This window comes from Halomicroarcula saliterrae, from assembly GCF_031624395.1.
In the GTDB taxonomy this organism is placed as follows: Archaea; Halobacteriota; Halobacteria; order Halobacteriales; family Haloarculaceae; genus Haloarcula; species Haloarcula saliterrae.
This window is the reverse complement of the sequence record NZ_JAMQON010000001.1, coordinates 1364578-1451016: the sequence shown is the minus strand read 5'-3', so window position 1 is coordinate 1451016 and position 86439 is coordinate 1364578. Positions and strand designations below refer to the sequence as shown.

The window sequence follows — 86439 nt, the reverse complement described above, 5'->3', positions numbered from 1 at the left end:
AACTACGATTGGCTGCCACTGGTGTACCGGTTGTTCGAGAGAGCACGTGCCGGGTAGCCACGCAGCACGGGGTAAGAGCTGAACGCATCTAAGCTCGAAACCCACTTGGAAAAGAGACACCGTCGAGAGTCCTCGTAGAAGACGAGGTCGATAGACTTGGGGTGTGCGCGTCGAGGTAACGAGACGTTCAGCCCACAAGCACTAACAACTCAAAGCCATCATTCATACGCACTGTGACTCTTCACCGACGAAGCGCTCGTCAGGCTGAACGAGTCCAGGCGCAAACTGGATCGCACGTATAATACATCTGGAAACTGAGAGCGGTATATCATCGTGGTTCGACTCCACGACTCAGCGTTAGGCGGCCATAGCGGTGAGGTTGCCTCCCGTACCCATCCCGAACACGGAAGATAAGCTCACCAGCGTTCCGGCGAGTACTGGAGTGCGCGAGCCTCTGGGAAATCCGGTTCGCCGCCACCATTCATTCGGTCTTTTAGCCTACTGAAGAGAGTCATCTCTCTTCAGTGGGCTTTCCGTATTTACGCAGAGTGACAACACCGTCGAAGGCAGCTTTTCTCGACCGCCGCGCTAGCGGTCGAGGTCCACCGTGGCTCGCACGTCGCTGCTGGACCGGCCGACTTCGACCCGATACTGACCGCTGTCGACCGTCCACCCCTCGTCGTACCGCGAGAACGCGAGCTCGTCGAGTTCGAGCGTCACGGTTCCGGTTTCGCCGGGGTCGAGCGCCACCGATTGGGCCGCGGCGAACTCGCGGACCGGTCGGTCGATACCGTCGACGGCAGGTGGTCGGACGTAGGCCTGCACGACGTCGCGGCCCGGTCTGTCGGCGACGTTCCGGACCGATAGTTCGACAGTGGCATCGCCGACCACGGTGGCGTCGCCGTACTCGAAGGTCGCGTACGAGTGGCCGTGGCCGAAGGGGTAGGTAGGCTCGTCGTCGCCCGAATCGAAGTGCCGGTAGCCGACGAAGACGCCCTCGTCGTAGCGGGCCACATCGTCCTCGCCGGGGAAACGCCGCTCGTCGCTGGTGAGATAGCTCCCCTCGGGCGCGAACGTCACTGGAAGGCGGCCACCGGGGTCGCTGTCGCCGTAGAGCACCGACGCGAGTGCGGCACCGTCCGCCTGTCCGGGGTACCACTGCTCGACGACGGCAGCGACGTCGTCGCGCCACGGCGTCTCGACGGGGCCGCCCGACCGGAGCACGACGACGGTCCGGTCGTTGGCAGCGGCGACGGCCTCGACGAGTTCGTCCTGCTGGCCGGGCAGGGCGAGCGAGTCCCTGTCGCGGGCTTCGGTGGTCGCGTCGCGGGCGAGCACGACGGCCACGTCGGCGGCTTCGGCGGCCGCCACGGCGTCGTCGAGCGAGGGGTCGCCGTCGGGCGCGCTGGAGGCGTCGTTCTCGTGGCCCGAATCGACGAACGGGAGCAGGTCGAACAGCGAGACGGACTCGATTTCGGGAATCCCGCGCGCAGTGGCCACTGTGCCGCCGGCGCGCTCAGTGAGCCCGTCGACCGGACTGACCGAGTGGAACGGCGTCGTCTCGGAAGAGCCGCCGCCGCCGAGTTTCGCCTCGTGGATGTGCGGCCCGATGAGAGCGACGTCGGTGTCGTCCGCCAGCGGGAGGACGCCGTCGTTGTCGAGCAGGACGGTGCCGCGAGTCGAGATGTCGCGCGCGAGGTCCCGGTGGCGCTGGCTGTCCAGTTCGCCGTCCGGACGCGAGTCCGCAAAGAGGCCGATGCGGGCCATCTGTCCGAGGACGCGGCGGACCATGTCGTCCAGCCGGTCGGCGGGGACCGACCCGTCGTCGATGGCGGCGGCGAGTGGCTCGCCGAACAGACCGGCGTGGCTGCCGTCGGGGATACCGTCGGGCCACTCGAACTCCTCGTCCTCGTCGTCGGGTCCCGATGGTACTCCCGGCATCTCCAGGTCGAGACCCGCGTTTGCCGCGCCGACAGTTGTTTCGAGCCCGTACCAGTCGGAGACGACGTACCCCGAAAAGCCCCACTCGTCTTTGAGCACGTCCCCGACGAGGTGAGCGTGGTCGCTCATATGTGTGCCGTTCACCCGATTGTACGCGGTCATCACCGAGCCGACGCCGGCTTCGACGGCGGCGCGGAACGGCGGGAGATACAGCTCGCGGAGGGTGCGTTCGTCCACGTCGGCGCTGACGGTGGTGCGGTGGGTCTCCTGGTTGTTGGCGACGAAGTGTTTCACCGTCGCGACGACGTTTTCGGACTCGATACCGTCGACGAGCGCGCGGCTGAAGGCGCTCGCGAGAACGGGGTCCTCCGAGAGATACTCGAAGTTCCGGCCACAATGTGGCACGCGGACGATGTTCACGCCGGGGGCCAGCAGCGAGTGCTGGTCGTGCGCGCGGGCTTCGCGGCCCATCGCCGCGCCCTGCTCGCGCGCGAGGTCGGGGTCGAAGGTGGCCGCTGTCGCGAGTGTGGCGGGGAACGCTGTCGCGCGTTCGCCCTCGGCGCGGATGCCAAGCGGGCCGTCGACGAGCCGGAACGGTGGAACGTCGAGACGGGGGACGCCGGGGAGGTAACCGGTTGCGGTTCCGTCGGGGTCGTTGGTCCCACAGACGAGGGCCAGCTTCTCGGCGCGGCTCAGGTCGGCGACGAGTCCGTCGATGTCAGTAACCATGCGATACGGGCTTTGGGTGCGACGGTGGGAAAGCAGTTTGGGCACTGTCGTCTGCGTCGACACAATCGGTATCCGTCGCTCGCTCGAATCAGTGGTATGACCGAAGCGAGACTCCCACCCGGGACACGCGTCGGCCGGGTCGCACTGACCGTCGCGGACGCGAGCGAGGTGGCCGAGTTCTACGACGCCATCGTCGGGCTGGCGGTCCACGACCGCGGGGGCGACCGGGTCGTTCTGGGCGACGGCGAGACGCCGCTGCTGGAGCTACGGGAGCACCCGAGTGCGCCCGAGCGACCCCGGTCCGCTGCCGGGCTCTTCCATACTGCGTTTCGGGTCCCGTCCCGACGCGGACTCGGTGATGCGCTGTCCCGCATCGAGTCGTCGTGGCAGCTCTCGGGCATGGCCGACCACCTCGTCAGCGAGGCGCTGTACTGTCGGGACCCGGAGGGCAACGGCGTCGAGGTGTACCGGGACCGCCCGCGGTCGGCGTGGGAGACGACGGCCGATGGCGGCGTCCGGATGGCGACGGACCCGCTCGACGCCGCTGGGGTTCGCGCGGCCGCGACCGGTGCGACCGGAGTGCCGGACGGGACTGACGTGGGCCACGTCCATCTGGAAGTCACCGACCTCGACGCGGCGCGGGAGTTCTACGCCGACGCCCTGGGAATGACCGTGCGAACCACGTACGACGGAGCGGTGTTCCTCGCCGCCGGTGAGTACCACCACCACATCGGCGCGAACGTCTGGCACGGGCGGTCAGCGCCCGCAAGCGGGCGCGGGCTGGCGTGGTTCGAGCTCGGACTGCCCAGCGACGCGGCGGTCGCGGCCGCGCGCGAGCGCCTCGCCGCGGCCGGCTACGAGGTGGCAACGGCTTCGGACAGCGTCCGAGTGACGGACCCGGACGGTATCGAACTCCGTTTGCGCGCGTGAACTGGTTGTGTCCGTGTTACCGGCTACTCAAATGGGTCGGTGCGCTACGGGGTGTATGACCTGCCACGTGACACACGACGCCGTGTACCGGACGAATGTCGTGACCGCCCGGAGGCTCACATGAGCGACGGCCCACACCAGGACCAGCAGCTCGTCACCGCCGGGACACCGCTCGCCGAGGCCGAGGCCGCGATGATACTGGTCCACGGCCGGGGCGCGACGGCGAGAAGCATCGTCCAGATGGGCCGGGACGTACACGAAGACGGCGTCGCGCTGCTGGCGCCCCAGGCCGCCCGAAACACCTGGTACCCCAACTCGTTTCTCGCGCCCGTCGAGCGGAACGAACCGGGCCGGAGCTCGGGGCTGCAGGCTATCGAGGATGCCATCGAGACGGCTGTCGAGGCCGGTATCGACCGCGAACGGGTCCTGCTGCTTGGCTTCTCTCAGGGCGCGTGTCTCGCCAGCGAGTACGTCGCGCGCAACCCCCGTCGGTACGGCGGCCTCGTCGCGCTGTCGGGCGGGCTCATCGGCGAGACGGTCGACCCGACGGCGTACGCGGGCGATATCGAGGGCACGCCGGTGTTGCTCGGTTGCAGCGACGTTGACCCCCACATCCCGCTCGAACGGGTCGAAGCGACCGCGGAGGCGTTCGAGTTGCTGGGCGGCGACGTGGACAAACGCATCTACGAGGGGATGGGCCACGGGGTCAACGAAGACGAGATGGACGCTGTGAGCGACTTGGTCGCCAAACTGGTAGAGTAGCGGTCGAAGTCTCGCGACTCACGGCCCACCTTACTCGCCGTTCCTTCACCGCGAAATCCCCTTCCAGTCGATTCCCGGCTTACTCCATATCGGCCAGCGTCCCGAACTCGTCGACCGGCACGACGGAGTAATCGATGTTCAGCGTGTCTTTGGTCGCGCGAATCTTGCCCACGAAGGTGGATATCTCGGCCAGCGTCCCTTCGAGCACGAACAGCTCCATACAGCGGTGTTCGCCGACGTGGCTGTGGAAGTTCGAGGCGACCAGCCCCTCGTGTTCGTGGCGCAGATGCATCATCTTCTCCTCGACTGCCGTGGTGTCGTAGTCGAACAGGACGGTGACGATGCCCATCAGTTCCCGCCCTTCGAGGCGCTTGTCCTCGAACTCGCCGAGCAGATTCCGGCTGGCCTCCCGGATGATTTCGCTGCGACCTGTGTAGCCGTGTTCCTCGGCGAACTCGTCGATACGGTCGAGGAGCGATTCGGGCATGGAGACGCTGACGACGGTCATATATTAACAGAGCCCCCAGTTCCTATTAAGGATTATCGAACGTAGCGGATAGGGGGAGTTTTCACCACTTATTGAGGGAAAACTTATAACTAGCTCGTAAGTTGGACCTAGCAGTATGACAGCGAACGTCGTGACCGACGTGAACCGACCGTACGTTCCCGCTGGTGGGGCGAAGCTGACCGCGGAAATCGAAGTCGAACCCGGCCAGCTGGACCGGCAGCCGACGCGCCACATCGCGCTCTGTATCGACTCCAGCGGGTCGATGGCCGGTGACGAGATGGACCGTGCCCGCTCCGGTGCGGAGTGGGTGTTCGGCCTGTTGAACGACGACGACTACGTCTCTATCGTCGCGTTCGACACGGAGGTCGACGTGGTGCTCCCGGCCACGCGCTGGGGCGATATCTCCCGTGACGACGCCGTCGACCACGTCCACGAGATTCGGGCCGGCGGCGGGACCGACATGTACCGCGGGCTGAGCGCGGCCGCGGACACCCTGCGAGAGCTGTCCGACGACGACAACACCGCCCGCAGGGTGCTCCTGCTGTCGGACGGCAAGGACAACACGCACGACCCGCCCGAGTTCGAGACGCTGGCCCGCGAAATCGACAGCGCCGGCATCCGAATCAAATCCGCCGGCATCGGCGAGGACTACCGCAGCGAGACCATCCGCAAGCTCGGGAGCGTCGCGCGGGGCGACTGGACACACCTCCAGGCCTCGGGCGACATCGAGCAGTTCTTCGGCGACGCCGTCGAGGAGGCCGGCAGCGTCGTCGCCCCCGACGCCGAGCTCGAACTCGACGTCGCGGACGGCGTCGAGGTCAGCGAGGTGTACCGCGCGCTGCCACAGACACAGGAGGTCGCGCCGGAGTGGCACTCGAACACGGCCGTCATCAAGCTCCCCGACCTGCTGGACCGGGAGACACAGCGGGTCGTCCTGAAAATCCACGCCCCGGCCCGTCCGCTGGGCGACCACCGGCTCGCGGACGTCACGCTAACTGCGGGCGGTGAGACGGCGTCGACGTCGCTCACCGTGGCGTACACCGACGACGAGGAGAAGCTCCAGCAACACAACGAGGAGATCGACATCGACCACAAACAGACTGTTATCCAGACCGAGCTGGGCAAGGGGAACGTCGCCGAGGCCCAGACGCAGATCGAGCAGATGACCCGGATTCACGGGGCCGACACGGAAGCGGTCCAGTCCGCCGAGCGCCAGACCCAGATCGTGATGGAGGGCGGCCGCGAGGAGCAGAGTCGGGCCACGAAAATCGTCACCGACGAGGGCATCCAGAAGTGACGGCCCGTCGCGTGGGGGACGCTGTCGGCCACGGGGCCTGAGCCATGACGTGGGAACCCGAACCGGGTGACAGTATCGCCGGCCGCTACGAACTCCAGGAGTTCCTCGGCAAGGGCGGGTTCGCGAAGGCGTACAAGGCACTGGACACCGAGACCGGGGACTCGGTCGTCCTGAAACACCCCAACTACACCGAGTCACAGAACGACCGCTCGGTCATCGAGGAGTATTTCGAGAAGGAGGCGGAGTCGCTGGAACGCATCGCCGCGGTGGGGGGACACGAGAACGTGATGGACCTCTACGACTCCGTTCGGGAGCGAGACGTCCCGTTCCTCGTGGTCGAACTCGTCGAGGGCGGTATCGAACTGGACAACGTCATCGACGAACACGGTCCTATAGAGGACAGCGCGCAGGTCCGCCAGATCGGTATCGACCTCGCGGACGCGATGGGCTTTCTCCACGAGAACGAGATCGTCTACCGCGACCTGAAACCCGAGAACGTAATGCTCAAGCCCGACATCACGCCGACGCTCATCGACTTCAACACGGCGACGGGCTTTGACTCGACGGGCGACCCGTCGACGGGGAATCAGGGGACGACCATTCTGGGCCCGTTCAAACCCCGCGAAGTCGCGGAGGCGAGCCGGACGGACGTGCGTCAGGGCCCGTGGTCCGACGTCTACTCTATCGGGAAGATTCTGCTGTTCCTGCTGAAGGGGTCGGTCCCGAAAAAAGACGGCGTCAATCCACAGGACTTCGGGGCCGACTGCGACGATTATCTGGCCGAAATCGTCGAGCGGGCTACGCAGTCGGACTACCGACACCGGTACCGGAACGCGACAGTCCTGCGGGACGTACTGGAGGCGAAGGACCCGACGCCGCCGTCGACGGGCTCGATACGCTACATTCAGGCGGGCACGGAGTTCACCGTCGAACCCGGCGACACCATCGGCCGGGAGGGAGCCAACGGGCCGCCGGCCTCTATCACCATCGAGGACCCGCAGGGCGAGTATATCTCGTCGGTACAGGTACAGTTCGAGACCGAGGGCGGCGAGTGGTATCTGGTCGACCGGAGCCTCAACGGGACGTTCGTCCAGAAGGGGTCGGGCTGGCAGCGAGTGCTGTGCGGGGCCGGGCGCGACCGGCTCCGCGAGAAGGGCGAGGACTACACTGACCGCCACGGGGAGGAGCCACCGGAGTCGATTCGACTGGCCGACGGCGACCTCATCTCGCTGGTCCACCCCACCTACGGCGTCACGTTCGAGTTCCAATCGGAGTAACAATGCGATACACGACAAACTACGACATCGGCGACCGGAAGCGCGGACAGGGAATCAACGAGGACAGCCTCTCGCTGACGATTTTCGAGCAGGGCCACCGGGACGGCTATCTCGGCAAGACGAGGGGCTCGGGAGACGGGGAGGAAGCGGACGCGCCCAAGGAGAGCGAGGCCGACGCTGAAGCGGCCGACGAGCCCGAAGCGGAGGCGACGGACGGGGCGGAGACAGCGACCGAGGACACCACGGCTCACGGGGAGACACCGGCCGACGATGTGGCGCCGTCCGGCGCGGCCGACAGTGCCGTCGAGGCGGCGACCGAGGCGGCCGAGACGCCAGCATCCGACGACGAGGCAGACGACGAAGAGCCCGGAGACGAGACGCCCGAGATGCCGGCCAACCGCTCGGCGGGCGTCTTCGTGCTGGCGGACGGCGCCGGGGGCCACGACGCCGGCGACGTGGCCTCGTACATCGCGACGACGGTCGTCGCGGAGAACCTCGCGCCGGTGGCTATCAACGCCGTTCGCAGCCATCCGGAGGAGTTCGACATCGATATCAGCCCGGACGTGTTGCCCGACACGCTCGGCCCGGAGGACATCCAGACCGGGCTGGAAAACGCCATCATCAAAGCTCACCGGGAGATAATCCGCTACGCGGGCGACTCCGGGACCCAGTCTTACACCACCGTCGTGGCCGGCGTCTACGCCGACGGCCAGTTGCATCTGGGGTGGGTCGGCGACAGCCGAGCGTATCTGGTCAACGACGCTCGCGAAGAGATCGTCTCGCTGACCAAAGACCACGCGGTCGTCGAGGAGTGGGCAGACCAGGGCGAAATCGACTCGGTGGAGGCCCACGTCCACCCGGACGGCAACCAGATTACGCGAGCGCTGGGCGGCTCGGGTCACGAGGACCCCGACCGCGCGATGGTCGACGTCGACACCCGCTCGGTTCGGCTGTTCGCCGAAGACACGGTGCTGGCCACGAGCGACGGCCTCATCGACGCCCAGACCGACGCGCCACAGCTCTACCAGCAGTACGTCGACGCCGACCGCTCCGAGGAGATGGCGGCGACCGTCCGCGAGGCGGTCGTCACCGACGCCGAGATACGCGACGTGGTCCTCGGCGCGGAGTCGCTGGACGCCGCCGCTGGCGAGTACGTCCGGCTCGCGAACGAACGCGGGGGGAAAGACAACATCTCGGTCCTGCTGTTCGAAGACGACACGCTCCCGTCGACTCCAAGCGGCGGCGTGCCGGTTCGCGCAGCCGACCCCGACATCGACCTTTCAGAGCGCGATACAGTCATTATAACTGAGGATTAGTGGGGGAAATGTTTTATTTCTCCCCGTAAAACCCGCTCATGAAGGACTATGTCAGACGCGAGCACAAAGCAAGCAGTCGAATGTCCCATCTGCGGGGACGAATTCGACCCAACAGTAGCAGGAGGGTGGTGTACAAACACCGAGTGCGGTGAGTGGCAGTACACCGAGGGAAGTACTGAATCCGACGTGTCGGCAGCGGCCGACAGCACCGACTCGGCCGAGCCGGAAGACGAGACGGCCGACGACAGCCTCGTCTCGCCGGCGGACGAGGAGGCGGACGCGGAGTCTGTCAGTCTCTTTGGTGAACCCGACGAGGACGCTGACGATGGGTCGGCAGACGCCGACGAGGAACTGGACGCGGCGGCGGACGACTCCGAGGACGACCTCGACGAGATAGACGTCGATGTGGCGGAGGATGTCGATGTGACCGAGGACTCCGAAGTGGCCGAGGCCGAGGACGCGGACGTGGCTGACCGAGCCGACGATGCCGCCGAGGAGGAGGCCGAAGCGGTCGAAGACGACGCTGTCGAAGAAGAGGCCGAAGCGGTCGAAGACGACGCTGTCGAAGAAGAGGCCGAAGCGGTCGAAGACGACACCGCCGAAGAAGAGGCCGAAGCGGTCGAAGACGACGCCGTCGAAGAGGATGCCGACGTAGCCGCCGACGCCGTCGAAGAAGAGGTCGAAGCGGTCGAAGACGACACCGCCGAAGAAGAGGCCGCGGACGAAGACGCCGAGAGTATCGACTGTCCGGACTGCGACGCCGAACTCGACGCCGAGGCGAACTTCTGTGTCGAGTGCGGTGCCGATGTCTCGTCGGTCGCGCCGGGCGACGACGCGCTCGACGCTTGCCCCAGCTGTGACGCCGACGTCGAGGCCGAGGACAACTTCTGTGTCGAGTGCGGCGAGGACCTCGACGCCCACCGCTCCGGAGAGGCCGAGGAGGACGACGCGCCCGACGACGCAATCGACGCGCTCGAAGCGAGCGAGGACGACGAGGAGGGGCCCGACTCACTGGTCCTCGAAGTCGAGGGTCGGGAGATAGACGTCGACGACGGCGACACGGTCGGTCGAGAGATCCGCGCGGCCCTCACCGAGGCCGGTCGTCCGGACGACGAAGCGGTCCGGATTCACCGCGAACACGTGCGGTTCGTCCGCGAGAGCGGGAGCTTCTACCTGCTGGACCTGGGCGATAACCCGACCCAGCTCAACGGGCAGACGCTACAGAAGGGCGACCGCGAGCCCATCGCACCGGGCGACGAGCTCGAGCTGTCCGGTGTCGCGTCAGTGAGCGTACAGTCGCCCTGACCACCACACGAATTAAGCGCTCTCAGGGAAACACGCATGTAATGTCGGACCGCCCCCCTGCTGTGGAACTGCGACGTTCCGTCGCGTTGCTTGCTACGGAGTTGTGGCTACTGGTCGGCGCAGTCGCCGGCTACCTGTTCTACGGGGCGTGGGTCGTCGCGACCGGACTCGTGGTCGAGGCGTTCGCGCCGACCTTCGCCGCGATGGCCGTCACGGCCGACGTGACCGGGCTGGTCGTCTTCGCGGCGGTCGCGTGGTTGCTCGCGCCCGCGGCCGTCGCCGCGTGGCTGCTCGACCGGCAGCTCTCGAACGACTACGGCAACCTCGTGAGCCAGTACCGCATCGACAATCCGGGCGTGTTGCCCGCGCCGTCCGGCGTCCTCATGATACTCGCAGCCGTGGCGGCCATCGGTCTCGGTCCGCGCCCGGCGGTCGTCGCGCTCACGGCCGTCGCCAGCGTCCACCTGCTCGTCCGGACCATCGCCTTCGGTCGCCGCGTCTACAGCTTCTCGCCCCGACCGCTCTTTACCGTGCTGACGGCGGTGAGCGCCGTCGCCCTCGCGGCCGCCTGGCTGGTCCACGCACCGGGACTGCCGGGACCGGTCGGCGAGCGCGTCGCGAGCGCCGGCGTGGCGTCTGTCGTCGAGACCGGACTCGGCGCCGCCGGGGTCGCTCCGGCCACGGCGCTGGGCGCGCTGGTCACCGTCCCGGCGCTCCTCTCGGGCGTGTATCTCGGAATCCAGGCGCTCGTCGCCCGTCGGGTCCGGGCACAGGCCCCGCTCGCCCGGCCGGACAAACGGGCCGAGCAGCGCTACCCCATCATGCCGCCGGTGGCCGACAGCTCGCGGCCGGGACCGCCGACCCCGACCGCCAACGGGTCGAGCGCCGGCGCGGACGAGCCGGGGACGCCCGACAGCTCGGACGCGTCCAGCACGGCCGACGACGGTGCCGGCGACCCCTCCGACGACGGGCACTCCCACACGCGCGTGTTCACGACTGACGAGCCCATCCCGGACGACGGGGAGTCGATGGCGGCCGTCGCCGAGGACGGCGACGAAGCCGAGGAAGACGGCTGGATAGACGACACGGCGATTTTCACGCCCGAGGGGGCTACCAGCTCAGCGGAGGAGTGTGGCGCCTGCGGCGAGTCGATACCCCGCGAGTCGGTGACGTTCTGTCCGAACTGCGGCGAACGGATTCAGCGCTGATCCCGTTTTCCGGTTCCGTCGTGTGTCGCGGTGTTTCGACGCCGTCGCACGGGTGCTGCCTGTGGTATTCGATACCAACTGTACAATATACTTAATATATGCCCACGTGAACAGTTTAGTACGTCACTGGACCTGACGTAGTGTTCCCATGACAGCACCAGTTCAGACCCGACACGTGCCCGCCACCGGCCGGCAGTTCCGCCAGCCGGTGGCACTCGAATCCGGCTGTACGGCCGGGCTCGGCGGGCCGCTTCTCGCGGGTCGGGCTGGTGGGACCGACGCCACGCAGGTCCTGCCCGCTCGGTAGGCGGCGACCGCGCCGTGGGACGGCGTCACCCGACGCCCACTGCGGTGTGGTCTCGACCCGTGTGCTGGTCACACGACAGCGACCAGCCCGCCGGCGGGCTCGACTGGTGAGCCCCGACTGGGGCCGGTTCGACTCCGGCCGTCGGCCTATGTCGCTCCATGCGACTACCACTGTCGAGGCATCGGCCGATGTCTCGCTGCGGGTCCCCCGCGGCGGGAGTGCGGACCTCACGAGCGGTGTCGCCGATGTGCTCGCCGCCGTCGGGGCCGTGACCGAGGTGGCCGTCGACCGGGTGACGAGCGTCCGCCCGGCCTACACGGACATCCGCGTCGACGCCGACGTCACGGTGGTCCTCGACCTGCCGGACGACGCCGACCAGCGGCAGGCGGTCGCGACGCTGCTTTGTGACGGGTTCGGTATCACGGACGTCAACGAGGTCGAACGGGTCGACCCCGTCTGAGAACGGGCCGGGCTAGATATCCAGTTCGACGGGGTCGTCGTCGGACGACTCCGCGTCGTCGGGCAGTTCCGCTTCGTCTCCCTCGGTGAGCTGGCCGGCCAGCAGTCCCGTCACGCCGGTCACGAGCATGCCGAGCCCGGAGATGCGGGTCGAGCGGACGTACCAGTCCTTGGGTTCGAGGTCACCGGGGTTCTCGTACCCCTTGAGCAGCAGCTTGCCGTTCAGTTTGATGGCCTGTTTCGGGAGGAAGACGGAGAGCAGTCCGTGGACGACCATCCATGCGTAGCCAAGCGGCAGGAGACGTTGTATCATCAGAGACCACTTCGACCCCCATCCACGTGAACCCTTGGCCGACAGGGTCGCCGGGGCTACCGGTCCTCGGTCCACATCGCATCGGAGAGCGTCCGCTGGACGGCCTCCTCGCCGACGGCCTGCGCCAGCGTCTCGAACCCGCTTCGCTCCACGGGGTCGCCCGCGTTGGCGACCAGCCGGGAGACGATGAACTCCGGCGTGGACTTGCCCACGGTGCCAAAGCGGGGCTGGTAGTCCACGCGCAGTTCCAGCTCCTGGTTCAGTCCCTCGGCGAAGATACCGTCGGTGCGAGCCACTTCGGGCAGCGGTTCGAGGTCGGCCGCCAGGTGGGTGACGAACACGCCGAGGGCGCCCCGGTCGACGGTCAGCGTCACGAGCCCGTGGAGCAGGTTCGCCGCCGACCCCGGCTCGGTGATGGCCTCGAACTCGTCGACGAGCATCAGCGTCCGGTCGTCGCCCGACAGCGGCGGGACGACCGAGCGCAGCGTCGACTCGAGGACGCCGGCGTTGAACGAGGCGTGCCGGCGGTGGAAGACGACGGTGTCGACGACGCCCACCTCGGCGGCCGCGGCCGGGACGGGCAGTCCCATCTGGGCGAGCAGCTGCACCTGACACAGCGTTTCGAGCAGCGTGGTCTTCCCGCCGGAGTTCGCGCCGGTCAACACAGCCACCCGGTCGCCGCTGGGCGGGGCGTCGGCCCGCTCCACGTCGAGCGTGTGGTCGCCGATGGCGTAGGTCACGGGCTGGACGCCGTCGGCGTCGGCCAGCGCGAGGTTCCGGGCGTCACGGACCGCGACGGTGTCCCGGTCGACGAAGGTCGGCCGGCGGAGGTCGTAGGCGAGGGCGAACCGCGCCAGCGACACCGACAGCGCGAGGTCACCGACGGCCGCGACGGCGTCGTCGATGGTCGGCCGCGCGTCGTCGAGCGCCTCGCTCAGTTCGTCGGCGACGGTGGCCTCCCGCTCCTCGACGGCGGTCCGAAGCGACCGGCGCAGTTCGCGGAGCGCGGCGTCGACGAAGTCCCGCGCGTCGGTCGCGTCCCCGGGCATCGCGTCCCGGACCCGCGGGGCCTCTAACCCCGTCTCGCCGGTGACGTGACGCACCAGCGCGTCCTGGAACTCGTCGGGCCGGCGGGCGGCCTCTCTGACGGCCTCGACGACGTCCGGCGTGGCCGCAGCGAGGTCTTCGACCTGCCCCAGCCGCTCGCGGAGCCGGTCGAGCTCGTCGTCGGCGCCCTCGCCGACACGGTCACCCTCGCCGGCGAGCCCCGCGAGCGCGGCCCGCGCGTCGGCCAGCGCGTCGCTGTCGAGGGCCGCGACCCGCTCGAAGACGCCCGACTCCACCCCGGTCGCCTGCAGCGCGAGCGCGGTCTCGACGGCCGCTCGCTCGCCGCCCTCGTCGTGGTCCTCGAAGGCCGCCTGTATCGCGCGTCGGTCGCGCTCGTCGAGTCCGACCCACGTGTCCCGCGCGGCGAGGACGTCGTCCAGCCGCGCGTCCATCCGCTCGCGCGTCGGCAGCGGCGTCAGCACGCGGATGCGGTCGGCCGCGTCGGCCGTGACGGCGTACTCCTCGGCGAGGTCCAGCAGTTCCTTGTACACGTCTCGGGTGTCCCGGGTCGCCAGCAGGTCCATCGATTCGGCCCCCGTCGCCCGCCGGAGGATGCGCGTCGCTCGCCCGCGGGAGAGCCCCGCCGCGGTGAGCGTTCGCGTGTCCGCCGATTCGATGGCCGCGATAGCCCGTTCGACGCCCAGTTCCTCGGTCAGTAGCTCGGACGTCTTCGGGCCGATGCCCCAGTACTCCTCCAGTCGCATGCGCGAGCCGACGGGCGGGGTCGGTTTAGGCGTTTATAGTGGCCGCCGTGTCACTCAAGCCCCCGGCGGCAGTAGGCCGGGCCATGGACGAGTGGAGCGAGGCCGAAGAGCCGGCCTGCCCGGCCTGCGGTGTGGACCTGGAACGGGCGGCGGCCGACTGCCCCGAGTGTGGCGAGCAGCTGGTCTCCGAGGAGGTGGCCGAGATGCTCGAAGAGCGGCTCGCGGCGGCCTACGAGGCCGAGATGAACACGACGCCGCGGTGGGCTGTCGTCCTCACCGGGCTCGCGCTGGGCATCGCCGTCTCACCGCTGGTGGTCTACGCCGCCGTCATCGCCGTGGGGGAGCTCCCCCTCGTGGCTCTGGCCGGACTGGGACTGGCGGGCTGGCTCCTCCCGGCGGCCGCGCTCTCGCGGCTCCCCAACCCGAGCGCCGTCCTCTCGCGTGGCCTCTATCTCGTCGTCGGCGGCATCGGTGCCGTCGTCCTCGCAGTGGGGTACGACGCGGTGTCACCGGGGTCTGCCGTGGTCCCCGGTCGGACCGGCCTCGTCGTCGCGGTGCTCGCGCTCCCGGCGATGGTCGCGCTCCTGCTCGCGCGCCGAATCGCCGGGCGGGCGGCACGACAGGCCCGAGGGGAGCCGGGGCCGCTCCACGAGCGGGCCGGTATCGAACCCGAGGACGACGGCGAGACCGCCGACGGCGACCGCTGACTCGGTCGCAATCGAGCGGTACCGCCGACTGGACCGGCAAGAGAGCCCGAGAGGAGCCACCCGCTGTTCGGTGATACGAATCTCCCGCGTTCGCGGGGTGCATGGTCGCTGCCAGCATAGTTACTATCCATAGGATTTAAAAACATATCTACGTTACAGTAATGCTATGCGACGGAGACGCTTCCTTCGGGTGGGGACAGCAGCCGGAACACTGGGACTTGCGGGCTGTTTCGGACTCGGTGGTGGCAACAGTTCCCCGCCACCCCGAAAGGCCGAGGTGTACGACAGTATCTCGACGAACGACGGGGCCATCGTGGTCAATCTGACCGCGGACCCGACCGTCGAGTCACGTGCCGACGTCGACGCGTCGCTGGCGTTGTCGCTCGGGCTCCCGGTCGGCCGCGCGGCTGCCGCGAAGGGCGGCGGCCGCGGGCAGGGCGCCACGGGCCGTGGAAGCGGTGGCTGGAGTAGCGCGCCCCATCGCGGCGGGCGCGCCATCCACCACGGTCACGAGGACGACGACGACTGGCGCGAGGAGCACGAAAACGAGATATCCCGGTACGACGCGGCCATCGCGGTCGTCGCGCTCGGATACATGGGCAGCCAGGAGGAGTTCAGCGACGACCCGCCGCCGGCCGGCCCGCTCGACGAGTCACAGTGGGACGAGCGCTGGACGGACCCCGAACCCGACCAGCAGCTCTCGATGCCGGTCGAGCAACCGGGCTGGTACCGCGTCGGGTCGAAGCTACGGAGTGAGAACGGCAATCAGGGCTTTGGCTGGGAGTCCGTCGACTTCCGCGTCGACCAGTCGGGCGACGGGTACGAGGTCGAGAACCCCTGGCAGGTCTCCCCACGGCTCTAACGTGTCTCCCCGAGTACCGGACCGGCGCCGGGGGCTGCTCCTCGGCGTAACCTTCGTCGTCGCCTTCTGTAGCATCGTCTACGAGCTCATCTACTCGGAGATGCTACGGGTGCTGTTTGGCGGGACGGTGCTCCGGTACTCGATAACTATCGGCCTCTTTCTGTTCTCGCTCGGCGTGGGCGCGTTCTGTTACCGGTACATCGACAACGTCGAGCGGAACTTCTTCCGAACTGAGGTGGCACTCGCCGTCATCGGCCCGCTCGGCCTCCTGTTCATGGTCGGTGTCAACAGCGTTCCCTCGGTGCAGTTCCCCCTGAAATACGAGCTGGTGCTGGTCGTCTCGCATCTCCCCATCGTCGTCGTGGGCGTGTTGTCCGGGCTGGAGATCCCGTTTCTCTCCGAACTCGTCGACAGCAGCGGGGACGCGTTCAGCGAGGTGCTCGGGGTGGACTACTTCGGGAGTCTGGTGGGCACAGTAGTGTACGCGCTGGTGCTGTACCCGAGCCTCGGGCTGGTGGCCGCCATCTTCGTCCTCGGGCTGGCCAACGCGCTCGTCGCCCTCCTGTTTGCCTACAACGCCGAGGTCGAGACGCCCTCCTTCGCGGTCGTTACGGCCTGCCTGCTCGTGACCGCGAGCTACGGTGCCGTCCTGGTCGCGGGCGAGAGCGCCGAACGCGCCGTAGAGGAGACGTACATCGGCGCCGAGATAGAATCCCAGTACCCGCCGGGACAGGCGAGCGTGCAGATACGGGAGATCCGCCGGACAGCACACCAGCGCGTCGTCATCTACGACCGGACGCTCTCGGCAACGGCGAACCGGCCGCGCCGGACCGAGCGGTGTCTCAGACTCGACGGCCAGCTCCAGCTCTGTGACTCGTGGGTCGACTCCTACCACCGGGGGCTCGTGGACGTTCCGATGACGATGGTCGAGAACGGCTCCGAGACCCGTGTCCTGCTGGTCGGCGGCGGCGACCACATCGCGACCGACCGGCTCCGCGACCACGGCGTCACCGTCGACCAGGTCGACCTCGACGGGGAGTTTCTGGCGTACACGAAAGACCACCCGTACTTCGAGCAGTACCACCACGACGCCTACAGATACGACCGGCTCCGGACCTACGAGACCGACGCGTTGAGCTATCTCCGGCGCACCGACCGCGAGTACGACCTCGTGTTGCTCGACCTGCCGGGCGCGCGCAACGACGATATGCTCCCGGTGTACTCCACCGAGTTCTATCGGCTCGTTCGCGGCCACCTGACCGACGACGGGGTCGTCGTCTCCTGGGGCTACCAGCGGGACGCGTTCTCGACGCACTACAAGACCTACATGAACACCGTCGGGACCGCCGGCTTCGACCGAAAGGTCACCTACAACGCGTGGGACGACACCGACGGCGACGGCGAGACCGAACGCGGCGAGCGGTTCTACGTCTTCGCGCCGGGCCCCCGACCCTCGCCGGCGCTCGGGACGGCCTCTAATCTGACCGCCACACAGCAGCGTCGGTACGCCGACGCCCGCTGGCGCCCGGTGCCCCGGTACAACGGCGTCGAGCCCAACAGCATCTTCGACCCCAACTATGACATCATCATCAACTGAGAGCCGCCACGAGACGCTCGAATTCGGCATCGGGACGACGGCGCCCGACAGCGACGCGCTGTCGGTGTACGCGACGGAGCGACTCTCCGTCGACGGTGTCGCGTTCGACTGTCGCGTCATCGGGAGCTCTCACTACATCACGGCCCCGGCAATCGATTTCCACGAGATCGCCTCCTGTCGCAGCGTCGCGATGCCGCGAACGCGGACCGTTTCGCTGGTCGAGGGCTGTTCGGGCCAGTACCGATACGAGGTCGGCGCTGTCGACTGCGAACTCACCATCGAGACGCGCCCGCTGGAGGCCTACCCGGCCGAACGGGAGTTCGACCTCCACTACGCGTTCGACGAGCGGGCGGTGACGGCCGTCGACGCCCGCGAAGACGGCTACGAGACCTTCCACACCTACACCGAGTTCGACCGCACTGTCTACACCCGGACGCGCTTCGACGGGCTGGGGCGTCAGTAACTCCCGACCGCTCAGAACAGGCCGTCGTCCTCGTCGACTTGCTCGGCGTTGTGGACGGTCACGTCCGCCATATCTTCGACTTTGACGTCCTCGGATTTCTCGACGGCGACCGTCGCGTTGGTCTTGATGATGACGTCGTGTGCGTTCTCGATGGTGAGGGAACCGCCGACGGCGCTTCCCTCGATGACCACGTCCTCGGCGCTCTCGACGACGACGTCTTCGGTGGTGTTCTGTACGTACACGTCCTCGCCGCTGACTCGTTCGGTCATACGCCCGGTCTCGGCGCCGCGAACAAAAACTGCTGTGTTAGATTTCCGACCGCTTGATGAGGCCGTACAGGACGAGTCCGCTCAGGATGACGTTCACGTACACCTCGAGCCCCGCGAGCAGGCGGGCCAGCGCGCCCGTCGGCGAGAGCACGCCGTAGCCGATGGTGAGGAACGTGATGTAGCTGAAGTGGATGTTCTCGTACAGCGTCGCCCGGCCGTCGGCCGTCGCGAGTTCCCCGACCGAGGACAGCTGTTCGGCACCGGTCAGGAACATCGGCCCGCCGAAGGCGTACAGCATCGCCGGAATCATCGGGAACAGCAGGAAGACGGCGACGATTCTGGCCAGCCGCATCCCGTGGCCACAGGTCAACCCGAGGAAGGCGTTCTCGACGGCTCGGCCGGCGTTGAGCAGCCGCGTCCCGAGGTCGGTGGTGCTGTCGCGCGCGATATCGATATACTTCCGGCGGGCGTGTTGCTGGCGCTTGACGCGGAACTCCCCGGCCGGTTTCATCTGTCCGGCCGCGGAGGCGGCGGTCTTCGCCCGGAGGTACGTCGTCTCGACGTGTTCCGGGTCCATGGGGACGGCGTACTCGGGGTCGCTCCGGTTCTCGTCGAACTCGTGTAACACCCAGCTGTTGCGGTCCAGATAGCCGGTGTGTGCGGCGAAGTCGAACTCGTACCCGTCGAACTCGTTGAACTCGGTGTTACAGAACCGGAAGTAGTCGAGCAGCTGTTTCCGGTCGGCGTCGACGACCGCGCTCAGAGAGACCGAGCCGAGGCTGGCGTTCGTGAAGTCGTATCGGACCCAGGCGCTCTCGGGCTGGGTGATGGTCCCCTCCTTGATACTCGCCCCGGTGAAATCGACGTACGTCTCGTTGGTCGTCGGTTCGAGCCGGAACCGGCTGGCCTCCTCGAACCGGCTGTCGGTGAAATCGACGGTCCGTGCGAAGGCAGTCCCCTCGAAACTCGCGGCCGTGAAACTCGCGGCCGTGAAATCGGCCGTGGCCTCGAACCGGGCGTCGTCGAAGCGGGCGTTGGCCTGCACTCTCGCCGTCGCGCCCCGAAACTCCGCGCCGCGGAACGCGACCGCCTCGTGGAACCGGGCGCCGACGAAGCTCACGTCGTCGTCGAAGTGGGCCTCGGTGAACAGCGCTTGGCCGTCGAAGTCGGCGTCCTCGAACCAGACGTCGCCGGTGGCCTGCCAGCTCTCGAAGGACGCCTCGTCCCCGAACGTCGCGTCTGTCGCGTTCACGCCCCGAACGCGCGACGACGCGAAGGTGACCGGTCCCTCGAACACCGCCTCGACGAGCCGGACGTCGTCCTCCAGCGAGCGTGCGCCGCCGCGGAGCTCACACCCCTCGAAACTGGCCTCCTCGCCGAAGGTGGCCCCTTCGAGGTTCAGGTCCCCGTCGACGGTCACTTCGTCGAACGCGGCCGCTCCCTCGAAGGTCATCCCCGAACAGTCCGCGTCACCGTCGAACGCCGCCTCGCGGAAGCTGGCGTCGCCGCTGACGGTCGCGTCCCTGAAGTCGACGTGTCCGAAGGTGGCCTGCGTGAACTCGGCCTCGGCCGCGAAGCTCGCTCCCTCGAAGGAGGCGTTGTCGTCCAGTTCGTTCGATTTCCCGTTGAACGTCGCGGCCCGGAACCGCGCCACGTTGGCAAAGCGCGCGCCGTTGAACGACGTGTCGTCGCCGAAGGTGGCCTCGTCGAAGTCCACCGGTGCCTCGAACGTGGTGTCGGGAAACCGGGCGTCCCTGACGAAACGCGCCTCGAAGCCGTTCACGGCTCCCCTGACCGCCGACTCGCGCACCTCGAAGTCGTCCTCGAACCAGGCGCCGGCCGCGTCGAGCGCATCGAACGTACAGTTCTCGAAGACGACCGGCATCTTCAGGTGCATCCCGGTCAGTTCGAGCGGCCCCTCGAACGTGCAGTCCCGGAAGACGACCGGGTGGGTCTCGTCGGGCTCTACCATCTGGTTGGCCAGTGACATCGCGGGAAACGTACAGCCGACGAACTCCTTTTGCTCGGCCGTCCCGTGTCTGAGCACCGCGGTCAGCGCGTCGGTCACGTCCTCCGCGTCGAGTCCCTGCCGGGACCGCTCGGCCGGTGAGAGGCCGAGTATCTCCAGCTCGTCCCGTGCTACCTGTGACATGGGACGACTGTGTGTGTACTGCGGTAAAATTATTCGGTCTCCCGGCGGAGAAAAGCGCTCCGACCGCCGAGGCTGTCCTGTGTGGACCCTCCGGTTCCGCTCAATCCCAGCAGACGCTCCGCGTCTCCTGTCCATCGTGGCGCCTTTGGCGCCACTCAATCCCAGAACGACTGTGTTCGCGCGTACTCGCGCTCCTGTCTGAGAATGTCCCGGTAGAACTCGTCTTCGTCCTCCCGAAGGCGGTTGATGATGCGAGCGGCGTTGTGCGGGCCGACACCGCGGGCCGCGAGCGCCACGACGGCGCGCTTCCCGTGGGTCTGGACGAGCGAGCCCGCCCGGTAGGCCCGCTCGGTCATCCGCTCCTGTTCCTCGTCTTTCCCGTCGGCGCGCACCGCCGCGACCACCTCGTCCGCCCAGGGGTTCAGCGCGGCGATGCGGGTAGAGCCACACGTCGGACACTCGGGCTGGTCGCGCACGCGGCCGACCTGCTGGCGGCGGTCCCACTCCTTGCAGTGCAGACACAGCAGGATGACGCGGTCGCTCTGGATGCGCTCCCTGACGGTGCGGATGACGGAGGCGTCGGCGTTCTCGGGCGAGAGCAGCTCCCGGCCGGCGGTGCGACCGCCGGTGCCGATGGGCGTGTGTTCGCTCACCGTCTCCAGGGCTATCCGGCCGGACTGCAGGGCAGCGAGCAGGTCGGCCGTCGCGTCGATAGCGAGGTCCTCGTGGCGGACCTCCCGCAGGGCCTCCTCGTACATCGGCGTGTCCTCCAGTGCGGCGAGCAGGCGGTCCCGGCCGAAATTCGTCGACCCCCGACCCCGCCAGCGCTTCAGCGAGCCGAACTTCGTGGCGACCTGCGCGAGCTTGAACTTCAGGGCGTCGGCGTTTTTCAGGCTCAGCTCCACCAGCGCTGGGAGGTGGTCGGGGTCGGTCTCCCGGAGGACCTCGACCACGTCGCCGGCCGTGATCTGGCGGGGTATCTCCAGTTCGATGCGGTAGGGGTCGACCTCCATCGCGACCGAGGAGCCGGCCCGCTGGCCCAGCAGCGCCGACAGGACGCGACCCAGCGTCTCGTTTATCTTGTGGCCCTGACAGGCGTTGACGACGACCTCCCGGCCGTGGAACTCGACGACGACGGTGTCCTCGTCCGGAATCGGCGCGTCGTGGCCCGCCAGCTGGTCGAGCCCGTCAGCGACGGTCCCGGCGTCGGCGTCGTACCGGGCTGCCACGTGGCTCGCCACCGACTCCACCGGCGCGCCGTCCTGCAGCTGCTGTCCGGCCACCCGGCGGAGCTCGCCGACCTCCTGAGCGACGGCTTTCGGGACCGGAATCTCGGACCCCGTCCAGGAGGGCACCTCGCCCGCGGGGTCCTCGATAGGCGAGACCGTCACGGTCTCTTCGTCCTCGTCGATGGTGGTGATGCGCCACATCTCCCCGCGCTGGACGAACACCTCACCGGGGGTCGCGAAGTTGACGACGAACCGCTCGTCCAGGGTTCCGACCTGGGTGCCGGAGGCCACGTCCTCCACGTCGTAGGTCGCCTCGTCGGGTATCATCGAGAGGTTCTGGTAGAAGTACTGCCAGGTCCCGCGGCGCTTCTCCAGCCGATCCCGGTCCTCGTCCAGCCAGACGACGTCGTTCCGGGCGAGTTCGCGGACGACGGACTTGAACTGGCTCTCGGTGAGGTCACGGAACGGGTAGGCGCGACGCAGTATCTCGTAGGCCGCCATCGCGGATATCTCGCCGGTGTCCATCACCAGCCCGGCGATCTGGTTAGCGACGGTGTCGAGGCTCCCGTCGTGGATACCGGCGGGTTCGACGTCGCCGGCGCGGGCCTGCCTGGCGATGGCCAGCGCCTCCAGCGTGTCGTCGGCGTGAGTCGTGACGACGGTACCCGCGGAGACCTGGTCACGGCGGTGGCCCGCGCGGCCGACCCGCTGGACCAGCCGCGAGACCTGCCGCGGGCTGCCGTACTGGACGACGTGGTCGACCCGCCCCACGTCGATACCGAGCTCCATCGAAGAGGTACACAGCAGGGCGTCGAGCTCGCCGGCCTTGAACTGGTCTTCGACCTCGATGCGGGCTTCCTTCGAGAGCGAGCCGTGATGGACGCCCAGGTCCGTTCCGAGTTCCTTGAACCGGGAGCCGAGCGCCTCCGCAGTCTGTCGTGTGTTGACAAACACCAGCACGGAGTCGTGGTCCGTGATCAGCTCGTCGATGTAGCGGACGTGACTGGCCGTCTCGGCGTCCGTGACGAGTTCGCTGGAGAGGCGCTCGTCCCGGTCGGTCACCGTCGGGCGGACCACAGACACGTCCAGACGGCTGCCGATATCGACCTCGATTGTCGAACAGGGCCGGCCCCCAGTGAGGAACTGCCCGACGGCCTCGGGGTCACCGACGGTCGCCGAGAGGCCGATTCGCTGGAACTCGCCGGCCACCTCCCGGAGTCGTTCGAGCCCCGCGGTCAGCTGTGCGCCCCGTTTCGCGGCGGCGAGTTCGTGGACCTCGTCGACGACGACGTGCTCGACGTCTTCGAGTGCGACCCGGAGCTTCGACCCCGTGAGCATCGCCTGCAGCGTCTCCGGCGTCGTCACGAGCACGTCTGGCGGGTCGTCGGCCTGCTGACTCCGTCGGTAGTCCGTGGTGTCGCCGTGGCGGACGTCCACGTCGAGGCCAAGGGTCTCGCCCCACCAGTCGAGGCGCTCCCGCATATCGCGGTTCAGCGCCCGCAGCGGCGTGACGTAGAGCGCGCCGATGCCGAACCGGTCGTCTTCGGTGGCGAGGGAGTCGAGGACCGGGAGCATCGCGGTCTCGGTCTTCCCGGTGCCGGTGGGTGCGACGACGAGGGCGTCTCGCCCGCGGGCCAGCGTCGGGATAGCCTTCCGCTGGGGTTCGGTCGGCGTGGAGAACCCCCGCTCGGAGAGCGCGCTGCGGACCGCCCGGCCGAGTTCGGTGAAGGCGTCCTCTCCCTGTCTCGCGCCGTCGCTCATCGCCGCTCAGTAGCGACCACAGCCGGTTAAACACACTGTATCGGGGACCACCCGCTTGCCCGGCCTACCGCCACTCGTCGAGGCCGGCCGATTCGTCGGCCTGTATCCAGGCGTCTTCGCACTCGGTGTCGTAGATGATATCGCCGCTCTCGGTCTTGACGTGGCTGTACCGGTCGTAGCTATCGGTCTCGGCGTGTATATCATCGTGTCGACTCGTTCTGGGGGGCATGAATTCTCTATCGAGAGACACCTAGTCGCTCCGGGGGTATAGCTTCGCGGTAACAGGACCGTAACCGCCCTGACAATGTCGTGGTGGCCAACTAATACCGTGGTTGCACTACCCCCACTGGACAATGTCCGACACTGACCGCCCGACCCGCGTCGCTATCGCCTGTCAGGGCGGCGGCAGCCACACGGCGTTTACCGCCGGCGTGCTTCGTACGCTGCTGGAGAACTGGGACGATAGCTACCGACTGGTGGGCATCAGCGGGACCTCCGGGGGCGCGTTCAACGCGCTCGCAGTGTGGTACGGGCTGGTCACCGACGGCCCCGACCGGGCGAGCGATATCGTCACCGCCCTGTGGGACGACCTCGCCGCTACAGGGGTCACAGACAGGCTCGCGAACAGCTGGGTCACCGGACTGAGCCGGCTGGGAAGCGGCGGCTTTCCCCTCCCCGCTATCAGCCCGTACCAGCTAGCCGGGCCGGAGGTCGGCAAGGAGCGCATCCGGACCATCCTCGAACGGTACATCGATTTCGAGGCCATCCCGGGCTACTGCAAACGGTCGGCACCGGAGCTGGTCGTCGGGACCGTCGACCTCAACGCCGGCGTCTTCGAGACGTTCGTCGACGAGGCAGTCACCGTAGAGGCGGTGCTGGCGTCGGCCGCGGTGCCGAACCTCTTCAGGGCCGTCGACATTCACGGGCACCTCCACTGGGACGGCCTGTTTTCACAGAACCCACCGGTCAAGGACCTCATGGACGTGCCGCCGGACCGCAAACCCGAGGAGCTGTGGATTATCCAGGTCAACCCACAGTCCTTCGAGGGCGAGCCACGGACCGTCGAGACGATCGCCGACCGGCGCAATCAGCTCTCGGGGAACCTCTCCCTGAACCAGGAGGTACGGTTCGTCGAGAAAGTCAACGAGTGGGTCGCCGACGGCACCCTCCCCGCCGACCGGTTCAACCACATCGACGTCCACCGCATCCAGCTCGACCGCCAGCTGGGGTACGCGACGAAAGTGGACCGCAGTCCCGCGTTTCTCGACGAGCTTCGGGAACTGGGTCGTGAACGGGCGCGGGCGTTCCTCTCGGAACGGACCGGGTAGCCGGGAACCGGCCACTGCCGGCGTCCGTGTGGGTTTAGTTCCCGTGCGACGTAGGGCCGGTATGCCAGTCACTGCGGACGACCAACTCCGAGAGATACTCACGCTGGACCGTGTCGCCGTCGTCGGCTGCTCGACCAGTCCCGGAAAGGACGCCCACGAGATACCCAAGTACCTGCTAGAGCAGGGGTACGACGTCGTCCCGGTCAACCCCTTCGCCGACGAGATATTCGGCCGCGAAGCCTACGACTCGCTGGCCGATGTCCCCGGTGAGATAGATATCGTTGACGTGTTCCGTCCCAGCGAAGAGGTCGCCGACATCGTCGACGCGGCGCTCGACCGCGACGAGGACGCCGTCATCTGGCTCCAGCTCGGTATCCACGACGACGAGGCCGTGGCACGCGCCGAGGCGGCCGGCCGACGCGTCGTTCAGGACCGCTGTATGAAACCGACCCACAGTCGGTTACTGGGCTGAGCGGCGGGACCCAGCGCCGGTTCTTCCCCTCCCCGATATCGCCGGTCTATCCGGTAAATTAAGGACAAAACTTTTGCACAATTATATGTGGGTGAGGCATTATATTTGAATTACATGACAGATAGCGGCTCTGGCGAAAACGTGGGACGGGATGGGACAGACCAGACGATATCCAGACAGTTCGACTGGGACGAGACACCGCCGAGCGTCGCCGTGATACGGCTCATCAGCGTGATGATGAACTGCGACCCGACGGCGGTCGAACCGCTCGGTGAGTCGGTCGACCCCGACGCGCTCGACCGGCTCTTGCTGTCGATGGACGAGGGATCGAAATTGCAGTTCACGCACCTCTATCTCTCGGTTCTCCTGTACGGCGACGGGACGGCATCGATATCCCCGGAGGGACACTGACGTTTCGGCCGCCGACGAATCGGCGAGGCGCGGGTGGGCAAGCGGGACCAGAGCCCAACTGTTTTCCTCGCCGGTGGCCTGACTGGGAGTATGAACGCAGACGAGGTCGCGGCCATCATCGAACGGGAGATCCCGGACGCGGCGGCGACAGTGACGACGCCGCGGGACCCGGACGACGACAGCCACTACGCCGTCGAGGTCGTCTCGCCGGCCTTCGAGGGGAAATCGCTCGTCGACCAGCACCAGCTGGTCCACGACGCGCTGGGAGCGCATCTCACGCGGGACATCCACGCCATCGAACTGACCACCAGCGTCCCAGAGTAGCGGTACGCATTTCCCTGTCGGGCCGGTACAGGGAGCCATGAGCTTCGAACCCCGAGAACTCTCGCCGGAAGAGGCCCGCTCGAACGTCGAGGAGACCATCGAGAACAGCGAGGTCGCCCTGTTCATGAAGGGGACCGAGATGATGCCCCAGTGTGGCTACTCCCGGAAGGCGCTGGGACTCATCGGACAGCACCGCGAAGACGTGACGACGGTGAACGTTCTGACGGCCACCGAGGCCTACCGCGAGGCGCTCGCGGAGTACAGCGGCCGCGAGACGATTCCCCAGACGTTCGTGGACGGGGAGTTCGTCGGCGGCAGCGACATTCTAGAACAGCTCGACGACAACGGTGACCTCGCCGAGACGCTACAGGTCTAGCTCTCCTCGTCTTTCATCTCGCCGAGCTTGTCGACGAGGTCGCTCGTCGACCCCTCCATCTCGAAGGAGACGTCGCCGTCGTGGTCGTTCTCGTGGACAGCGACGCCGTCGCTGTCGTCGGTATCGACGTTCTGGTCCTTCTGCTCGGACTCGTCGTAGCTACCAAAACCCATGTGTACAGCGAGGGTCGACAGACACTAAAATCGGTCGGTAGCAGGCCCACTCGGGCCGTGGTATCGAACGACAGGGCCGTCTCCCGGGAAGCAAAGTTTCTTATCTATGGTTGTCTTTCGGTTAGGTAACGACATTCGATAGCCGTTGTTCTTCGACGGCCGAATCTCCAATCGTCGCTTTCCCGCATACATGAGTACTGCAGACGAGACACTAGAGAAGATCAAAGCACAGGTCGAGTCGGAGACGCCCGACGATATTACCATCGCGTCCGTCGCGTTCGAGGGACCCGAGCTGGTCATCTACACGCCCGAGGCCAAGGAGGTCGCCACCCGCGACGGCATCGTCCGGAACCTCGCCCAGACGCTCCGGAAGCGTATCAACGTCCGCCCGACGCAGGACGCGCTGGTCCCCCGGGCCGAGGCGGAAGCCCGAATCGAGGAGACTATCCCGGAAGACGCCGGGGTCCAGAATCTGGATTTCGACCAGGACACCGGTGAAGTGTTCATCGAAGCCGAGAAGCCGGGCCGCGTCATCGGCCGTCACGGCGAGACGCTGGACCAGATATCCGCGAGCGTCGGCTGGACGCCCGAAGTCGTTCGGACGCCACCCATGGAGTCAAACACCGTCTCGAACGTCAGGAACTTCCTGAAACAGGAGCGCAACGAGCGCCGGGATATCTTGGAGCGGGTCGGTCGACAGATCAACCGGCCGAAGACGGCCGACGACAACTGGGTCCGGCTGACGACGCTTGGCTGCTGTCGCGAAGTCGGTCGCGCCTCCTTTATCCTCTCGACGCCCGAGTCCCGCATCCTCATCGACTGCGGCGACAAGCCCGGCGCCGAGGGAGAGGTGCCGTATCTGCAGGTGCCCGAGGCGCTCGCGGCCGGCCCCAACTCCATCGACGCCGTCGTCCTCACACACGCACACCTCGACCACTCCGCACTCATCCCCATCCTGTTCAAGTACGGCTACGACGGCCCCATCTACACCACGGCGCCCACGCGTGACCTGATGGGGCTCCTGCAACTGGACTATCTCGACGTGGCCGCAAAGGAGGGGCGTGCCCCGCCGTACGAGAGCCAGCAGGTCCGGGACGCTCTGAAACACACGATTCCGCTGGAGTTCGGCAACGTCACCGACATCGCGCCCGACATCAAGCTCACGATGCACAACGCCGGCCACATCCTGGGCTCGGCGGTGTGTCACTTCCACATCGGCGAAGGCCGCTACAACGTCGCTTTCTCCGGCGACATCCACTACAAGGACACGCGCCTGCTCGACGGCGCCGTCAACGACTTCCCCCGGGTCGAGACGCTCGTGTTAGAGTCCACCTACGGTGGTAAAAACGACTACCAGACCGACCAGGAGGACTCCGAGCGCGTTCTCAAGCGCGTCATCAACGAGGCCTACGAGAAGGAGGGGAAGATTCTGATTCCGGCCTTCGCCGTCGGTCGCTCCCAGGAGCTGATGCTGGTGCTGGAGGAGGCGATGTCCTCCGGCGACATCCCGACGATGCCGGTGTATCTCGACGGGATGATTCGCGAGGCGACGGCCATCCACACGGCCTATCCGGAGTATCTCCGGGAGAGCCTGCGGGACCGAATCCTCTATCAGGACGACAACCCGTTCCTCGCCGAGCAGTTCCAGCAGGTCGACGGCGGCGAGGAGATGCGACAGGACATCGTCGACGAGGAGCCGGCTATCATCCTCACCACCTCGGGGATGGTCACCGGCGGCCCGGTCATGTCGTGGCTCCGCCTGCTGGGCGGGGACCCGGACAACACGATGGTCTTCGTCGGCTATCAGGCCGAGGGGACGCTGGGCCGCCAGATTCAGCGCGGCCAAGACGAGATCACGATGTCGGACAAGAGCGGCCCGCGAGCCGAGCGCGTGAGCCTGAAGATGGGTGTCGAGACTGTCGACGGCTTCTCCGGCCACGCGGACCGGCAGGGACTGGAGACGTTCGTCGAGACGATGCATCCGCGCCCCGAGAAAGTGCTCTGTGTCCACGGCGACGCGAGCTCGACGAACCAGCTCTCCTCGGCGCTGTACCAGAAGTTCAACATGCGGACGTTCAACCCGAAGAACCTCGAAACGTTCCGCTTCGTGTAGCTCAGTCGCCGTCTCGCCCATCGATGTTGAGCGCCGACCGGAGCCGGGCAGTGATGACCTGGTCGACGATACCGATGAGCTGCTCGTCGTCGGTGGTGTACCCCGAGAAGATACCGAGCTCGATGGTGCCACCAGCCATCTCCTGGTGGCCGCCGGCACTGCCGACGTCGTCGAACGCGCTGTGGAGTGTCCGTCCGATGTGTACCCGCGAGTCCGTCGAGCGGGCGCTGAGCTGGATGGTGTTGTCCACCAGGCCAAAGACGATGGCGGTCTCGATGCCCTCGAGTGTCATCAGATAGTCGGCCGCCTGCGGGAGCGCGTCCCGTTCGCTCGTCCGCCCGACGTGGCTGATGAGCACTGACCCGGTGATGCGACGGTTCTCTATCGCGTCGGCGATGGCGTCGATGGTCGCCCTGCTGACGGCCGGCGTCGAGAGCTGTCTGACCACCTTCGGTTCGCTGTATTCGTGGAGATAGGCGGCGGCCTCGTACTCGTTGCGAGTGACGCCGCGGAGGAAATCGAGCGTCTCGCGGCGAATCGCGAACAGCAGTGCGGTCGCGATGCGGGCGGCCGGTTCCATCGGGAGCGCGCGGATGTACTGGGTCACGATGGTCGCAGTCGCCCCCACCGTCTGGCGGTTGTCGACGAAGCGGCCATCGATATCCTCGATCGGGTGGTGGTCGATGATGATGTCGATGTCGGTGCCCCTCGGGACGCGGTTGTTCTCCCGGGGGACAGAGTGGTCGACGAAGGCCAGCAGCGAGCCGGGCGGTCGGTTCTGGACCAGATCGACGGAGAACGGTTCGAGTTCGATGTCCAGGAGGTTCACGAGCGCGCGGTTCTGCTGGTGGGATATGTCACCGCTGTAGATACAGTGGTGCTCCTCGATACCCGCCTCGGACGCGATGCGTCCCAGCCCGACTGCGCTGGCCAGACAGTCCGGGTCCGGGTTGTCGTGACAGACGATAGTGAGCGTCTCACTTTCGGAGAGCAGCTCCCACAGCAGCTGGGGCTTGCTCAACGAGAACTCCGTCTCAGACCCCATCGGCCCAACGTGCTGTGTCCGGCACTACCCGACCCAGTGTCGCGAGTGTCGAACACACGCCACTGACTGTGGTCGGGTCGACCGCTGTTGGCCCCCGTGCCCGGGGCGCGAGGTGGTCGGTACGCTCCTCGTCGGCGCCCGACGCAGTGCCACGACCAGCGGGCCGAGAGCGGATACTGTTCTCCATTGGTACCGGGAGCGCTACTGAACGCCCACACAGAGTAGTTGGAATTGCGACATAATAAACCCGTTCTTGGCCCCGGCCGCTCTGTCGTCGGTAAGCCGACCTGACCCCGGTGAGCCAGCGCCAGCACAGTCTCAGTGCCGAAGTAGAGAGCGCTTACCTACAGTAGCCCTCCGCTACCGGACAGACCGGGGTCGGTTTGAGCAGTATAACAAAACCCGCTCGGGGTCAGGGTCGGTCCACCGTGACGAAGGATACACAGTTGCTCGAGGGACCGGTTTCGACCAGACCGACCGTGGGTGTCGCCGGGGGGACCTGATGATGGGGGAGTTCTCCGGCGAATCGGAGGTCACCGCCGCCGACACCGAGACACTGCTCGCGGACAGGCGCCGGCGATATCTGCTGTACTGTCTGCATCTATACGCGAACCCGCTCGGGCTCCCGGATGTCGCCCATCAGGTGACCGTCTGGGAGCAGTCCGACAGCTCGGGCGTCTGTCTCGAACGGCGACTGGAGACCTACATGTCGCTGTACCACGACCACCTGCCGATACTGACCGGTGCCGACTTAGTCCGGTACGAACAGGGCGAGGACATGGTTGAACTCGGGCCGGCCGCGGACCGGATCACCCCACCGCTGGAAAGTCGGCTCCGCCGGGACGTCGACGAGTTACTCCACGCCGAGTCGGCCTGACCGGCGGGCGCTGTCAGTCCCCGTCCGACTCCTCGCTGACGGTCAGGACCGGAGTATCGGCCTGTCTGACCAGTGCCTCCGCGGTGCTCCCGAGCAGTACCCGGTCCAGCCCGGTCCGTCCGTGCGTGCCCATACAGACGAGGTCGATGTCGTTCGCCGCGACGTACTCGAGCAGGTCGTGTTTCGGTCGGCCCGTACTGACCGCGGTGACCACGTCGACGCCGGCCGTTTCGGCCTCGCTCGCGATGGCCTGGGTGGCCTCGGTCGCCCGGCTCTCCAGTTCGTCCAGCAGTCCCGCGGGCACGCTGACCTCGGCGCCGGTGGCGATGTCGCCGACGTTGACGACGCTGACAGCGTGGAGCGTACCGTCGAACGCGTCGGCGAGTGCCAGCGCGTGGGCCAGGGCGGCGTGGGCCCGCTCGCTCCCGTCGGTGGGCACGAGGATATCCTCGTAGCCACTGGTGCTCTCGTCGGTGGCACGCATCGTAAGCACCGGCACGGGCGACAGTCGCAACACCCGCTCCGCCACGCTTCCGGTCAGGTATCGCCGCAGCCCGCTCCGGCCGTGGGTGCCCATCACCACGAGGTCGACGCCGTGGTCGTCGACGTAGTCGAGAATCCCCTCCGCCGGGTTACCGGTCGCTACCGTGGTCTCGACCGCTCCGGACCCCTCCAGCGAGGCGGTGAGGTCCGAAAGCGCCTCCCGTTCGGCGGCGGTTCGGTCTTCGACGTAGGCCTCGTCGACGCCGCCGGCGGAGAAGGGACCCGCGGCCGCCTCGATGTCGACGACGGTGAGTAGATGCAGCGTCGCGTCGAACGCCTCGGCCAGCATCGCGCCGTGGTCCGCGGCGCGGCTCGCGTGGTCGCTCCCGTCCGTCGGAACGAGGATGTGGTCGTACATCGTCGTCCGATTCGGTCGCTGGACGGATAGTTGTGGGTGCCGGAGGCCGTGTGTCTACTCCGACTGCCGGAAGACCCGTACCGTGTCCCGTTTCCGCTCGGCCGACTCGACCTCCTCGAACCCCAGTTCGGTGAACACCGTCCGCCAGTCCCGGTAGTACAGCGGGAGCTGCTCGTCGACGTGGTTGACGGTGCCGTACTCACCGCTCTCGTTCTCGACGGTGACGACGAGGTCGCTGCTGACCCGGGCCAGCTCCGCGAACACCCACTCGGCCTCCGGATGGATGTGCTGGAGCGTCTCGACCGAGAACACCGCGTCGAACGCGTCCCTCTCGACCGACGCCACGTACTCTTCGATGGTCCCCGCGTGGAACTCGCCCGCGGCCGAAAGCTCCGGATACGTCTCGTCCAGCACGTCGAGTGCCTCCTCGTTTACGTCTACCCCCGAAAGCTCCGAGAAACCGGCCTCGGCCAGCTCCGCGAGGTGGCGGCCGACGCCACAGCCGACCTCCAGCACACGCGCGTCCGCTCCAGCGTATCGTTCTATCTTCGCCCGCACCAGCTCACTCGTCTCGTCCGGCCCGTAGTGGGCGTAGTAGGTCGGCGAGTACTCTCCCGACCGGTCGGCCCACTCTTCCCGAACGTCATTAGAATCCACGTTCGAAAGCACACGTCGCCGGGTATAGATGTACCGACACGACGAGCGAAGCTACAGTTCGACGGTCTCTAGGTCCGACTCCAGCCCCTCGACGTGGTCGTTGTACGCCTCGACGAACGCCGAGAACAGCGGGGCGTACTCGCGGATGTCGGCGGCCGAGGGGGGCTCGTACTGGGAGAGGAGATAGAGCCCGCCCGTGCCGCCGACCCGGAGATACGACGCGCCGTCGCGGTCCCACTTCAGCTCCCAGCGGGTCCCGTCGACGCGCTCGGTGAAGGTCCCGTAGTCGCCGCCCTCGTACCGCTGGAGCTGCCTCGCGATCAGGTCACAGACCTCACGCACCCGGCTGAGAACGCGGTCGCGCTCGGCGACGACGCCGTCGGTGGTCGCCACCTCGGGAAACTCGGTCGCCACGTCGTCTAGCACGCCCTCGTGGGTGGCGACGAAGTCGTTGAAGCCGGCGACGAAGGCGTCGTAATCCAGCATGGCGTCGGCCAGCGCGCCCGGCTCGGGGGGTTGCTTGGTCGAGATGACGTACACCTCGTCGCCCCGGCCGGGGTCGTAACGGAGATACTCGAGATCGCCGCCTTCATACTTCACGGTCCACTCGCCGCGGTCGGTCTCGATGGCCGCGGAGCCGTAGTCGCCGCCCTGGAGCCGGGCCAGCTGGTAGGCTATCTGCCCGGCGTGGTCCCGGACCGAAGCGACCAGCTCGTCGCGGTGTTCGGCGACCGACGCGGCGTCGCCGGGGTCTGCCGGTGGCCAATCTGTCACACCCGTTCCAGTGCTGGGACGGATATAACGGTGTGGGAAGCCTGCCGACTGCCGGCGGGGCACCTGCTGTGAGCAATCCCGAAGCCGACGCTCCGCAGCGTTCACTGTCATCCGCGCAGAAATCACGGGCGCTGCGGTATTTTCACCCGACTGCGAGACTCGCTGTCGCTCGTCTCGCGTGGTTCAAATCCGCGGTGCCGGTTCAGGTCACCGACTCGCTACACTCGTCGGGTCGTTGCACGGGCGCTGAGGAGCGCCCGCTCATATGGTGAACGAATCCACCTGTTGGGCGTGAGGCGACCGCATCCGAGAGTGCTAATATGTGCCGAAAAACACAGTAGTCTGTGTGTCCTTAGATTTCTGTATGCCCAGTATCACTGTCAACGTGGACGACGACCTCAAGGAGCGAATGGAGAGCCATCCGGAAATCAACTGGAGCGAGGTCACGCGACAGGCCATAGAAGAGAAAATCGAGGCGCTCGAAGTGATGGATGAACTCACCAGTGAGAGCAATCTCACCGGGAGCGATGTGCAGGAGATCGCCGACAAAATAAACGAGCGTGGACGTAAGCGCGTTGACGAGGAATCGGCGTAGACACGACGCATGAAGCTGGTCATTGACGCCAACGTCGTCATCTCTGCACTCATCGCTGATTCGAAAACGCGAGAACTCATCGTCACACTCGAACCCGACCTCCTGACACCCGCGTTCGTCCACGACGAAATCGAGAACTACAAGCAGCTGATTGTGAAGAAATCCGGGATGGAACCGGACCGAGTGACACAATTCATGGACCTCCTGTTCCAGTATATCGGAGTTATCCCTGCTGACGACTTCTACCAAGCTATCGAACAGGCAAAGGAAACAATAGGTGACACCGATCCGGACGATGTGCTCTATCTGGCGTGCGCGATCGCCAACGATGCAGCCATCTGGAGCGATGATTCCGACTTTGAGGACCAGAATCTGGTCGAAACATACTCGACGACCGACGTGATTGACTCGTTTGACACCCGCTAAACGTGTGATCGAGTTTCTCAGCGGCGTGCAGTGGAGATGCAGGAAAATCACCGGAAGGTACAAGCTCCGTTCCAGACCGTTCGACTAGCGAACGAAAGCAACAACACTGCGTTCATGGAGAATACTGGGACACCGCTGTCGGGCGGTTTGGGTGGTGGTAATCCGCTACGGGCGCCGAGAGAATTTGAACCGAAATCAGACGTGCTCGCTACGCTGACGCGACTGGCGGGGTTCAAATCCGCGGTGCCGGTTCAGGTCACCGACTCGCTACGCTCGTCGGTTCTTACACGGGCGCTGAGGGATTTGAACAACGCGAACACCTCGCTTCGCTCGGCGTTCTCTACTTCAAATCCACAGCCGACGCTCCTCAGCGCTCACTATCGTTCGCGCAGAAATCACGGGCGCTGAGGGATTTGAACCCCCGACGGTTTGGTCCGAAGCCAAGCACTCTGTCCAGGCTGAGCTAAGCGCCCTGTGTTCAGACATAACCCGGTGTTTCGGTTTAAACCAACCGATTCTCGTCCGCAGTGTGGTCCTCCCACACGGCACCGTATGAGAGTGCGACGACTCCGGGGTAGCAGTGGTGTATCGGGAATTTCCCCGCTTAATTCCGCATGAGTCGAAGCCGCAAAATCTATATGCGTGTCCGGGACAGATAGAGGTACTCTCGGTCTGGCCGACACGACCATATCGCATATGTATGAACTTGGCCCCCCGTTCAGCGGCACGACGGTTCCGCCGGGGACGAACCTCCTGATTACCGGCCCACCACTCGCGGGCAAGCGACGCCTCGCCATGGAGACACTCGCCGTCGGGGCGCGCGCCGACGAGGGGACGATTATCGTCTCGACGCGCGACAGTGCTGCCCGGGTTCGGGAGTCGTTCGGCTCCCTGGTCAGCGAGCAGTCAGCCGTCGGTATCGTCGACGCCGTCACGCAACACATCGGTCAGTCGACCGACGCCGACATGACGAAGTACGCGTCCTCCCCGAAGGACATGAGCGACATCGGCGTGAAGTTCTCGGAGTTCATCCAGTCGCTGTACACCGAGCAACAGCGCGAGCACAACCGCGTTATGATCGACTCGCTCACGACGCTGTTGCTGTACTCGAACCTCCAGACGGTGTTTCGCTTCCTCCACGTGTTCACGTCGCGCATCGAGAGCGTCGACGGGCTGGGGCTGTACACCATCGAGTCCACCGCCCACGACGCGGAGTCGCTGAACACGCTCGGACAGCTGTTCGACGGCACCATCGACGTCGACGCCTCCGGCACGGCGACACTGACGCTCCCGGACGGGGAGTCCCTGACGGAGACGATATAATCAGTCCGTCGACTCGGCGACCGACTGGTCCGGTTCGGCCCGGTCGGGCGACGCCGCCTCGGCGTCCTCGATGACCGCTTCGGTGAGTATCTCGTCGGCGTCGAGTCCCTGCTCCTCGGCGATGGCTTCGAGCAGCGCCCGCTGTTGCCCCAGTTCCCGGTCCATCTCCGTGACCCGAGTGTTCGTCTCCTCGACTGCCCCCCGGAGCTCCTGGAGTTGCTCTCGTTGCTCGTTGACCTTGGCGTACAGTTCGTCGGCTATGTCCGCCACTTTCTGGAGCTTCTTCGCGGTCGAACCCAGTCCCATGACCGCCGGTTCGTGGCGGGGCCATTTGCCGGTTTCGCTCGAACGTCGGTGTTAAGACGCCCGCGGACCCAGCGCGGGTATGAACGGGCTCCGGACCGGCCCGACGGTCAGTATCGTCGGGTGTGTCGCCTACTTGCTCGCCCTCGTCGCCCCGTATCTCGTCGTCGAGACGACGTCCGCCGTCGGCGCCTACTACGGCTCAGGCGCGCTCTCGCCGGTCGTCCCGGGCCTTTTCGCCCTCGTCGGGATCATCGTCTTCGCCGCCGGCCGCGAGGGCCGGACCGACCCCGGTGTCGCCGCCGGCGCGGGACTCATGCTCGGCCTCTTCATCGTCGGGCTGAGCGTGCTGTGGGCGGTGACGGTCCCCGAGAGTCTGGTGCTTGGCCTGACGGAGTCGACGCTCATCGAACAGCACCGCTGGGCCGTCGTCGCCGCCTCACTCCCGATTCCGCTCGGGGCCGTCTGGTTCGCCGCCGGGCTCGACCTCTTCTGAGGCGCCCGTCGGCGTGCGGTTCTCCAGTTCCGAAAGGCCCTTATGCAGCGGTGGCGGAACTGAAAATGGACTAGGTCGGGGGGTTTGGCCCCCCTCTGTACCCGCACTATGGTCATCAGCGGGGACCGAACCCGGGGGCGTCCGGTCAGACGGACGCGGACCCCGTGAGCCAACGTGGAAGCCTCGTCCCGCGGGGACGGCGGTCCGCGTGGTCGCATCTGCAGGGATGCGCTCACGTGGTTAAACGATGGCACTCCGCCAGGCACGGAAGTGAGCAGCGGACCATCGAACACCCGTCGCTCGTGGGGTCGCGGGGTGGAGGAGGCAAACGGGATTACCCGCGTCCGAACGCCGGGCAATCCCGGTGTCCGTTCCATTCATACCCCACTACTTTTTACTGCAGAGGGTTCCCGCAGGTCGCGAGTGAGGTCCGCGAAGCGGCGGTGTAAAAAGTGGTCCTTAGTCGTCGTCGGCGGCAGTAACCGCGCTGTCGAGGGCAGCCATCTCCAGCCCGCCGCTGATGGTGCGGTTCGGGTAGGGGATGTCGATACCCTCCTCGTCGAACCGCTCCTTGACCGCTTTGACGTACTCGGCGCGGGTCTTCACGAAGTCCGCGCGGCTGGGGTTGTCGATCCAGATTCGGGACTGCAGCCCGACCGACGAGTCGCCGAGCTCGGTGAGCCGGACCGACGGACCGGGGTCCCCGAGGATGCCCTCGTGGGCATCGGCTTCAGACATGATGATGTCGGTCGCTTTGTCGATGTCGTCGTCGTAGCCGATACCGAACAGGAACTTCAGGCGGAGCTGGTCCTTGGCGACGGGGTTCTTGATGACGTCGTCGGTCAGGTTCGAATTCGGCACCGTGAGCAGTTCGTTGTCGAAGGTACGAACGCGGGTGACACGCAGGCTGATGTCCTCGACGACGCCGGCGTTGCCGTCCCACTCGATCCAGTCCCCGATGCGGAACGGCTTGTCAGTGAAGATAAAGATACCCGCAGCGAAGTTCTTCAGCACGTCCTGTAGGGCGAACCCGATAGCCAGCGTGGCCGCGGCACCGATGGTGGCGATCGACTGCAGGAAGTTCTCGAAGCCGGCCATCCCGAAGGCGACGGCGACTGCGGCGATTAGCAGGACGAGGTTGGTGAGCTTCTTGAGGGGTTTTCTGGCGTGTGCTTCGAGGTTCCGCGCCTCCAGACCGCGGTCGACTATCGGGATGGCGACGAGGCGGCCCGCGACGAAGACGAGGACGAACGCCGCGACGAAGACGATAGTGCTCGCGATAGTTCCGGCCACGCCGGGCCCGAGCGGGAGGAAATCCTGAATGACCGCTGAAATTGCGGGAACTTGCATTACCGCTCAAACACCGCCGTGTGACCCCGGACCTGCACCACGTCAGCCGAGACGTGTCCGGAGAGTTCGTCGGCCAGTGCCTCGGTCGTGGTGCCGCCGCGGGCGGCACGGAGGAACTTCACCTTCACGAACTGGTTGTCATCGAGCTGACTCCCGAGTTCGTCGGCGACGGAGTCGACGCCGTGTTTGCCGACCCGGAGTGTCGCGTCCAGGTCGTGAATCCGCTGGTCTCTAGATTTTGTCGGCATATCCGCTACCAGTCTATGTAGTTATTTAAATCCCCTACCAACGGCCTATGCGTAGGGGTAGCGTGCCTGTGCGCCACATTCGCAGGTGACGACCACGTGGCCGGACTGGGTACGGACCCGGGCGTTGTGGCCGGCGACGAGGAAGGTATCACAGGACCGGCAGATCGAGCGAGCGAACGGTCGCGGGAGGCGGAGGCGGTGGCGCTCGGCGATGCGTCGCGCTCGCCGGACGTACTCGCGGGCCCGCTCGTCGCGACCGTCACGGACGGCCTCGCGGGCCATCGACTGCAGCCGCTCGATGCGCTCGCGGGCGATGGTCTCCTCGTCTGTCATCGCCGGGTAGTCCGAGCGGGACGGGCAAACACCTTCCGAACGGGGACGGTGAGTCGGTAGCGTTTTGCTCGCGGCCGCTGACCGCTCTGCCGTGCGCGTCCTGAACTATCTGGAACTCGCCGACCGACTCGACCGGTCCGGCATCGCCACGTCGGTCGACCACCAGCGCCGGGCGCTTGCCGACACCGACGTCGAGGTGCTGACGACGCCGTGGTCCGACGGCCATCCGGCGTGGGCGGCGGGCGGGAAGCTGGCGTTCGACGACCCCGTTTTCCGCGATTACGACGTCGCCCACTGCAACATGATCGGCCCGGGGTCGGTCGCGGTGGCCCGCCACGCCGAGCGAAACGACATCCCACTCGTCCTCCACGCCCACGTCACGCGGGAGGATTTCCGGGGGAGCTTCCGGGGCTCGAACCTCGTCGCACCGGCGCTGGGTCAGTATCTCAAATGGTTTTACTCGCAGGCAGATACGGTGCTGTGTCCCTCGGAGTACACGAAGGGCGTCCTCGAATCCTACCCTATCGACGCGCCCATCCAGCCCGTCACGAACGGTATCGACACCGAACCGCTGGCGGGGTTCGAGTCGTTCCGCGAGGAGTACCGCGAGCGCTACGACCTCGACGGGACGGTCGTTTTCGCCGTCGGCAGCGTCTTCGAGCGCAAGGGACTCACGACGTTCTGCGAACTGGCTCGGGCGACCGACTACGATTTCGCGTGGTTTGGCACCTACGACGACGGGCCACACGGTTCCGAGTCGGTCCGGAAGTGGACCAGTGACCCGCCCGAGAACGTCACCTTCACCGGCTGGGTCGACGATATCCGCGGGGCCTACGGCGCCGGCGACGTGTTCCTGTTTCCCTCGAAGGTAGAGAACCAGGGTATCGTCGTCCTCGAAGCCATGGCCTGTGGGAAAGCCGTCGTCCTCTCGGATATCCCGGTCTTCCGCGAGTACTACGAGGACGGCCACGACTGTCTCATCTGTAGTGACGAGGAGGAGTTCCGCGAGGCGCTCGACCGCCTCGAAGCAGACCCCGACCTGCGCGACCGCCTCGGCGAGAACGCGAAGGCGACGGCCCGCGACCACGGGCTGGACCGCGTGGGCGAGCGACTGACTGAGGTGTACGAGGGGCTTCGCTGACGCTCGTCAGTCCCCCTCGGTCGGTCCCGGTACCGTCGGCTCCGGACGCGGCGCGCGCTGCCAGATAGCGGCGATAAGTACCGTGCCGGCGAAGACGAACCCGCCAGCGACGCCGAACGCCAGCGTGAAGCCGTAGCCGCCGAGCCAGCCCCCGAGCACGGAGCCGACGCCCGTCGCCAGCCCCGACAGAGCGGTGTAGAGCCCCAGTGCCTCGCCACGGATAGTGGGCGGTGCGAGCCGGGTGACGATGCTCGCGGCCGTGATAGCGATGACGGCCCACGCGACGCCGATGGTGGTGAACACGACCCCGTTGGTGACCAGCCCGACCGCGGACCCCGGGAGCGCGAGGCCGACGACCGCCACCGCCGGGTGGAGTCCGGCCCTGGCCAGCAGGCCCGCACTCTGGAGGCCGATGGCGTCGTACCGTTCGGCGAGTCGACCCGCGAGGCCGTAGCAGAGCGCCGAGCCCAGACTGGAGACCAGATACAGCGCGAAGACGATGCCGGAGCTGTAGCCGAGGGTCCCCGCGAGATAGGAGGGAAGCGGACCCCAGAACACGCCGAAGCCGGTAAAGACCGCGACGACGGCGAGGAAGTACACCGACAGCGTCGGCGTGAGCCGCGCGGCGATTTGCCGGGGGTGGAACGAGCGGGTGAGCCAGTAGAGCCGCCCCGGTCCGACGGGGAAGGTCGCGCTGCGGACGGGGAGCCGTCTCGACCGGGCGATTGCGCGGGCGATGCGGCTCGGGCGCGGCGACTCGATCGGGTCCGCGGGCAGCCAGCCCGCGGCGAGCACCGCGGCCAGAGCGGTGACGCCGGCACAGAGCCACAGCAGCGTCCGCTGGGCGAAGACGACACCCAGTGGGCCCGAAAGCAGCGCCGTCCACGCCAGCCCGAGCACGAGGCCGCCGGCCCAGCCCCACCCCTGGTATCTGTTGAGCGCGGCGAAGCGGCCCGGCCAGTCCCGTTCGAGCCGGCCGACGGTGACGAGCAACGTCAGCACCGGCGCGGCCGCACCGGCGGCAAACCAGAGGACGGCGTTGCCGGCGATGACGACGGGGACGGACTCGGTCGCGGAGACGACTGCGATAGCCACCGCAGCCAGCCCGAGCGCGACGAGGACGAGGTGCCGTCGCTTCCCGCCCCGGTCCGCGAGACGACCGAACAGGAGCGCACCGGGCGCGCCGGCCGCGGCGGCGGTTCCGGCGAGGACGCCGAGCAACAGTGTGCTGCCGCCGATGCTGACGAAATACAGCGGAATCAACAGGGAGGTCGCCCCGAGCGCGATCGAGCCCAGCGCCCACGCCAACAACCAGCGGTCAGAGACCATGGAGAGATTCTACGGAGTACCAGTGAAAAATACACCGACCGGCCAATGGCAAGGGTTTAGCCGCTGGTCTGTCTACGCCGTCGCCATGGCATTGCCGCAGGTGGCCGCGTTCACGGATACGTACCTGCCGACGGTCAACGGCGTGACCTACACGGTTCAGACGTGGCGCGACCACTGGCAGGCCCGCGACGGCCGCATGGACGTGGTGTACCCCCGGAGCGACCACACACCGGTGGCGGGGGAACACCCGGTCCGAAGCTTGCCGTTCCCCTTCTACGACGGCTACCGGCTCGGGATGCCACAGATTCCGAGCGCGGTCCACGACGCCGACGTCGTCCACGCACACACGGCGTTTAGCCTCGGGATGGCGGGGAAGCGTCTGGCCCGGAAAATCGACGCGCCGCTGGTTACGTCGTACCACACTCCCACGGGCGAGTACGCGGAGTACGTCTCGAAGACGGATCTCCTCGAGTCCGCCGTCCAGTCGAGCGCCGAGCAGTACGAGCGGTGGTATCTCGACGGCTCCGACCGCATCATCACGCCGAGCGAACGGACTGCCGACTACGTCCGCCAGACGCTGGGCGCTGGCACCGCCGTCGAGGTCGTCTCGAACGGCGTGGACACGGAGTTTTTCGCGCCACCAGAGGCGAGCGACTTCCGGGAGCGCTACGACCTCCCCGACCGACCGCTGGTGGGCTACACCGGCCGCCACGGCCACGAGAAGTGTCTGGGCGATATCCTCACCGCCTGTGCGGGACTCGACGTGACCGTCGTCTTCGGCGGTGACGGCCCCGTACGCGAGGACCTCGAATCCGCGGCGGCGACCAGCGACCTCGACGTCCGGTTTCTGGGATTTCTGGACCGCGAGGAACTGCCCGAGTTCTACGCCGCGCTCGACGTCTTTGCGTTCCCCAGCCCCGTCGAGACACAGGGGCTGGTCGCGCTGGAGGCCAACTGCTGTGGGACCCCGGTCGCGGGCGTCGACGCGGGCGCGCTCAGCGACACTATCGACGACGGCGAGACCGGCTACAGCTACGCGGAAGGCGACATGGACGGCTTCCAGCGAGCCATCGAGCGGGTGCTCGACGACCGCGACCGGCTGCGCGAACGCTGTCTCGCTCGCCGGGACGCTGTCAGCGTCGACCACGCCGTCGACCGCCTCGTCGAGGTCTACCGGCAGGTGCTGCGATAGCACCCGGTCGGAGTCGCCCGCCCGTCGCTGTCCGGGTACGGACGGCCACAGTAAAAACGGCGGCGGCAGTTACGACGTGTACGACCGGCCAACGGCGAAGCCGATACCCATCATGGCCCCCGCTATGAGGCCGAAGACGAAATCACCGGTCGCGACGCCGTAGATGCTCCCGAGACCGGTACCTGCGGCGGCGGCTCTCGCCACTAGCGGCCAGCGAACCCAGCCGAGTCGGTCGTCACTCATGGCCGAGTACAGATGGTGGGGGCGTAAAAACGTATCAGTCCACGTCTTCCTTTCTCTCGTGCGCTCGCTCCGCTCGCCCACCACTCGTCGAAAAACGTGAGTGAAAAAGACCGAATTCGCGACAGGAGTCGTGAATTCGGTTCGATGAACCGACGTGGCCGCTTACGCCAGCGCGCTGCCGGCCCGGATAATCGTCTTCTCGCCGAAGGCGGGCCCGACGAGCTGGAGCCCGACGGGGAGGCCCTCGTCGGTCTCGCCCGCGGGGACGGAGATGGCGGGGAGATTCGCCAGGTTCACCGGCGTCGTGTTCGCGTCGGCGAGATACATCGTCAGCGGGTCCGACAGGCTCTCGCCCCGCTCCATCGGCGGGACCGGCATCGTCGGCGAGGCGAGCACGTCCGCCTCCGAGAGGGCGTCGTCGAAGTCCTGTTTGACCCAGGCACGAGCGTCCTGGGCTTTCTTGTAGTACTTGTCGTGGTAGCCCGCGGAGAGGGCGTAGGTGCCAAGCAGGACGCGGCGTTTGACCTCCTCGCCGAACCCCTCCTCGCGGGCGCGGGCGAACGACTCGTTCCAGTTGCCCTCGCCGCCGCTCTTCCCGTAGCGGACGCCGTCGAACCGCGCCAGGTTCGAGGAGGCCTCGCTCATCGCGATGACGTAGTAGGCCTCGACGGCGTGTTCGACGCTCGGGAGGTCGACCTCGTGGTAGCTCGCGCCCTGGGCCTCCAGTTCGTCGATTGCGTCCCAGAACGTCTCGACGACGGCCTCGTCGGCGCCGTCGAGCAGTTCCGTCGGGACGCCGATAGAGAGCCCGTCGACGTCGCCGTCGGCCGCGGCGGCGAAGTCGTAGTCGGTGCCGTTGTCGGTCGCATCACGGGTCGTCCCGTCGCGCTCGTCCGGTCCGGCGATGACCGAAAGCAGTTCCGCCGCGTCCTCGACGGTCGGGGCGATAGGACCGATCTGTTCGAGGCTGTTGGCGTAGGCCACCAGCCCGTAGCGGGAGACGAGCCCGTAGGTGGGCTTGATACCCACGACGCCACAGAACGCCGCTGGACAGCGGATGGAGCCGCCGGTGTCGCTGCCGAGCGCCATGTCGGCGTCGCCCGAGGCGACGACCGCCGCTGACCCGCCCGAGGAGCCGCCGGGAACGTGGCCCTCGGCGACGGGGTTCTCGACGGCCCCGTAGGCGGAGGTCTCGGTCGTCGTCCCCATCCCGAACTCGTCCATGTTCGTCTTGCCGGGAATCGTCGCGCCGGCGTCCTTGAGGCGCTCGACGACCGTCGCGTCGTAGGGCGGGACGTACCCCTCTAGCATCGCCGAGCCACAGGTGGTCTGGACGTCCTTCGTCGAGATGTTGTCCTTGACGGCGACTGTTCGACCGGCGAGCGGGCCGTCGTCGCTCCCCTCTATGGTCTCGGTAGCGATGTAGGCGTTGAGGTCACTCATCTACGACACCTTCGGCCCTTTGAACTGCCCGGCCTCGGAGTCGGGAGCGTTACGGAGCGCCTCCTCCTGACTCAGGCACTCGCGGACCTCGTCGGGACGCATCACGTTGGTCAGGTCGGTCTCGCGGTCGGTGTCGGGCACCTCGTCGAGCGCCTCGAAGGCGGCCAGAATCTCGCCGAACTGCTCGGTGAACCGCTCGACCTCCGAGTCGTCCAGGTCGATACGGGCGAGGTCGGCGATGTGGCCGACCTCGTCGCTCTCGACAGCGTTGTCGCTCATACTGTCGCCGAACACTGGGCCGGCGGTAAGCGTTTCGGAACCGCGAGCCCAATTGTTTGGGATAGTTCTCCCAACTGCAGTATTTCGACCGCAAATACCAACACTGTTTTTCGATATGGAAATTGTAGCTTTGTGATTTGGGAAAAGTTTTAAGTCGCTCGCTCCACAACAGAAGCGTACAAGAGACGTTTTTCGGGTCACCAGACCCGCCTGTTCGCAAAACCAATGACCGATACCACCATCCGTCGATACACGAGTGAGCGCGAAACCGAAGAGGAGCAGACCGAAGACGAAGCGGAGTCTCTGGTCTGTCCAGAGTGTGGTGGCTCGTTGCTCTCAGACAGTGAGCGCGGCGAAACCGTCTGTGAAGACTGCGGGCTGGTCGTCGAGGAAGACGAGATCGACCCCGGCCCCGAGTGGCGTGCGTTCGACTCCAAAGAGAAAGACCAGAAGTCCCGCGTCGGCGCCCCGACGACGAACATGATGCACGACAAGGGACTGTCGACCAACATCGGCTGGCAAGACAAGGACGCCTACGGCAACTCCCTGTCCTCGCGCCAGCGCGAGAAGATGCAACGCCTCCGCACGTGGAACGAGCGGTTCCGGACGCGGGACTCCAAGGAGCGCAACCTCAAGCAGGCCCTGGGCGAAATAGACCGCATGGCCTCCGCGCTCGGCCTGCCCGAGAACGTCCGCGAGACGGCCTCGGTTATCTACCGCCGAGCGCTCGACGAAGACCTGCTCCCGGGCCGCTCCATCGAGGGCGTCTCCACGGCGTCGCTGTACGCCGCTGCCCGACAGGCCGGGACACCCCGCTCGCTGGACGAAATCGCCAACGTCTCCCGCGTCGGCAAGGACGAGATCGCCCGCACCTACCGCTACGTCGTCCGGGAACTGAGCCTCGAAATCCAGCCGGCCGACCCCGAGAGCTACGTCCCCCGCTTCGCGTCCGACCTCGACCTCACCGAGGAGGTCGAACGACGCGCCCGCCAGCTCCTCCAGAACGCAAAGCAGGAAGGCGTCCACTCGGGCAAGTCGCCCGTCGGACTGGCTGCCGCCGCGGTGTACGCCGCCTCCCTGCTGACCAACGAGAAGGTGACCCAGAGCGAAGTCAGCGAGGTCGCCAACATTTCCGAGGTCACTATCCGGAACCGCTACCACGAGCTGCTGGAAGCCGAGGACAGCGTCCACCCCTAAAGAGCCGTGCTTTCGGCTCCGAATCCGGTCCGGTGTCCCTCAGCGGCGGCTCGACAGCCGAGGAGCTTCGGCCTGCCGCGGTCCGGGACAGTTCGGGAGCGCTTCGCTCTCCCGGCAGCTACAGCAACTGCCCGTCCGGCACTCCGTAACGTAGTTTTTCCTGCGACCCATCGGCGCGTCCATGGAGACGACACGGCATTTCGTCGCGACCGTCTACGCCGTCAGCGACGGCGCTGTCGCCCTGCACGAACACGACAAGCTGGAGATGTGGCTCCCTGCCGGCGGCCACCTCGACCGCGACGAACTCCCTCACGAGGCCGCGCTACGGGAAACGGAGGAAGAACTCGGGATGCGCGTCGACCTCGTCGCGCCACAGGAGGCCATCACGAGCGAGACGGTCCACTCTATCCCCCAGCCACAGCACTTCTTGGTCGAGGATATCAACGTCCACGAGAACGGCGCGGTCGGTCACCAGCACATCGACTTCATCTTCTACGGCGCCGCCCCGAGTCAGGATATCCAGCCCGGTCCCGGTGAACAGCCCGCCGACGACTGGACGTGGTTCACGTCCGCGGACCTTCGGGCCCGCAGCGACGAGATTCCGGCGGACGTGGTGGAAATCGGACAGCGCGCCATCGAAGCGGTCGACTCCAGCTGAGTTACGCCGGCCCCGTCCCCCAGTCGATGGCGTTCCACAGCCGCTCCCACAGATAGTACAGGACCGTCTTGGCGACGGCCGCCGAGAGCCCGATTTTCGCGGACGAGCCGAGTTCGCCGGTGAAGACGAACGCGATGGCGAAGACCACTGACGTCGCGAAGACGCGGTAACTGACGGCCTTGACGAGTGACCGCCGGTGCTGTACCACGACTCGTCACCGCCAGTCCAGGCGGTTGTTTCGACACCACTGTTCACTTGGCAGGACCGTGCTGACGTGACGAACCACTAACATTCGAGAGAGAGAGTACCGTCGGGCCGAACTAAAAATTAATTATATTTAATTAAGCGTGGTAGTGGGGGGTGGTTCAGGCCGGTGGTTCAACACTGGGCGTAGGTTCAAGTACCAGCGGGCGGCCAACGCCGGTATCCGCTGAAAATTGCCGCGAGCCGGCAAAGCGACGCAGGCGGCCGACCGGCTCGTGTCTCTGATACGGATTGTTGTAGCCGGTTGCCCGACAGCGCCGACCGTGGGCCGGCAATCACTACGACGTTCCGTATGCGGCCGTCCGTTCGCTACAGGAGCGACTCGACGTAGTTCGTGACGTGGTCGTCCATCCGGCGCTTGTAGCCGGCCTGGCGAGCCAGCCGGTCGAGTTCGCGCGCGGCCAGCGAGCCGTACTGGGCCGCCTTCTTGTCTCGGGTCGCGATAGCCTCGGGCAACGAGCCCAGCGCGGCCCGGCGGAGCGTCCACTTGCGGGTCTCCCCGTCGACCAGCATCTCGTCGTCGAGCCGGAGTGCGGCCGACACCACCCGGTCGTGCAGCAGCGGCGTCACCGGTTCGACGCCCGCGTGACGCAGGGCCAGCACGTCCCGCGGGAGCTGTTCGGGCAGCGTGTGGACGACCTCACGCTGTGCGCCCCGGACCGTGTCGGCCTCGACACGGGGGTCGTCGGGGGCCTTCTCGACTTTCGCGTAGCCACCGAACAGTTCGTCGGCGCCCTGCCCCAGTCCGAGGCGGTCGAACCCGTCGGCGGCGACGCGCTCGGCGGTCAGGTACAGCGGGAGCGCGATCTGGACGGCCATCGCGTCGGTCCGTCCGGTCGCGGCGGCTATCTCCGGAACGGCTCGCTCGATGGCGTCGTGGGTCAGCTCTACCACGTGTAGCTCGCGGTCGAGCAGGTCGGCCGCCGAACGCGCGGCGCCGACGTCGTGACTCCCGGGGAAGCCGGCGACGTACAGCGGCGCGTCGAGCCGGGCCGCGAGCAGGGCCGAGTCCACCCCGCCCGAGAAGGCGACGGCCAGCCCGTCGGTCTCGACGGTGTCCACGCTCGTCTCGACGGCTTCACGGACGCGGTCGACAGCGGTCTCGCGGTCGGCGAACGGCTCGGGGTCGGGAAGTGTCCAGACCGCACGCTCACCGTCGGTATCGCGCACGTGGCCGGCCGCGAACAGCTCTGGGTCTGCCAGGTCTCGGGGGTCGTGGCTCCAGACCGGCATCGAATCTCGGGGCGTGCCGGACTCGACGAACAGCGGCTCTCGGCCCAGTACGTCTCTGACGAGCCCGCCGTCGACCTCGCCGGCGAATCCGGTCGTTCCGGGCAGCGGGTCACGGGCCGAAAGCGCCTCGCGGACGAGGGTCTCGTCGGCGCCACGCATATTACTCGAGCAGCCCTCCGAGACGGCTCACGATACGGCGTCTGGCCCCGCCGGCGGCCTGCCGGAAGCTGATACGCCACGGCGTCCGCTTGCCCTCGACCGTGGTCCGTCCCTCGCGGATGGCCTCGAGGATACCGTCGACGGACCGCTCGCTCGCGTCGACCGTCGTCACCGCCTGTCCCACCATCTCGGCGATGTGGGCGTCGCTGCCGGCGGTCATCGGGAGGCCGCGCCGCCGGGCGAAGCGCTCTGCCTGTCGGTTCGACCGACCGGTGAGCAAGCGGGAGTTGTACACTTCGATGGCGTCGGCGGCCGTGAGCTCGTCCTTCGATATCCTGTCGAGGACGCCGTGGCGCGACTCCTGAAACGGGTGGGGGACCACGGCGAGACCACCCTGGTCACGGATGCGGTCGAGCGTCTCGGCGAAGGACAGCCCCGGTGGAATCGCCTCCGCGATGCCGAGCGCGAGGACGTGGCCGGCCTCGCAGGTGACCTCCATGCCCGGGATGCCGACGAGCCCGTAGTCGGGAGCGAGGTCAGCCGCTCGGCGGCTGGCTTCGAGCTCGTCGTGGTCGGTGACGGCCAGCGCGTCCAGTCCGACGGCGCGGGCCTGTTCGAGGAGGAGTTCGACAGGGTCCCGGCCGTCGTGGGACAGCGACGAGTGTGTGTGGAGCTCGACCGACAGCACGCCCGAGGGTAGAGATGGACAGGCCAAAAGCGCCCCGGTACGCGTTCAGTCGGATTCGGCCGCTCCGAACGGCCTCGGACCGGTGATCTCCTCGGCAGTCAGGTAACACTGTGGGTCGGGCGCGAAGGGGTCGTCGGCGACAGTCAGCGCGCGAAGTCTCGACCCGCCCCGACACACGCCAGCGTACCGGCAGTCGCTACAGCGACCCGTGAGATGGGACTCGCGGTCGCGAAGCGCTCGCAACAGCGGATTCGACTCGTCCTCCCAGATAGCGCCGAAGGACCTGTCGCGGACGTTCCCCAGCGAGTACCCCTGCCAGAACTGCGTGAGGTGGACGTTCCCCTGATAATCGATGTCGGCGACGCGCTCGCCGGTCGGGTCACCGCCGTTGACCCGCAGGTACTCGTAGACACGTCGGGCCTGCTCCTCGCCCATGTGCTCGCGAGCGTACTCGACCAGATAGGCCGCGTCGGCGTAGTTGCCGACCAGCAACGTCTCGATCTCCTCACCGCGGGCGTGGTAGTCGCGGGTCATGTCACAGACCCGCTTGACGGCCTCGCGGCGGTCGACGGGCGAGAGGTCGGCGTCGAGAATCTCGGTCCCGCGGCCGCCGTAGTCGAGGTGATAGAAGCAAAAGCGGTCGACCCCCACGTCGGACAGCAGCTCCACGACCCCTTCGAGGTCGGGGGCGTTGCGTTCGGTGATGGTGTACCGCAGCCCGGTTTTCAGCCCGGCGTCGAGGCAGTTCTCGATGCCCTGAACCGCGCCGTCGAACGCGCCGTCGACGCCCCGGAACGCGTCGTTGATCTCCGGGAGCCCGTCGACGGAGACGCCGGCGTAGGCCAGCCCAGCGTCGCGAAGCGACCGGGCCCGGGCCTCGGTGATGAGCGTCCCGTTGGTCGAGAGGACGGGCCGGATACCCGCGTCGGCCGCGTGGGCGATCAGTTCTTCGAGGTCTTGTCGCACGAGCGGCTCGCCGCCCGAGAAGAGGACGACCGGCGCGCCGTAGTCGGCGAGGTCGTCGAGCAGTGCCTTGCCCTCGGCCGTGGTCAGCTCCCCGTCGGCGATGTCGGTGTCCGCGGCGGCGTAGCAGTGGTCACAGTAGAGATTGCACTGTTTGGTGACGTTCCAGACGACGACCGGGCGGCGCTGTTTCCGGTTCCGAATCTGGCGTTTCGTCGACTCCTCGGCCGCGTCGTACCGGAGGCCGTCGCCCTCGGCGTCGAGGCCGGTCAGCAGTTTCGAGACGGATATCATTCGGCGCCACCCTGAAGCGTCTCGGTCTCCATCTGCCCCTCGTCCATCGTGGGAGCGTCGTCGCTCCCCTCGGCCGCCGTCTCGCCGACCCCGAGCTCGCTCCCCTGAACTCTGACTGTCCCGTCGGCCGGACAGAGCCACAGCGCCACGGCGTGGCCAAACAGCGTCGTGGCCTGTTCGCGGGCGACGGCTGCGGTCGGCGCGCTCACGCTGCCGACGTGGGTGAGGGGCTCCGATTCGGTCTCCCGGCAGAACACTTCCCACTCCCTGCTGGTCGCACTGCGCGGGTGGTCTACAGTGTGGTCGAGCGCGTCCATGTCCGGTGGTCGTTCGGTACGGAAAAAACGCTGCCAGTGCGTTCCCAGCTCCTGAGAACCCGTGTCCGCTGTCGCCTGTCCGGTCTCCTCACATCCGGATTCCGTGGTCGAGCTCCCGACAGTGTCGGACATATCCGATGGTTCGGCGGCGGCGGACAAACTATCGGGCGGGTGTTCCCGGGCCGACAGAACTGTTCCCGGACGGTGGGAACTGTCCGAGGGTTTTATAAAATCCCCGAGACGATATCTAATTCTAATCGCCCGAAATCGATGTATTTGGGCCGTCTCTTCCCCGAGCCGGTTAGATTAAAAGGGTCGGGACGAGAACTCCTCCAAGGATGGTCCGGGACCCCTTGGCCGAAGAGGCAACTGCGGAACTGACGACGGTCCTCGACGCGCTCGACGACGAGGACTGTCGGAAGATAGTCAGGGTGCTCTCCGAACCGATGACGGCGAGCAAGATATCCGAGGAGAGCGGAGTCCCGCTCTCGACAACCTACCGGAAGCTCGAACTGCTGACCGAGGCGTCGCTGCTACACGAGGGAGTCGAGGTCCGGTCCGACGGCCAGCACGCCAGTCGGTACGCCGTCGACTTCGAGGCAGTCGTCATCGGGCTCGACGAGTCCCGCCAGTTCGAGGTCGACATAGACCACCTGGCGCGGTCGCCGGACCAGCGCCTCGAAAACCTCTGGTCGGAAGTGCGCAAGGAGACCTGACAATGGTACATATCCCAAGCTCACAGATCGGTGTCGTCGTCGCGCAGACGCTCATCCTGGTACTCGGCGGGCTCATCACCCATTTCTCGTATAGGGCCTACCGCCGGACCGGAGCCGCCCAGCACTATTGGCTGACGCTTGGCTTTGGCATCGTTACCACCGGGGCTATCGTCGGCGGGGTACTCGACCTCGCGGTGGGGACGTACGTCGGGGAGGAGCTGCTGGTCACCAGCGTCTTCATCTCCAGCGCGATGACTGCGGCCGGCCTCGGCGTCATCCTCTACTCGCTGTACGTCAAGTGAGCCCCCCACCGTTCCCAGCTTCTGACAACACGGAGAGCTGTATTTATCGGAGGCGATGGCACTACCATACGAGATGCTCCATCCCAGTACGGTCCTCCTAGTCGCGACCAAGACGTTGACCCTGGCCTGTGGCCTCGTGTTGACGACGTTGACCTGCCGGGCGTACAGACGCACTCGAGCGACGGCGATGCGGGTGCTCTCGGTTGGTATCGGGCTCGTCACCGCCGGTGCGGTGCTGGCCGGGAGCCTCAACCAGTTGCTCGGCGTCCCGCTCGTCGTCAGCACCGCGGTCGAGAGCGTTTTCACGGCGGCCGGCTTCCTCGTGATGACATACTCGCTGTACTCGGACCGACTGGCCGGCAGCTGACCCGTGTCGACGCGCGACGACGAGCCCACGACACCCGTCGAAACGGCCGCCGACTGCCTGGACCGGCGGGCCGAGGCCGTCAGTACGGCGCAGGTCGAGCGGGCACTGACCCGGCTGGGGGGCGAACTGACCGACGAGCAACGGGCGGCCGTCGAACAGCTGGGCGCCCGAATCGCGGCGGGAGTCCTCGCGGCGCCCAGGGCGAGGCTCGGGGAGTCAGCCGACCGGGCGACGGCCCGGACCGTACTGGAGCTGTTCGACTGATACAGCGGCGTGTCCCCGGACAGCGCCGGGGTTACCGTCGCTACGACGGCCGCTCACCCGAGAAAGCGGTCCTGTACGTCCTCGTCGGGGAGCATACACCGGTCCTTTCGGCCGAACAGGTCGTAGCGGTAGTCGGCGACGAGGTCGTACAGCGCGTCCCGGAGCGGCGCTGGGACGACGCGGCCGGCGCCCGCGGCCCGGTAGGGCCAGCCCAGCAGCTCCGCGACGCGGATGACCGCGTCGGACTTTCGGTAGACGTCGCCGTCCTCCACGAGGACGACGCTGTCGAGGTCGCTGGGCGGGAGCCCGTGGCCCGAGAGCAGCGCCTTCGCTGCCGCCGACTGGAGCGGCGCGAAGTGGATGACGCCCTCCGGGTCCCGCGGAACGATGAACTGAACCAGGCCGTTACAGAGGTTGCAGACGCCGTCGAACAGCAAGACCGGGTGGTCTCCGCCCGGCAGTTCGCTGGGGTCGCTCACAGCGCACCCCCTGCGGGCGCGCGCTGGCTCGGCTGTGCGACCACGTCGAGACCCGGGCTGTAGTAGTACACCGGGTCGGCCCCGGGTCGGTCGAAGCCGTCGGCCGAACAGAGCGTGTCGGTCCGGACCTCGGCCGTGGCCGGATACAGCGTCCACGGGTCGTGAGACACGTCAGTGTACCGGAGCGTCCCGTCCGGCGCTTCGGTGTAGAAGCGGTAGCGCTCGACCAGGAACGCACCGAGTGGTTCCTCGGGCGCGCTGAACGGCTCGCCGCTGGGCCAGTAGGTCGCATCGTAGCGGGCGGGTCGGGCCCCGGGGTGTTTGCGCCGACTGTCGAACTCGACCCGGCCGCTCTCCCACTCCAGCGAGATGCGGGCGTAGTAGTACGGCAGGTGATGGAAGAGCCGCGCGCCGACGACGCTGCTTACGCCCTGTGCGTCCAGGCTGAAGAAGTAGACGCTCGGAACGCCGTCGCGAGTGACGTACGTGCGAACGTTGAGCTCCGGCAGGGGGAGGCCGGCCCACTTCGGGAGCCCCTTCGGTCGGACGTCGACGTTCGTGAAGGGGACGACCGATAGCCACGCCGTCCCGTCGAAGGTGTCGGGACTGAGTCCGTCCGGCAGGTGCGAGTCCATCAGCTCGGGGTCGACCGGCCAGTTCTCGAAGAGGAGGTGCCGCCAGCCCATCTCCAGCGGGATGACCATGCTTTCACTAGCGGGCCGAGATAAAAAACGACTTTCGTTCAGCCGGGTCACGGACAGCGAAACGCTGAAACGACTGAGCGTCCACTCGGATATATGGCGAGTACCGACATTGGCGAAGACGCACGGGCGGAGGTCGCCGTTGCCGTCCAGGAGGCGCTCGCCCAGCACGGCTACGAGCGGCTGACGACCGCGAAGATAGCCGAACACTACCCGAACAGCGAGGCGGGGCTCTACTACTACTTCGACAGCAAAGACGAGATGATCGCTGCCTTCCTCGAACACGCGGCCTACTATCTCAGCGAAGACCTGCTTCAGGTCGACACCGACGCGCCCGAGGAAGCGCTGCGGAACGCCTGTGCGTTCCTCTTTCGGACGCCCGAACACGAGTACGCCGGTATCGCGGTCGCCATCATGGAGCTGCTCTCGCACGCGCCCTACAACGAGACGCTCCGGGGACCGCTGCTGGAACTGGAGACCGCGTGTCTCGACGCGTTGACCGACATCGTCGAGTCCGGCATCGAGCAGGACGTGTTCCGTCAGGTCGACCCTCGGGCGACCGCTGCGTTCCTGCTGGCGGCGGCCGACGGGTCGACGGGCATCGCCGTCGCGCTGGAGATGGACGTGGCCGATGACCTCGAAGCCGGCTGGTCGGCGTACGTCGACAGCCTGCTGGCCGAGTCGGCGTGAACGCGGTGTCACGTGGTCGGCCCTGCATGGAAAGCGATTTAGCCGGCCGGGGGCCACGACTTCCTAATGAGCCTGTCCGACGCTGACCACGAGCTCGTGGTCGAAGAAATCGGTCGGGAGCCAACGCGAGCAGAGGCCGCGCTCTTCGAGAACCTCTGGAGCGAGCACTGTGCCTACCGCTCCTCGCGACCGCTCCTGACGGCCTTCGACTCCGAGGGCGACCAGGTCGTCATCGGCCCCGGTGACGACGCCGCAGTCGTCTCCCTGCCGACCTACGACGGCGACGAGATGTACATCACGATGGGCGTCGAGTCCCACAACCACCCGTCCTACGTCGACCCGTTCGACGGCGCGGCCACCGGCGTCGGCGGCATCGTCCGGGATACGCTCTCGATGGGCGCCTATCCCATCGCGCTCGCGGACTCGCTGTACTTCGGCGAGTTCGAGCGCGAACACTCGCAGTACCTCTTCGAGGGCGTCGTCGAGGGTATCTCCCACTACGGCAACTGCATCGGTGTTCCCACCGTGGCCGGCTCGGTCGCCTTCCACGAGGACTACGAGGGCAACCCGCTGGTGAACGTCTCCTGTATCGGCCTGCTGAAGCCCGAACGGACCGTCACCGCCGAGGCCCAGGAGCCGGGTAACAAGCTCGTCCTCGTCGGGAACTCGACGGGCCGGGACGGGCTTGGCGGGGCCTCCTTCGCCAGCGAGGACCTCGCGGAGGACGCCGAGACCGAGGACCGCCCGGCGGTCCAGGTCGGTGACCCGTACGCCGAGAAGCTGCTCATCGAGTGTAACGAGGCGCTGCTGGACGAGGAGTTGATAGAGTCGGCTCGCGACCTCGGGGCGGCCGGGCTCGGTGGGGCCTCCTCCGAACTGGTCGCGAAGGGCGGGCTGGGCGCGCGAATCGAACTCGACCGCGTCCACGAGCGCGAACCCAACATGACGGCGTTGGAGTACCTGCTGGCCGAGAGCCAGGAGCGCATGGTGTACGAGGTCGCCCCCGAGAACGTCGACCGCGTCGCCGAACTCGCGGCGCGCTACGAGCTCGGCTGCTCGGTCATCGGCGAACTCACCGAGGCCGGCACGAACTACGTCTGTACGTTCGAGGGCGAGACGGTCGTCGACGTCGGGGCCGAGTTCCTCGGCGACGGGGCCCCGATGAACGACCTGCCGAGCGAGGCCCCGCCGGTCCAGGAGCGGGACCTGCCGACGATGGACCTCGCCGAAGCGTTCGAGCGCATCGTCGCCAGCCCGAACACCGCCTCCAAGCGGTGGGTGTACCGCCAGTACGACCACGAGGTGCAGGTCCGGACGAGCGTGTTGCCGGGCGACGACGCCGCCCTGCTCGCGATTCGGGAGTCGGGCACCGGGCTGGCCTTCTCGGCCGGCGCGGACCCCAACTGGACCGACGCCGCGCCCTACGAGGGCGCCCGCGCGGTCGCGCTGGAAAACGCCACGAACGTCGCCGCGAAGGGCGCCGTCCCCCACGCCGCCGTCGACTGCCTGAACGGCGGCAACCCCGAGAAGCCCGACGTCTACGGCGGCTTCAAGGGCATCGTCGACGGGCTCGCCGACATGTGCAGCGAGCTCGACGTGCCGGTGGTCGGTGGCAACGTCTCGCTGTACAACGACTCGGCGACGGGGCCAATCCCGCCGACACCGACGCTCGCGCTGGTCGGCGTCAAGGAGGGGTACGACGCCCCCTCGATGGAGTTATCGGGCGAGGGGAGCCTCGTCGTCGTCGGTGATCTCGGGCTGGAGGGCGAAGCCGACCCGCGGCTGGGCGGCTCCGAGTACACCGCGCTCTTTGGCGGGACCGACGCCTTCCCCGAACTGCCCGCGGACCCGACCGGGCTCGTACAGACCATCGCCGAGGTGGCCGACGAGGACCACGTCCTCGCCTCCCACGACGTGAGCCACGGCGGCCTGGCGGTGACGCTCGCGGAGATGATCCACGAGGACGCCGGCGCCGACGTCTCGCTGGAGACGGTCGACCGGGGCACCCGAAAGCGGCTCCTCTTTGGCGAACAGCCCGGTCGCGTCGTCTTCGAGACGACCGACCCGGCCGCCGTCCGGGAGGCCTTCGACGGCGTCGCCCCCGTGACGGAACTGGGCGAGGCCGACGGCTCGAACCACCTCTCGATTACGGTCAACGAAGACACGCTGCAGTATCACGCCGGAGAGATAGCCGACCTGCGCGACACTATCGACGACGAGCTGGCCTGAACGGCGGCCCAGCGCACTTTTTCCGTGGGTGTGTATCGACGACACCTCCCTCGCACGCCGGGGAACCGTCTACGCAGTTCGTATTCACGTCGGAGGTACAGTGTGGGCGGTGACGGTCCGAAGTGGTGCCGTATGGAGGGCGCCGAGGTGACGAGAAACTACACCAGCGCCAGCGCGACACCGAACGTCAGCGCCAGCCCGACGAGCGCGATGACTGCGCCCCGTGAGACCTGTCCCATGGTGAAATCGCTCTGTGGTGCCGTCGACCGGAGCGGTGGGGCCTTCGCGGGCAGGTCGACGTGGTCGGGGTCGTAGTCGGGCCGGTCTTCGCCGTGGTGGTCGTCTGCCATACCGGAACACTCTGTCAGGGGCCACCTGTAACTGTCGGATTCGCGCCGCCGCGTCGAATCGCGAACGGAAACCACCGAAACGGTTAGAAGCGCGTATTGATATATCATGGTATGGTGGAGGATTCGCGGGGGGCGTCGACGGTCGTCGGGGTGTTGCTGCTGGTCGGGGTCGCGGTGGTCGTTGGCGGCGTCGTGGCCGTCGGCGCGCTCGCGTTTCTCGACGGTATCGGCGCGCCGACGGCGAACGCGGATTTCACCTACGAACAGACGCCGGCCGGGTTACGGATGACGCCACAGGCCATCAGTACCGGCGTGACCGTCCAGCTAAACGGGCGTGACGTGGCGACGTTCGACCCTGACAGCGCCGGCCAGTCGGTGTTGCTCCCGACCGCGCCGGGCGACCGCATCACGGTGGTCTCACGGGACGGCGAGCGGTCGGTGCTGGTCGACCGGACCGTCGACGACCGCTCGGAGGTCGGTGATTTCGTCGCCTACTACACGTTCGAGGCAGGCAGCGGCGACACGCTGGTCGACCGGTCCGGTAACGGAAACAACGGCACTCTCAGTGACTACGATGGCGGGTCGGGCCCCCAGTGGACAAGCGACTCGCTCAGCTTCGACGGCCGGAACGACTACGTCGACGTGACCGGCCTCGAAGCGGAGACCGACGTCGAGGAGTTCACCGTCGCCGTGGCCTTTACGCAGCGGTCGGTCGGCGGGACGAGCCAGCTCGTCGAACACTACGGCGGCGGGAACGAGTGGTACCTCGAAACCGACACCGACGGCACGGACTACACCGTCGATTACGCGGTGAACAACGAAGACGGCGACATAGTCAACACCGGGACGCGCTACCCGACCGGGGAGCGCCAGGTCGTCGTCGGCACCTTCGACGGGTCGACCTACGAGCTGTTCGTCGACGGCGAGACGGTCGCGGAGGGGACCTACGACAGCGACGTCGAGATGGGGAACCTGGTCGTCGGCGCCGACGCGCCGAACGCGGACATCCAGTACCTCGACGGCGAGATACACGAGATTCGGCTCTACTACACCGCCTTCGAGGGGGAGGAAGTCGGAGCTATCACCAACGCCATGGGGTAGTTGCGTCAGTCGAAACGATGAAACGGCCGTGTAGCGAACCCAGAGGCAATGACTCTCACCAAGCGAATTATCCCCTGTATCGACGTCGACGTCGACGAGAACGGGGACGCGGCCGTCTACACCGGCGTGAACTTCGAGGATCTCGAGTACACGGGCGACCCCGTCGAGATGGCCAAGGCCTACAACGAGTCGGGCGCGGACGAGTTCGTCTTCCTGGATATCACCGCCTCTGCCGAGGGCCGCGAGACGATGCTCGAAACCGTCTCCGAGGTCGCTGACGAGGTGTTCATCCCGCTGACCGTCGGCGGCGGCATCCGCACCCGCGAAGACATCAAGGAGACGCTCCGTGCCGGCGCGGACAAGGTCTCGATAAACTCCGGGGCCATCGCGAACCCGGACCTCATCGAGGCGGGCGCGGCCGCCTTCGGCAGTCAGTGTATCGTCATCTCGCTGGACGCACAGCGGCGCTTCGACGGGCAGGGCGAGCAGTACGTCGAAGTCGACGGGGAGTCCTGCTGGTTCGAGTGCACGGTCAAAGGCGGCCGGGAGGGGACCGGCCTCGACGCCGTCGAGTGGGCCACGGAGGCCGAGCGCCGGGGCGCGGGCGAGATATTCGTCAACTCCATCGACGCCGACGGCACCAAGGACGGCTACGACATCCCGCTGATGAAGACGGTCTGTGAGACGGTGTCGACGCCCGTCATCGCGTCGTCGGGCTGTGGCGGCCCCGAGGACATGGCCGAGGTGTTCGTCGACGCCGGCGCGGACGCCGGGCTAGCGGCCTCTATCTTCCACTTTGGCGAGTACTCTATCGCGGAGACGAAACAGTATCTGGACGAACAGGGGATTCCAGTTCGACTGTAAGCCCGGTCACTCCGTCAGCGTGACCGACCCGTTCGAGTCAACGGTAACGGTGTACTCGTAGTACTGGAACGTGACTTCGACCGGCGAGCGGCCGGTCCGGCCGGCGCCGCCGAGGAGGGCGTTCAGCTCGTCGGGGTCGATCGCGTCGTACAGCGGCGTCTCCATGTCGAGTGGGTCGACCCCCATCCGTCTCGCCACCGCAGTTATTACGGCTTCGCTGGCGGTAGGTCCGTGTTCCATAGTCGTAGCTCTCATCTATATCATTCAGGACGCGTGATACGATAAACGCATGGGTCACTCTCGGCGCGGGCGGGGCGTAACAAATACGTGCCCCGGCGGCCCCGTCTCCGTGACACAGCGCCGTCGTTTCGCTCGCCCATGCCGCGACTCATTTGTAGCTCGGTCACCTAGCGTAGGTAATGGAATGGCGGTGTGAGTGGTGTGAGAAACCACACGAGGAGAACGACCCGCCCTGTGACAACTGCGGCCACGGGACCTTCGAGAAGGCAGTCACGCAGGTCAACCACGAGGTCGTCCCCGGCGGGACCGTCTGGGTCTGTCAGGACTGCGGGCGCTCCCACCAGCGGAACTCGCCCCCGTGCAAGCGGTGTGGCGGGGCGGACCTCGAACTGCGCGAGGGGCCGCCGGAGACGGACCCGCTGGACGAAATCGGGACCCGGTGGCTGGATGTCATCGAACCGAAATACGTCGCCGGCTACGCCGCCGTCGCCGTGTTGCTCGGTGTCCTCTTGCTGTCGGTGGTCGGTGTTATCTCGCTCCCGACGCTGGGCGGGGCGAGCGGGCCGCCGGCGGTCCCCGACGCGCCCGGGAGCGCCGACACCGTGGGCGACCTGTCACTGGCCGACGTCGAGAGCGCCTACGTCACGGAGCTGAACGACCGCCGGGCGAACGAGGGCGCCGGGACCCTGACCCGGAACGCCACGGCCGACGAGGCCGCGGCCTACTACAACAAGGCGACCGTGGCAAGTGCCGCGGGCGATGGCGACGGGCCCGACAGAGCGGCGTTCTCTCGCTTCCCGCTCCAGTGTGACCGGCCGAGCGTCGTCAGCTACCGGGTCGCCCCCGAGCGGACCGGCCAGTCGGTGACCGACTTCGAGAGCGAGGGGGCGCTGGCGACCGAACTGGTCGATAGCTACGTCGAGCGGGGCAACGCCTTCCGGAGCGGCGAGAGTATCGGGGTCGACGTCCACGTCGCGCCCGACGACACCGTATTCGTCACCTACGTCGTCTGCTGACTCCACCGAGACTCCATCTATCGGGCCGTACCCCGAATATTTTTATCAGGTTTCGTCTACAATTAACGCATGGACTGGCGGTGCAAGTGGTGTGGGAAACCACACGCGGAGAACGACCCGCCGTGTGACAACTGCGGCCACGGGCGCTTCGAGAAGGCAGTGGTGCAGATGGGGCCGGACAGCACCGGCGACGCGACTCAGGTCGTCTGGGCCTGCACCGAGTGTGGCCGGGAACACCAGAAACACTCACCGCCGTGTAGCCGCTGTGGAAACGCGACTCTGGAGCAGCGCGAGGCGGACTACAGCGACCTCGAAGAGGTGGGCGAGACCGGCTGGCTGGACATCCTCGACCGGCGGCACGCCGCTGGGTTCGCTGTCGCGGGTGTCCTCGCGCTCGTCCTCGGGCTGGGGGTGGTCGGTGTCGTCGACCTCCCGGGCCTCGGAGGCCCGCCGAGCCCGCCGGACGCCCCCGGTGAGAACGAGACGGCCAGCGGTGTCTCTCTCGCCGACATGGAGGCGTCGTTCGTTGCGACCATCAACGCGAGGCGCGCAGACGAGGGTGCGAGCTCACTCGAATACGGCGAGACCGTGGCCACGATGGCGACGTACTACAACAAGCGGGTGGTCGAGAGCAGGTACGGCGAGGCCGACCCGCCCACGCGGTCGGAACTCGACCCTTTCGACCCCGCCTGTGGAGACTCGTCGGAGGTCGCGCTGCTCCACCAGGAGTTTGCGGGTCCGAATCCGAACACGAACGTAACCGCTGACGGGGGACCGAGCGCCGACCCGTACGGCTCCGCGCTCGCGTTCGTGTTCGTGGAGGGCTCTGACCGGTCGGTCGGTGGCTCTATCGTCGAGAAACGGGGTCTGTCGGCCATCGGCGTCGATATCCACGCCGACCCCCAGGGAGATTTCCACGTGACCGTCGGCTACTGTTGATTACGCGGCCGCCTCGAACGCCTCGGTGAGGCTGTCCGCCTTCTCGATGACGCGGTCGGTCCCGTCTTCGAGGGCGTCGAGCGCGTCCACGTTCTCCGCCGTCTTGATGGTCAACACCGGGTCGGTCTGGCCACCGGACTGCTCCGGGTTCACGTCGTAGGTCGCCGCGGTGACACCGTCGGTCTCCAGCAGCGCCCCCTTGATGACGTTCATGAACGTGTGGTCCTCGCCCGCAATCTCGATAGCGAGTTCCGTGTCCGACTTGTCGATGACGCGCAGGTCCATACCGGAACAGTCCGACACTCGCACCCATCAACGTGTCGCTTCTCGGTAACCGACGCGCCGTCAGCGGCCGGTGGGCGGGCGTACGTTTTTACTCCGTGACGCTGATTGCCAGCGCATGAACACCGTTTTCGGCTCCGGGCTGTTGTTCACCGTCGGCGGCGTGGCCGCCTACCTCGCGGGCGTCGCCGTCCCGTACCCCGGCCGCGCCCTCTCACTGACGGCGGTGATGGTCGGCGTGACGTTGCTCGCCGTGGGTCGGTCGCCACACTCGGAGGCCACAGCGTGATCTCGGCGCTCGTCTACGCCGGGGAGTCCGCCGTCGCCTACGACGACCTCAGCGCTGCCCGACAGGCGATCGGGACGACGTGGGTGCACGTCGCCGACGCGACCGAGGCGGAGGTGACCGCCGTCCAGTCGGCCTTCGACCTCCACCCGCTCGCTATCGAGGATCTGCGTGGCGACGTGCGGGCCAAGACCGAGGAGTTCCAGACCTACACCTTCGTGTTGCTGAAGGCGATACGCCTCACGCCGGGCGAGACCACCTTCGAGAAGGAGGTGGCGACTAGCCCCGTGGGCATCTTCATCGGCCGGGACTGGGTGGTCACACTGGGGTTCAGCGAGCCCGGGCCGATTCAGCGCGTGATGGACGCCGCCGAACGGGGCGACGAGCGCCTGCTCCAGCGGGGACCCGATTTCACCGCCTGCCGCGCCGTCGACGTCATCGTCGACGCGTACTTCGACCTGCTCGACGAGATAGAGACCGACATCGAGGAGATAGAGGAGGAGGTGACGGTGTCGACCGACAGCGAGACCATCGAGAAGATAAACGACGTCCGCCGGGACCTGCTCTCCTTCCGCAAGCAGGTGTGGCCCGCTCGCGAGGCCGTCGGCGTCCTCGCCCGCGGGGACCCGAGAGAGGTCCAGCCACAGACGGAGAAGTACTTCCGGGACATCTACGACCACCTCGTCCAGATTGCCGACCTGACCGAGACCTACCGCGACCTCGTCTCCGGGGCCCGGGACATCTATCTCAACACCGTCTCCCAGTCCACCAACGAGGTGATGAAAGTGCTCACCGTCGTCGCCACCATCTTCATCCCGCTGACCTTCGTCGCGGGTATCTACGGGATGAACTTCGCCGGGGGCCCGTACAACATGCCGGAGCTGGGCTGGCGGTACGGCTACCCGGCGGCCATGCTGGGGATGGTCGCCATGGCGGCGCTCATGCTGGTCCATTTCCGCCGTCGTGACTACCTATAGGGCGAGCGGGACGAGCAGGACTCCCATCAGCGTCGCCCGGCGACAGCCGACCGTCGGCGGGAGGTGACCCACGACCGTCGCCGCGGCGAACACCCCGACGCCGAGTGGCCCGGCGAACACCGCCGCGAGGCCGACCAGTCCGACGAGGACCGCTACCGAGAGCCCGGCGGGGTCCAGTCGGCCGACGGTCCGGAGGTACCGGTCACCCAGTACCGGTACCAGAACGGCAGCGACGACCGCGGCGAGAGCCACCGCGGCCAGCAGGACGGGGAGGACGACCGGGACGCCGGCCCGGTCGAGCGCGACGAGGACGCCGGTTCGGGGGTCGCCGATGGTGACCAGCGCGAACAGCGCGAAGACGGCCGTCGCCGTGTTGACGCCGCTCGTCGTCACGACGAACGCCCGCGGCCCGCTGTCGGCCGTCAGACCCAGCGCCAGCGTCGCGGCGATAGCGCTCGATACACCGGGGAGATACCCCACGACGGCGCCACAGCACGTTCCGACGGTCGCGAGCGCGGCGACGGTGCGTCCGGGCGTCGTCACCGCCGCGTCCGCCTGCGGGGGGACGCCCTCGCCCTCGATGGCGGCGAGCAACACCGGCGCGCCGAACAGTCCCGAGAACAGCGGGACCAGCACGTCGGCGACGGGGAGCACACCGGAGACCGGGACATCGAGGACGGCGAGGCCCAGACCGCCGCTCGCAGCGAGCGCGGCAACCGCGCCCAGCCGTCGGTCCCAGCCCGGCTCCGAGAGGACGAGCAGGGCGGCGATAGCGCCGAGCACCAGCGGCAGGTTCGCCGTGACGAGCGGATAGACACGGACCATGGCGTAGGTCACGGGAAGGGAAAGCGGGACCGCGAGGGCCACGGCGCCGGTGCTGCCCAGCGCCGAGAGCCGGAGGGCTTCGCGGCCCCGCCCCTCGATGACCAGGCGATGGCTCGGTAAGGCCCCCGCCGCCATCGCCGGGTCGGGGACGCCCAGTGCCAGCGCCGGCACCACGTCCAGAAAGGTGTGGGTCACGCCGGCAGCCAGCATCGCCGCCCCGACGTAGAGCCGCGGGCCGGGCACCGACCCCGCCGTCGACGCCAGCAAGAGCGCGAGGGTGTTGGCGTGCAGCCCGGGAACGAGCCCGCTGACGGTCCCCAGGCCGATACCGCCGCCGACGGCCGCGAGCAGCGCTACGAGCCCGACCGGGTCGGCGGCGAATCTGACGGGGAGCATGGCCGGCACTGGCCGCGCCACCGCATATGAACCTCAGTGCGGCGGCTCACTCGATAGGTCGCTCCGGCGCGGACAGCGCCGCCGCTTTCGGGTTGCGTCAAAAAAGATCTGGTTGGAGTCGGCCGGATTAGCCGAAGAGCTCGCCGAGGCCCTCGCCGTCTGCCTCGTCGTCGTCGTCATCGTCCTCTTCCGCTTCGGCGACCTCTTCCTCGGACGGCTCGTCGTGGTCCGGCTCGTCGTCGCCACCCTCGGCGGGTGCGGCGGCACCGCCACTGGCGGGGACGGGTGCGGCGGCGGCCTGCTCGACGGCCTCCTCGATGTCGACGTCTTCGAGTGCGGCGACGAGGGCCTTGACACGGGACTCCTCGACGTTGACTCCGGCGGATTCGAGCACGTCGGTGAGGTTCTCTTCGTTGATTTCTTCGCCCGATTCGTTCAGGATGAGTGCAGCGTAAACGTATTCCATTGGTCTGTGGTGTTGTGGTGTTAGAACATCGCCCCGAGCGCGTCGCCGGCGTCTTCGTCGTCATCGTCGTCCTCGGCCTCGTCGTCGGCCTCGGCGTCGTCGGCGTCGTCCTCGGATGCGGTGTCCTCGGTCTGTTCGTCAGCCTGTTCCTCTGCTGCCGCCGGCTCCACGTCCTGGAGTTCCTCGGGCAGCGCGTCCGGATCGTCGATAGCGGCAGCCAGCGCACGGAGCTGTCCGTCGGCCTTGCTGATGAGGTCCGGAACGACCTCCGGGTCCTCGATAGCGGCGTTGAGCGCGAGGCTCTTCGCGTCGCCGCTCGCGGACTGCAGCATCGTCGGGACGGTCTCGGCGGTCGGGTACCCGGCGTTGACCGAGAGGTTGAACGCCCCGCTCGCGGCCGCGCTGATGTCCGCCTCGTACTCCTCGATATCGATTTCGAGCTCTTCCGGGGCGAACAGCACGCCGTCGGAGAAGACCCCGCGGAGGTCGAGACCGACCTCCTTGGGTTCGATGCCGAGCTCGTTGAGGACGTTCGCGAGTTCCTGTGAGACCTCCTCACCGGCCGAAAGCACGGTGGAGTCCGAGAGGACCTGAATCGAGCCTTCCTGAATGCGAGCGTCCGCACCGATGCTCTGGAGCTCGCCGACGAAGGGCCCGGGGTCGACGCCGGTGTCGCCCGCGGGAACGACGATGTCGTTCGGGGCGATCTCACCGGCGCCGATGGGCGCGGGCGTCTTCGACGCTTCGAGCTCTTGATAGAGCGAGAACGGGTTGCTGTTGGTCCCGATGAGGCCGACCTGTCCGGCGACGTGCTCGGTCAGGTCTTCGAGGCCACTGTCGACTTCTTCGAGCGCTCGGACAAGCAGCGTGTTCCGGGAGACGCGAAGCTCCGCGGAGCCGTGCAGGTCACGGCGCATGTCCTGGAGCTGTCGGGACGGAATCCCGGCGATGTTGACGACGCCGACGCTGTCGTAGGACTCGATCATCTCGACGATGTCGTCGACCTCAACCTGTTTCCACTCCGGGATGGTCTCTGTCTTGCGTTCGCCTTCGGCGCTCATATCAGGCCACCTCCACGGCGGGGCCCATCGTCGTCTTCACGTAGATGGTGTCGACGTTGAGCGGCCCCTTCTCGAGGTCGGCGTGCAGTCGGCGGACGATGACGTCGATGTTGTCCGAGATGTCCTCGGCGGACATGTCCTCGGCGCCCACGCGCGTGTGGAAGGTCCGACGCTCGCCGCTGCGGAGCTGCACGGTGTTTTTCATTCGGTTGATGACCTCGACGACGTCGTCGTCGGGGTCGAGCGGTTCCGGCATCTTCCCGCGTGGACCGAGTACGGTCCCCAGATAGCGACCGATGTCCTGCATGAGGCCCTTCTCCGCGATGAAGAAGTCGGTGTCATCGGCGAGGTCCTTGGCGGCGTCGTCGTCGCCACCGAGCTCCTCGAGTTCGTTCTGGTCGAGTACGTCGTCTGCGACTTCCTCGGCACGAAGGGCTGTCTCGCCCTCGGCGAAGACCACAATGGTGGTCTCCTGTCCGGTGCCGGACGGAAGAACGACGGACTCGTCGACGCGGTTCGACGGGTCGTTAAGGTCTAAATCGCGCAGGTTCACGGCGAGGTCGACCGTTTCGCGGAAGTTCCGCTCAGGTGCCTCTTCGAGTGCGCGAGAGACTGCGTTCTCAATTTCCTGGTCTGCCATTGTTCACCTCCGTAGTACGCCAAACGGCTTCTACGGGTCAGTGAAACAGGCGGATGCCTGTCTCGTTGTGGACAAAGCTTATCGGGAACTTAAACCCGTCGAACCGCCAGTCGACAGCGCCTGCCGCGGGGATAGCGACCGCTGTCGCTGGCGTGAGAATTCGGAGAAGACCGCAGAGAGCGGGTCAGTTCGGCCGGCTACGCCGAGGCCTCGGCCGCGACCTCGCCGAAAACTCGGACCGCTCGTTTTCGAGTGGGTCCCTCGGCAGCCACTACGCAGCGGCTTCCGCGGCGAACTCGTCGTCGTACTCGCCCTCGTCGATGCGCTTCTTGAACTCGCGTGGGTCGTTGCCCTCGATGGTGACACCGAGCGAGGTGCAGGTGCCGACGACTTCCTTGGCGGCGTTTTTCAGGTCGTAGGCGAGCAGGTCGGACTGCTTTTGCTCGGCGATCTGCATGACCTGGTCGACGGTGAGGTTCGCCACGAACTCCTCGTGGGGCTCGCCGCTGCCGGTGTCGAAGCCGGCCTCGTCCTTGACGAGTTCGGCCGTCGGCGGGACACCGACCTCGATGGTGAAGCTCCCGTCGTCGTCGTAATCGACGGTGACGGGGACTTCCGTCCCGTCGAAGGCGCCGGTCTCGTCGTTGATCTGCTGCACGACTGCCTGCACGTCCACGGGTGTCGGACCCAGCTCGGGACCGAGGGGCGGGCCAGGGTTGGCCTGCCCGCCGGGGACGAGCACTTCGATAGTTCCAGCCATGTACGAGCAATCCCTCTCGGCGGTTTAAAGGATTGCGTTTCGGGGGGCGCCGCGTGAGGGCGACACACGGTCTGAAGGGGAGAACGGCAGTGCTGTAGGCGAGAGCATACCGCTCGCTCGTGGCGAGCGGTTTCACCGAGCACGAACGGAGTGAGCGCTCGGCCTTTTTCGCGAACGTTTTTCGAGGAGCGGTTCGCGCCATCGGCGCGAACCCGACGGCGAAAAAGGTTCAGGCGAAGGTGACGCCGTTCATCGCGAGGAAGTCGCCGGCGTCCTTTATCTCGACGGGCGAACCGATGATGCGGACCTGTTCGTCCTCGTGGCGGACGGTGACGGTAAAGCGCCGCTCCAGCTCCTCGCGGATCCCGTTGAGCGCACCCACGGGTAACAGAATCTGCGTGCTGTCACGGAACCGATCCGCGTTCACCATTATTGATTGCTGATACCGGGCGTCCTATAGGTGTGTCGAAATCTCTGAGTGTTCAGCGCGTTGGGTACCCGATCGGGGTCGGTCGGCCCGCCGTGTGCTCGGCGAGGGAAGAAAGCCTTATTCGGTGTGCGCGGCCGACGTACACACAATGGGGCTCGAAGACGAGATTCAGGAACTCGAAGACGAAATCGCCAGTACGCCCTACAACAAGTCTACAGAAGCGCATATCGGCCGGTTGAAGTCGAAGCTCGCGGAGAAAAAGGAGAAGTTAGAACAGCAGTCCGGCTCGGGCGGGGGCGGCGGCTACGGCGTCGAGAAACACGGCGACGCCACTGTCGCGCTGGTGGGCTTTCCCAGCGTCGGGAAGTCCACGCTGTTGAACGCCCTGACCAACGCCGAGTCCGAGACCGGGGCCTACGAGTTCACGACGCTCGACGTCTACCCCGGGATGCTCAAACACAAGGGGGCGAACATCCAGATTCTCGACGTGCCGGGGCTCATCGAGGGGGCGGCCGGCGGGCGCGGCGGCGGTCAGGAGGTGCTGTCGGTCGTCCGGACCGCAGACCTCATCGTGTTCATGGTCTCCGTGTTCGACATCGACCAGTACGACCGCCTGAGCGAGGAACTGTACAAGAACAAGATCCGCCTCGACACCGAACCCCCGCGCGTGACGATCCGGAAGAAGGCCAAGGACGGCCTGTCGGTCAACAGCTCCGTCGACCTCGACCTGGACGAGGAGACGGTCAAGAGCGTGCTGCGCGAACACGGCTACGTCAACGCGGACGTGACCATCGGCGAGCAGGTCGACCTCGACCGTCTCATCGACGGCGTGATGGACAACCGCGAGTACGTCCCCTCGCTCGTGGCGGTCAACAAGGCCGACCTCATCGAACCGGACTACCTCCCCACCGTGGAGGCCGAACTCGAAGCGCGAGACATCGACCCCGACGAGGCCATCTTCATCAGCGCCGAAAAGGAGAAGGGACTCGACGGTCTGACGGAGGAGATCTGGGAGAAACTCGGGCTCATCCGCATCTACATGGACAAGCCCGGTCGGGGCGTCGACCGCGAGGAGCCGCTGATTCTCCGCGAGGGCGACACCGTCGACGACGCCTGCGAGAAGCTCGGCGGGAGCTTCGACGACCGGTTCCGTTTCGCGCGTGTCACCGGACCGAGCGCCAAACACGACGAACAGCAGGTCGGTCGGGACCACGAACTGGCCGACGAGGACGTGCTGCGTATCATCGCCCGTCGGTAACCGACGAGAGCGTGTCGCGTATCTTTGGCCGTGGATATTTCACTGCACGCGCGGGCGCGAGTGCGATTTCTGGTTTCCACTGTCTTCCAGCGCGTTCTTCTGTCTGTAGCGCTCCACTTCGGTATGGTCGCTGACCCGCGCCGTCGTCTCGGCGCCGTCGCACTGCTGGGGGTGCTCCCCTGGACGGTGCTGATTATCGGCAGCGAACTCACGCTGGTACTCCCGATCGGGCTCGTGAACACGGACCCGCTCCAGTTCGTCTCGGTATACGACTTCTTCGTCCGCTTTACGGCCGGTCTGCCGTCGTTCATCGAGGCCTGGCGCACCGGCGTCCTGCTGTATCTCGTCGCGCTCGCGAGCGCGCTCTCGGGTGTCGTCTGGCGCGAGGACGCCCGCATCACGGCGCTGGCACTGGTCGGAGCGGCCCTCTCACAGGTCGGGGTCTTTTTCGGGTTCAACAGACGGCTGGGATACGTCGCGCTCCCCGTCGGAACGGTCGTCATACTCGCTGTCGTCTGGTGGTACTACTGGCCGCTGCTCGCCCGTGGCCCTGCAGACGACGGGTGAGTGACACGACAGTGCGGTACGCTTTTCGCCCGTCCGACCCACGTTTCGACCATGCTGACACTCGACCACACGATGATGCGTGTCGAAGACCTCGAAGCGTCTCTGGACTGGTATCAGGACTACCTCGACTACGAGGAGAAGAGCCGCTGGGAGGCCGACACCTTCACGAACGTCTTCCTTGGCCCCGAGGACGTCCACGAGGAGGGCGCCCTGCTCGAACTCACGTACAACCACGACGGGCGCACGTACACGGAGGGCGACGCGTGGGGACACATCGCCGTCCGGGTCGAGGACGTCTACGACGCCTACGAGGAACTGATGGACGCCGGCGTCGAGGACTACCGCGACCCCGACTCCTGTGGCGGTTCCTACGCGTTCGTCACGGACCCCGACGGCCACGAAATCGAGATCGTCGAGCGCGACCACGGCGCGAAGTGGAGCCTCGACCACACCATGTTGCGGGTCGAGGATGCCGACGCGGCCATCGGCTGGTACACCCGGAAACTCGACTACGAGATGTTCCGACGGTCGGAACACTCCTCTTTCGCGCTGTACTTCCTCAAGCCCCGCGACGCCGCCGACGAGGCGATGTCGGTCGAACTGACGTACAACTACGACGGCCGCAGCTACGAGCTGGGCGATGCCTGGGGCCACGTCGCGGTCAGCACCGACGACCTCCACGACACGTGGGAGACGCTCATGACCCGCAACGCGGAGGACTACCGCGACCCCGAGAGCTGTGATGACCGCTACGCCTTCACCAAGGACCCCGACGGGCACGAAGTCGAGATTGTGCGGGAGTAGCGCGGTCCGGACCCTCGTCTGGGGCCTCGAAACGCGAGCGACGCTGTTCGACGACGGCGATAGCTGCGAGCAGTAGCGGGCGTGCGATTTTCGACGCGACGGCGAACGTGGGTAGCCGAGCGACCGAACTGACTGAAATTCCGGGGCAGTCTCGGTCACGGGATATCCCACCGACGACAGCGACCCGGAAGACGCATGGCTCTGTCGCGAGACCGTTCTGACTCTCACGCTGCGGGAGACCGTTACCTAACTGCCGCCAGCCTGCGGTTCCCTGCACCGGACTGCTAGCCAACACACGGGTATCGCGTAGACACCCGGGACCCTAGCTGCAGTGTTACCCAATCGAACGAGGCCGAACAGGGACGGGCTTGGTACTTGAACCCATGGCGTCAGACGATACGATGACAGAGTTATGACAGATGACACAAAGGCCTTATACCGTCCCAGAACGCACTCTATCTCCTGATATCGGGCATGACAAAATATGTCATCCCGCACGCCTGACCACAAAACATTTATAATGTCCGGCGTTGGTTACACCCGTACCCCTACCCATGGCGCCAGAAGTGAGTACACCGGTTCGGTCTATGCGGGGTCGCGGTGACCGCGTTCCGACCACGTGGAAAACGGCTGACGCCGCCCGATAGCAACCAACAACTATGACAAGCAACTCAGAAAAACTCCGCAGCCTGTTCCTGACAGCGCTGATGGTCTTCTCGGTGTTCGCCGGGACCGTCGCGCTCTCCGGGAGTGCCGCTGCAGTTTCCGGTAACTCGAGTTTCGAGACCCTTTCGCCCGACACCGTACAGTCGGGTGCTACGGTAACGCACGACTATAACATCACGTTCACCGACGTGACCCCTGACGGCGGCGGCGACGACATCACTGTCACGCTGCCTGCCTCCGCCTCCTTCGACACTGACGGTACGAACTCCGTCAACGTCATGGACGGCGACGGCAACGAAATCTCGCTGAGCAGCGGCCCGAGCTTCTCGGACGCCAACGGCGGAACGGACAACCAGCTCACGTTCCAGATCCAGCCTGACAGCTCGGCCCAGACGAACGAGACGCTGTTCGTCTCCGGGCAGGTCACTGTCCAGTTCCCGACTGTGAGCTCGGAGACGACCGCTCCCGTCACCGCGACTCTCAGCGACAGCAACGACGGTAGCTCCGCAACGGTTTCGTCCGATGTTACGATCGAAACCGTCGACGTCGAGGGCGCCCCGCTGAACTCCGGTGACACGGTTTACACCGGCCAGGACGTCTACGTGACGGGTCTGGACTCCAACAGCCAGTACCGAGTCCGCGAGCTCAATGATGACAACCTGCCCGGCACGCTCCGACAGCGAGTGAACGCCGGCTCCGACGGTGTCATCGAGTTCGAGCTCAGCGACGAACTCTCGGACGGCGACTTCGTCATCGTCAACGATGACGGCGACGTCATCCCGATCAACAACGGTGCCGCACAGACGCCGGAGTCGCCCAACGAATCGAACACGCTCGACGCTGACTTCGAGGTCATCACGCAGGACCTGACCGCCGAGTTCGACGACGCGTCGACCGGTAACGACGGGTCCTCCGCGACGGTCGATTACGAGATCGACTCCAACCTCCGAACCAGCTACGCTGTCAACATCTCCGCCCAGGGCGACCTGGACGTCGAGGACCTCAACGAAATCTTCGGTGACGCTAACACGACCGCCGAATACGACGACGAAGACACCGTGACAGTCAACGGTCAGCAGACCTTCGAGCTGAACTTCACGGACATCGACGCCGGCACCTACACGTTCGAGGCGAACGTGACGGACACCGGCGCATCTGACGCAGACGACATCGAGGTCACGGACACGGGCGACGCGTCCGCTGAATTCTCGGACAACGTCTACACGAACCAGGTCGGTGACATCGTCAACATCACCGTCGAGATGCAGAACACTGACACTGCAACCCTGCAGGTCGGTGAGCAGTCCAACAGCGGTTACTCGGTCACCGCTGAAGTCGTCGACGACGACGAGGACGGCGTCGCGTACGTCGAATTCAACAGCTTCACCGCAGCCAGCAACGAAACGGTGCTGACTGCCGGTGACGACGACACGACGGTCGACAACGTCAACCAGGCCGGCAACTTCAACGGAAGCAACGTCCCGGTCGGTTCCGACGTCCTCGAGAACGGTGACTACAACATGTTCGTCATCGCTGACGAGTACGACGGCAACGGCCAGATCAGCGGTGACGTCTCGCGAGCGACTCTCGACCTGTCCCCACGGACGACCGAGAGCCTCGACATCTGGACCGCCCCCGAAGGCGAACTCGACGAGCTTCAGGGCACTGACGCAGCCGGCATCTCCGAGTACGCCACTGCGAACAACCTGACCCGAGCGGACACCATCGCGCAGGGCGACACGGTCGTCGTGCAGGTCTCCGCCTCCGGTCTCGAGGGCGCCCTTGCGGGTGACGAGACGCAGCTCTACAACGACACCTCGGCTGAGGGTCGACTGTTCAACCTCTCCTTCGAGCGACAGACCGGTTCGCTGAACACCGACGGCGAGATCGTCGACATCAGCGAGATCGGCACGAGCAACTTCGACGTCGTCTACGACGCCGAGGGTGACTCGCACTACGTCGTCATCGACGGCGAAGCCATCACCAACGCCTCGGAGTTTGAGGACTACGAGGACGGTGACGAGTACAAGGCGAACTTCACTGTCTTCGGTAACGACGATGGCAACGACATCGCCGACGACACCCAGTCCGTCAACTCGACGTTCGCCGTCGACGAGGCAGAGCTGGAACTTGACACGAACGCGGACGACGAGATCATCCTCGAAGCCGCGGCGGGTCAGGAAGTCAGCGGCACCACGAACCTCGCACCTGGTACCGAAGTCGAGGTCGTTCTCGACAGCGATACCAGCGGCGACCCGTTCGTCAAGTACCCGAACGCAATCGTCCAGCAGGACGGTAGCTACACGGCAGTCGCGGACTTCAGCGAGAACCAGGCCGGATCTGAGTTCACCGCTGAAGCCCGAGTCGACAACATCGAGTCCGACTCCTTCGACGGGCGGCTCACCGAGAGCACCCAGCCCGAAGTGACGCCGGGTAACAACACGGACACGGAAACGGAAACCGAGACGGAAACGGAGACCGAGACCGAGACCGAGACGACCACGACTGAGTCGATGGTCACCACGACCGAGTCGGGCGGAGCCGGCACGGCTGAAGAGACGACCACTGGCGGCAGTGGTCCCGGCTTCACCGCTGCACTGGCTCTGATCGCGCTCGTCGCGGCTGCGCTCCTCGCAGTTCGACGCGACAACTAACGGGACCGCCCCGTCCTGACTTTCGCATTTTTTTGCGTACTCGTCCGGTAGCGGCGGCTGTGTGCACGGGGCGCCCACGCTCGCCCAACGACAAAGCATTTAGGCCGGATTGGCAAAGATAGGGCCAATGAGTCTCCCCGTACTCCAGTCCACCATCGACGTCGGCGGGCTCTCGTTTGACCCGCTCGTGTGGTCGGGGCCCCTGATGTGGCTCGTGCTGGCGGCGTTTCTGGGCAGTGCACTGGTCCAGCGGTACGACAGGGAGTTTGCACGCCGTATCGCGGCCGGGGGGTGGGTGGTGTTCGGCGCGTTCTGGCTGGTCCTCGTCCCGCATTTCGCGCTGACACAGAAGAGCCTCATCGAAGGGGTCGGGAGTTTCGCGGCCGTTCCGCTGTCGGTGTACGCCGGCTACCAGCTGTATCAGGGCCGTGACTCGCTGTTCGTGCTGACCCGCGCGGTCGGCCTGATGGGGCTGGTGTACGTGCCGTTCATCACTATCGGCCCGCTGCGACAGGCCATGGTCGAGTTGGTCACCGACCAGACGGCGTTTCTGATGTCGCTTCTCGGGTTCGACCCGCTCGTGGTGGAGGGGTTCACCTACGACGGCGTCCAGATAACCGAAAAGCAGTACCCCTACGAGAGCACGTTCTGGTTCGAGGGGAACTCGAAGCCGATAACGTACAACATCTTGCTCGCCTGTACCGGCATGGGGAGCATCGCTATCTTCGCGGGCGGTATCCTGGCCGTGTCGGCGCCGTGGCGGCGCCGGCTCCGGGCCCTGGCGATGACGGTGTCGGTCATCTACGTGTTGAACCTGTTCCGGAACGTGTTCATCGCCGTCTCCTTCGGGCACCAGCGGATGCAGATATTCCCGGAACTGGTGATGACGGTGTTCGGGCTGGAGGACCCACAGATGGTGTCGTACTACGTCGCGGACCGCATCCTCGCACAGACGGGGTCGGTCGTCGTGCTGGTCGGTATCACCTATCTGCTCGTGCGTGAACTGCCCGAGATCACCGTCCTAGTCGAGGACCTGCTCTTTCTGGTGACGGGGACCGAGTACGACCTCGCGGCGGCGTTTGACTCCGGCGGGGAGTCCGACGAGGCGGCGGCCCCGAGTGACGACTAGTCGTCGGTGGCAATCGCCTGCAGGGCTTCCTCCTCTATCATGTGCCGGTCACCGGGAATCACCAGCAGGTGGAGCGGGCCGCCGAAGGTCCGGTCCGCGAGGTTTTCGAGCGTGTCGGCGACGACCAGCGGGTCGGGACTGCCGGCTCGGGCGACGACGACGGCGAGCAGGTCGGGAAACGCCGCGCTGAGGAGAGATGCGGCCCTGTCGGCCGTCATGTACGTGTCGTCGCTGTCCGACCAGTGCGGGTCGTCGACCTTGATATCGAGATAGACGAGCGTGTGGAGGTCGCGTGTGCGGTTGTCCTCGATGGTCGCGACGACGCTGTCGGGGACGCCGTCGCCGCCGTGAGCCTTCTCGAAGGGGAGCGTCGTCGCCTTCCCGAAGCGGTAGTTCTGGAGCCCGGTCAGCGAGCCCGCGGCGGTCTGTGCGGTGGTGCCGTGGACGATTCGCGTCTCGATGCCACGTTTCTCGGCACGCAGACGGAGGTCCGTGTGCGTCGTCGAGACCATCGTATCGCCGGCGGTCAGGAACGCGACGTCGGCCGACTCGGCGGCTTCGAGGACGGGCTCGGGGTCCTGTTCGATACCGGCGCGGTCGCGGACCTCGATGTCGGTGTCGTGGAACGATTCGAGCGAGTCGAGGTCGGTCCCGACGAGCCGGCTGGTGTAGAACTCCGCGAAGACGCGGTCGGCGTCCCGGATGGCGTCGCGTCCCGCGAGTGTGACCGAGCGCTCGTCGTAGAGGCCGAGGCCGACGAAAGTGAGCATACGCCGTCTCGGACACCGCGGGGGATAAAGGGCGCGAAGCGTCAGGCTTACCGCCGACGGCCGGGGAGAGTGGGTATGAGCGTCCCCTGCGTTCGCGTCTCCCGCGAGGAAGGCGAGGCGACTCGCCGGCGGCTGGCCGAGGCGGACCTCGTCGACGACGGCTACGATATCACTGTCGAGGACGGCGCGCTGTACGTCCCGGTGACAGACCCCTCGGCGGTGCCGGACACCTTCGAGGTCGTCGGCTTCGACGCGCCGGTCCGGGAGGGCCAGACGATGCCGGCCGACCGGCTTGGCTTCGAGCCGAGTTACGAGCGGCTGGGCGACCTCGTCATCGTCGACGAGGACGACCCCGACCGGGCCCAGCGGGTCGCCGACGCCATCGTGGCCTCGGACCTCCCGGTCGAGGGCGTGCTCAACCGCGCCTCCAAAATCAAGGGGACCGAGCGGGTCCGGGACTGGGAAATCCTGGCGGGTGACACCACCGAGGTCGTCCACCGGGAGTACGGCTGTGCGTTCGAGCTCGACCTCGCCGAGGTGTACTTCTCGCCCCGGCTGGCGACCGAACGCCACCGGGTCGTCGAGCAGGTCACGGCGGGCGAGCGGGCGTTCGATATGTTCGCCGGTGTCGGTCCGTTCGTCGTCCCGTTCGCCCGGCAGGGCGCCACCTGCGTCGGGACCGACATCAACGAACGGGCCATCGAGTACCTCCGACGGAACGCAGAGCGCAACGGCGTCGCCGACAGGGTCACGGCCGTCTGTGGCGACGTTCGCGAGGTCGCCGCGGAGTACGCCGGCTGGGCCGACCGCGTCGTGATGAACCTCCCGCACAGCGCCGGCGAGTTCCTCGACACCGCGGTCGAACTGGCCGGTGACGACTGTACGCTTCACTACTACGACATCCAGCCCGACACCGACCCGTTCGGGCCCGGGGAGCGGGCGATACGCGAGGCGGCCGAACCTGAATACAACGTCACCGTCGAGACCCGCCGGACCGTGCGGTCCTACGCTCCGGGCGAACACAACGTCGTTATCGACGCCCGGTTGCGCCGCTGAGCCCACTGGAGTGACAAAAGTTACGGTGGCCGCCGGTGAATCTCGAATCAACGGGACCGCTCGGTCCCTCGAACTACTATGTACCGGATACTCGTCCCCGTCGATACAGACCCGGACCGTGCCCGCGGGCAGGCCGCCTTCGTCGAGGAGCTGCCGACGTCCGCGGAGAACATCGAGGTCATCGTCACCCACGCGCTCCCGCCGGACGACGTGAAAGACCCCGACGACGCGGACGGCATCGAGCAGGTCGAGACGGTCCAGCTGGCGCGTGACTACCTCGAAGACCGCGGCTACGCGGTGACGCTCGCGGAGGGACGACTCCCGCCCGCCGACGGCATCCTCGACATCGCCGAAGAGCACGAGGCAGACCACATCGTCATGGGGTCGCGCAAGCGCTCGCCCACCGGAAAGGTCATCTTCGGAAGCGTCTCCCAGCAGGTCCTACTCGAATCGCCCGTCCCGGTCACCGTCGTCGGCACGAAATCGGCCTGACGGCGGCCTTGATTCGCAATCCTTATTGCGGTTATCGGCACTATCCTGTATTGTCGAGTGGCACACTGTGGACGTGCTGTCGCAACGAGTGCTTGGTCGAGTGTGCCAACGTGCCGGTGTAGCTCAGACTGGCAGAGCGAATCCTTCGTAAGGATTAGGCCGAGGGTTCAAATCCCTCCACCGGCTTTTCTGTGACGAACGAAAGTGAGGAGCGACGCAACCACGTGGGCGTTTGACCGTCCCGGCACGGAGCGACGCTGCGACCGAGCCGGCGGCAGTGCGGCTAGCCCCGCCGGCGGAACAGGGACAGTACCGCCACGACCAGACCGAGGACAGCGACGCCCGCTCCGAATCCGGAGCCAGTACCGCCGGTAGTCGTCGCCGTTCCGTTCGCCGTCCTCACGTCGGTGGGCGTTTCCTCGGTCGGCGCCGTCGCCGTGACCGTCTCACTCTCCTCCGGTGAGCGCGCCGTCTCTTCGGGAGTCACTGTCGAGGCCTCCGTCGTGGTCGGCTCCGTGGACGGCCGTTCCGTCGTCGTTGGCGTTCCGTCCGGACTGTTACCGTCTCCGCCGGTCGACGCCGCGGCACCGTCGTCGGCGTCAGCAGCATCCTCGCCGGCGTCATCGGCATCTTCGCCCGCGTCACCACCGGAACCGCCGCCGGCGCCGCCACCGGAACCGCCGCCGGCGCCGCCACCGGATGTACCGCCACCGTCGGTCGTTGACTCGACGCTGAGAGTGCCGCTGTCGACTGACGGCCGGACCCGCTGGCCGTCCGCGTCGTCCATCTCGACGACGGAGACGCTCAGCGACGTGTTCCCCGGTGTCGTTCCCGCCAGCGTTACCGTCGCGAGCGTGACGTCCGTCGCGTTCCGACCGGGTGCGCCCTGTACGTTGGCCGCCTCCAGCACGACGGAGGCTTTGTCGGCGCTCACGTTCGGCGGTTCAGTCAGCTCGAAGGCGCCGGGGTAGGTCGCGCCGGTGACGTTCCCGACGGAGCCGGAGCCGAGCCCGAATTCGAGCTCGTACCCGGTGAGCCCGGACGGCGCGCTGGACAGTTCGATAGCGACGGTGGCGGCGTCGCCCGCCTCGACCGTTGCGTCCGCGACGGTCACCGTCGGGTCCGCGTCGCTCCGCTGCGTGATGGCCCCACCTGCCGAGGCCGCAACGACGACTACGGAGACGAGGGCGAACAGGCCGATGGACCGCGTTGTCGTCGCCGTCATCTCAGATGCTGTCGAACAGCGCACGCACGTCGTCGTAGTCCGTTCGACCGTTTTCGTTGAAGTCATAGCAGGTCGCAGAGAGGCTATCCTGCTCGTCGAACAGGAGAACGACGTCCTGGAAGTCCAGTCGTCCGTTGCCGTTGAGGTCCTCGTAGTCGCCGTCGCCGTCGGGGTCGGTCGGTGCGGGCAGCGACGGTCGCACCGGCCCACAGCGCTCGACGGTGACCGACCCGCCCTCGGTGACCGGGGTGATCAGGTCACCCGAATCGTCGTCTATCTGGTCGACCGTGAGCGACAGGTCGGTCGTGCCCGCGCCCACGCCGTCGATGGTGACGGAGCCGAGTGTGACGTTCGCGTCGCCGGGGTCGACGCTCTTGTTCACGTCAGTCCCGACGAGCGTCGCGCTGGCGGCGCTATCCAGCGTCACCGCGCTGAGCGTGAACGTCGGGTCGACCGCGGCCCCCTCGATGCTCGTGACGTTCGCGTCCCCGGCGGTGACGCTGACGTTGAAGCCGCTCAGTCCGTCCGGCACGGCAGAGAGGCTCACGTTCACTGTCGCGGTGTCGTTGGCCGTGACCGTCGCGTCCCCGACCGAGAGCACCGGCCCCTCGGGCTCGCTCGGTTCGACGGTGATGAACACCGTCGCGGTGTCAGCTGCGCCAGCACCGTCTTCGATTCGGTAGTCGAAGCTGTCCTCGCCGGTAAAGCCCGCAGCGGGCGTGTACTCGACGGTGCCGTTGTCCAGCGAGGCAGTACCGTTGGCGGGCTGGCTCGACACACCCGTCACGGTGAGCGTGTCGCCGTCGGGGTCGGTGTCGTTGGCCAGCAACTCCGCGGTGTCGATGGCCAGGGTCGCGTTCTCGGTCGTGTTCACGCTATCGTCGCTGGCCGTCGGAGCACTGTTGTCCGCCTCTTTGCCGACGGTGATGGTCACCGTCGCGGTGTCCGTCGCGCCGAAGGAGTCCTGCATCTCGTAGACGAAGCTGTCTTCGCCGGTGAACCCGTCGTCGGGCGCGTACTCGAAGCTCCCGTTGTCGAACGTGAGCGTTCCGTTCGCTGGCTCACCGATGGAGCCGACGACCGAGAGCCTGTTGCCGTCGGGGTCGTCGTCGTTCGCGAGCAGCGTCGCCCCGTCGATGGTCAGCGGCGTGTTCTCGGTGGTGCTCAGGGTGTCGTCACGCGCAGTCGGTGCCGTGTTCGGATTCCGCGTGCCCGGCGAGAGCACGGGATAGCCGTCGGGCCGGGTCTCCCAGGTGACGACGAAGTCGAAGCCCGTCATGTTCGTCGGGGCGGCCGTCCCGGTCATCTGAGCCGTCGTCAGGCCGGTGCCTGCGGCTGAGTCTGCCTGTCCGGTCGCCTGCGTGTCCCAGTACGAGTACACTGTTCCGGTACTGCCAACAGCGCCGACGAGTCCCCCGGTCTCGGAATCGCCCGAAACGTTCGCGACTGCGTAGGTCCGGTTGAGTACGTCAGTGGCGTTGTCATCGATAGTTCCGACGAGGCCACCGACCTGACGGCTCCCAGTGACGCTCCCGGTGGCGTACGCATCTACCACCCGGGCACTGGACGACCCGATGGTACCGACGAGGCCACCGACGGACTGCGTTCCGGTTACGGTCGCGTTTGCCGTCGCATATCGGGCGTCGCCGCCGAGGGAGCCAACCAGACCGCCGACTGACGTGTTGCCACGGACAGTGCCGTCGGCGGAGACGTTCCGTAGCTCGGAACCGGTAGTGCCGGCCAGTCCACCGACGTTAGTCGACCCAGTTACGGTGGCGCTAGCCGAAGAGTTCTCGACGGAGGGTCTCGCGTAGTATCGGTTCGTACTGGAGGCTCCGACGAGGCCACCGACGTTCTCGCTCCCGGTGACTGTCGCAGTCGACCGGGAGTCAACGATGGGTGCGCGGTAGAGCCCGACAAGCCCCCCAACGTTGTTGCTCCCATTGACAGACCCGCTCGACGAGGACCCTCTGACGCTGCCGAAGAGTCTAGACGCGGTTCCGACGAGTCCGCCCACCTGCGTATCGCCGGTTACCGTGGCCTCGCTAGTGCTGTTGATCACCTTGCCGTATTCGGTCTCGCCGGCGACTCCGCCGACGGTCTCGTCACCGGAAACTGTCGCAGTGGACGAGACATTGCGGAGGTCAGTCGTGTCGTATCTGACCCCGCCGTCGTAACCGACGATTCCACCGACCCGTTCAGTCCCACGAACGGTGGCGCTAGAAGTCGAATTCCGTAGCGGTGCTCTGTTCTCTCCGACGAGGCCGCCAACACTCTCGGTACCGTTGACCGTGGCCGACGACGAGATGTGGCGCACACTGGCCTCCCTATCTGCCACATCGCCCGCGACGCCTCCGACGAATGTGTCCCCGTCGATGGAGCCGCTAGTGGACAGGTTGGCCAGGTCCCCCAACTCGACGGCCCCGACGATACCGCCCACGTTATCCTCGCCGGTGATATCGGCCGCCACGATACGCAGATTTCTGACCGTACCGCTGCTACTCGCGAACAGGCCGACGTCATCTTCCCCCGGCCTGTCTATCGTGAGGCCGCTGATGGTGTGTCCCTCACCGTCGAAGGTCCCGGAAAATTTCGAGTCCGAACTGGCGGTACCCACTGGGTCGAACCCTTTCCGGGCGTTCCACTTGGCGGTCTCCGATGCGTCGACGTCGTTCCCGAGGACGTACGAGGCACTCGTGTCGTCCTCCATCGACTGCAGCTCGGAGGCGTTGGTGATGACGTAGGGGTCGTCGTCGGTTCCGGACCCGGAGAGATCACTGACATTGACGTCGGTGACGTTCGACACGGACTGAACGTCGACGGTCACCGTGGCGATGTCCGTCGCGCCCGAGCCGTCCTCGACCTCGTAGACGAAGGTGTCATTTCCGAAGAATCCTTCGCCGGCGGTGTACTCGAAGGCGTCACCGGTGAACGTGAGCGTCCCCTCCGACGGCTGACTCACCGCCCCGGTGACGATGAGCGTATCGCCGTCGGGGTCCGTGTCGTTTGCGAGGAGCGTATCGGTCTGTATGACGGTCGTGGTGTTCCCGCCGGCGGTCACGGTGTCCGGATTCGCGGTGGGCGCTGCGTTCGTGTTCCCTGCCGCTGTCAGGTCTGTGTTGCCCGCCTGTGTCGCGTCCGTGTTGCCCGCCTGTGTCGCGCCGATGCCGGGCGCCGCGAACACGGAGAAAACCATCAGCGCCGAGAGGACGACGGCGCGGACTTTCATAGCTGTCCCCCTCCCGCTGGCACCGATAGACTGGTCGCGACGGAATCCCGGTTTCCGGAGACCAGTCGATTCGTTCGATCGCTCTCAGATAACTGTGTGTCGGCGACACGACCAAGTGGAACGCAATCCATACTAACCTTTCAAAACATAAATTAATGTAATCTATGCATGATTATTATTGCCGAATAAAAGGCCAGCGAGCGAGACGGAAACCGCAGGTCCTGATTGTGGCAGCGACAGAGTACGGCTCGACGGTACGATATCCGTGTCCGACCGTCCTCCACCGACTGCACCAGACGAGCGCTCCGCAGGTGGCTACCGAGAGAGTGCCACTACAGGTAGTCCCGGAGCACGGCGCCGAAGCCGGCGGCGCCGATGGCGAACGTGACGAGACCGCCGATACCGGTCAGCGTGAGGACGCCGTTGATAGCCGCGCCGGCGAACAGCGGCTTCGTCCAGCCGTCTTCGCGGCCGACCAGCCGCGCCCCGATAGCGAGGTAGGCGATGGACGCCCCGACGACCCAGACGACGTAGGCGACGAGCACCAGTGGCAGGGCGACGACGATACCGACGATAGTGAGCACCAGCACGAATATCACGAGCACGAGCAAGCCGAGCGAGACGAAGCCGTAGATGAACGACCCGACGGGCTCCTCCAGCAGTGTGGCTATCTTCCGCTCGGTGTACGCCGGGGCGACGGCGACCAGAATCGCCCCGACGACGAGCGTCGACAGGAAGGCGCCGACAGCGGTGCCGGTCAGCCCCACGTAGCCGGGGACGTCGACGCCGAACTCGGTGCTCAGCTGGAGCACCGCCAGCCACGACAGAGGACCGACGTTCATACACACCGGAACTCGGTCGGCAGTGAAAACAGTTCCTTCCGCGCCGACAGTCGGCGTGTCAGGGCGTGATGACCGCGCGCCCGTCGATTTCGCGATGTTCGAGTTTCACCGCCACGTCGTTTATCGCTTCGAGGTCGTAGCGGGTGGTCTCGAGTTCGACCGCGCCGCGCTCGACGAGCGCGACCAGTTCCTGAAGCTCGGCGTAGCGGCCGACGATGTTCCCCTGATACGCGAACTCGCCGTTGACGAGCGCCTGGGCGGGCTCGTGGATGTGGCCGCCGTAGCCGATGATGTGGTGGTCGCCGCCAGCGGCGACGACCTCCGGCGCGAGCGCGGTGGTCTCGTCGGCGCCGACGAAATCCAGTACCTGTGCCGCGCCGACGCCGTCGGTGATACCCTCGATTTCGTCGGCCACGTCCTCGCTCGTGGGGTCGATAGTGTAGTGGGCGCCCAGATCGCTGGCGAGGTCACGCGCCGACGCCTTGATATCGACGGCGACGATGTCGGCGGCGCTCATCGCGTCGAGACACTGCAGGCCGATGTGGCCCAGCCCGCCGACGCCGACGACGACGGCGGCGTCACCGGGGTCGAGCTCGCGAACGGCCTTCTTCGCGGCGTGGTACGCCGTGATGCCGGCATCGGCGTGGGGCGCGATGTCCGCCGGGTCGATGCCGTCGGGCAGCGGGACGACCGACCGCTCGCTCGTGTGGAGTTGGTCGGCAAAGCCCCCGTCGGTCGTCAGCCCGTTGAAGGCGTCGTTCTCGCAGTACATCGTCTCGCCCTGCCGGCACGGCCGACAGGTGCCACAGGTCTGGACGGGGTGGCAGACGACCTTGTCGCCTTCGGAGACCAACTGGACCTCGTCGCCGACCGCGACGACGGTGCCGGCGTTCTCGTGGCCGAGCGTCATCGGCAGCGGCTGTGGGACATATGGCTCCCACATCCCCTCGATGATGTGGTTGTCCGTCTGACACCAGCCCGCGCCTTCGACTTCGACGATGACGTCGTCGCTGTCTGTCACCGCCGGCGCGTCGACCTCGTCTATCGAGAGCCCCGCTTCCATGTCGTCCGTGTACTCGTGGAGTCTCGCTGCTCGCATAGGGAAATATCAACTATTGATTATTATAAAACTGGGCCGTTAATTTCGCAGCCGAGCGGTCGAACGCCGCGCTCGGCCGGGGTTAGTGTGTAAGCACCAGCAGGCGCTCGTCGGTTCGGGCGAGACAGAACGACGTGCCCGGCTCCCCGAAACTGCCTGTTCGGTGCTCGGTGACCAACAGCCGCTCGAAGGGGTCGCCACAGGCCGGACAGCCAAACCCTTCGCGGTTTTCGAGGGTCATCGTCCCCCGGTCCTGTTTCAGCAGCTTCAGCCCGTGGCGGTAGTCGTGGACGTCGAAGCCGTCGCTGACGTCTAGCTGCTCCATAGTCCGTAGAAGTCGCGGCGGCGCTTAAGCCTTAGACCAGGTTCGCGCCGACGTAGAGGACGACGACGAGGAACACCCACACCACGTCGACGAAGTGCCAGTACATCGAGGCCGTCGAGACGGAGGTGTGGCGCTCGGCGGAGTACTGCCCGTAGTAGCCCCGCAGGAAGACGATGCCCAGCAGGACGGCGCCCATCGTGACGTGGAGGCCGTGCAGGCCGGTCAGGCCGTAGAACGCCGAGCCGTAGATACCACCGGTGATGGTGAAGCCCTTGTGGACGATGAACTCGTAGTACTCGTACACTTGGCCGCCGATGAAGACGATTCCGAGGAGCAGCGTCACGGCCATGAGTTTCAGGAAGCCCGAGCGGTTGCCGTTACGCAGGGCGACGTGGCTGAAATGCAGCGTCACCGAGCTGATGATGAGGATGATCGTGTTGACCAGAACGAGTGAGCCCCACACCTCCGGGATGTCGGCCGCGAGCCAGACGTCGGTGCCACGGACGAAGAAGTAGTAGACGAAGCCGGCCCCGAAGGTCGCGACCTCGGACCCCAGGAACAGCAACATCGCGAACTTCAGCGTCCGACCGGAGTGGTGGTCGGTACCCCGCTCCCAGAAGTCGGAGACGAACGCGTGATACAGCCACCCGTAGATGCCGGCCAGAAACAGGCCGATGCTGCCGACCGTGACGCCGGCACCGATGGTGGTGCTCACCAGTGCGCTCTCGCCCATCGAGAGGACCAACAGCGCCGCCCCGACGTAGATGCCCGACCCACCGACGGCCGTGATGAAGGGCCACCAGCTCGCCTCGCCGAAGCCGTGTGGCCAGTCCTCCGTCGCCGGGAGGTGGTGCTCGTGGCCTCCCTCGTGTTCATCCGATGTGCTCATATCGGCTCCTTACGGGCGGATTACTAAAAGCCCATCCCATTGGCGCGGAGGAGGTGGCGATACCAGAGCGGACCGGCGTGTGGAGCGTCCCTTGCTTTGGCCGCTCCGATGTCGGAAGCTACACGGGGACGAGGCACCTACGCCCGCTGATGACAGCGCGCCGACGCCGCGTCGCCGGGGGAGTGGTGGGAACGCTCTGTGCGCTCCTCGCCGTCGGGACCGCGACGGCCCACGGCGGGAGCCTCGCCGGGGGCGGCCGCGAATCGCTGACGATTCCGACGTGGCTGTTTCTCTCGACCGGGGGAGCCGCCGTCGGAGCCTCGTTCCTGCTCGCTTCCTTCGTCACCGACCGCTCGTTCATCGCCAGTCTCCACGACTGGGGGCGGCCACTCGTCGCGAGCGACTCGCGGCTTCCGGAGTTCGCCGGCCGCGCCATCGGCCTTGCGGGTTTCGTGACCGTCCTGGTAATCGGCTTCGTCGGCCCGACGACCCCGCAGACGAACCTCGCCATCCTGCTGGTGTGGGTCGGCTGGTGGGCGGGGCTGGCGATGACGACGTATCTCGTCGGCAACAGCTGGCGCGTGCTCAACCCGCTCGACACCGTCGCGATGGCCCTCCCGTCGCTCGGGAGACCCTATCCGGACCACGTGGGCGCCTGGCCCAGCGTGGTCGGTCTGCTGGCGCTGATATGGCTCGAAGTGGTGAGCCCGCTGGCCGACGACCCGCGGCTGCTGGCGACGGCCGTACTGGGCTACAGCGTCTTCACGCTCGCCGGTGCGGTCGTGTTCGACCGCGAGACATGGTTCCGGGAGGCCGACCCGGTCGAACGGGTCTTTCGCTACTACGGGCGGGTCGCACCAATCGGCTACGACGACCGAGGGCTCCGCCTTCGGCTGCCCGGGATGGACCTCTCGACGCCGCGGCTGGTCGACGGCCGCGACGAAGTGGCCTTCGTCGTCGCCCTCCTGTGGGGGACCACCTTCGACGGCCTCGTGACGACGCCGGCCTGGCGCGACCTGACGGGACCGCTGGTCGACGCGGGGCTCCCGCCCCAGCTGCTGTACCCGCTCGCGCTCGCCGCGGGCTTTCTGCTCTTTCTCGGGGCCTACCGGTTCGCCGTCCGGCTGGGCCGCCAGAGCGCGGAGACCTACCTCGAACCGGACGCCCTCGCACAGCGGTTCGCGCCGCCGCTGCTGGCCATCGCCGCGGGCTATCACTTCGCACACTATCTGGGCTACTTCCTCGTGCTCGCCCCGGCGCTGTGGGTCGCGCTGCTGTCGCCCCTCTCGGACCCCGGCGCGGTCCCCATCTACGACCCGCCGGGGTGGTTCGGTGGCGTCGGCATCGCCGCCGTCGTCGTCGGCCACCTGGTGGCCATCTGGGTGGCCCACGCCGCCGCGTACGACGTGTTCCCGTCCCGGCTGCAGGCGGTCCGCTCGCAGTACCCCTTCATCGCCGTGATGGTGTTCTACACGATGACGAGCCTGTGGGTCGTCTCCCGACCGGAGGTGCCGCTCCCGTACCTATGACCGACGACGCCTACGACGTGCCCGACGGCGCACCGGCCTACGAGTGTCGCTACTGCGGTCGCCCGTTCGCCCGCGAGGAGTGGCTCGCGCTCCACCGCGGCCTCGACCACCCCGAGCGGCTCGACGACGAGGAGGTCACGGCGTTCCGGGCGGCCCACGAGGCCGAGGAGTCCGAACTGGGAAGCTTCCGCCTCCGGGCGCTGGGCGCGCTGGTCGTGATATACTTCTGTCTGTTGATGATCTACGCGCTGGTGTGAGCGGGCCGGAGAACTGCCCCCGCGCCGCGAGTCGTCAGTTCCCGCCGTGTTCGATGCCGCCGAGCATCTCGTCGACGGTCGCTTCCTCGTCCATCCGTTCCGGGTGGACCGCGACGGCGATGACGGCGTCGCCCTCGTGTTCGAAGCTGGTCACGTGGACCCGCACCTCGACGTCCCGCCCGACCATCGACGTCGTCCCGGTGAACTCGCTGACGTTACGCGACTCGCCGAGCGACTCGGCGGTCCGGTTGCCCCGCTTTTCGAGGTCACCTATCTGGCCGGTCTGGTCGGCCACCTCTTCGAGTACCCGCTCGTTAGACCAGCTCGCAGCCGGATTGAGCGTCCGGCCGGCTACGTTCGCCCCCGGCGAGGACAGGAGGACGAACCGGGCGGGCCCGGACGCGACCGTCCCGTTCTGTACTGTGGCCGCCGGGCTCTCGGTCCCCGTGGTCGGCTCGACCGTGCCGTTCTTCCCGTACCGCGTCACTTTGTTTACAACGCGGATACTCCGCTCCTGCCCGACGAAGGTCACGTTCCGGGTACTCGACCGCTCGGTGGCGCTGTTCTCCTCGTAGCCCGTCGATTCGAGCGTGCTCTCCTCGACCGTCGCGTTACTGGCCTCGAACTCGACGGTCTCGCCGGTGACGAGACCGATACAGCCCGAGGCGACGACGAGCATCGCAACGACCGCTGTCAGGAGTGAGCGTCGCATACGGACGACAGGCGAGCCCGCCGTGATAAGTTTCGTGGCCTCTCGGCGGTCGAAGGCCGGTTGCGGGCCGACCGGCCCGCCTCAGTCGGAGCCCGATAGCCGGTAGGTCGGTCCCTCGTCGGTGTCCTGTACCTCGACGCCCATCGCTTCGAGCTCGTCGCGGAGCTCGTCGGCGCGCTCGTAGTTGCCCGCGGCCCGCTCGTCTTCCCGGGCCTGCAAGACGAGTTCGACGAGTTCGCCCGCGAGCGCCACGTCGCCCCCGTCGCCGCTCTCGCCGAAGGTGAGACCGAGGACACCGCCGCCGAACTCCTCGAAGGTCTCGACGGCCCGCCGGAGCGCCACGTAGTCGTACGCCTCGTGGTCGTCGACGTACGCGTTGAGGGTCCCGGTGAGGTCAAGCAGCGCGGTCATCGCCTCACGGGTGTTGAAGTCGTCGTTCATCGCCGTCTCGAACCCCTCGCGGGCGGCCGCGACCGCGTCCCGGAGCTCGTCGTGGGTCGTCGTGGCGTAGGCGTCGACGTCGTCGCAGGCCGCCACCGCCCGCTCGTAGCCCCGCTGGAGGCGGTCCCAGCGTTCCTCGGCCTCGCCGATGGTCTCCTCGCTGAACGTGGCCCGCGAGGTGTACGCCGTCGACAGCAGGAACGTTCTGAGCACGTCCGCGCCGAACTCGGCGACGGCCTCGGAGACGGTGAAGAAGTTCCCCAGCGAGGAGGACATCTTCTCGCCTTTCGTCTCCAGCAGGCGGACGTGGAGCCAGTAGTCGGCGAAGCGCTGCCCGGTGGCGGCCTCGCTCTGGGCCACCTCGTTCTCGTGGTGAGGGAAGACGAGGTCCTGTCCGCCGACGTGGATATCGATGGTCTCGTCGAGGTGGGCCATCGACATCGCCGAACACTCGATGTGCCAGCCGGGCCGGCCCTCGCCCCACGGCGAGTCCCAGGTCTGGGCCGTCTCGCAGGCCTCCTCGGCGGGCGCGGCCTCCGGGTGCTGATGGTCGGCGATATCCTCGGGGGCGACGCCCCCGGCCTTCCAGAGCGCGAAGTCCGCGGGGTGGCGCTTCTCGCTCTCGGCGTCGGTGCCCTGGGCCTCGATGTCGTCGACGGTCTGGTTCGAGAGCTTGCCGTAGTCGTCGAAGCTGGTCACGTCGAAGTAGACCGAGCCGTTGGTCTCGTAGGCGTGTCCGCCCTCGACGAGACGCTCGACCAGTGCGACGATTTCGGGGACGTGTTCGGAGACGCGCGGGTACACTTCCGCACGAGACAGGTTCAGCGACCGCATGTCCGTGATGACTTCCTGGACGTAGTGGGCCGCGACGTCGGCCTCGCTCTCGCCGTCCTCGCCGACGCGGGCGACGATCTTCTCGTTGACGTCGGTGAAGTTCTCGACGTGACGCACGTCGTAGCCCAGCCAGTCGAGCCAGCGACACATGA

General features: G+C 66.7%; 95 protein-coding genes, 2 tRNA genes, 2 rRNA genes and 1 other RNA gene (1 of these 100 only partly in view). 53 read left to right on the top strand and 47 right to left on the bottom strand.

The features are described 5' to 3' along the window. Together NDI56_RS07965 and rrf are read left to right on the top strand one after the other, a co-directional pair. Window positions 1–225 (top strand): 23S ribosomal RNA (locus tag NDI56_RS07965); the annotation flags it as partial. A 132-nt stretch (window positions 226–357) separates the two neighbouring features. After that, a 5S ribosomal RNA gene (rrf, locus tag NDI56_RS07960) occupies window positions 358–480 on the top strand. 108 nt (window positions 481–588) lie between these two features. Here rrf and NDI56_RS07955 read toward each other — a convergent pair. Beyond that, entirely contained in the window at window positions 589–2670 is a 2082-nt protein-coding gene (locus NDI56_RS07955) for a beta-glucosidase (protein WP_310918907.1), read from the bottom strand. A gap of 96 nt (window positions 2671–2766) precedes the next feature. Here NDI56_RS07955 and NDI56_RS07950 point away from each other — a divergent pair, with 96 nt between their 5' ends. Both NDI56_RS07950 and NDI56_RS07945 read left to right on the top strand, forming a co-directional pair. Beyond that, on the top strand, window positions 2767–3600 hold the full coding sequence (locus NDI56_RS07950) for a VOC family protein (protein ID WP_310918906.1): 834 nt from the start codon (window positions 2767–2769) through the stop codon (window positions 3598–3600). A 120-nt stretch (window positions 3601–3720) separates the two neighbouring features. Beyond that, window positions 3721–4362: an alpha/beta hydrolase gene (locus NDI56_RS07945; protein ID WP_310918905.1), complete on the top strand. Its 642-nt coding sequence runs from the start codon at window positions 3721–3723 to the stop codon at window positions 4360–4362. 79 nt (window positions 4363–4441) lie between these two features. On the opposite strand, the gene NDI56_RS07940 is transcribed toward NDI56_RS07945, so the two are convergent. Then, window positions 4442–4870: a CopG family ribbon-helix-helix protein gene (locus NDI56_RS07940; RefSeq protein ID WP_310918904.1), complete on the bottom strand. Its 429-nt coding sequence runs from the start codon at window positions 4868–4870 to the stop codon at window positions 4442–4444. A gap of 115 nt (window positions 4871–4985) precedes the next feature. Between NDI56_RS07940 and NDI56_RS07935 the strand changes: the two genes are divergently transcribed. The 7 genes from NDI56_RS07935 (at window position 4986) to NDI56_RS07905 (ending at window position 12040) form a co-directional block, all read left to right on the top strand. Next, entirely contained in the window at window positions 4986–6167 is a 1182-nt protein-coding gene (locus NDI56_RS07935) for a vWA domain-containing protein (RefSeq protein ID WP_310918902.1), read from the top strand. A gap of 44 nt (window positions 6168–6211) precedes the next feature. Beyond that, a complete protein-coding gene (locus NDI56_RS07930) occupies window positions 6212–7444 on the top strand; it encodes a protein kinase domain-containing protein (protein ID WP_310918901.1) in 1233 nt (410 codons plus the stop codon). 2 nt (window positions 7445–7446) lie between these two features. After that, on the top strand, window positions 7447–8760 hold the full coding sequence (locus NDI56_RS07925; RefSeq protein WP_310918900.1) for a PP2C family protein-serine/threonine phosphatase: 1314 nt from the start codon (window positions 7447–7449) through the stop codon (window positions 8758–8760). A gap of 48 nt (window positions 8761–8808) precedes the next feature. Then, window positions 8809–10065, top strand: coding sequence for a double zinc ribbon domain-containing protein (locus NDI56_RS07920; RefSeq protein WP_310918898.1), 1257 nt, complete (start codon window positions 8809–8811; stop codon window positions 10063–10065). Between the two features lie 62 nt (window positions 10066–10127). Continuing rightward, window positions 10128–11273: a zinc ribbon domain-containing protein gene (locus NDI56_RS07915; RefSeq protein WP_310918897.1), complete on the top strand. Its 1146-nt coding sequence runs from the start codon at window positions 10128–10130 to the stop codon at window positions 11271–11273. A 148-nt stretch (window positions 11274–11421) separates the two neighbouring features. After that, window positions 11422–11580, top strand: a complete 159-nt coding sequence (locus NDI56_RS07910; protein WP_310918896.1) for a hypothetical protein — start codon at window positions 11422–11424, stop codon at window positions 11578–11580. A gap of 148 nt (window positions 11581–11728) precedes the next feature. Beyond that, window positions 11729–12040 carry a hypothetical protein gene (locus NDI56_RS07905; protein WP_310918895.1) on the top strand — a complete coding sequence of 104 codons (312 nt, stop codon included), beginning with the start codon at window positions 11729–11731 and terminating at the stop codon, window positions 12038–12040. A 12-nt stretch (window positions 12041–12052) separates the two neighbouring features. On the opposite strand, the gene NDI56_RS07900 is transcribed toward NDI56_RS07905, so the two are convergent. Both NDI56_RS07900 and NDI56_RS07895 read right to left on the bottom strand, forming a co-directional pair. Further along, window positions 12053–12352, bottom strand: a complete 300-nt coding sequence (locus NDI56_RS07900) for a DUF6199 family natural product biosynthesis protein (RefSeq protein ID WP_310918894.1) — start codon at window positions 12350–12352, stop codon at window positions 12053–12055. Between the two features lie 56 nt (window positions 12353–12408). Beyond that, window positions 12409–14163: a MutS-related protein gene (locus NDI56_RS07895; RefSeq protein WP_310918893.1), complete on the bottom strand. Its 1755-nt coding sequence runs from the start codon at window positions 14161–14163 to the stop codon at window positions 12409–12411. A gap of 83 nt (window positions 14164–14246) precedes the next feature. Here NDI56_RS07895 and NDI56_RS07890 point away from each other — a divergent pair, with 83 nt between their 5' ends. From NDI56_RS07890 to NDI56_RS07875, 4 genes are all read left to right on the top strand, one after another. Then, on the top strand, window positions 14247–14870 hold the full coding sequence (locus NDI56_RS07890; RefSeq protein ID WP_310918892.1) for a zinc ribbon domain-containing protein: 624 nt from the start codon (window positions 14247–14249) through the stop codon (window positions 14868–14870). A gap of 166 nt (window positions 14871–15036) precedes the next feature. Continuing rightward, complete coding sequence (locus NDI56_RS07885) at window positions 15037–15732, top strand: hypothetical protein (RefSeq protein ID WP_310918891.1); 696 nt, start codon at window positions 15037–15039, stop codon at window positions 15730–15732. A gap of 1 nt (window position 15733) precedes the next feature. Then, the gene (locus NDI56_RS07880; protein ID WP_310918890.1) at window positions 15734–17329 is read left to right on the top strand and encodes a spermidine synthase; all 1596 of its coding nucleotides are present in this window, start codon (window positions 15734–15736) and stop codon (window positions 17327–17329) included. Next, window positions 17310–17792, top strand: coding sequence for a DUF2617 family protein (locus NDI56_RS07875; protein ID WP_310918889.1), 483 nt, complete (start codon window positions 17310–17312; stop codon window positions 17790–17792). The genes NDI56_RS07880 and NDI56_RS07875 overlap by 20 nt, the downstream gene beginning before the upstream one ends. A gap of 11 nt (window positions 17793–17803) precedes the next feature. Here NDI56_RS07875 and NDI56_RS07870 read toward each other — a convergent pair whose 3' ends face one another. The 4 genes from NDI56_RS07870 to NDI56_RS07855 all read right to left on the bottom strand — a co-directional run bounded on the left by NDI56_RS07870 (window position 17804) and on the right by NDI56_RS07855 (window position 23432). Beyond that, a complete protein-coding gene (locus NDI56_RS07870; protein WP_310918888.1) occupies window positions 17804–18061 on the bottom strand; it encodes a hypothetical protein in 258 nt (85 codons plus the stop codon). Window positions 18062–18098: 37 nt separating this feature from the next. Continuing rightward, window positions 18099–20213, bottom strand: coding sequence for a pentapeptide repeat-containing protein (locus tag NDI56_RS07865; protein WP_310918887.1), 2115 nt, complete (start codon window positions 20211–20213; stop codon window positions 18099–18101). 155 nt (window positions 20214–20368) lie between these two features. After that, the gene (locus NDI56_RS07860) at window positions 20369–23203 is read right to left on the bottom strand and encodes a DEAD/DEAH box helicase (RefSeq protein ID WP_310918886.1); all 2835 of its coding nucleotides are present in this window, start codon (window positions 23201–23203) and stop codon (window positions 20369–20371) included. Window positions 23204–23267: 64 nt separating this feature from the next. Next, a complete protein-coding gene (locus tag NDI56_RS07855) occupies window positions 23268–23432 on the bottom strand; it encodes a hypothetical protein (protein WP_310918885.1) in 165 nt (54 codons plus the stop codon). A gap of 124 nt (window positions 23433–23556) precedes the next feature. Between NDI56_RS07855 and NDI56_RS07850 the strand changes: the two genes are divergently transcribed. The 5 genes from NDI56_RS07850 (at window position 23557) to NDI56_RS07830 (ending at window position 26114) form a co-directional block, all read left to right on the top strand. Beyond that, window positions 23557–24531, top strand: a complete 975-nt coding sequence (locus NDI56_RS07850; protein WP_310918884.1) for a patatin-like phospholipase family protein — start codon at window positions 23557–23559, stop codon at window positions 24529–24531. A gap of 61 nt (window positions 24532–24592) precedes the next feature. After that, window positions 24593–25003 carry a CoA-binding protein gene (locus NDI56_RS07845; protein WP_310918883.1) on the top strand — a complete coding sequence of 137 codons (411 nt, stop codon included), beginning with the start codon at window positions 24593–24595 and terminating at the stop codon, window positions 25001–25003. Between the two features lie 114 nt (window positions 25004–25117). Then, window positions 25118–25414 (top strand): HalOD1 output domain-containing protein, encoded by a 297-nt coding sequence (locus NDI56_RS07840; protein WP_310918882.1) that lies wholly within the window; start codon window positions 25118–25120, stop codon window positions 25412–25414. A 90-nt stretch (window positions 25415–25504) separates the two neighbouring features. Then, window positions 25505–25738: a BolA/IbaG family iron-sulfur metabolism protein gene (locus NDI56_RS07835; protein ID WP_310918881.1), complete on the top strand. Its 234-nt coding sequence runs from the start codon at window positions 25505–25507 to the stop codon at window positions 25736–25738. A gap of 37 nt (window positions 25739–25775) precedes the next feature. After that, window positions 25776–26114 carry a glutaredoxin family protein gene (locus NDI56_RS07830; RefSeq protein ID WP_310918880.1) on the top strand — a complete coding sequence of 113 codons (339 nt, stop codon included), beginning with the start codon at window positions 25776–25778 and terminating at the stop codon, window positions 26112–26114. Here the strand turns inward: NDI56_RS07830 and NDI56_RS07825 are convergent. Continuing rightward, on the bottom strand, window positions 26111–26287 hold the full coding sequence (locus NDI56_RS07825; protein WP_310918879.1) for a DUF5786 family protein: 177 nt from the start codon (window positions 26285–26287) through the stop codon (window positions 26111–26113). The two genes, NDI56_RS07830 and NDI56_RS07825, sit on opposite strands and share 4 nt — an antisense overlap. 190 nt (window positions 26288–26477) lie before the next feature. On the opposite strand from NDI56_RS07825, the gene NDI56_RS07820 reads away from it, so the two are divergent. After that, window positions 26478–28400, top strand: coding sequence for a beta-CASP ribonuclease aCPSF1 (locus tag NDI56_RS07820; protein ID WP_310918878.1), 1923 nt, complete (start codon window positions 26478–26480; stop codon window positions 28398–28400). Window position 28401: 1 nt separating this feature from the next. Here NDI56_RS07820 and NDI56_RS07815 read toward each other — a convergent pair whose 3' ends face one another. Beyond that, the gene (locus NDI56_RS07815) at window positions 28402–29445 is read right to left on the bottom strand and encodes a DHH family phosphoesterase (RefSeq protein WP_310918877.1); all 1044 of its coding nucleotides are present in this window, start codon (window positions 29443–29445) and stop codon (window positions 28402–28404) included. A gap of 502 nt (window positions 29446–29947) precedes the next feature. Between NDI56_RS07815 and NDI56_RS07810 the strand changes: the two genes are divergently transcribed. After that, complete coding sequence (locus NDI56_RS07810; RefSeq protein ID WP_310918876.1) at window positions 29948–30322, top strand: DUF7344 domain-containing protein; 375 nt, start codon at window positions 29948–29950, stop codon at window positions 30320–30322. A 13-nt stretch (window positions 30323–30335) separates the two neighbouring features. Here NDI56_RS07810 and NDI56_RS07805 read toward each other — a convergent pair whose 3' ends face one another. From NDI56_RS07805 to NDI56_RS07795, 3 genes are read right to left on the bottom strand one after another with little or no spacing between them, the layout of a single operon-like run. Beyond that, window positions 30336–31223 (bottom strand): universal stress protein, encoded by an 888-nt coding sequence (locus NDI56_RS07805; RefSeq protein WP_310918875.1) that lies wholly within the window; start codon window positions 31221–31223, stop codon window positions 30336–30338. A 54-nt stretch (window positions 31224–31277) separates the two neighbouring features. Next, window positions 31278–31880, bottom strand: coding sequence for a class I SAM-dependent methyltransferase (locus NDI56_RS07800; RefSeq protein WP_310918874.1), 603 nt, complete (start codon window positions 31878–31880; stop codon window positions 31278–31280). A gap of 51 nt (window positions 31881–31931) precedes the next feature. Beyond that, the gene (locus NDI56_RS07795) at window positions 31932–32654 is read right to left on the bottom strand and encodes a profilin-fold protein (RefSeq protein WP_310918873.1); all 723 of its coding nucleotides are present in this window, start codon (window positions 32652–32654) and stop codon (window positions 31932–31934) included. 364 nt (window positions 32655–33018) lie between these two features. On the opposite strand from NDI56_RS07795, the gene NDI56_RS07790 reads away from it, so the two are divergent. Beyond that, window positions 33019–33249, top strand: coding sequence for a hypothetical protein (locus tag NDI56_RS07790; RefSeq protein WP_310918871.1), 231 nt, complete (start codon window positions 33019–33021; stop codon window positions 33247–33249). Between the two features lie 9 nt (window positions 33250–33258). Continuing rightward, complete coding sequence (locus tag NDI56_RS07785) at window positions 33259–33675, top strand: PIN domain-containing protein (protein ID WP_310918870.1); 417 nt, start codon at window positions 33259–33261, stop codon at window positions 33673–33675. 398 nt (window positions 33676–34073) lie between these two features. Here NDI56_RS07785 and NDI56_RS07780 read toward each other — a convergent pair. After that, a tRNA-Arg gene (locus NDI56_RS07780) sits at window positions 34074–34148 on the bottom strand. A 223-nt stretch (window positions 34149–34371) separates the two neighbouring features. On the opposite strand from NDI56_RS07780, the gene NDI56_RS07775 reads away from it, so the two are divergent. Continuing rightward, window positions 34372–34998, top strand: coding sequence for an RAD55 family ATPase (locus tag NDI56_RS07775; RefSeq protein ID WP_310918869.1), 627 nt, complete (start codon window positions 34372–34374; stop codon window positions 34996–34998). Here NDI56_RS07775 and NDI56_RS07770 read toward each other — a convergent pair whose 3' ends face one another. After that, window positions 34999–35304: a DUF5798 family protein gene (locus NDI56_RS07770; protein WP_310918868.1), complete on the bottom strand. Its 306-nt coding sequence runs from the start codon at window positions 35302–35304 to the stop codon at window positions 34999–35001. 79 nt (window positions 35305–35383) lie between these two features. On the opposite strand from NDI56_RS07770, the gene NDI56_RS07765 reads away from it, so the two are divergent. Both NDI56_RS07765 and ffs read left to right on the top strand, forming a co-directional pair. Continuing rightward, window positions 35384–35797, top strand: a complete 414-nt coding sequence (locus NDI56_RS07765) for a DUF7548 family protein (protein ID WP_310918867.1) — start codon at window positions 35384–35386, stop codon at window positions 35795–35797. Between the two features lie 63 nt (window positions 35798–35860). Continuing rightward, window positions 35861–36171: signal recognition particle sRNA (gene ffs / locus NDI56_RS07760), an RNA gene on the top strand. Window positions 36172–36256: 85 nt separating this feature from the next. On the opposite strand, the gene NDI56_RS07755 is transcribed toward ffs, so the two are convergent. From NDI56_RS07755 to NDI56_RS07745, 3 genes are read right to left on the bottom strand one after another with little or no spacing between them, the layout of a single operon-like run. Further along, on the bottom strand, window positions 36257–37147 hold the full coding sequence (locus tag NDI56_RS07755; protein WP_310918866.1) for a mechanosensitive ion channel family protein: 891 nt from the start codon (window positions 37145–37147) through the stop codon (window positions 36257–36259). Further along, window positions 37147–37395, bottom strand: a complete 249-nt coding sequence (locus NDI56_RS07750) for a YhbY family RNA-binding protein (protein ID WP_310918865.1) — start codon at window positions 37393–37395, stop codon at window positions 37147–37149. The genes NDI56_RS07755 and NDI56_RS07750 overlap by 1 nt, the downstream gene beginning before the upstream one ends. 45 nt (window positions 37396–37440) lie before the next feature. After that, window positions 37441–37728: a ribonuclease P protein component 4 gene (locus NDI56_RS07745; protein ID WP_310918864.1), complete on the bottom strand. Its 288-nt coding sequence runs from the start codon at window positions 37726–37728 to the stop codon at window positions 37441–37443. A gap of 91 nt (window positions 37729–37819) precedes the next feature. Between NDI56_RS07745 and NDI56_RS07740 the strand changes: the two genes are divergently transcribed. Beyond that, window positions 37820–38869, top strand: coding sequence for a glycosyltransferase family 4 protein (locus NDI56_RS07740; protein ID WP_310918863.1), 1050 nt, complete (start codon window positions 37820–37822; stop codon window positions 38867–38869). Window positions 38870–38875: 6 nt separating this feature from the next. On the opposite strand, the gene NDI56_RS07735 is transcribed toward NDI56_RS07740, so the two are convergent. Beyond that, on the bottom strand, window positions 38876–40198 hold the full coding sequence (locus NDI56_RS07735; protein WP_310918862.1) for an MFS transporter: 1323 nt from the start codon (window positions 40196–40198) through the stop codon (window positions 38876–38878). A gap of 85 nt (window positions 40199–40283) precedes the next feature. Here NDI56_RS07735 and NDI56_RS07730 point away from each other — a divergent pair, with 85 nt between their 5' ends. Then, a complete protein-coding gene (locus tag NDI56_RS07730; RefSeq protein ID WP_310918861.1) occupies window positions 40284–41390 on the top strand; it encodes a glycosyltransferase in 1107 nt (368 codons plus the stop codon). Between the two features lie 69 nt (window positions 41391–41459). On the opposite strand, the gene NDI56_RS07725 is transcribed toward NDI56_RS07730, so the two are convergent. The 3 genes from NDI56_RS07725 to gatC all read right to left on the bottom strand — a co-directional run bounded on the left by NDI56_RS07725 (window position 41460) and on the right by gatC (window position 43355). Further along, a complete protein-coding gene (locus NDI56_RS07725) occupies window positions 41460–41633 on the bottom strand; it encodes a hypothetical protein (RefSeq protein ID WP_310918860.1) in 174 nt (57 codons plus the stop codon). 162 nt (window positions 41634–41795) lie between these two features. Further along, on the bottom strand, window positions 41796–43076 hold the full coding sequence (gene gatA, locus NDI56_RS07720; RefSeq protein ID WP_310918859.1) for an Asp-tRNA(Asn)/Glu-tRNA(Gln) amidotransferase subunit GatA: 1281 nt from the start codon (window positions 43074–43076) through the stop codon (window positions 41796–41798). Beyond that, the gene (gene gatC, locus NDI56_RS07715) at window positions 43077–43355 is read right to left on the bottom strand and encodes an Asp-tRNA(Asn)/Glu-tRNA(Gln) amidotransferase subunit GatC (protein ID WP_310918858.1); all 279 of its coding nucleotides are present in this window, start codon (window positions 43353–43355) and stop codon (window positions 43077–43079) included. 225 nt (window positions 43356–43580) lie between these two features. On the opposite strand from gatC, the gene NDI56_RS07710 reads away from it, so the two are divergent. Beyond that, on the top strand, window positions 43581–44552 hold the full coding sequence (locus NDI56_RS07710) for a transcription initiation factor IIB (protein ID WP_310918857.1): 972 nt from the start codon (window positions 43581–43583) through the stop codon (window positions 44550–44552). Window positions 44553–44733: 181 nt separating this feature from the next. Next, window positions 44734–45210: an NUDIX domain-containing protein gene (locus NDI56_RS07705; RefSeq protein WP_310918855.1), complete on the top strand. Its 477-nt coding sequence runs from the start codon at window positions 44734–44736 to the stop codon at window positions 45208–45210. Window position 45211: 1 nt separating this feature from the next. Here NDI56_RS07705 and NDI56_RS07700 read toward each other — a convergent pair whose 3' ends face one another. From NDI56_RS07700 to NDI56_RS07680, 5 genes are all read right to left on the bottom strand, one after another. Beyond that, window positions 45212–45418, bottom strand: coding sequence for a DUF2061 domain-containing protein (locus NDI56_RS07700; protein WP_310918854.1), 207 nt, complete (start codon window positions 45416–45418; stop codon window positions 45212–45214). 365 nt (window positions 45419–45783) lie between these two features. Beyond that, a complete protein-coding gene (locus tag NDI56_RS07695) occupies window positions 45784–46866 on the bottom strand; it encodes an asparagine synthase C-terminal domain-containing protein (RefSeq protein ID WP_310918853.1) in 1083 nt (360 codons plus the stop codon). Between the two features lies 1 nt (window position 46867). Beyond that, on the bottom strand, window positions 46868–47554 hold the full coding sequence (locus NDI56_RS07690; RefSeq protein WP_310918852.1) for a PHP domain-containing protein: 687 nt from the start codon (window positions 47552–47554) through the stop codon (window positions 46868–46870). Between the two features lie 45 nt (window positions 47555–47599). After that, window positions 47600–48811: a TIGR04347 family pseudo-SAM/SPASM protein gene (locus tag NDI56_RS07685; protein ID WP_310918851.1), complete on the bottom strand. Its 1212-nt coding sequence runs from the start codon at window positions 48809–48811 to the stop codon at window positions 47600–47602. Next, entirely contained in the window at window positions 48808–49260 is a 453-nt protein-coding gene (locus NDI56_RS07680; protein ID WP_310918850.1) for an Htur_1727 family rSAM-partnered candidate RiPP, read from the bottom strand. The genes NDI56_RS07685 and NDI56_RS07680 overlap by 4 nt, the downstream gene beginning before the upstream one ends. Window positions 49261–49466: 206 nt before the next feature. On the opposite strand from NDI56_RS07680, the gene NDI56_RS07675 reads away from it, so the two are divergent. The 4 genes from NDI56_RS07675 to NDI56_RS07660 are packed head-to-tail and all read left to right on the top strand — an operon-like array spanning window position 49467 to window position 50777. Next, window positions 49467–49844, top strand: coding sequence for a helix-turn-helix domain-containing protein (locus tag NDI56_RS07675; RefSeq protein ID WP_310918849.1), 378 nt, complete (start codon window positions 49467–49469; stop codon window positions 49842–49844). Between the two features lie 2 nt (window positions 49845–49846). Beyond that, entirely contained in the window at window positions 49847–50146 is a 300-nt protein-coding gene (locus tag NDI56_RS07670) for a DUF7521 family protein (protein ID WP_310918848.1), read from the top strand. Between the two features lie 55 nt (window positions 50147–50201). Further along, a complete protein-coding gene (locus tag NDI56_RS07665; RefSeq protein ID WP_310918847.1) occupies window positions 50202–50513 on the top strand; it encodes a DUF7521 family protein in 312 nt (103 codons plus the stop codon). A gap of 3 nt (window positions 50514–50516) precedes the next feature. Continuing rightward, window positions 50517–50777, top strand: coding sequence for a hypothetical protein (locus NDI56_RS07660; RefSeq protein WP_310918846.1), 261 nt, complete (start codon window positions 50517–50519; stop codon window positions 50775–50777). Window positions 50778–50830: 53 nt separating this feature from the next. Here the strand turns inward: NDI56_RS07660 and NDI56_RS07655 are convergent, their stop codons facing one another. Together NDI56_RS07655 and NDI56_RS07650 are read right to left on the bottom strand one after the other, a co-directional pair. Next, window positions 50831–51256 (bottom strand): thiol-disulfide oxidoreductase DCC family protein, encoded by a 426-nt coding sequence (locus tag NDI56_RS07655; RefSeq protein WP_310918845.1) that lies wholly within the window; start codon window positions 51254–51256, stop codon window positions 50831–50833. Next, window positions 51253–51960, bottom strand: a complete 708-nt coding sequence (locus tag NDI56_RS07650) for a YqjF family protein (protein ID WP_310918844.1) — start codon at window positions 51958–51960, stop codon at window positions 51253–51255. Before NDI56_RS07650 ends, NDI56_RS07655 begins: the two co-directional genes overlap by 4 nt. Before the next feature lie 93 nt (window positions 51961–52053). Here NDI56_RS07650 and NDI56_RS07645 point away from each other — a divergent pair, with 93 nt between their 5' ends. Next, a complete protein-coding gene (locus NDI56_RS07645) occupies window positions 52054–52647 on the top strand; it encodes a TetR/AcrR family transcriptional regulator (RefSeq protein ID WP_310918843.1) in 594 nt (197 codons plus the stop codon). 66 nt (window positions 52648–52713) lie between these two features. After that, the gene (gene purL / locus NDI56_RS07640; protein WP_310918842.1) at window positions 52714–54876 is read left to right on the top strand and encodes a phosphoribosylformylglycinamidine synthase subunit PurL; all 2163 of its coding nucleotides are present in this window, start codon (window positions 52714–52716) and stop codon (window positions 54874–54876) included. 158 nt (window positions 54877–55034) lie between these two features. Here purL and NDI56_RS07635 read toward each other — a convergent pair whose 3' ends face one another. After that, the gene (locus tag NDI56_RS07635; protein ID WP_310918841.1) at window positions 55035–55226 is read right to left on the bottom strand and encodes a DUF7550 family protein; all 192 of its coding nucleotides are present in this window, start codon (window positions 55224–55226) and stop codon (window positions 55035–55037) included. Window positions 55227–55337: 111 nt separating this feature from the next. Between NDI56_RS07635 and NDI56_RS07630 the strand changes: the two genes are divergently transcribed. Beyond that, complete coding sequence (locus NDI56_RS07630; protein WP_310918840.1) at window positions 55338–56327, top strand: LamG domain-containing protein; 990 nt, start codon at window positions 55338–55340, stop codon at window positions 56325–56327. Between the two features lie 48 nt (window positions 56328–56375). Continuing rightward, a complete protein-coding gene (gene hisF, locus NDI56_RS07625) occupies window positions 56376–57191 on the top strand; it encodes an imidazole glycerol phosphate synthase subunit HisF (protein WP_310918839.1) in 816 nt (271 codons plus the stop codon). Window positions 57192–57197: 6 nt separating this feature from the next. On the opposite strand, the gene NDI56_RS07620 is transcribed toward hisF, so the two are convergent. Next, on the bottom strand, window positions 57198–57431 hold the full coding sequence (locus NDI56_RS07620) for a HalOD1 output domain-containing protein (protein ID WP_310918926.1): 234 nt from the start codon (window positions 57429–57431) through the stop codon (window positions 57198–57200). A gap of 179 nt (window positions 57432–57610) precedes the next feature. Here NDI56_RS07620 and NDI56_RS07615 point away from each other — a divergent pair, with 179 nt between their 5' ends. Both NDI56_RS07615 and NDI56_RS07610 read left to right on the top strand, forming a co-directional pair. Further along, the gene (locus tag NDI56_RS07615; protein ID WP_310918838.1) at window positions 57611–58447 is read left to right on the top strand and encodes a hypothetical protein; all 837 of its coding nucleotides are present in this window, start codon (window positions 57611–57613) and stop codon (window positions 58445–58447) included. A 69-nt stretch (window positions 58448–58516) separates the two neighbouring features. After that, window positions 58517–59386 (top strand): hypothetical protein, encoded by an 870-nt coding sequence (locus NDI56_RS07610; protein ID WP_310918837.1) that lies wholly within the window; start codon window positions 58517–58519, stop codon window positions 59384–59386. Here NDI56_RS07610 and NDI56_RS07605 read toward each other — a convergent pair whose 3' ends face one another. After that, complete coding sequence (locus NDI56_RS07605) at window positions 59387–59671, bottom strand: DNA-directed RNA polymerase subunit L (RefSeq protein WP_310918836.1); 285 nt, start codon at window positions 59669–59671, stop codon at window positions 59387–59389. A 115-nt stretch (window positions 59672–59786) separates the two neighbouring features. Here NDI56_RS07605 and NDI56_RS07600 point away from each other — a divergent pair, with 115 nt between their 5' ends. Beyond that, window positions 59787–59957: a hypothetical protein gene (locus NDI56_RS07600; protein ID WP_310918835.1), complete on the top strand. Its 171-nt coding sequence runs from the start codon at window positions 59787–59789 to the stop codon at window positions 59955–59957. Next, complete coding sequence (corA, locus tag NDI56_RS07595; protein WP_310918834.1) at window positions 59954–60931, top strand: magnesium/cobalt transporter CorA; 978 nt, start codon at window positions 59954–59956, stop codon at window positions 60929–60931. The genes NDI56_RS07600 and corA overlap by 4 nt, the downstream gene beginning before the upstream one ends. Here corA and NDI56_RS07590 read toward each other — a convergent pair. The 6 genes from NDI56_RS07590 to NDI56_RS07565 form a co-directional block, all read right to left on the bottom strand. Next, window positions 60926–62152, bottom strand: a complete 1227-nt coding sequence (locus NDI56_RS07590) for a tripartite tricarboxylate transporter permease (RefSeq protein WP_310918833.1) — start codon at window positions 62150–62152, stop codon at window positions 60926–60928. The two genes, corA and NDI56_RS07590, sit on opposite strands and share 6 nt — an antisense overlap. A gap of 127 nt (window positions 62153–62279) precedes the next feature. Continuing rightward, a complete protein-coding gene (gene rpl12p, locus NDI56_RS07585) occupies window positions 62280–62618 on the bottom strand; it encodes a 50S ribosomal protein P1 (protein WP_310918832.1) in 339 nt (112 codons plus the stop codon). Window positions 62619–62638: 20 nt separating this feature from the next. Then, complete coding sequence (locus NDI56_RS07580; RefSeq protein WP_310918831.1) at window positions 62639–63679, bottom strand: 50S ribosomal protein L10; 1041 nt, start codon at window positions 63677–63679, stop codon at window positions 62639–62641. Between the two features lies 1 nt (window position 63680). Then, a complete protein-coding gene (locus NDI56_RS07575; RefSeq protein ID WP_310918830.1) occupies window positions 63681–64319 on the bottom strand; it encodes a 50S ribosomal protein L1 in 639 nt (212 codons plus the stop codon). A gap of 271 nt (window positions 64320–64590) precedes the next feature. Further along, on the bottom strand, window positions 64591–65079 hold the full coding sequence (locus NDI56_RS07570; protein ID WP_310918829.1) for a 50S ribosomal protein L11: 489 nt from the start codon (window positions 65077–65079) through the stop codon (window positions 64591–64593). Between the two features lie 229 nt (window positions 65080–65308). Then, window positions 65309–65509, bottom strand: coding sequence for a VNG_1110C family protein (locus tag NDI56_RS07565; RefSeq protein WP_310918828.1), 201 nt, complete (start codon window positions 65507–65509; stop codon window positions 65309–65311). Between the two features lie 148 nt (window positions 65510–65657). Between NDI56_RS07565 and NDI56_RS07560 the strand changes: the two genes are divergently transcribed. The 5 genes from NDI56_RS07560 (at window position 65658) to artA (ending at window position 72587) form a co-directional block, all read left to right on the top strand. Next, window positions 65658–66767, top strand: coding sequence for an OBG GTPase family GTP-binding protein (locus NDI56_RS07560; RefSeq protein ID WP_310918827.1), 1110 nt, complete (start codon window positions 65658–65660; stop codon window positions 66765–66767). Between the two features lie 123 nt (window positions 66768–66890). Continuing rightward, window positions 66891–67334: a TIGR04206 family protein gene (locus NDI56_RS07555; RefSeq protein ID WP_310918826.1), complete on the top strand. Its 444-nt coding sequence runs from the start codon at window positions 66891–66893 to the stop codon at window positions 67332–67334. A 51-nt stretch (window positions 67335–67385) separates the two neighbouring features. Continuing rightward, window positions 67386–68138, top strand: coding sequence for a VOC family protein (locus NDI56_RS07550; RefSeq protein ID WP_310918825.1), 753 nt, complete (start codon window positions 67386–67388; stop codon window positions 68136–68138). A gap of 659 nt (window positions 68139–68797) precedes the next feature. Beyond that, window positions 68798–71458, top strand: coding sequence for a DUF7827 domain-containing protein (locus tag NDI56_RS07545; protein ID WP_310918824.1), 2661 nt, complete (start codon window positions 68798–68800; stop codon window positions 71456–71458). Window positions 71459–71585: 127 nt separating this feature from the next. Beyond that, window positions 71586–72587 carry an archaeosortase A gene (gene artA, locus NDI56_RS07540; protein ID WP_310918823.1) on the top strand — a complete coding sequence of 334 codons (1002 nt, stop codon included), beginning with the start codon at window positions 71586–71588 and terminating at the stop codon, window positions 72585–72587. Here artA and dph5 read toward each other — a convergent pair. Continuing rightward, window positions 72584–73357: a diphthine synthase gene (gene dph5 / locus NDI56_RS07535; RefSeq protein ID WP_310918822.1), complete on the bottom strand. Its 774-nt coding sequence runs from the start codon at window positions 73355–73357 to the stop codon at window positions 72584–72586. The genes artA and dph5 overlap by 4 nt on opposite strands. A 75-nt stretch (window positions 73358–73432) precedes the next feature. Between dph5 and NDI56_RS07530 the strand changes: the two genes are divergently transcribed. From NDI56_RS07530 to NDI56_RS07520, 3 genes are all read left to right on the top strand, one after another. Then, window positions 73433–74413, top strand: coding sequence for a class I SAM-dependent methyltransferase (locus tag NDI56_RS07530; RefSeq protein WP_310918821.1), 981 nt, complete (start codon window positions 73433–73435; stop codon window positions 74411–74413). Window positions 74414–74491: 78 nt separating this feature from the next. Then, window positions 74492–74905, top strand: coding sequence for a universal stress protein (locus NDI56_RS07525; protein WP_310918820.1), 414 nt, complete (start codon window positions 74492–74494; stop codon window positions 74903–74905). A gap of 112 nt (window positions 74906–75017) precedes the next feature. Further along, a tRNA-Thr gene (locus NDI56_RS07520) sits at window positions 75018–75091 on the top strand. Window positions 75092–75188: 97 nt separating this feature from the next. Here the strand turns inward: NDI56_RS07520 and NDI56_RS07515 are convergent. The 6 genes from NDI56_RS07515 to NDI56_RS07490 all read right to left on the bottom strand — a co-directional run bounded on the left by NDI56_RS07515 (window position 75189) and on the right by NDI56_RS07490 (window position 82514). Beyond that, complete coding sequence (locus tag NDI56_RS07515; RefSeq protein WP_310918819.1) at window positions 75189–76130, bottom strand: hypothetical protein; 942 nt, start codon at window positions 76128–76130, stop codon at window positions 75189–75191. A 1-nt stretch (window position 76131) separates the two neighbouring features. Continuing rightward, complete coding sequence (locus NDI56_RS07510) at window positions 76132–79359, bottom strand: Ig-like domain-containing protein (protein WP_310918818.1); 3228 nt, start codon at window positions 79357–79359, stop codon at window positions 76132–76134. A 332-nt stretch (window positions 79360–79691) separates the two neighbouring features. After that, on the bottom strand, window positions 79692–80201 hold the full coding sequence (locus NDI56_RS07505) for a DUF8173 domain-containing protein (protein WP_310918817.1): 510 nt from the start codon (window positions 80199–80201) through the stop codon (window positions 79692–79694). 58 nt (window positions 80202–80259) lie between these two features. Beyond that, window positions 80260–81300, bottom strand: coding sequence for an NAD(P)-dependent alcohol dehydrogenase (locus tag NDI56_RS07500; RefSeq protein ID WP_310918816.1), 1041 nt, complete (start codon window positions 81298–81300; stop codon window positions 80260–80262). 82 nt (window positions 81301–81382) lie between these two features. Next, on the bottom strand, window positions 81383–81625 hold the full coding sequence (locus tag NDI56_RS07495) for a DUF7385 family protein (RefSeq protein ID WP_310918815.1): 243 nt from the start codon (window positions 81623–81625) through the stop codon (window positions 81383–81385). A gap of 31 nt (window positions 81626–81656) precedes the next feature. Continuing rightward, on the bottom strand, window positions 81657–82514 hold the full coding sequence (locus tag NDI56_RS07490; RefSeq protein WP_310918814.1) for a cytochrome c oxidase subunit 3: 858 nt from the start codon (window positions 82512–82514) through the stop codon (window positions 81657–81659). A gap of 182 nt (window positions 82515–82696) precedes the next feature. Here NDI56_RS07490 and NDI56_RS07485 point away from each other — a divergent pair, with 182 nt between their 5' ends. Then, the gene (locus tag NDI56_RS07485; protein ID WP_417935953.1) at window positions 82697–84043 is read left to right on the top strand and encodes a hypothetical protein; all 1347 of its coding nucleotides are present in this window, start codon (window positions 82697–82699) and stop codon (window positions 84041–84043) included. Next, entirely contained in the window at window positions 84040–84300 is a 261-nt protein-coding gene (locus tag NDI56_RS07480; RefSeq protein ID WP_310918812.1) for a DUF7410 domain-containing protein, read from the top strand. The genes NDI56_RS07485 and NDI56_RS07480 overlap by 4 nt, the downstream gene beginning before the upstream one ends. Window positions 84301–84334: 34 nt before the next feature. Here NDI56_RS07480 and NDI56_RS07475 read toward each other — a convergent pair whose 3' ends face one another. After that, window positions 84335–85012, bottom strand: coding sequence for a DUF6517 family protein (locus NDI56_RS07475; protein WP_310918811.1), 678 nt, complete (start codon window positions 85010–85012; stop codon window positions 84335–84337). Between the two features lie 81 nt (window positions 85013–85093). Continuing rightward, window positions 85094–86439, bottom strand: partial view of a cysteine--tRNA ligase gene (cysS, locus tag NDI56_RS07470; protein ID WP_310918810.1) — the 3' portion only. It continues 148 nt past the right edge of the window; only the last 1346 of its 1494 coding nucleotides appear in the window; its start codon lies beyond the right edge, outside the window; its stop codon occupies window positions 85094–85096.

What these genes read in the sequence shown, in the direction of transcription:
- NDI56_RS07955 (WP_310918907.1), bottom strand. Translation starts at nt 2,670, where the DNA reads ATGGTTACTGACATCGACGGACTCGTCGCCGACCTGAGCCGCGCCGAG.
- NDI56_RS07950 (WP_310918906.1), top strand. Translation starts at nt 2,767, where the DNA reads ATGACCGAAGCGAGACTCCCACCCGGGACACGCGTCGGCCGGGTCGCA.
- NDI56_RS07945 (WP_310918905.1), top strand. Translation starts at nt 3,721, where the DNA reads ATGAGCGACGGCCCACACCAGGACCAGCAGCTCGTCACCGCCGGGACA.
- NDI56_RS07940 (WP_310918904.1), bottom strand. Translation starts at nt 4,870, where the DNA reads ATGACCGTCGTCAGCGTCTCCATGCCCGAATCGCTCCTCGACCGTATC.
- NDI56_RS07935 (WP_310918902.1), top strand. Translation starts at nt 4,986, where the DNA reads ATGACAGCGAACGTCGTGACCGACGTGAACCGACCGTACGTTCCCGCT.
- NDI56_RS07930 (WP_310918901.1), top strand. Translation starts at nt 6,212, where the DNA reads ATGACGTGGGAACCCGAACCGGGTGACAGTATCGCCGGCCGCTACGAA.
- NDI56_RS07925 (WP_310918900.1), top strand. Translation starts at nt 7,447, where the DNA reads ATGCGATACACGACAAACTACGACATCGGCGACCGGAAGCGCGGACAG.
- NDI56_RS07920 (WP_310918898.1), top strand. Translation starts at nt 8,809, where the DNA reads ATGTCAGACGCGAGCACAAAGCAAGCAGTCGAATGTCCCATCTGCGGG.
- NDI56_RS07910 (WP_310918896.1), top strand. Translation starts at nt 11,422, where the DNA reads ATGACAGCACCAGTTCAGACCCGACACGTGCCCGCCACCGGCCGGCAG.
- NDI56_RS07905 (WP_310918895.1), top strand. Translation starts at nt 11,729, where the DNA reads ATGTCGCTCCATGCGACTACCACTGTCGAGGCATCGGCCGATGTCTCG.
- NDI56_RS07900 (WP_310918894.1), bottom strand. Translation starts at nt 12,352, where the DNA reads ATGATACAACGTCTCCTGCCGCTTGGCTACGCATGGATGGTCGTCCAC.
- NDI56_RS07895 (WP_310918893.1), bottom strand. Translation starts at nt 14,163, where the DNA reads ATGCGACTGGAGGAGTACTGGGGCATCGGCCCGAAGACGTCCGAGCTA.
- NDI56_RS07890 (WP_310918892.1), top strand. Translation starts at nt 14,247, where the DNA reads ATGGACGAGTGGAGCGAGGCCGAAGAGCCGGCCTGCCCGGCCTGCGGT.
- NDI56_RS07885 (WP_310918891.1), top strand. Translation starts at nt 15,037, where the DNA reads ATGCGACGGAGACGCTTCCTTCGGGTGGGGACAGCAGCCGGAACACTG.
- NDI56_RS07875 (WP_310918889.1), top strand. Translation starts at nt 17,310, where the DNA reads ATGACATCATCATCAACTGAGAGCCGCCACGAGACGCTCGAATTCGGC.
- NDI56_RS07870 (WP_310918888.1), bottom strand. Translation starts at nt 18,061, where the DNA reads ATGACCGAACGAGTCAGCGGCGAGGACGTGTACGTACAGAACACCACC.
- NDI56_RS07865 (WP_310918887.1), bottom strand. Translation starts at nt 20,213, where the DNA reads ATGTCACAGGTAGCACGGGACGAGCTGGAGATACTCGGCCTCTCACCG.
- NDI56_RS07860 (WP_310918886.1), bottom strand. Translation starts at nt 23,203, where the DNA reads ATGAGCGACGGCGCGAGACAGGGAGAGGACGCCTTCACCGAACTCGGC.
- NDI56_RS07855 (WP_310918885.1), bottom strand. Translation starts at nt 23,432, where the DNA reads ATGCCCCCCAGAACGAGTCGACACGATGATATACACGCCGAGACCGAT.
- NDI56_RS07850 (WP_310918884.1), top strand. Translation starts at nt 23,557, where the DNA reads ATGTCCGACACTGACCGCCCGACCCGCGTCGCTATCGCCTGTCAGGGC.
- NDI56_RS07845 (WP_310918883.1), top strand. Translation starts at nt 24,593, where the DNA reads ATGCCAGTCACTGCGGACGACCAACTCCGAGAGATACTCACGCTGGAC.
- NDI56_RS07840 (WP_310918882.1), top strand. Translation starts at nt 25,118, where the DNA reads ATGACAGATAGCGGCTCTGGCGAAAACGTGGGACGGGATGGGACAGAC.
- NDI56_RS07835 (WP_310918881.1), top strand. Translation starts at nt 25,505, where the DNA reads ATGAACGCAGACGAGGTCGCGGCCATCATCGAACGGGAGATCCCGGAC.
- NDI56_RS07830 (WP_310918880.1), top strand. Translation starts at nt 25,776, where the DNA reads ATGAGCTTCGAACCCCGAGAACTCTCGCCGGAAGAGGCCCGCTCGAAC.
- NDI56_RS07825 (WP_310918879.1), bottom strand. Translation starts at nt 26,287, where the DNA reads ATGGGTTTTGGTAGCTACGACGAGTCCGAGCAGAAGGACCAGAACGTC.
- NDI56_RS07820 (WP_310918878.1), top strand. Translation starts at nt 26,478, where the DNA reads ATGAGTACTGCAGACGAGACACTAGAGAAGATCAAAGCACAGGTCGAG.
- NDI56_RS07815 (WP_310918877.1), bottom strand. Translation starts at nt 29,445, where the DNA reads ATGGGGTCTGAGACGGAGTTCTCGTTGAGCAAGCCCCAGCTGCTGTGG.
- NDI56_RS07810 (WP_310918876.1), top strand. Translation starts at nt 29,948, where the DNA reads ATGATGGGGGAGTTCTCCGGCGAATCGGAGGTCACCGCCGCCGACACC.
- NDI56_RS07805 (WP_310918875.1), bottom strand. Translation starts at nt 31,223, where the DNA reads ATGTACGACCACATCCTCGTTCCGACGGACGGGAGCGACCACGCGAGC.
- NDI56_RS07790 (WP_310918871.1), top strand. Translation starts at nt 33,019, where the DNA reads ATGCCCAGTATCACTGTCAACGTGGACGACGACCTCAAGGAGCGAATG.
- NDI56_RS07785 (WP_310918870.1), top strand. Translation starts at nt 33,259, where the DNA reads ATGAAGCTGGTCATTGACGCCAACGTCGTCATCTCTGCACTCATCGCT.
- NDI56_RS07775 (WP_310918869.1), top strand. Translation starts at nt 34,372, where the DNA reads ATGTATGAACTTGGCCCCCCGTTCAGCGGCACGACGGTTCCGCCGGGG.
- NDI56_RS07770 (WP_310918868.1), bottom strand. Translation starts at nt 35,304, where the DNA reads ATGGGACTGGGTTCGACCGCGAAGAAGCTCCAGAAAGTGGCGGACATA.
- NDI56_RS07765 (WP_310918867.1), top strand. Translation starts at nt 35,384, where the DNA reads ATGAACGGGCTCCGGACCGGCCCGACGGTCAGTATCGTCGGGTGTGTC.
- NDI56_RS07755 (WP_310918866.1), bottom strand. Translation starts at nt 37,147, where the DNA reads ATGCAAGTTCCCGCAATTTCAGCGGTCATTCAGGATTTCCTCCCGCTC.
- NDI56_RS07750 (WP_310918865.1), bottom strand. Translation starts at nt 37,395, where the DNA reads ATGCCGACAAAATCTAGAGACCAGCGGATTCACGACCTGGACGCGACA.
- NDI56_RS07745 (WP_310918864.1), bottom strand. Translation starts at nt 37,728, where the DNA reads ATGACAGACGAGGAGACCATCGCCCGCGAGCGCATCGAGCGGCTGCAG.
- NDI56_RS07735 (WP_310918862.1), bottom strand. Translation starts at nt 40,198, where the DNA reads ATGGTCTCTGACCGCTGGTTGTTGGCGTGGGCGCTGGGCTCGATCGCG.
- NDI56_RS07730 (WP_310918861.1), top strand. Translation starts at nt 40,284, where the DNA reads ATGGCATTGCCGCAGGTGGCCGCGTTCACGGATACGTACCTGCCGACG.
- NDI56_RS07725 (WP_310918860.1), bottom strand. Translation starts at nt 41,633, where the DNA reads ATGAGTGACGACCGACTCGGCTGGGTTCGCTGGCCGCTAGTGGCGAGA.
- gatA (WP_310918859.1), bottom strand. Translation starts at nt 43,076, where the DNA reads ATGAGTGACCTCAACGCCTACATCGCTACCGAGACCATAGAGGGGAGC.
- gatC (WP_310918858.1), bottom strand. Translation starts at nt 43,355, where the DNA reads ATGAGCGACAACGCTGTCGAGAGCGACGAGGTCGGCCACATCGCCGAC.
- NDI56_RS07710 (WP_310918857.1), top strand. Translation starts at nt 43,581, where the DNA reads ATGACCGATACCACCATCCGTCGATACACGAGTGAGCGCGAAACCGAA.
- NDI56_RS07705 (WP_310918855.1), top strand. Translation starts at nt 44,734, where the DNA reads ATGGAGACGACACGGCATTTCGTCGCGACCGTCTACGCCGTCAGCGAC.
- NDI56_RS07695 (WP_310918853.1), bottom strand. Translation starts at nt 46,866, where the DNA reads ATGCGTGGCGCCGACGAGACCCTCGTCCGCGAGGCGCTTTCGGCCCGT.
- NDI56_RS07685 (WP_310918851.1), bottom strand. Translation starts at nt 48,811, where the DNA reads ATGATATCCGTCTCGAAACTGCTGACCGGCCTCGACGCCGAGGGCGAC.
- NDI56_RS07680 (WP_310918850.1), bottom strand. Translation starts at nt 49,260, where the DNA reads ATGTCCGACACTGTCGGGAGCTCGACCACGGAATCCGGATGTGAGGAG.
- NDI56_RS07675 (WP_310918849.1), top strand. Translation starts at nt 49,467, where the DNA reads ATGGTCCGGGACCCCTTGGCCGAAGAGGCAACTGCGGAACTGACGACG.
- NDI56_RS07670 (WP_310918848.1), top strand. Translation starts at nt 49,847, where the DNA reads ATGGTACATATCCCAAGCTCACAGATCGGTGTCGTCGTCGCGCAGACG.
- NDI56_RS07665 (WP_310918847.1), top strand. Translation starts at nt 50,202, where the DNA reads ATGGCACTACCATACGAGATGCTCCATCCCAGTACGGTCCTCCTAGTC.
- NDI56_RS07650 (WP_310918844.1), bottom strand. Translation starts at nt 51,960, where the DNA reads ATGGTCATCCCGCTGGAGATGGGCTGGCGGCACCTCCTCTTCGAGAAC.
- NDI56_RS07645 (WP_310918843.1), top strand. Translation starts at nt 52,054, where the DNA reads ATGGCGAGTACCGACATTGGCGAAGACGCACGGGCGGAGGTCGCCGTT.
- purL (WP_310918842.1), top strand. Translation starts at nt 52,714, where the DNA reads ATGAGCCTGTCCGACGCTGACCACGAGCTCGTGGTCGAAGAAATCGGT.
- NDI56_RS07635 (WP_310918841.1), bottom strand. Translation starts at nt 55,226, where the DNA reads ATGGCAGACGACCACCACGGCGAAGACCGGCCCGACTACGACCCCGAC.
- NDI56_RS07630 (WP_310918840.1), top strand. Translation starts at nt 55,338, where the DNA reads ATGGTGGAGGATTCGCGGGGGGCGTCGACGGTCGTCGGGGTGTTGCTG.
- hisF (WP_310918839.1), top strand. Translation starts at nt 56,376, where the DNA reads ATGACTCTCACCAAGCGAATTATCCCCTGTATCGACGTCGACGTCGAC.
- NDI56_RS07620 (WP_310918926.1), bottom strand. Translation starts at nt 57,431, where the DNA reads ATGGAACACGGACCTACCGCCAGCGAAGCCGTAATAACTGCGGTGGCG.
- NDI56_RS07615 (WP_310918838.1), top strand. Translation starts at nt 57,611, where the DNA reads ATGGAATGGCGGTGTGAGTGGTGTGAGAAACCACACGAGGAGAACGAC.
- NDI56_RS07610 (WP_310918837.1), top strand. Translation starts at nt 58,517, where the DNA reads ATGGACTGGCGGTGCAAGTGGTGTGGGAAACCACACGCGGAGAACGAC.
- NDI56_RS07605 (WP_310918836.1), bottom strand. Translation starts at nt 59,671, where the DNA reads ATGGACCTGCGCGTCATCGACAAGTCGGACACGGAACTCGCTATCGAG.
- NDI56_RS07600 (WP_310918835.1), top strand. Translation starts at nt 59,787, where the DNA reads ATGAACACCGTTTTCGGCTCCGGGCTGTTGTTCACCGTCGGCGGCGTG.
- NDI56_RS07590 (WP_310918833.1), bottom strand. Translation starts at nt 62,152, where the DNA reads ATGCTCCCCGTCAGATTCGCCGCCGACCCGGTCGGGCTCGTAGCGCTG.
- rpl12p (WP_310918832.1), bottom strand. Translation starts at nt 62,618, where the DNA reads ATGGAATACGTTTACGCTGCACTCATCCTGAACGAATCGGGCGAAGAA.
- NDI56_RS07580 (WP_310918831.1), bottom strand. Translation starts at nt 63,679, where the DNA reads ATGAGCGCCGAAGGCGAACGCAAGACAGAGACCATCCCGGAGTGGAAA.
- NDI56_RS07575 (WP_310918830.1), bottom strand. Translation starts at nt 64,319, where the DNA reads ATGGCAGACCAGGAAATTGAGAACGCAGTCTCTCGCGCACTCGAAGAG.
- NDI56_RS07570 (WP_310918829.1), bottom strand. Translation starts at nt 65,079, where the DNA reads ATGGCTGGAACTATCGAAGTGCTCGTCCCCGGCGGGCAGGCCAACCCT.
- NDI56_RS07565 (WP_310918828.1), bottom strand. Translation starts at nt 65,509, where the DNA reads ATGGTGAACGCGGATCGGTTCCGTGACAGCACGCAGATTCTGTTACCC.
- NDI56_RS07560 (WP_310918827.1), top strand. Translation starts at nt 65,658, where the DNA reads ATGGGGCTCGAAGACGAGATTCAGGAACTCGAAGACGAAATCGCCAGT.
- NDI56_RS07555 (WP_310918826.1), top strand. Translation starts at nt 66,891, where the DNA reads ATGGTCGCTGACCCGCGCCGTCGTCTCGGCGCCGTCGCACTGCTGGGG.
- NDI56_RS07550 (WP_310918825.1), top strand. Translation starts at nt 67,386, where the DNA reads ATGCTGACACTCGACCACACGATGATGCGTGTCGAAGACCTCGAAGCG.
- NDI56_RS07545 (WP_310918824.1), top strand. Translation starts at nt 68,798, where the DNA reads ATGACAAGCAACTCAGAAAAACTCCGCAGCCTGTTCCTGACAGCGCTG.
- artA (WP_310918823.1), top strand. Translation starts at nt 71,586, where the DNA reads ATGAGTCTCCCCGTACTCCAGTCCACCATCGACGTCGGCGGGCTCTCG.
- dph5 (WP_310918822.1), bottom strand. Translation starts at nt 73,357, where the DNA reads ATGCTCACTTTCGTCGGCCTCGGCCTCTACGACGAGCGCTCGGTCACA.
- NDI56_RS07530 (WP_310918821.1), top strand. Translation starts at nt 73,433, where the DNA reads ATGAGCGTCCCCTGCGTTCGCGTCTCCCGCGAGGAAGGCGAGGCGACT.
- NDI56_RS07525 (WP_310918820.1), top strand. Translation starts at nt 74,492, where the DNA reads ATGTACCGGATACTCGTCCCCGTCGATACAGACCCGGACCGTGCCCGC.
- NDI56_RS07515 (WP_310918819.1), bottom strand. Translation starts at nt 76,130, where the DNA reads ATGACGGCGACGACAACGCGGTCCATCGGCCTGTTCGCCCTCGTCTCC.
- NDI56_RS07510 (WP_310918818.1), bottom strand. Translation starts at nt 79,359, where the DNA reads ATGAAAGTCCGCGCCGTCGTCCTCTCGGCGCTGATGGTTTTCTCCGTG.
- NDI56_RS07505 (WP_310918817.1), bottom strand. Translation starts at nt 80,201, where the DNA reads ATGAACGTCGGTCCTCTGTCGTGGCTGGCGGTGCTCCAGCTGAGCACC.
- NDI56_RS07500 (WP_310918816.1), bottom strand. Translation starts at nt 81,300, where the DNA reads ATGCGAGCAGCGAGACTCCACGAGTACACGGACGACATGGAAGCGGGG.
- NDI56_RS07495 (WP_310918815.1), bottom strand. Translation starts at nt 81,625, where the DNA reads ATGGAGCAGCTAGACGTCAGCGACGGCTTCGACGTCCACGACTACCGC.
- NDI56_RS07490 (WP_310918814.1), bottom strand. Translation starts at nt 82,514, where the DNA reads ATGAGCACATCGGATGAACACGAGGGAGGCCACGAGCACCACCTCCCG.
- NDI56_RS07480 (WP_310918812.1), top strand. Translation starts at nt 84,040, where the DNA reads ATGACCGACGACGCCTACGACGTGCCCGACGGCGCACCGGCCTACGAG.
- NDI56_RS07475 (WP_310918811.1), bottom strand. Translation starts at nt 85,012, where the DNA reads ATGCGACGCTCACTCCTGACAGCGGTCGTTGCGATGCTCGTCGTCGCC.